Raw genomic sequence first — 115,343 nt, forward strand, 5'->3', positions numbered from 1 at the left:
TTCTTCAGAGGTGGCAGCGACTACTGTGCCACCTGGGCACATACAAAAGCTATAAACGGTGCGGCCATTGTCGCAGTGATGAACAAGTTTATAATCGGCAGAGCCTAAAATTGGGTTTCCTGCATTTGTGCCAAAACGACATTCATCAATCATTGATTGTTTATGCTCGATCCTAAAGCCAACAGAGAAGGGTTTAGCTTCTACATAAATACCTTTGTCGTGGATCATTTTAAAGGTATCGCGTGCACTATGGCCTACTGCGAGTACTACGTGGCGAGTATCGAGTTTTTCACCGTTTGAAAGGGTTAAACCAGTTACTTGTCCATCCTCTAAATGAATGTCGTCAACGCGAGTGCTAAAGCGAATTTCGCCGCCAAGTTCTATTATACGAGCTCGCATTTTCTCAATCATAGTAACAAGTTTAAACGTACCAATGTGTGGCTTGCTTACGTATAAAATTTCTTCTGGTGCCCCTGCTTCTACAAATTCGGTTATAACTTTACGGCCATAATGTTTAGGATCTTTGACTTGGCTGTATAGTTTACCGTCTGAGAATGTACCTGCACCACCTTCACCAAACTGTACGTTTGATTCTGTGTTGAGTGTGCGTTTACGCCAAAAACCAAACGTGTCTTTGGTGCGCTCACGCACTTCTTTACCACGCTCTAAAATAATTGGGTTAAAGCCCATTTGCGCAAGGACTAAACCGGCAAACAAACCACATGGGCCAAAGCCAATTACAACAGGGCGTTCGCTTAGGTTCTTAGGGGCTTGAGCAACAAATTTGTATGATGTATCAGGAGCCTGTTTAACATGTTGATCTTTTGTAAATGTATCAAGTAAGGCTGCTTCGTTATCTACTTCAATATCGAGAGTATAAATAAGCAAAATAGCAGTTTTTTTACGGGCATCATAACCACGTTTAAACACATTATAGCTGTGCAGTTGCTCAGGTTTTATTTTTAGTTTATCTACTATGGCTTGACCAATAGCATCTTCGTTATGATTAAGCGGCAGCTTTATTTCGGTTAAACGTATCATTTATATCTCTTTTAGGTGTCTTAGCGGGCTTATATCCGCTCACAATAAGAAGTGTAGGGCACGTAATGGCTTTACATTGAGGGCGCATATACTACGTTAAATTGCTCAATTATGGCACTTATTTATTGTGTTTTTAGCGTGGTTGGGTATGATCCGCGCCTGAGATAAATAATTATTGGGTTTTAATCGTTATGGCGTTTGTTGTCACTGAAAACTGTATTAAATGCAAATACACAGATTGTGTAGCAGTGTGCCCAGCGGATGCTTTTTATGAAGGCCCTAATTTTTTAGCAATTAGCCCAACTGATTGTATCGATTGTGGTTTATGTGTCCCTGAGTGTTCAGCCGACGCTATATACCAAGAAGATGAGCTACCAGAGTCTCAAAAAGAGTTTACTGAATTAAATGCTGAACTTGCACTGGTATGGCCGCGCATTACAGAGGTTAAACCTGCTCCAAAGGACGCTGATGTATGGAATGGCATAGACAATAAGCTTAAACTACTCGAAACATAATGCATAACAATTAGTTACTCTTTTATTATTAAAAAGTTAATTCTTTCCCCCAAGGTGTTAACAAATGTATCTGAATAAATTACAATCCCCAGCCTAAGTTGCTCCTTATGAGTAATTACAGTCTAAATGGATGTTTATGCAGTACTTTATAACTATAATAAAAAAGTTTACCTTCATATTTTTAAGTTTTTTTTTATTACTCTCAAGCATTGATGTAGCGGCTAAAAAGCAGCAAGTATCATTATCCCGTATTGATTCAAACATCACCGTTGATGGTGTTATGGATGAAGCGCACTGGCAAAATGCAACACGTATATCTTTACTCTACCAAGATGAGCCTAACGAAAAAGGCACACCTCCTGTAAAAACTGATGCCTTTGTTTACGAAGATGGCACTAACTTATATGTTGGTTTTGTGGCTGATGATCCAAGTCCTGAGCAAATTCGTGCATCACTTCGTGACCGCGATACGCTATGGGAAGATGACGTAGTTATTCTTGTTATTGATACATTTAATGATGAACGCAGTGGCTATGAATTTCATGTGAATCCGCTGGGCGCGCAAGGCGATATACGAATGACCGACACCGATGGGTGGAGCTCTGATACTTCGTGGAATGCTATTTGGGATAGCGCAGGGCAAATTAACGACAAAGGTTATGTTGTTGAAATGCGTATTCCTTTTAAAGCACTGCGTTTTCCTGAAAATAAAAAAGAGTTAACGTGGGGTTTTTCAGTCATGAGAAACTATCAACGAGATGTGCTATATCAGCTATCAAATATGGGGTTTGATAGAAATGTGAAATGCAGCCTTTGCCAGTTTGATAAGTTAGTTGGCTTTAGCGATATTGAATCGAGTAAGAATGTCCAATTAACACCTACATTAACCACACTTCGTAACGATAATAAATCTGAGCTGCCAGGTGATTGGGATAACGGTGATATAGATACTGAAGTAGGCTTAGATTTACGCTGGGGTTTAACAAAGGATGCTGTTTTAAATGCGACAATTAATCCTGATTTTTCGCAAGTAGAAACAGACTCTTTAGAGCTTGATGTAAATACAACCTTCTCAATTTATTACGCCGAAAAACGTCCTTTCTTTTTAGATGGTGCTTCTTACTTTAAAAGTAGCTTATTTGAGCTTTTATACACACGTACAATCGCAGAACCTACTTTAGGTGCAAAGCTAACGGGTAAAACGGGTAATCATAGTTATGCTTTGATGCTAGCTGATGACGACAATAGTAATATTTTACTGCCAACGAATCAGGGATCTGGTTTTGCAAGCTTAAAAGAAAAAACGAATGTAGTCGCAGGGCGTTATCAATATGACTTAGGTCAGCAAGGTACTATTGGTATTTCAAGCACGCACAGAGAAAGTGATGACTATCACAACACTGTATTATCAGTGGATGGTAGCTACTGGTTTAATCAATCGGATACTTTTTTGTATCAAGTGTCATCTGCTGATACACGTAACTCTGAATTTTTAATTCAAAACTATAACTTAACTGAAACTCAGTCAGATGAAGCCTACGCTTTAGAGTTCACGCGCGATAAACGTGATTACAAATTGTTTGCATCGTATGAAAATATTGGGCAGGACTATCGCACTGATTTAGGTTATCAAGCAAAAGTAGATTATGAAAAAGTAGGCTTTGGTGGTGGACAAACATGGTACAAAGATGAATCTGATTTACTTACCTCATGGTCATACGAAGCTGACTGGGATAAAACGTGGGCGCAAAATGGCGACTTACTTGAAGAAGAATACGAAGGTTTTTTGAGTTTTAAAGGCCAAAAACAATCTATTTTCGAAATTGGTTTAGTGCACCGCTATGAAAATTTTAATGGCAATTTTTACAATCAAAATATTGGCTATATTTATACAGGGTTCAAACCGACTAAAGATTTAAAGCTTACCTTATATACCGAATATGCAAGCCGTATTGATTATACAAATGAACAGCTTGGTGATGTGTTTAACACTCAAACACAAGTTATATGGGATATTAACGACCACTGGCAGCTCGATATAAAGCATAACTATAGTCAATTAGATAACCTACAAGGAGATCGTGTATTTACTGCTAACTTAGTCGACTTTAGACTTCATTATAAATTTAGCATGCGTTCCATTCTTAAGCTGATTTTACAGTTTGAAGATGTTGATAGAGATGAAAACGCATACTTTTATCAAGTTAGCGAAATCAATAAAGACTATGGTAGTCAGCTTGTTTACTCATATAAAATTAATGCACAAACGTTGTTCTATTTGGGTTACTCAGATAGAGGTTACCAAGACGATTCACTTAAAAATATTGAGCGAGATCAACGTACATTATTTACAAAAGTCAGCTATGCATGGCAGCTTTGAACCGTTATTAATTATAAAAATGCCACTTTTTTAAAGTGGCATTTTTGTTTATGAAATGGAAGTTTATTAAAGGTTAAATGTACGCGAAATAGCTAAAACAATACGCTCGTCAGCATAGTCGTAGTCAAGGCTTGTATTTTCAGCTGCTACTTCAATACCAAAACCTTCGTAGCTTGTTTGGTATGCTAAGCGGTAGTGGTAATACGACTTATCGCCCTTAGCTTGATCCCATTGAAATTTGTCGCCATCCAGTGAGTTTGAAATATCAAAGCTTGCACGTAGCGCATGATTTGGAGCTAGTTCATACGTGTGAGCAATCATTGAAATGACATGACCGGTGTCATAACCAAAGTAATCCCAGCTGTACCAAAAGTTAAGCTCAGTTTGGCCGTATTCACTTGCATAACCAAATTTAGTGTAAGCTTCAGCGTAGTTACCATCGCTGTTGTTACCTTGATAAGTATAATAAGCGATACCGTAATCAACGCTAAATTGCTCATCAAGCTGTACATATTTACCTACGTAAGCATCAAGCTCAAAATCGGTGTCGTCACCAAAATCTACATTTGAAGCCCAAACACCAGCGTAAACACCGCTATCAAAAGCATAGTCTAAGCTTCCTTGAATTGCAGGGTCGTTACCTGTTTGGCTTACACCATTAAAAGTGTAGTCAGACGCTGCTGTGATTGTTGTTGACCAATCAGCCGCTGCAGTTGTTGATAAAAGAGCAAATGGTAGTGCTACTGCAAGTTGTTTTAGTTTGTTATTCATTAGTAATCCCTAGTGTACTGTGTCTATTTTTGTGTAATCAATTTCGTTTGCTTTTGGTGAGCCGTCTATGTTTGTTACTGTTTTAAACTTACTGTAGCCGATAAAAGCGGCACAGATAAAAAACAAGCCAATAACTAATGCGCCTACCCACTGAATTTGTAAAAATTCTAATTTAAATAGTAGCGTTAGCAGTGATAGCGCGGCTACATTACCTATAATATATTTTGCTTTACCAAAACGTTTTACTGTCAAGTTGAGGTTATCTGTATATAAACGTACGAGTGAATCCAAAGAGTTAATTACAAATATGATACCTACAAATACCATGGCAAAGTTTTTAATACCTTGAGTTGGGATGCCCGCATCGTGGTAGTGATAAAGTACGCTAAACCAAATCGCAATAGGAATAGAAGGGAAAATCAACATAGCACCTAATACTTGGTATGTTTTAAGTCCACCAACAAAGCGTGATGTAAATTGACCAATCATTATGCTCCACGCAAACCACCAGAATAAGTAAAACTCATGGTAATCATTAAGCGGTAAAACAAATTCATTAATATTAGCAAAGTAAGTACCAATAGAGCCTAAGTTATCTGTAAATGCTGATATCTCACTATCGCCAATGACAAACGCGCCAATCCACATGAAAGCGATTAATGCTAAAAATAACCACGTTGTAGAAATACTTAAAATACGCACATATTTAATGTCGGTGCTTGAGTACACTGCAAAACAAATTGCCGCAAATACAATCAAGTAAAACTCGCTAACAACGCTTGTACCATCACCTAATTCAGGTAAATACCATGGTAAATTTGTAAGCAGCAGATAAGCGGTAAATGCACATGTACCAATAATTACAACATTATTGATAAATTTAACCCAAGGAATTTCGAAAAATTTCACTTTAGGTTCTATTACACAGAAATAAAAGCACGTAAGAAAGTAAAATCCCCAGATCAAAAATCCCCAGTAGCCAAACTCAATAGCCAGTGGATTTGCAAACGCGTATTCTGGGCTTGCTTTTATGTCTGCATAACCTGCAAACTCAGTTAAAGGGAACATAATAAGGCCAACATCAAGGCCAGAAGTAAATAGTATTGCTATAAACGTAAAGGTTCGAACTGGTGTTACACCTACTACGCGAACATTACCCCATTTGAATAAGATAATAGCAATAGCAAGTAGAGTAAAAATGATTCCTGCATTAAGCCAAATAGTCATTGTTACCCTCCAATAATGAATAAAAATAATTCATAAGCACTCCGTATTTTATTGTTTTATTCTCGCATTAACACAACGTAACCTATTTACATCGTGTGCCACTGCAAGGCACGCAACGGTTTAGCCCGACGAGGCTAAACCTGAGCATGTGGCTAAAGTTAGATCTCCGTACTACGTTGTGTTTCTTGCCAGTTTGTTGTTATGGCAACATCCACATCCGGTTTCTGTAATGGTTTTTTACCTAAAATTATATCAGCTGCTTTTTCGGCAACCATAATGGTAGGTGCATTCAAGTTTCCGTTAGGAACTGTTGGGAATATAGATGAGTCAACAACACGTAGTCCCTCTATACCATGTACTTGCGTATTTGAGTTAACAACGGCCATATCATCTTCACCCATTTTGCATGAGCAAGAAGGGTGGTAGGCACTTTCAACAGCTTGGCGTACAAAGGCATCTATTTCTTCATCTGTTTGAATATGTTTACCGGGTTGAATTTCTTCATCGCGGTATTCATCAAAGGCACTTTGCTCGATTATGTCGCGTGTTAAGCGAACGCACGCTCTAAAGCCTTCAATATCGTCTTGGTGTTCAAGATAATTAAATAAAATGGTTGGTGGTTGCTCAGGGTTCGCAGAAGCAATAGTGACACTACCGCGACTTTTAGGTTTGTTATGACCAACATGTACCTGAAAACCATGACCTGCAAACGCACTTCTACCATCGTAACGCATAGCCGCTGGTAAAAAGTGATACTGAATATCTGGCCATTCAACACCTGGTTTTGAGCGAATAAACGCACACGACTCAAAATGATTCGTTGCACCTAAACCCGAACGCGTTAATAACCAGCGAGCACCAATTAACCCTTTTGAAATAAGCCCTAATTTACCGTTAAGTGTGATAGGCTGCTTACACTTATATTGAAAGTAAAACTCAAGATGATCTTGTAAGTTTTGACCAACACCAGGTAAGTGATGTTTTACTTCAACGCCTGCTTTTTCAAGTGCTTGGGTATCGCCAATACCAGAGAGTTGTAAAATATGTGGAGAGCCAATTGGGCCTGCACTTAGTACAACGTCTTTTGCAGCATGTGCTGTTTTAACGTCACCATTTACTTTGTATTCAATGCCTGTGGCTTTTTTTCCATCTAAAATCACGCGTTGTGCTAATGCACCTGTAATAATCGTTAAATTACTACGCGATTTAACAGGGTCTAAATACTCACGAGACGCAGAGCTGCGCACGCCGTCTTTTACGGTCATGTGCATTGGGCCGAAACCCTCTTGCTGCGACGCATTATAATCATCTGTAGAAGCGTAACCGGCTTGTACACCTGCTTTGATAAAGGTGCGGTAAAGCGGGTTTTGCATTTCGTTGCCGTTATTAACGCCAAGCGGGCCTTTGCCACCACGGTAAGTATTTTCACCAAGATAAAAGCTTTCTGCTTTTTGAAAATACGGTAAACATGATTGGTAATCCCAGCCGTTTGCACCGTGTTGCTGCCATTCGTCAAAATCTTTCGCGTGGCCACGTACGTATACCATGCCATTAATAGATGACGAGCCGCCTAATACTTTGCCTCGAGGACAATGCATCTCACGGTTATCTAAATGAGGTTCAGGCTGCGTATGAAACTGCCATGCGTATTTGTCACTATTCATAGGAATAGATAACGCGGTGGGCATCTTTATAAAAATACTTTTATCGCTACCGCCAGTTTCAAGTAGTAACACGCGGTTATTTGAATCTTCAGATAAACGGTTTGCTAAAACACAACCCGCCGAACCCGCGCCAACAATAATATAGTCGTAGTGATTACTCATAGTAGGGCGCCTTAAAATGGGCTTTCTATGTCGGCCATACCAACATAAATAGACTTAGTTTGCGTGTATTGATCAAGCGTTTGTATACCATTTTCACGGCCAATACCTGATTGCTTATAACCGCCAACGGGCATTTCGGCAGGTGAGTTACCGTAAGCATTAATCCAACAAATACCGGCTTGTAACTTATGAATCACGCGGTGAGCACGTTTAATATCGCTAGTAAATACGCCTGCGGCTAATCCTAGGTGAGTTGCGTTAGCGCGTGTAATCACATCGTCTTCGTCGTCAAAAACAAGCACGCTCATTACAGGGCCAAATATTTCTTCTTTAACGATGGTCATATCGTCATTACAATCAATAAACACAGTCGGTGCTACAAAATAGCCATTAGGTGCAGATTCTGGTGAAAGCGTTGTACCACCAGTTAAAAGCGTTGCACCTTCTTCGATGCCTTTATTAACGTAGCTCATTACTAGTTCTTGGTGCTTTTTAGAAATAAGTGCGCCAAAGTTAGTATTTAAATCTTGTGGGTCGCCAGCAATAATGTTTTTCTCAGTGCGCGCTTTAAGCTCATCAATAAACTGCTGATATACATTTTTATGAACGTAAATACGTGTACAGTTAGTACAAATTTCGCCTTGCGTATAAAAGTTACCTAACATAGCAGCACTAACCGCTTGCTCAATGTTGGCATCATCAAATACTAATAGTGGAGATTTACCACCAAGTTCCATCGTGACATCTTTTAAAGTACCGGCAGCACTTGCCACTACTTTTTTACCTGTGCCTACTTCACCCGTAAATGATACTTTATCAATATCGCTATGCTGCGTTAGCCACTGGCCTACATCGCCTGCGCCTTGAACAACATTAAACACACCTGCAGGTACGCCAGCTTCAACAAATACTTCTGCAAGTTTAATTGCGCCCAGTGGTGTTTCTTCTGATGGTTTGAATATAAATGCATTACCCGCTGCAAGGGCAGGGCCCGACTTCCAACATGCAATTTGTAGTGGGTAGTTCCATGCACCAATACCCGCACAAATACCTAATGGCTCTTTACGTGTGTAGTAAAAGTCATCACCAACCATTTGTTGTTGGCCTACTTGTGCTGGCGCAAGGCCTGCAAAGTATTCAATTACATCAGCGCCGGTTTCAATATCAACACAATTTGCTTCTTGCATTGGTTTACCAGTGTCGAGTACTTCTACAAGTGCAAGCTCATCGTTGCGCTCGCGTAAAATAGCCACTGCTTTTAATAAAATGCGACTACGTTCAATGGGGGTCATTGCTGACCACTGAGCAAAACCTTGCTTTGCGCTGGCAATGGCTGCGTTTTGAATAAATTCGTCGGCAATTTCTACTGCGTAAATAACCTCGCCCGTTGCTGGGTTTGTTACATCAAATGTTTTGCCGTTCTGGTTTGCAAGAAAATGGCCGTTAATAAAATTTTGATAGACAGGTGTAGTCACGCTAGGCTCCATATTGCTTGATAAGTGAAAGTACGTAGTTTTTAGCTAAGGTTTCACTGTGTTTGAACTGATTATTGTCTGATTTACTCAATACTGCTCTTAACCATAGGCCATCAATCATGGCGGCGCTAAGTTCCGCAGCTTGTTTTGCTTGCTTTACTGGCATTAGTTGCTTAAAAGAAAATGCTAAATTACTTTGCAAGCGTTTACTGTTTACGTTTTGTAGCCGGTGTAATTCTTCATCATGCATCGATTGTGCCCAAAAACTTAGCCAAGTTCGGGTTGTATCATTGCGCTGTTGTACAAGCGCAAAGTTGGCTTCGATAATAAACATTAAACGTTCTGTGGCATTTGTATTAGGTTCAACATTGCTAAGCAGGCCTTGCTTTAAGCTTGTTAGTAAGTATCTAACGGTTGCTTCAATTAACCCCTGCTTACCACCAAAATAATGACTAATAATGCCTGACGATAATCCTGCATTTTTACTAATACTGTTTATCGTTGTTCCTTGCAGTCCATTAGTTGCAACTGACTCTATAGTCGCGTCAATTAGCTGCTGACGCCTGACAGGTTCCATTCCAACTTTAGGCATATTTTTTATTAATTGAACGTTCAATAAAGATAAGCTTAAGGTAATAGTTCTAATAATTCAAGGCTGAAGTAAACACTTGGATGCTAAAATGTAGAATAATCATTAATAAAAACGCAACTAATGCGATAAAGGCGGTGAAGGGTTAATGATTTTAAATTCATTTAAAACAAAGGTTTATGATTTTAATTTTAAAATTAAATAATAGTAATTATTTGTTTACAGCAATAAATGAATAAAACATCAAAAAACCATTAGAATAATAATAGTTAGAGTACTAATAGTATTATTTTAATACAAAAGCGTACTAATCCTGCAATTGCTTAGTACTCTAATAAATCGATATAGAGTGAACTTTGTGGTTTTATCGTTTTAAAGTGCTTGGTTTTGAAAGGTTAAGCATTATTAATAACGCCTTTAAAAAGTAGGGGGTAACGTCTTAGTCTATTGCCAATATAGTCATCAGCTAAAATTTGCTGGCAGATGAAATCAATATCTTTACTTGCTTCAAAAACCCAATCAAAGCGCTCTATAGCCAATAAAAAACCACGCTTTAAATGAGCTTGAGAACGGTACTGTTCTAGATTACCTTGAATAATTGATACTTTGCTCGGGTCAGCTTTAAGCTCTTCTACCACTTGGTTTATAAAAGTAGTATTGAGCTTACTGGTAGGGCGGTGTCTTAGTTTTCGTGGATGCATTAGCTCTCGTTTGCAATGTTATATAATTTTTTCAAAAAGTCGTCTTTATGCTTTTCATGTTCGTAGTTAAGGTGGTAAGTATTATGAAAACCAAAGCGTAATTCAACGCCGCTACCTTGTAAGTATACAGTGTAGCCATCTACGTCTGAATAAGCGGTAACGCCTTGATAATGTTTGCCTTCATCAGTCATTTTGCCTTTTTTAATTATGCGTTCATATACAGTTAAAATTTGTTTGTTGTCGAGTTCGTTTTTCATATTTTATACCCTTTATTTAGTAACTCATACGATAAGGATATGAGGGTCGATCATCTTAAAAACAATAGCTGAAAAAGTATGATAGTGCTTTGTAATTAGCCTTTTTAAATTATTCTCAAAATTCATTTATTGTTGAACTTACACCATGATTGACAAGATGTTACTACTAAAAGCTTGTGAGTTATAAGAACAATTAATTGCATTGCAAGAGCCTAACAGGATACTCGATGCTATTAATTGGCATAAAGAAACGCAGTTAGATGAGCAACTGCGTTTTTAAATTGGGTAACTACATACTTCTATAGTTACAGCTGAGGAATAGGTAAATTATTAGCCTGTTAAAATTTGGCTTTGTACTTGTTCATTTAAAACAACTACCTCTGCACGCTTGAAGAAGTTAAAATCGGTTGCCGTTGCTAATGTGTATGCCCCCATCATACGGCTAATAATTAAATCACCGTTGTTCAGTTTTGGTAGCATAATCGACTCGCGAATCACATCGATACAGTCGCATGTAGGACCCGCAAGTACCGAATCAAAACGATCACCATCTTGTTTAGCGCTGTCAATAGGGTAGGCTGCTTCATCAAACATTAAGCCGCTAAACGATCCGTAAATACCATCGTCTAGGTAGTACCACGTTTTACCTTCGCGCACAGATTGGCCCATTACTGAAGCAACGCTTGTAACGCAGCTTGCAACAATAAAGCGCCCTGGTTCTGCAAGCACTTGCATTGTCTCAGGTAATTGCGCTAGTGCTGTGTTTATTGGTGCACAAAATACGTCAATTGGAAGTACATCTGCAGTGTATGGCACAGGAAAACCACCGCCTATATCAAGTGTACTCAGTGCAGGTAAGCCAAGTTCGCTTACTTGTGAAATTACCTTGGCACATGCGTTAATAGCATCGACGTATTTAGTTGGGCTTGCTGTTTGGGAGCCTACATGGAACGATAAACCTTTAATACGGATACCTAATTGCTGCGCGTAGGCAATAATTTCAATCGCCATCTCTGGACTACAGCCAAACTTTTTAGATAAGTCAGCAAATGCCTCTTTATTACGAAAGCTTAAGCGTACCAATATTTCAGCTTGGGCTTTGTAAGCAATAAACTTTTCTAGTTCGTTAATATTATCAACAACAAATACACTACAGCCATAAGAAAGGGCATCACGAATATCGCTATCGCGTTTAATTGGGTGAGTGTGAATAGTGCGCTCACTCGGTACTCCTTCGCCTGCTACCAAATCAACTTCACCGCTGGTTGCTAAATCGAAGCTCGCGCCTTCTTCTAGGAGTGTGCGTACAACTGCCGTGTGTGGTAATGGTTTTAGTGCAAAGTGCAACGTAACGCTGGGTAATGCATTTTTAAGAGCGTGATATTGACGGCGAACTGCCTCGCAATCAAGCACCATTAGCGGAGCACCAAATTGTGCTGCTAATTGTTCGATGTGATTGGTAGACGGTTGTACGTAATCAAATGATTTATTAGCAGCAACCGCTGCTGCTGGTACTTTAATTGTATAGTCTTTTAATTGAGTTGATAAAGCCACTGTATTCTCCGAGTCATTTAAGCAACCGCTGTGGTTTATCTACAAGTCGGTTGAGCGTCATTAATAGTGCTTATGCACAGTCAAATTCACTCTTGGATAGTTGCTCTATTGCCTTGCTACAAACGGGGTTTGTAATGTACTCGGATTGGCTATCATCAAGAAGCGGCGAGATAATAAAGCCACTTTTAAATAAGTACAACAAAAATATAAATTATTTTAAATGCGTTTAAAAACAAAGTATTAATCTATGAATTGTTATTATCTTATCGATTCGATAAATTAATCATAATCAAATACATTATATATCGGGTGAGATTTGATAATCACTTTTGTATATTCGCATCATCCTTTCAGCAATATCTGGACCGAAAGTTTGGAAGTGAATTTTTTTAAGGAAATCATACATATCATTTGTTTGCATATATGAATTAATCAAAGATATTGCTTTTTTTCCTGCTATTGTCCGGCTGCAAGCAAAGTAGCCATTAATAAATTCTGGATACTCAATTATTTCACGACTATCAAGTTGTTCATACTGTTCTGCGGATAAAAAAGTTCTTACGGTGTAATCATAATCAATAATCATATCTATTCGTCTATGGGCGAGCAGCTGCCCTAGCTGAGCAAAACTGTTTGTGCTGCTTATCGAAGCTATTTGGTGTTGGTAAAGAGAAAACATATTATCAAGTTCTTGATAGCTAGTAGAAGCAACAATACCAAATGTTTTATTATCAGCTAGAAGCTTTGATACGGAGACTTTATCGGGTAGTCCTTTTAAGGTTTCTTTGAAACCATACAACCTTCGCTGAACAAACATTGTCGTAGGTGCTTTAGAAAAAAAGAAAAGCTTTTCCCGTTGTCTCGTTTTAATTATATTATAGGTACAAACGGGTTGGGTACTTGATAAGTATTTGATCATACGTGCATGATTTGTCCACTGTGTATCAATTTCAAATTTAGAGTTTAAAACTTTTTCAAATAGATCATAAAAGTGCCTATCAGCAGTACGTTCAGTTTGATCTTCACTATATGCGCGAGATAAAAGAGTTAAAGAAGGTTGTGCGTTAATAAATAGTGGTAAAACAAGTAAATAAACAAAAAAATAAAGCTTCATAGTTTTCATTGATATTCCTTTTTATTTTAAAATAGCAACATTTACTTTACTTGTCTGTACAAAAAAAGCCCGAAGGGGCTTTTTAAAGTAAATTATTTTAATTACCGTTATAATTAACGTGCGTTGGTACTTTCAAATATTTTGTCAGCCGAGGCTGCAACAAAACCAGTATAAAGCTCGCCGTCAGCTTTAGGGTAACGAATAGCAAACTCATAAAAACAGCTAGGAATGCTCATATCACCGTCACTAAAGGTAACTGAGTATTCATCAGCAAGTGTTGACGATTGCTCTAGTAACACATCTGGAGAGCCTTTAACTTCTCCGCCTGACGTATTAAGCGAAAAGCCGGCGTCTTTTAGGGCTTGGTTAACATCATAAATATTATCAAACTCAGCAAGCGTATTAATATTTACGGTAAAGTGATTGGCACGGTAACCCCACGCTGACATCCACGCAGCATATTCGCTTTCAGCTAGCAGTTGTTTATAAGTATCGGTGCTTACTTGCCAATGCGTACCTGAATATAAAAAGTTGTCTGCTGTAACTGCACTTTCGTCAATTTCACTTACCATATCGGTTACGATTGCTTGTAACTCTGGCGAACATTTTTCTACTAATAGCTCAGAGATAAATACTTTTGGCTGATTAGGATCGCTATGCTCATAGTGTTTTGCGTAAAGTTTTTTAGCCTCAAAGTGGTACTCACCACATTCTTTATAGCCAATTGCTAAAAAATGAGCGGCGAGCTTTTCAAGACCCACTTTTTCAATATTAAACGTACGCAGCGCTATATGATCGTTAATAATGTCATCTTTTTGCGTTGACCCTAAAAGGTCATGAATTTTATCTGCCGATGGAGTTACGTTTAAATAGTTTTCCCAAAGGTTGTCAAATAATGTGTTTACATCAGTATGCATGTTAAGTCCTTAAATCTAGAATTTGGTTTTATTGCTTATTCAATTACTAAGCCCGGCGCTAGGGTTTGCGGTAAGCTCACTTTATCTGACTCAACAGATGCCACAGGGTATGCACAATAATCAGCGGCGTAATAGGCACTTGCTCTGTGATTACCACTGGCGCCAATACCGCCAAAAGGAGCTGCACTTGAGGCGCCTGTAATAGGGCGATTCCAGTTAACAATACCGGCACGAATACGTTTTAAAAAGTGAGTGTAATCATCTTCGTTATCAGCTAGTAAACCAGCAGATAAACCAAAACTTGTGTTGTTAGCTTCAATAATTGCGCTGTCAAAGTCGTTGTAACGATACACTTTAATTAGCGGCCCAAAATGCTCTTCATCTGGCACGTCGGTAATGCTTGTTACATCAATAATGCCAGGGCTAACAAAACCTGTGCCTGATTTTAATTGCTTAAGTTCAACAAGGGGTTGCGCACCTTTTGACACTAATTCACTTTGCGCGGCGACCATGCCTAATGCTGCTTTTTCGCTTATCATTGCACCCATAAAAGGCTGCTCTGTAGCAAAACTGTCCTCTACAATTATGTTTTTAGTTGCGCTTATTAGCTTCTCTAAAATAGCATCGCCGTTGGCTGATTTTTCAATAAATAAGCGGCGTGCACACGTACAACGTTGGCCAGAGGTAATAAAGCCTGATTGAATAATATCGTGTACAGCGGCGCTTACATCGCTCACGTCTTTTACTATAAGAGGGTTATTACCGCCCATTTCAAGTGCTAAAATTTTGCCAGGATGTCCTGCAAATTGCTTATGTAATAAATGCCCCGTGTTTGAGCTACCAGTAAAAAATAAGCCATCTATGTCTTTATGAGAGGCAAGTGCTTTACCAGTTTCAATTTCACCTTGCACAAGGTTAATAACACCCGCTGGCAAACCTGCTTTTAACCAAAGTGAGAGAGTAAATTCTGCAACCTGCGGTGTTAGTTCTGATGGCTTAAATACCACGGTATTACCGGCTAAAATTGCAGGAACAATATGCCCGTTTGGTAAATGCCCCGGAAAGTTATACGGGCCAAAAATAGCCACAACGCCGTGCGGTTTGTGTCTAATAAATGCTTTAGCACCAGGCATTGGGTTTTCAGTTGTACCAGTACGCTCATGGTACGCTTTCACAGATATAGCTACTTTGCCTGTCATTGCGCCTACTTCGGTGCGGGTTTCCCATAATGGCTTACCTGTTTCGCGTGCAATAATAGTGGCAAATTCTTCGCTGTGTTCTTTTAATTGTACTGCGAAGTTTTCTAAAATGGCGATACGCTCTTCAAGTGGTTTGTTTGCCCATTGTAATTGCGCGGCTCTAGCTGCTTTTATAGCAGAACCTACTTGATGGGCGTTTGCGCCATTACCTTGCCATACCACATTGCCATTACTTGGATTGATTGACTCAAATGCTGGACCAAGACCTGCATGCCACTGATTATTAATTAGGTGTGTATTCATAAATTATTTACAGGCGGAAAAATCGCGCTGCATCTCCTTGGCTTAAATTAAGTGCTTTAGCCACATCTTGGCTAATGACGAGAGTATGTTTTGCATGATTGTAATGTGCGTCTTTGGTCAATGTTGCTCTAAAGCCACTTACGCCTTGATTACATATAGCCAGCGTATCAGAGCTATTTTGTGATATGTGATCAAGCTCACCAATAGTAATAGGGCAAACTTGAGAGTCGCGAATGCTGCGAATATTACCAAGCTTTGCTTCAACCGTTGGGCCTGCGTCAAATAAGTCAACGTAGCCTCTGTGCTCAAAACCTTCTTTTTCTAATAACTTTAGCGCAGGCTTTGTTTTTTCATGTACATGCCCAATCACTGCTTGGGCTTTTCTGCTAAGCAAATTCACATAAATAGGGTATTTAGGCATTAACTCGCTAATAAATACCTTATCGCCTAAGCCAACTAAGTGATCCGCTTGTGGAAATTCGATACTAAAAAAGTGCTCTTGCAGCCATTGCCAAAAAGGCGAATGACCGTCTTCGTCGCTAACACCGCGCATTTCTGCGATAACAGTATCGGCAAAACGCTCGCTGTGCTGAGCCATAAACAAAAAGCGTGAACGTGATAAAAATCGACCCGTTAGGCCTTTACGGCTATTTTCTCGCAAAAATAATGTGCATATTTCAGAGCAACCTGTGTAGTCGTTACACATGCTTAAAATATCAACGGTGTTATATACATTTAAAGTAGGCGAGTGGTGTACTGTTTTACCTAAATGATAATGATATAAAGGCACCGATAAACCTACCGCAGCTTCTATAGCGGTTGTGCCAATAACGTCACCTGTTTCACTGTCTTCTAAAACAAATAAATAGCTTTCATCAAGTGGCTGGTTAATGTTTTTGGCAAAGCTTTTTTCAGCACGTTCAATTTTTTCTTTAAGCTGTGTATCGTCCACAGGTAAAGAGGTAAACCCATGACCGGATTCAATCGCTATTTGTTTAAGCGCGTCAAAATCATTGGCAGTAATAGGGCGTAATACTTGCATTTATTGCTTGCTCCAATAGCACGCCTGTAGGCGTGCTAATTTAAACTATATTAACCGTTTACTACGTCGCTAACGGCTTTTTCAAAGCGCGCTAAGCCTTCTTTAATATCTTCAAATGGAATAATTAAAGACGGTGTAAAACGAATTACATTCATACCCGCAACAAGGTTCATCAAACCATTATTAGCACTGGCTATTAAAAAGTCGCGTGCACGTCCTTCAAATTTGTCATTTAGTACTGCGCCAATTAATAAGCCTTTACCACGTACTTCGCTAAATACGTTGTATTTTTCGTTAACTGCGTTTAATCCGTCACGGAATAATTGCTCGCGCTCTTTAACTCCGTTTAGTACGTCTGGTGTATTTACTGTATCAAATGCTGCTTCGGCCACTGCACAAGCAAGTGCGTTTCCGCCATATGTAGAACCGTGAGTACCAATTTTTAAATGCTCAGCAATAGGTGTACGAGTAATCATAGCGCCAATTGGAAAGCCACCACCCAATGCTTTTGCCGTTGTTAGAATATCAGGAACAACCCCTAAACCTTCATAAGCGTATAAATCGCCTGTGCGACCAACACCCGTTTGTACTTCATCAAAAATAAGTAACGCGTTATGCTTAGTGCAAAGTTCACGTACTTTTTTAGCAAATTCATCTGTTGGTGAAATAATACCGCCTTCACCTTGTAATGGTTCCATCATAACGGCACATGTTTTATCGCTGATCAGCGCTTCAAATGCCGCTATATCGTTAAAATCACAATGTACTATATCAGCAGGCTTAGGACCAAAGCCGTCTGAATAAGCAGCTTGTCCGCCAACCGTTACAGTAAAGAAAGTACGACCATGAAAACCTTTATTAAATGCAATAATTTGAGTTTTTTCAGCGCCATAAATGTCCAATGCATAACGACGAGCTAGCTTAAGCGCTGCTTCGTTTGCTTCTGCACCTGAGTTTGCAAAGTAAACTTTATCAGCAAACGTTGCTTCAACCATTTTTTGAGCTAAACGAAGTGCTGGCTCATTGGTCATAACATTTGATAAATGCCAAATTTTTTCGCCTTGCTCTTTTAATGCTTTTACTAATGCAGGATGACAGTGACCTAAACAATTAACGGCAATACCACCGGCAAAATCAATAAACTCGTTATTATTTTGATCCCAAACGCGTGAACCTTCACCACGAACTGGGATAATTGCTGATGGGTTATAGTTTGGTACCATTACGTCGTTAAATAAGTCTCTTGTTACTTGCATTTTTACACCTAAATTTAATGGGCTTAGATAAAAGATTAGTTGCTAACTCAAAGAAGAATATAGCCTTTATTCTTCAGCAAACACGTTATTATTTCTGTTAGGTGCCATTATCGAAGGTTAGTAGTAAAAATTGCAGTGCTATTTTGTGAAAAATGATTAAAATAAAAGGCAAAATAACGAAGAAAATTACCATTATGATAACTCCACAAGATGAAAAGCTACTTTCTGTACTAAAAACAAACGCTAGAGCGAGTATTTCTGATCTTGCTCGCATGCTTGATTTATCTCGTTCAACGGTACAAAGTCGAATGCTCAAATTAGAAGAAACCGGTGTAATTAAAGGGTATAGCGTAGATTATGGAGATGATTACCTTAGTAAAATGGTATCAGCTCATGTGTCTATAAAGGTTAGGCAAAAATTAACAACTAAAACAAACATTGAGCTTAAGCAAATTGATGCTATCTCGCAGCTCTATGCCATAAGTGGTGAGTTTGATTTAATTGCGGTGGTACAGGCTCAAAATTTAGAACAGCTTAGTCATTTGTTGGACGATATAGGAAATCTTGATGGGGTGGAGCGCACAACATCTTCTGTAATTTTAGAAACAAAATTTAAACGATAGATTTTTAATTGTAAGCGCATTACAATATTTGTATAGGCAGGCTGATTATCGCTAAAAATATTTTGCATGCCCTAAACAAGGATCTGTTTTTATGAAATTAGGGATATAAAACCTTTTTCTAATTTCTTCAAAATAATCATCAAGTTTTTCAATAAAATTAAACAAATAGTCGTTTTTATAAAAAATAACTATGTTTAGTTTTATCTCAGGAGTCAGTTTTTTGCTGGCATTAGCAGGGAAGTACATGAAAATTTTTATAGCTCTTTTATTATTTATTGTCGCGGGAAGTTATTATTTAAAGGCTAATGCGAGCATTTTTAATAATGACGTTGAAGTAAAAACATATAGTGATATATATTTTAAGCTAGAGTCTTCACCAGTCAGTCTAGCTGAAGTTATTACAGGTGCGAAAGAGTTTGCATTAAACATTTGTGAAGATGATGCATATCAACAAGCTTTAGGTAAATCAACTGAGTCTTGTCGGATTAGATTTTATGAAACACATGTATATTGTTCAAAATATATATTAGCTAAAGGGCAACAATATTATACCACTAGAGATGAAGTTTCTTTATTGTCTGAAAAGTTTATCAGTTGCGTTAGTGGGTAATCATACTTTAATATTATTAAGTTATCCCTTTAGAACACAGGTGTGATATTACAACCCCATAGGTGCTCTTCGGATAACATTTTTAGATATTTTATCTAATTTTATAAAATATGCATTTCCCCCAATGCCTTTAAACTCTTCATCGGTAAATACAATGGTGTTGTCATCAAAAAAGGTGACTGCCTCTTTTTGGGTAATTATCCCTAAATCTATTTTTGATACATCACCAGAGAAAAACTTATCACCTTTGAAGTTTTCAAATAACCAAAGACTAGTTGAATCGAGTAACACCAATCTTTTACGATCGGGGCTAAGTGCTGCAGAGGTTATCCAGCATAGCTTTTCAAGCGTGGTACAGGTTTTAAAAGAGTCAACCAGCTCAGCATCAAAATTAGCAGCATGATCGCCTACCTTATATACATTTGTGATCCCATCAAATGGCTCAGTCCGATTTTTAGTAAATAGGTATAAGTGACGCCCCAGTGCAACAAAAGCTTCTAAATCATAGTTGCGCTTATCGGGCTCTACAGGTGAACCATCGAGATCAGGATACGTAAATTTTATAATTTCCGCTTCGGTGGTCTCGCCTTTAATATCAATAGGGTTTTCGATTTTATAAATAGTTAGCCATTTACGCTCGTTTTTATTATTACCAAAGTCGCCTAAAAAGAAATGCCCAAACTTATTTTGAGTCATGTCTTCCCAGTCAATATTTTTAGCATTAGTGACCAATATTTCTTTAGCAATAGAACCATCTTTGTTTAGTCTGTAAAGCTTGGGGTCATCACCGCTGTCATTAATAGCCCATAGGCGTAGATGCTTATCAAATTCTATACCGGAAATTTCCTTTAGCTTAGGATCTACAGAAATTTCTTTTTTACTGTATAGGGTATAGATCGAGGTACCAATAAATGCAGTAATAATTAAAAAAATAATAGTGGTAGTTATTAAAATGCTTTTTTTCAACATGAAATTAATGATATTTCAGAGTATTAAGGTGGCGTGTATTATCTATGATGAATATATATAAAAAAAGAATTTAGTGTTTTTAATTTTAGTCAGCTTTAAGCCCTTAACAAGGTACATGTTGAATTAATAGGAGTCTTGTTTAGTTGGTTTAAAAATTGCTCTATATAAGATGTAATATTTATAACGTCTTATATTAGCAATTAATGCGCTTTGTTGGTGCGTTAAAAATAAAGTTTGCACTGTAATAAAGCGTAAACAAAGTTTTGCTTAAATTAACAACACGTTTAATGATTTTTGAATAGATTCCACATCGCCTGTTGATGTTAAATCGGCCCTGTGGCAAAGATTAAATACTTTAATTGTTTAGTTGGAGCCTGTTATGTTGAATAAACGTTTTTTTAAAACAAAAAATGAAGCTGAAGTTACTTTTGAATTTTCTCATCCAGAGGCAGAAGAGGTTTGCTTATTAGGTGAATTTAATGATTGGCAACCAGTGCCAATGAAGCTTAATAAAAAACAAGGTGTGTTTAAATTTAAGCAACGCTTACCTATCGATCAACAATTTCACTTTCGTTATCTAATTAATGGAGACATTTGGGATAACGACCATCAAGCTGACGGTTATATCGGCAATACATTTGGCACAGAAAACAGCATAGTAAATACTCAACGCACTAATTAAGGCGATTCAATGGATGCTCTTTCGCAGTTGTTTTACCTGCATGGTATTGGCTTTGAATTCACTAAGTATACAGGTGAACAGGTATTTTTTAGCGAAGAAACGCGTAAACGTGCTTTGCAATGTTGTGATGTTGATACAAATAATGAAGCCGAAATAGCACAACTAACTTATGATTTAGATGCATCGCTTTGGCTAGATTTAGTACCTAGTGTGAGTCTAGTTGAGCAAAGTGCATGTTTGTTAAAGCTTCGTATAGATGAACGTCAGCAATATTTAGCCGCTAACATTAATGTCCCTTCACTTGGAATGCATATAGCATTTGATAATCTTTATAACTTGGCTGTCACTGGTGAATACTACTTGCACGGCGTGCGCTATATTGAGCTTGCATTACCCATAGATAATATGCCAATTGGCTATCATGACGCTAATGTTCAGGTAGGTGAGCCGCAGGCTATTACACAAATTTGGTGCGTGCCTGAGCAAGTCTTTCAAGTTGAAGACACAAAGCGCACTGGATTATCTATTCAGCTTTACACATTAAAAAATAGAGCGAATTTGGGTATTGGCGACTTTGACGATTTATTAGCGCTTACAAAATTATGCAGCTCCCAAAACATGGATTATATATTACTTAATCCACTGCACTTGTTATATGCTGATATGCCAGAGCGAGCTAGTCCTTATAGCCCTAATAGTCGCGCTTTATTAAATCCTCTTTATATTTCTATTGTACTAAGCGAAGACGCAATAAATAACGAACATCTTGACGCTATTATGCAGCAAGATGATGTCACTGCACTTATTAAAAGTAATGATCAGTTTATAGATTATGAAAATGTAAGCCGTATAAAGTATGCGTTATTTGAAGCGCTGTATAATCAGTTTGAATTAACGGCAAGTAATGAACGTCGCCAAGCGTTTACTGATTTTTGTAATACTCATTCTACTACGTTAAATACCCTCGAATCAGATAACCTAACATTTGCTTATTACCTGCAATGGCAAGCGCATATGCAACTGGTAATGTGTCAAAAAAGTTGCGTAGAGAGAGGCATGGCTATTGGCTTAATAAACGACTTAGCTGTTGGTTGTGCTGGCGATGGGGCTGAATTTAAAAATCAGCAATCGTTGTTTAGTCAGGGCGCAAGTGTAGGCGCTCCACCCGATCCATGGGCCGAAGCTGGTCAAAATTGGGGCCTCCCAGCCCTCAACCCCCAAAGTCTTAGTAATAATCATTACCAATTTTACCGCTCGCTCATCCGCGCAAACATGCAAAACGTAGGTGGACTTCGAATTGACCATGTTATGGCAATTAGACGTTTATGGTGGTGCTTTGAAAACAATGGCGAACAAGACGGCTGTTATGTTTATTACCCGTTTGAGCATTTACTTGCCATCTTAAAAATTGAATCGCATGTTAATCAAAGTATTGTTATTGGAGAAGATTTAGGCGTTGTACCGCCAGAAGTAAGGGAAGCTTTGGCATCTAGCGGTATTTTTTCTAACAGCTTATTTTATTTTGAAAAACAATACAGTGGAGAGTTTTTATCGGTAGATGAGCTGGCAACACATTGTTTGTTAATGATAGCCAATCACGATGTCCCTCCATTTACAGGCTGGTGGCAACATGCTGATTTAGATATTAAGCAAAAATATAAACTTATAACTTGCAATGAATACGAGCAACTAAAGCAACAGCGAATAGAAGAGCAACAAAGGTTACTACGTTTTATTAATCACCATGGCAATACAACTAAGCTTTTATTACATAGTGAAGCTGTGACCGTTTATAGCGCACTTGCATTGTGTTTAGCAGGCTCTCAATCGCGTTTATTTGCAATACAAATAGATGACTTAGATGAGCAGAAGTATCCGGTTAATATCCCCGGGACAGATAAAGAATATCCTAATTGGCGACGTGTATTAACGCATACAAGTGAAGAAATTTTTACCAAAAATGCCTCACTTTTAGCTGCTATCGATTCAATAAGGAAAGGTTAAATGAGCAGTACAACTAATGAAAATAGTTACGATGCACAAGTACACGCATTAAATACAGGGCGATTTAAAGACCCATTTAGCTTTTTAGGGGCACATAAAACGAATGCCGAAGTTGAAATTCGTTTTTATCTACCTTGTGCAATAAGCGTGAGTGTGACATTAAATAATAAAACTATTAAGGCGCAGCGCTACCAACAAAGTGACTTATTTATAGCCAAAGTAGATGCTTTGCCCACTTCGCCATACCAATGTATTGCTCAGTACACAGATAGCAGCGTTACCTTTTATGATGAATACAGCTTCGAAAGTACGCTTGATGAAGAGGCAATGTATTTATTTAACGAGGGCAGCCTTGAACATGCTTACTCGCATTTTGGTGCACATTTTAGTACTCAACAAAACGTAGACGGTGTGCGTTTTTGTGTGTGGGCGCCTAATGCTGCAAGTGTCTCTATTATTGGTGAGTTTAATTTTTGGCAAGCGAATCGCCACTTTATGCGCTTTCATCCTGCAAGTGGTGTATGGGAATTATTTGTACCAGACCTTAAAGCCGACATGTGCTACAAATTTGCAATTACCGCGCAAAGTGGAGAGGTACTTGAAAAAGCCGACCCCTATGCATTTAAAATGCAACAAGCACCGGGTACTGCAAGCGTACTGCAGTATAAACCAGAACCCATAAAGCTTAGCGAACAGGCACTTAAGAACAGGCAAAAGCGTAACCATATTGATGCGCCAATTAGTATTTATGAAGTGCATTTAGGCTCATGGCAACGCGCTGAAAACAACCGCTATTTAAGTTACACAGAGCTTGCCGACAAACTCGTTAGCTACGCCCTTGAAATGAATTTTACTCACCTGCAACTTATGCCAATAAGTGAATACCCGTTTGATGGTTCGTGGGGGTATCAGCCTGTTGGATTATTTTCACCTACCAGCCGCTTTGGCGACTACAACAGCTTTAAATACTTTGTAGAGCAGTGCTACAAAGCTAATTTAGGTATTTTACTTGATTGGGTACCAGGGCATTTTCCAAGTGATCCGCATGGCTTACATCGATTCGATGGTACCCATTTATATGAGCATGCCGATAAGCGCCAAGGGTTTCATCCTGATTGGAATACCTACATTTATAACTACGACCGTCCTGAAGTTAAAAGCTTTTTAATATCCAATGCTATGTATTGGCTAAATCAATTTGGTTTAGATGGTCTGCGTGTAGATGCCGTAGCTTCTATGTTGTATTTAGATTACAGCCGAAAAGAAGGCGAGTGGGTTGCTAATTGTTACGGCGGGCGCGAGAACTTAGGTGCAATTGAGTGCCTAAAGCAAGTCAATATGCGCAGCTATAAAAACAACCCAGGCATTATGATGGTGGCTGAAGAGTCAACAGCATGGCCGGGTGTCACCCAAAGTGTTGATCACAACGGTTTAGGCTTTGGTTATAAGTGGAATATGGGTTGGATGAACGATAGTTTACATTACATGCAGCACGACCCGCTTTATCGTCAGCATCATCATCACGAAATGACTTTTTCTATGGTATACGCGTTTAGCGAAAACTATATCTTGCCATTAAGCCACGATGAGGTGGTACATGGTAAAGGCTCATTAATTGAAAAAATGCCAGGCGATGATTGGCAGAAATTTGCAAATTTACGCGCTTATTACGCATTTATGTGGGCGCACCCGGGTAAAAAACTCTTATTTATGGGCGGTGAAATTGCACAGCGAAAAGAGTGGGGGCACGATCATTCAATCGATTGGCATTTACTTGAGCATCAAAGTCATAATGGTATAAAGCAAACGGTAAAAACACTAAATACGGTTTATAAAAACCAACCTGCGTTGTATGAGCTAGATTCGAGCGCGGCTGGTTTTACCTGGATTGATAACAATAATAATCAGCAGAGCATTTTGAGTTTTGTTCGCTATGCTAAAAATGCAAAAAACTTTGTGGTTGTTATTGCTAATTTTACCCCCGCATCATATGAAAACTACGTTATTGGCGTACCGAGTAAAGGGCGTTACAAGGTTATTTTAAATACAGATGATACTCAGTTTTTTGGCTCTGGCGTTGAGGTAACTAAAAATTCATCGAAGATAGTTCAGGCAATCAACGAATCAAACCATGGTTTTAAACACAGTATTCCAATTGCCATTGGTGGCTTAACTACTATTTATTTACAAAAGGTTGATGATGAGTAACCGATTTGATGTAGCCCACGGTAATGTAGAACCGCTTGGCTCTAGTGTTATTGGTAATGGGGTTAACTTCGCGCTTTATGCGCCAGGGGCAAGCCAAGCTTATGTATGTCTGTTTGATAAAAGTGGCCATTCAGAAATACTAAAGATGGCGATGAATATCAACGAAGGTGGTATTTGGAGTATTCATATTTCGCCGTTAAACACCGGCGCACTTTATGGGTTTAGAGTTGAGGGAGAATATAACCCTAAAAGAGGTCAACTGTTTAACGAAAATAAGCTGTTGATAGACCCATATGCAAAAGACTTGTTTGGAGAGTTTACTTGGAGTGAACGCCATTACGGGCAAATGCCAATTGGTACTAAAAGCACTGTAAATAATGCGATTGATATACCAAAGTCAAAAGTAGCGGATCCTAAGCTGTATGCGCAAAAAAAGCCTAACCACCGTTGGTCAAACACTGTTATTTATGAGTGCCACGTTAAGGGTACAACGTGTCGTCACCCTAAAATCCCTAAATCTCTACAGGGAAAGTTTTTAGGGTTAAGTCACCCTAATTTTATCGAGCACTTACAAAGTTTTGGTGTTACAGCGATTGAGCTTTTGCCTGTTCATTCATTTATTAGTGAGCAATTTTTAACAGCAAAAGGGCTGCAAAATTATTGGGGCTACAACACACTTAACTTTTTTACCCCTCATAAAGATTATTTAGTAAACGATGATATAAATGAGTTTAAGAAAATGGTGCAAGAGTTCCATGCTGCAGATATAGAAGTCATATTAGATGTTGTTTATAACCATACAGCTGAAGCGGGGGCGGATGGCCCTATACTATCGCTTAGAGGCTTTGACAACTTAGCCTATTACCGAACAGTAGATGGCCAGCCTGACGTATATATAAACGATACCGGCTGTGGGAATACTATAAATATTGATCATCCTAAAACACTGCAACTTGTACTAGATAGCCTTCGTTATTGGGTTGAAATAATGGGCGTTGATGGTTTTAGGTTTGATTTAGCGACCATTTTAGGCCGTTCAAAATCAGGCTTTAGCTCCGCACATACTTTTTTACAAGTAGTTGCCCAAGACCCTGTGCTTAATAAAGTTAAGTTAATAAGTGAGCCTTGGGATATAGGCCCTGGTGGCTATCAGCTTGGTGCATTTCCGCCGCCATGGCGAGAATGGAATGATCAATACCGTGATGTAATAAAGCGTTTTTGGAAAGGTGATACAGGTATTATTGCCAATGTAGCAAAACGTTTGCATGGCTCATTTGATATTTTTGAGCATAGCCAACGAGGGCCGCTCAATAGTATTAACTTTATAACGAGTCATGACGGTTTCACACTTGCTGATTTAGTGAGTTATGAAGAAAAACATAATGAGGCTAATGGTGAGCAAAACAGAGATGGGCACAGTGCAAACCATTCCTTCAACTGTGGGGTCGAAGGCTTTACCAGTGACTCAAAAATAAACGCACTGCGCTTACAGCAACAAAAGAACTTTTTACTTACTTTAATTCTCTCAAAAGGTGTTCCTATGATTGCTGCAGGCAGTGAAATGGCGCACTCGCAAGGGGGGAATAACAACGCTTATTGCCAAAATAATCGAACTAGTTGGCTTGCGTGGAAAGACTCTCAACTAAATCATCCGTTAACACGATTTATTGATGATGCATTAAAAATTAGGCGTGCACACAGTGCGTTTAAACACAGTGTATTTTTAGATGATATAGATGAGCGTTTTACTGTTAAGTGGTTTACCGAACAAGGTAAAACCATGACTGATGCTCATTGGCATGAAGATAGCAGACAATTTTTAATGTATAGCTTACTTGATAAACAAAATAATCATGCATTATTAGTTGTATTTAATGCCACTAAAAAAACAATTTTTTGCCAAATGCCACCCTCGCCAATTAATGCGTCGTGGCAAATGGTTTTATCAAGTGTAAATAATGCATCTGTGAGTAGTAATGAAGATGCGATGGTTGAAATTTCAGCACAAAGTAGTTGGGTTTTTAGTGCTAATTCAGAGGATGCAGGTCATGGCTAAACAAAGTGAGCAAATATGTATTGTAAAGGGCTGGCAAGAAGGTCCTATTATTGATGAAAGTACGCTTAAAGATGACTTAACGCGGCATTTTTATTATACCCTCGGTCGAGATAAGGTTGGTGAATCGCAGCATTACCTGTATCACGCATTAGCGCTTACTATTCGCGACAGACTCGTGGCCCGCTGTAGAGAAACGAATCAACAAATTAAGCAAGAAAAACGTCGCAAAACGGCTTATCTTTCTCTTGAGTTTTTGATGGGACGTGCGCTAGGTAATGCTGTTTTAAATCTAGATTTAGATGAACAAGTAAGCTCAGCACTACAAGAGTACTGTACAACAATAGAAGCAATTGAAGACGCCGAGCACGACGCTGGCCTAGGAAATGGTGGACTAGGGCGCCTTGCAGCCTGCTTTTTAGATAGCTGTGCTAGTTTAGCATTACCTGTTATTGGTTATGGCCTGCGCTACGAATACGGCATGTTTAATCAATCAATTAAAAATGGTAACCAAATTGAACAGCCAGATAACTGGTTACGTGAAGGTCACCCATGGGAGATAAGCGCACCAGAGCATGCAAAGCGTGTGAAATTTGGCGGCTACGTACAAAGTTATACAGATAAATTTTGCCGTGTGCACCGTCAATGGATTAGTTCACATGATGTATTAGCAGTACCTTATGATGTACCTGTCCCAGGTTATAAAAACAATACCGTAAATACATTACGGTTATGGAAATCAGAAGCGACCGACGAATTTAACTTAACCGAATTTAATGCCGGCAGTTATTCAGAAGCGGTAGCACAAAAAAATCTAGCTGAACAAATTACCATGGTGCTCTATCCAAACGACAGCAGCGAAAATGGTAAGGAGCTTAGGTTACGCCAACAATACTTTTTATCATCTGCGAGTATTCAAGACGTATTAGACCAATGGGTTTCCCAACATGGCGAGAGTTTTAGTGACTTTGCTGATTTTCATGTTTTTCAGTTAAACGATACGCACCCAAGTATTGCTGTTGCAGAGCTGATGAGAATATTAATTGATGACTATGAACTTGATTGGGATGATGCTTGGCAAATTACAACCAAAACAATGGCATACACTAATCATACATTACTTCCTGAAGCGCTTGAAAAGTGGTCTGTTTCGTTGTTTGAAAAGCTATTACCTCGAATCTTAGAAATAGTGTATGAAATTAACGCACGCTTTTTAGCACAAGTTGCACAGCAGTGGCCGGGAGATGTTGAAAAGCAACGCGCATTGTCACTGATTGAAGAGGGCGATGAGCCGCAAATTCGTATGGCTTACTTAGCTATTGTAGGTAGCTATTCTGTAAATGGCGTAGCAGCACTGCATACTGAACTGTTAAAAGCGGGATTGTTTAAAGAATTTTACACACTTTGGCCAGATAAGTTTAATAACAAAACAAATGGTGTAACGCCTCGTCGATGGCTTGCGCATTGCAATCCTGTTCTAAGTGAATTAATCAGCGAAAAAATTGGTCATGATTGGGTTAAAAACTTTTCAAAAATTAGCGACCTACGACGTTTTTATGACGACAAAGTATTTCATAAACAATGGCAAAATGCTAAACGCGAAAACAAACAGCGTTTAGTTGATTTAGTTAAGACGCGCTGCGATGTTGATTTTGACGTATCAATGATGTTTGACGTACAAGTAAAACGTATCCATGAATACAAGCGCCAGCTATTAAACATACTTCATGTGATTCATTTATATGACCGTATTCGCCGCGGAGATACCCAAGGGCTTGTTCCTCGTTGTGTCCTATTAGGTGGTAAAGCAGCACCGGGTTATTACATGGCTAAAAAAATTATTAAGCTTATTAATAACGTGGCAGAGGTTATAAATAAAGACCCTCAAGCTGCACCATATTTACGCGTCGCATTTTTGCCAAACTACAACGTAACCGCAATGGAGGTTATTTGTCCTGCAACCGATTTATCGGAGCAAATATCTACAGCAGGTAAAGAAGCGTCTGGTACTGGCAACATGAAGTTTATGATGAATGGTGCATTGACGATAGGCACGTTAGATGGCGCGAATATTGAAATAAGAGATGCTGTTGGCGCTGATAAGTTCTTTTTGTTTGGCGCACAAGCGCATGAAATTGAGGACATTAAATCGCGTTATAATCCAGAGCATTTAATATCGCAAAATAGCGATTTAAGTAACGTAATGCAACTGCTCGAAAGCGGTCATTTTAACTTGTTTGAACCATGCTTATTTGACGACATAACAAATGCAATTAAGAGCCCACACGATCCATGGCTTGTTGCGCACGATTTTGAAAGTTACGTAGCAGCTCAAAAAGAGGTTGATAAAGCTTACGCAGATCAAACCTACTGGACACAAATGAGTATTTTAAATACATCAGCCAGTGGAATGTTTTCAAGTGATAGAACCATAAGCCAATACAGTGAAGATATTTGGCATTTAAAACCCCTCAATATTAGTGAAACAGACTTAACGACAACTAAAAGCGATGCCACTAACAGCCTAGACTAAATGGAGAGAGTATTATGCCTAATTATGAAAATCGCTACATAAGTAGCTTAACCCGAGAAACTTACGCATTAATACTGGCAGGGGGGCGTGGTTCTCGTCTGCATGAGCTAACCGATTGGCGAGCAAAGCCGGCTGTTTATTTTGGTGGTAAACATAGAATTATCGATTTTCCACTTTCGAACTGCATTAACTCAGGTGTAAGACGTGTTGGTATTGCCACGCAATATAAGTCGCATTCATTAATACGTCATGTAAACCGAGCTTGGGGCCACTTTAAAAAAGAACTAGGTGAGTCGGTTGAAATACTACCCGCCTCACAGCGCCAAGGAGATGATTGGTACTGTGGAACCGCAGACGCTGTTTTTCAAAATATAGATATTATTCGTCATGAGCTGCCTAAATATGTGATGATTTTATCTGGAGATCATGTATATCGCATGGATTACGGTGCACTTTTAGCTAAGCATGTTGAAAATGAAGCTGATATGACAGTATGTTGTATAGAGGTACCTGTTGAAGAAGCCGCAGACACATTTGGTGTAATGACTGTTGATAAAGAAAGCCGAGTATGTCGTTTTGACGAAAAACCCGCAATACCTAGCTCTGTACCAGGTAAACCGGGCACCTGTTTAGCCTCAATGGGTAACTACGTATTTAATACTGAGTTTTTATTCGAGCAACTTAAAAAAGACGCCGAAAATGAAGGGTCAGGCCGCGACTTTGGTCACGACATTATTCCAGCGATTATAGAAGAGCATAATGTATTTGCTTTCCCATTTAGAGATCCAAATCAAGAAGGGCAACCTTATTGGCGCGATGTAGGTACGCTTGATTCGTTCTGGGAGGCTAATATGGAACTAGTAATGCCTGAACCACAACTTGATTTATACGATCCAACGTGGCCCATATGGACTTATCAAGAGCAACTACCACCTGCTAAATTTATTTTCGATGACGATGACAGGCGTGGTATGGCTTTAGATTCAACAGTCTCGGGTGGGTGTATTATTTCGGGCTCTACGGTTAGGAAATCCCTGTTGTTTTCTAATGTCCACGTTCGCTCATTTTGTACCATTGAGCAGTCGGTTATTTTGCCTGGTGCGGTTATAAACCGAGGTTGTAAAATAAAACGCGCAATAATAGATAGAAGCTGTGAAATACCGGCAGGTCTTGAAATAGGTTTTGACAAAAGAACAGATGAAGAAAACGGCTTTAGGGTATCTAAAAAAGGCATCGTTCTTGTTACACGTGATATGCTCACCGAGCTTGCAAAAAAGTTAGAGCGCCAAGCGCGTGAAAATAAAAAACTAGCGTAACAATAAGTTAGATTAGCATGACAACATAGCTTACTCATTTGTAGGCAAGCTCACACAGGTCCAAAGGAAATAGTAAATTAATGCATGTATTAATGGTTGCAGCAGAAAATGACGCGTTACCAGGCGCAAAAGTCGGCGGTGTGGCAGATGTGGTACGCGATGCACCGAAGGCACTTGCAAAGCAAGGTATAACGGTTGATGTTGTTATACCTGATTATGGGTTTGAGCCGCTTGAGCGTATTTATGTAGGTGAAGTAACCGTTGCATTTAATGCTCAACCCCATGTATTAACCATTTTCAAAGTACAACAAGCCGAAAATAATGTAAGCCAAATTGTTATTAGCCACCCGTTATTTAGTGAATCAGGCAGTGTATATTGTAATGATGCACCGGGGAGGCCTTTTTCAACGGATGCGACTAAATTTGCTTTATTTAACGCAGCCGTCTGCGAAGCGTTATTACAAGATGTATTAAAGCGCCCTACAGCACTGCATTTACATGATTGGCACAGTGCCTGCGTAGCAGTTTTACTTAAGTTTGAGCCACGTTATAGCTCACTTAACACCTTACCCATTGCCTACACAGTACATAATATTGCACTGCAAGGGATAAGACCTTTCAAACACGATGGCTCAAGCTTAGAGACGTGGTTTCCATCACTTAGTTATAATGGCCAGCAACTATGCGACCCGCGTTACCCTCATTGTTTTAATCCTATGCGCAGTGCAATAAATCTGTGCGATAAAATACATGTTGTATCGCCAACTTACAGCCAAGAGGTCCTCGAACCTAGTAATTACGAACATGGTTTTTTTGGTGGCGAAGGGCTTGAGCACGACCTGCAAAATGCAGCAAGCCAAGGTAAGCTTGTTGGTATTTTAAACGGCTGCGAATATCCAAGTAACACCCTGGAAGGTGCAACTCTCGCCGATTTTTATAGCCAAGCTGAGAGTACTTTGCTTGGTTGGATGGCAAATAATGAGCAGTTACAGAGCGGCTACTATATTGCCCATCAACGACTACAGCAATTTAAAGCAACGGCCAATAATGGTCCATTAGTCACAAACGTTGGCAGGCTTACTGAGCAAAAAGTGTTGTTATTGTGCCAGCAACTTAATGGGGCTTTAGCTATTGATAAAGTGTGCCAAGTTATTAGTGAACATAACGGCAGACTTATTATTTTAGGCTCGGGTGACAAAGAACTCGAAAGCATATTTACAAAAGCAATGGCGCATAATTCCAACCTTTTATTTTTAAAGGGCTATGGTCAAGGTGTTGGCGATTTAATGTATCAACTAGGTGATTTATTTTTAATGCCAAGCTCGTTTGAACCTTGTGGTATTAGCCAAATGCTAGCAATGCGCGCAGGGCAACCTTGTTTAGTGCACAGTGTTGGCGGTTTAAAAGATACTGTAAAACACCATGAAAATGGCTTTAGTTTTAGCGGAGACTCTTTAAATGAGCAAGCAAATACATTATTAGCAAGTTTGCATGAAACACTAACGCTTCAAAAAGAAAATCCTGAAGAATGGCAAAAAATAATTACGAATGCTAAGGGGGCTCGTTTTTCGTGGACACACGTTGCAACGGAATATATAACGAGTTTATATAATTAGATTACAATTATTTCATCGCAGCGAAGTGACATCATTCCCTATTTGCGTTATTAATTACATACACTCTAATAAATTTTTATAAGCAGGGAATGTGTCTGTATTTGTTGCAAGGCAAGCAATATTTAATCGTCACCAAAACGTAGTCGCCTACGAGTTGTTATTTAGAGATAGTCCAAAAAATTATTTTCCTGGAATTGCCGAGGGTAAAGCAACTGCTCGCCTTATTATGGAAAATCAATTAAATCTTGGTACACGCCATATTACTTCCGGAAAAAAAGCGCTTATAAATATTGGTCCTGAGTCTTTAAAACTTGATCTATGCGCATTCCTACCTTGCCAAGATGTTGTTATCGAATTATTAGAAACTATAGAGCCGAATGATGCTAACTACGAACTTTGTCGAGAGTTATTTCACAATAATTATAAATTAGCGCTTGATGATTTTGTTTATAAGCCTCAGTGGGATCGATTTTTAAAGTTAGTGAAGCTGGTTAAGTTTGATATTACCATTACACCGCTTAGTGAAATAATACCGATCATACAAAAATTACAGAAATATAAAAAAATTAAACTACTTGCAGAAAAGCTCGAAACAAAAGAAGATTTTAAGTTAGCTTATGAAATGGGGTTTGATTATTTTCAAGGCTACTTCTTTGCAAGACCAACAATGATCAAACAAACTGACATTGATTACAACTATGGCTTAGTTGTCGCTATTTATACAGAAATAATGAAGCAAAACCCTGATCTAAAAGTGATCGTAGGTTTGTTTGAGTTAGATGCTGCATTAGCTTATAAGTTGTTGAGATTAATAAACAGTGGTGTTTTCCCAATTCAAAACAATATACCGTCACTTAAACAAGCTTTGGTTTATCTTGGGCATGAACGCCTTAAAAAGTTTGTCAGTCTTATTGTTACCGCTCATACCGCAGATAAAAAACCTGCAGAACTTATGCAATTGTGTGTTGTAAGGGCTCGATTTTGTGAGTTAATTGCTAAAAAAATAGCTAAACCACAGGTCGGGGAAGCATTTCTAACAGGGTTATTTTCATTGCTTGATGCAATACTCGATCAACCAATGAGTTTTTTAATTGAAAAGTTACCCTTTCCAGATGAAATAAAAGCCGCGCTTTTAAATGAAAAAAACACCCTTTATTATATTTTGAATGTGGTTAAAGCGTACGAAACTGGAAGCTGGTGGGCGCTTGAGCAAGCTGTAATATTAATTAACCTCGATAGCAAAGTATTACCTAACTTATATCAACAAGCTGTTGATTGGGCTGATAATTATAAAAATAAGAGTTAAAGGAAGTTAAACCTCAGTTATGCGCAATTATAATATGGATTTTATACGCGGTATTGCAGTGCTTTGCCTTGTTTACATGAACGGTTATGCTTTTGGATTAGGGGAATATATCTATACACCATTAGCTAATCCACCTTTTAGCGATGCTATTATTCAAACCCTTAGTAGTATTTTTATTGATGGGCGCTTTAGAACGCTGTTCAGCCTTCTTTTTGGTGCTGGGCTATTTATTCAGTGGCAGCGCTACAAATCAACTATCCCTATAAAAGCGAGACTGTATTGGCTCATTATTTTTGGTTTAGCACATGGTTTTTTACTTTGGGCTGGCGATATTTTATTTGTTTACGGGGTATGCGGTTGGTGGGTGCTTAAATTTGTAGATAGCAATAATAATATGCTTTTAAAAAGAGGCATTATATTTATGTTATTAGCTTGCGCAGTGACCTTTTTGTTTTTAATGAACTTGCCTGATGAGAATATGCACCGGGACTCTCAAACATTTATAGATTTATATAGTCCGCACTATAAGGACTATTTTATCAGTAACTTAGGTTACAATATGATTGCAGTTGTAGCGGTTCCATTTTTAGCTTTTTTGATGTTTTCTGGCATTATGCTCATTGGCATGTGCTTATATAAATTGGATGTGTTTACTAAAGGGCTTACTTCGCAGCAGTTATTTGTATGCGTTAGTGGGGCGTTTGTTTTTACAAGCTTAAGGCTTTTAATACCTCAGGGAAATGATGGTTTGAGTATAGCTACTCAAGAATTAGTAAATACATTTGCAGCGCTTTTTGTAGCGGTGCTTTATATTCACATCATTGTTAAATTTTGCAATAACAGGGGACATGTTGGCACGCTTATTCAACAAGCAGGGCGATTAGCATTCACTCTATATATAAGCCAAACCATAATGCAATTAATGCTTTATAAAGTTTTATTTCCGCAGTGGGTATTAAGTTTTAATCGTATAGATTATTGGTTAGTAGCAACCGCCTTGGTTATTGTGCAACTGTTATTTACAGCGCTATACAGCCGCTATTTTAACCAAGGCCCGCTTGAATTTATATGGCGTAAGCTCACTCAATTAAAAATTAGTGCCTAAACACCTATTTATATTAAATTAGAGGGGAAAAATAAGTGTGTGTGGTTTACACTAGTCGCCTTTAAAATTAAGACTGTTAAGTGCCATGACCGAATTAAAACGTTTAAATAAATTTATTAGTGAAACCGGGTTTTGCTCACGTCGCGAAGCCGATAAATATATTGAGCAGGGTCGTGTTACGGTTAACGGTAATATGCCAGAAATGGGCGTAAAAGTAGCAGATACTGATACCGTCTTAATTGATGGTAATCCTCTTCGCGCAAAACCAAAGCGTGTATATATTGCTTATAATAAACCAGTTGGTATTACGTGTACCACCGAGAGTAAAATTCAAAGTAACATAGTTAAAGCAGTTAATTATCCAACTCGTATTTTCCCTATTGGGCGATTAGATAGACCTTCAGAAGGGTTAATCTTTTTAACCAATGAGGGCGATATTGTAAATAAAATTTTGCGCGCAGGTAATAACCACGAAAAAGAATATGTGGTCACGGTTGATAAACCGCTAAACCGCCAATTTGTGACCAAAATGGCAAACGGCATCCCAATTTTAGATACTGTTACTAAAAAGTGTAAAGTTACCCAAACGGCTCCTCAAGAATTTAAAATTGTTCTTACTCAGGGTTTAAACCGTCAAATTCGCCGTATGTGTGAATATTTAGGTTACGAAGTGGTGACGTTAAAGCGCACTCGTATAATGAACGTAACACTAAAAGGTTTAAAGGTAGGGCAGTGGCGTCATTTGTCTGATATTGAAATGGCGCAAATAAACGAATCGATTTCTGACTCAGGAAAAACCCAAGAACATTCGCTTGATGCTAATAAACAATCAGAAAATAATACGTCGTCGGCTCCCAAGAAACGTGATTTTCAGGGTGAAAATCCTCGCCGTTTTAATAAAGGCGAGCAAAGTGGCGAGCGTAGTACTGAGCGAAATTCAAATCGTAACTCTGGGCGTAGTAATGCTAATGGCGAGCGCAAAAATGAGCGCAGTAAAGCACCTTATCAAAAACGTTCTACCACGTATGTTGGCAAGCCAAAAAGTATTAAAGATAACAAGTCATCACAGTCAAAACCTAGCTCGGGGCGTACCCTTAGCTTAAAAAAATAATGTGCGGTAAAGTGGTATTATAATAATTGGCTTAATTAAGTGAGCTATTTACAGGTCAGAAAACTGTGTCGATAATAAGGCAAAATTTCAATATTTAATTGCTCTAAATAATAATTTTTACGAAGGTCGCGACACATTTAGCCCCGCAATATGATTAAGTATTATTGTGGATTGGTATTAAACCAATCAACCAAATTTTAGGTTAGGCACGTCCAACATAATGGTTAAATAACAATAATGGATTTGCACTAAAGTGTAATGCGCTGTGTGGTAGCGATAACAAAACAAAAAGTGTTGCGGCTAATTTACTAACGTTTAAATATGTAGCCTTTTTTTCATCTGTATTAAATAAAAATGCCACTGACTTTGAGCCAGTGGCATTTTTTAATGTTAACCGATTATATGTTTAACTACTTACGCGGTTCGTAATCAATTCTAAATATAACCGTGTAAAGTACTGGCACTACAATTAGAGTTAAAATTGTAGCAAAGCCCAAACCAAACATAATTGTTACCGCCATTGACTGGAAGAACACGTCAAATAACAGCGGGATCATACCTAAAATAGTAGTTATAGCCGCCATAGCAACTGGGCGTACACGGCTCACACCAGAGTCAAACACGGCTTCATAAGGCGATTTACCTTCACTCAATTCGAGATTTATTTGATCAACTAATACAATACCGTTTTTAATAAGCATACCGCTTAAGCTTAATAAACCAAGTAGTCCCATAAAACTAAACGGCGCATTCATAGCTAACAAGCCCGCGCTTACACCGATAATAGCTAACGGAACCGTTGCCCAAATCACAAGTGGTTGCTTAAGCGAGTTAAAAAGTAATACGGTTACTGCAAACATCGCTAAGTAACCCAGTGGTAATGAGCCAAATATTGCTTTTTGAGCTTTGCTTGAAGATTCAAACTCGCCGCCCCATTCTAGTTCGTAACCGCGCGGTAATTCCATATTTTCTATTGGTCCGCGAATACGTGCAAATAGTTTGGCAGGGGTTTCATCCCCTAATACATCGTGATCGGCCATAATCGTAATTGTACGTTTGCGATCGCGGCGCATTATTAGGCTGTCTTCCCACTGCACATCAAATTCGTCTACAACTTGGGTTACTGGTACAAATACACCAAGTACCGGGCTGTATATTTGAAGGTCATGAACACTTTCTACGTTTAAGCGCTCGTTAGCAGGAGAACGTGCAATAATAGGCAGCAACTGCGTGCCATCGCGATATACGCCTACTTGTTTACCCGATAAACTTGTTAGTAATACATTGTCTAAGTCAGATTTACTAATACCTAAGCGGCGTGCCTTTTGCTCGTTAAACTGCGGGCGAATCATTTTAGTACGAGCACGCCAGTCATCACGAATATTGTACGCGCCATCGTCGTTACCAATAAGTTCTTCAGCTTTAGCAGCCAATTGTCTTAAAATAACAGGATCAGGGCCTGAAAAACGGGCTTCTATTTTTGCATCAGTAGAAGGACCAATTTCCATTGGCTTAATTTTAAGCTGTGCAGAGAGTGCATGATTATTTGAGTAATCACGTACAGTTTGCATTACAGTCGCTACGGCTTCTCTGTTGGCTACACGAATAATTAATTGCCCGTACGCGGGGTATGATTTTTCTGGTGCGTAGGTAAGCATAAAGCGTGGCGCGCCTTGGCCTGTTGTACTTGTTACTTCTTCAACAAGGTCTTCTTTTTGCAAAAACTCTTCAAGTTTTTTAACGCCCTCTAGGGTTGAGCGAATATCAGATCCTTGCTCTTGCCAGTAATCTACATAAAACATAGGTGTATTAGAGGCAGGAAAAAACGACTGTTTAACAGAGCCAAAACCAACAACCGCAGTACACAGTAAAACAACCATTAATATAAGCGTGGTTTTTCTAAAGTGCAGCGCTAAATCTAAAATCGCTTTGTAACCATTAAAAATAAAACCTTTATATGGGTCTTCATCTTCTTGGCCTTCTTCGTTTTTAAACTCGTTTTCTTTGAACATTAAATTGGCAAAAAATGGCGTTAGCGTAATGGCTGTTATCCAACTTAATAAAAGCGAAATAAACAACACCCAAAACAAGCTACCGGCAAATTCACCACTGGCATCAGAGCTTAATCCAATTGGCGCAAAGGCAGTGACTGCAATGACTGTTGCACCTAGTAAGGGCCATTTTGTTTGCTCAACAATATTAACCGCCGCTTTGAGTTTTGTTTGCCCACGTTTAAGGTTTATTAGTATCCCTTCGGTTACAACTATTGCGTTATCAACCAGCATCCCTAGGGCAATAATAAGTGCTCCAAGCGATATGCGTTGCAAGTCGATAGCAAACAATTTCATAAATATAAACGTACCCAGTACAGTAAGCAGTAAAATACCACCAATTAAAACACCGCTTTTTAAACCCATAAATAGCAGCAGTACTACAATAACAATCGCAATAGCTTCAAGTAAGCTGATAATAAAACCATCAACCGATTTTTGAACCTCTTGTGGTTGGTTGTATACCGAATTTATGTCAATACCATGAGGGCGTTGATACTCAAGTGAAGCTAAGTGATCGTCAATGTGTTTACCCACATCTACCACGTTAACTCCTGACATAAACGACACGCCAATAAGCAAAGCTTGCTGAGAATTATAACGAATAACATTGTTAGGTACTTCTGCGTACTCTCTGTAAACCTTTGCTACGTCGCCTAAATAAATAAGCTCACTTGCACCAGGTTTTGAAATTAATAGCGTTTCGAGCTCTTTTACATCTTTAAATTCGCCAGTAGGGTGCAAGCGAATTGACTCATCGCCCACGCGAATTTTACCCGCGTTAGATACCGTATTTTGCGATTGCAGTAACTGAAATATATGACTGGGTGCAATGCCTAATTGAGCTAATTTACGCGTTGAGACTTCAACCATTACTTGCGGTTGCTGCTCACCTGCAACCGTTACTTTACTTACGCCTTTAACCAAGACTAGCTCGCGCTTTAAAAAGTCGACATAGTCTTTAAGCTCGTCATATGAGTAGCCATCACCGGTTACCGAATACATAACACCGTAAACATCGGCAAAGTCATCTAAAATAGTGCTTGGGTAAACGCCGCTGGGAAGCGAAGGGGAGAGGTCGTTAATTTTACGACGCATTTCATCCCAAATTTGGCGAAGTTGCTCTTTTCGATAAGTGCTTTTCATCTCTACCGAAATTTGCGACTTACCGTTAGATGAAATAGAGGTCACGTAATCAACATAAGGTAATTGCTGAATCGCGTTTTCTAGAGGAAAAGTTACTTCTTCCTCTACTTGTTGCGGCGACGCGCCAGGGTACATGGTAATAACCATGGCTTTTTTAAGCGTAAACTCAGGGTCTTCTAGTTGCCCTAAGTCAAAATACGACACGGTACCGCCAATTAATAGCAGCAGCGTAAACATCCAACTGATTACTTTTTTCTCTATGGAGAGTTGTGCAAAGCTCATAATTATAAGCCTCGCTCTTTATTCCATGCTCTTACTTTCATGCCTTCTTTTAGTGAATGCACACCGGCAGAAACAACAATTTGGCCTTCTTTAATACCACTTAACACCTCAATACCATCGCGGTGTAGCTGGCCAATTTTTACTGCTTGTTTATGTACTTGGCTAGTTTCTGAATCAAAAAGCCACACGTAGGCATTATCTTTAATAGATTCTTGAGGTTCAGAAAACACTGATTCAATTGGCAGTATTGTGTAAGACACTTGCGAGCGAGTTACTTTACTTAAATCAATAAATACACTACCCGTCATACCCGCTAGTAAATTAAAGTCCTCAGGTACTGGTAGCGAAAACACAACTTTATAGGTAAGTGTTGCAGGGTCTGCTTGGGTATCCCACTCTTTAATATCAAGTGTGTACTGTTTATCGTCAAAGCCATCGAATTTTACAGTAGGGTGGTAATCAGTGCCTTTTTGAAAACGAGCGACAATTTTTTCAGGAACCTGGATTTCTACATCCATTAAATCGCGTGTTTCTAAACGTAATATATTTTGTTTGGCTTGAATGTTTTCAAAGTTTTTAACAAATACTTTTGCAACTGTGCCTGAAAATGGCGCGCGTAGCTCGCTGTACTCAAGGTTTGTTTGTGCAATTTTAAATGCAGATTCAGCAATTTGCATATTAGCAGTGGCTTGATCTAATTCTGATTGGCTGGTGATTTTTTTCTCAAACAATTGCTCAATGCGGCCAAGTTGTGATTTTGCCAATTCAAAACGCGCTTTGCGCTCGTCAAACTGCAACTGAAAATCTTCTGGGTCCAGTTTTGCTAATAAATCACCTTTTTCAACGTGTTCACCAGCAAGCACAGGAAACTTAATAAGTTCGCCGTTTACCCTAAAAGCAAGGTAAGAGCCTTGGTTTGCAACAACTTCAGCAGGAAAGCTGCGAATGTTAGTTTGAGAATCATGACCTATGTTGAATAATTTAACAGGGCGAATGGGCTCTTCTTTAACTTGTTGTTCTGGCTCAGAACAGGCTATTAAGCTTAGTAAAGTCGTAGTTAAAAAACATAGACGAAAGAGTTTCATGTCTTCTCCGTTGCAATGATGGCAAAATAATTAAGTGCAGCATACGCTGCAAACATATAAAATAAAAATCATTAAATTTTAGAAACTCAATAAGTTTTACTTATAATGTTGCAGAGTGCTATATGAAGCTGAATCAATTAATAATTTTAGATGCCATAGTGCAAAGCGCAAGCTTAAGCGGGGCAGCACTAAAGCTACATAAAACGCAGCCCGCGCTTACACTCGCTATTAAAAACTTAGAAGAAAAAATAGGGTTTGAGTTACTAGACAGAAGTAAATACCGATTACAGCTTACTGAAAAAGGGCGTATTTTTCACCGCGAGGCGCAGCAACTTTTGCATGCCAACGACGAGCTAGCACAGCTTGCTAAAGAATTGGCACTCGGTAATGAACCCCAATTTAGAATTTGTTACGAACAACTTTGCCATACGCAGAGTTACAACGAGATCATAAGTAATACTTTTAGGTTGTTTACCAGCACCGAATTTAGCTTAACAAGCGGGAAGCGCTTTATTTCGTTAGAGCAAGTAAATAGTGGGCAAGCCGAATTAGGTATTGGCCCGTGGTTTGATTTATTTCATGCGACAGGCGATTTAGAAAGCGTACCCATAGGCAGGCTCGATATTGGTATTGTGAGCGCTAAAGGCGTACTTCCTCAAAAGCTAACCTATAGCGAACTACAAACGTATCCGTGTTTAGCCATGTTTGAAAGTGACTTGAGTATCGACAGTGACAGGCTATCGTACTCAAAAGGCTCCGCCATGATGAAAATTGATGATGTATCTACCCTAAAATCGTTTTTACTCTCAGGCGCAGGTTGGGCAATGATGAGCCTAGAACACTGTGCTCCTGAAATAAAAGCAGGCTCACTTCAAGAAATACACATAACTGACCGTGAGCATAAGTTTAGTGCACAAATTAGAGCTTTTAGGCAACATGCAGTACACCACGGCCCTGTAGCGCGTACTATTTGGGAGCAATTTAAAGTACTTAGTGAGGCGTATTTAAATGAACGCTGATATTGATAAAGAAACACTTATTTATACTGTTATCGCAGGTATACCAATAGGTAAAGTGGCAAGCTACGGGCAAGTTGCAGCTCTTGCGGGTTACCCTCAAAACTCACGGTTAGTGGGGCGCTTATTAAAAATGATGCCAAACGACTCGGTTATACCTTGGCACAGGGTAGTGAATAGCCAAGGTAAAATATCATTCCCTGCAGGTAGCGAAAAATACCAAGAACAACGCGAAAAGTTATTATCAGAAGGCGTGCTGTTTAAAAACGACAAAGTGAATATGCGCGAGTGCCGGTGGGAGTGATATAACTATTATGGGCAGGTAATTGCCATAGCTGGCCTTCAAGGCGTGAATCGATACTCTGTTGAGTGGCGCCTTCGGCTTAAGCAATCTACCTTTTGACGTAGGTCGGATAAGTGGCTTCGCCATGCCATCCGACACAGTAAAATACCTTGCCAATTATTATCAACATTTCACGTTGTCGAGTGGCTGGAGAGTGCCATAAGCGGACGGTGGTAACGCCGCCTTAAGCGGTGAGTAACAGTTGGCTAATATGTGAAGCGAAGCGGAACCGAGCCAACTGTTACAGAATCCGGCTTTAAGGCTTTGTTAGCTTTACCTATCACTCACGACTAACTTGATTTCAACCCTTTCATCTTTGGGGAATACTTTGGTGAGCCAAAAAATACAGGCGGTTGTATTAGTTTCTATTGAGTAACTTTCCCCTACATCAAGAAATATGTCACGTCCTTCGAAATTTAATACCGCTCTATTATCATAAACAGATTGAACTCCTAACATTTTATGATTAGGAATAAGTTCGGTTGCAGTTCCTTTTTCAGCAATTAAAGTTGAAGAGGTAGCCAAATATGATTCAAGTTCTGATTTGAGCTTTGTAAGTTTAATTTCATGCTGGGCTTCATTCTGAGCCAACCTTTCTGTTAGGCGTGTTATTTTTTCCCTGCTTTCAGCTAAGTTCGCTTCATAGTTACCGAACTTAGCTGCGTATTCATCTACTCTATTTCTCGCAGTATCAAATGCCTTTCTTTCATTGCTTGTTAAAACTAGAGCTTCAGCTGACTGGTTAAGTGACGACACTAACCCTGGAGCATCAAGTTGAGAGGAGCGTTCATACTCCTTAACCAAATCTTCTTTATGCTTCAAGTTAGCTGCATTTACATCCAACCCGAATTTATATGCACCAGCGATTATAGCTACTAGTACAGGTACACCTATCGCTAAATACGTTGCTATTTGCTTTCCCGTTATTACTACTTCCATAATTTTCCGTCTAAAGTTTAAGAGATTTTCGAATTAAAGCTAACGCCTCGATAAGAGGCTTAAAATTATTGGTTATACTTTAGCGAGGCACGAGCGCCAAGCCAATGATTTTATGTCCTTTACTTTATCGACTTGTTATGTGCCAATTTGTTTTGATAAAAAGCGCGTTACTCTTAGTCGTTCAGACTCATAGTATTCTTCACGTTTTTCCATGTGGATGGTCGGCCCACAAGAACCAACGTGAAGTCCATTTTCATCTGGAATAGCAAATACTACATATTTAACTTTTTCTTCGAATGGAAAACCGCATGCCGCAGAATCCATTCTCGTTGTAACTTTGATTCTTTCAGCCGTCATGCCTTTATAACTAGTATCCACGACTAAAATGACAGCTTTCAACGTAGAATACTCAAACCAGCCATCTTCTTTTACTTCTATGGTGTCAATCGTTTCGACAATTCCGGAGAAAACGACTGGGTAATCTTTAAAAGCTTCTTCAATGTCGTACCCCATACAACTGCAAGCTATTGAGTTGAAGGAAATTAAAGAAAATACAAAGGCTAGAATTTTCAACCGGACTCTCCTTGGCACATAACAACTTTATCAGAGGACACTTTCCCTTTTTTAGCGCGAAAACGTCCTTATTTTATGAACTTATACTAATAGCAAATAGTGTAAGCTATTGCCAGCTATAAATATTATAGTTTCTGTAGCTTATATAAACATGTAAAAAAGAGGAAAGTGTCCTCTTATTCTTACTAAGTTAATGACGACTCACCTGAATGACCGCTATTCGCTCAAACCTGACCATTTTAAATGACTTAACCTGCCTAATAAACGTAATTACTAATTGAAATATAATGACAAACACACCCTGCAATAACAAATAAGTGCCAAATTGCGTGGCTAAATTGGGTGCTTTTAGCGCTGTAAAATAACGTGCCTAAACTATAAAAAATACCGCCGGCAAGTAGCCAGTAAAGTGCTTTTACATCAACACTAGAATAAAGTGGATACACTATAGCCAGTGCAAACCAACCCATGAGCAAGTAGGTGGTGAGTGATACTTTTTTATTACCGTTTTTTACAAATACTTTGTACGCAACGCCCGCCAGTGCCACCGCCCAAATAAATGTAAGTGTTGCCCATGACCAAGCACCGGTTAATGAGATCAATAAAAAGGGGGTGTAGGTGCCAGCAATTAATAAGTATATGGCGCAGTGATCGCACTTTTTATAAAAGGCTCTTAAGCGCGGTTGAATACTGGCGTGGTACAAAGTGGATGACAAAAACAGCACAAATAGACTGCTGCCATAAATTGCAGTACTAACATACGCTTTAGTGCTGGTGGCTTGGCTAAATAAATCCCACATAACAAATATGGCAAATACAATACCAAGTGCATGACTAATTACGTTTAGTTGTTCTTCTTTTTTAGAATAGGGCGCTTCTAACGACATGACAGATCCTACCACTATTTGAATGAATTTTAGTGTACAAGTGTACGCTGAGTTTTTCAATATTATAATTTTTATATGAATACAATAATTTATTATTTTTCATAAAGTTGAAATATCAATTTAACCAATGCGTAATTAATAAGAAGTAAAAAAGTCGTAATAGTTCGTTAGATTATTGGTAATTCCTAAAAACAATTAATCGGACGAACAATGATAAACATGAAAAATAAACTAAAAACACGGCCTTTTCTTAAACTTACTAAATTGTCTGTGGCGATGATTTGCGTTACATCAACAAATAGTTTTGCAGATCAAACCATAAATAAAGAACTTGATGAAATAGTGGTTGTTGCTCAAAAGCGTGCGCAATCAATACAAGATGTGCCTGTAACAATAAGTGCTTACGATGGCGACTTTTTAGAAAGCTTGGGTATTGGTGAACTCGACACTTTATCTGAAATAACACCGGGGCTTGTTATTCAAGAGCAAAGCCCTAACAACCCGGGCTTTGTAATTCGTGGTATTACGTCTGATAGTGGGTCGTCTCAATCATCACCTCGTGTGTCTATTTATTATAATGGAGCAGATGTATCACGCTCTCGTGGCTCATACTTTGAGCTTTTTGATGTTGAAGGGATTGAAGTTGTTAAAGGACCACAAGCGACACTGTTTGGAACAGCAGCTTCTGTAGGTGCTATTAGTGTAGCAACACGTAAACCAGAAAAAGATTTTTCGGCTCAATTAAAGGCATCCGTTGGTAATTACTCCGCCAAAGGTGTTAGTGGTTTTGTAACGGGTGGAAATGATTTAATGCAAGGCCGTGTTGCTTTTACTTATCGTGAACGTGATGGGTTTATAAAAAATATTGCAGGAGATAGTAACTCCCAAAATCCGGCTGGGTTTAAGCAAGATGATATGCACGCTATTGAGCGTTTTTCTTATCGTCCGTCTTTACGTATTACACCTAATGACGATTTAACGATTGATTTGGTGTATACGTATGAAAAAAATGATGACTCGGGTACATCTTTTAAAAATGGGCTTTATGCACCAACCGGTGGTGATACAAGTCCATATAGCTTTGTTGAAATGCCAGGTAGTCCGTATGCAGAGTCTGTGTTTAGAAAAAAAGACTTAGGTGTAGAGCGCACAGTTAACGATTTAAATTTGACTGTAAATTGGGATGTAAGTAACGATTTAACAATCACTTCAATTACTGCAGGGCGTAATTTTGACTCTTTAGAAGTGTTTGATGCTGATGGTACTCAGGCATGGTTTTTAGAATTTGCAGAAGCTGCTGAGGGCGATCAATTTAGCCAAGAATTACGCGCTGTTTATACGCAGAATAAGTTTACTAGTATTTTTGGTGTGAGTTACTTTGAAGAAGAGGGTAGCCAGCGTGTTCCATTTAGTACAGAGGAGTCTATATTTTTAAATTGCTTGGGCGTATTGGGCTCAGGTGTTCCTTGTATTAATAATGATGGTAGCGTTAATCTTTTAACGCCAGCATTAACAGGTGGTGCAATAAACGAGTTGCCATATTCACTAGAGTTTACAAACTATGGTGAAAACAAAGCGTATTCAGCGTTTGCTGATGTAACTTATGCTGCAACTGAGGCATTAGAGTTAACAGCGGGTCTTCGTTATATAAAAGAAGAAAAGCGCAGTGGTTATAGCTCTGCTGCACTCAATAGTGTTTTAACACAAGCGCCATTGTTTACGGTAGATACAAATGGTGAAACATTTTATGGTGATGCTGATTATGATGATTGGCTACCACGTTTTAATGCGCTTTATATAATAAACCCTACTACAAATATGTATGCAACTGTTTCAAATGGGCGTCGTTCGGAAGTACTTGAAGTAAGTTCGGCTAACGATGAACAAGGAAGTGTTGAAGCCTCTATATCAGAAGTTCCAGCAGAAATTATTTGGAACTACGAAACCGGTATTAAAGGCAAAGGGCTTGAGGGGCGTTTAGATTACTCTGTCGCTGTATTTTATCAAGATTACTCTAACTTTCAGGTTACATTACAGGATGATGAAGGCGTTGCGTTTTCTGCTGATGCGGGCTCTGCCACTAATGTTGGCGCAGAGGCTGAAGTAAGGGCGTTAATTAATAATGAGTTTGAGATATTTGCCAATGCAGCCTACCTTGATGCTGAAATAGATGATGATAGTAATAACGGTAACCTCGCAGGCAATAAATTTAGATTACAACCAGAGTGGACGTTTAGTACGGGGCTGTTTTATTCAACAGAATTGTCAAACTCACTTAATTTAACGAGCTCTTTAATATATAGCTACCGCTCTGAAGTATTTTTTGAGCCAGCTAATGCGCCAATATCAGGCTTAGATATTAGCCAACCAGGGCTTGGATTAGTCAGTGCGCGCTTAGGAATTGAGAGTGGTGATGATTGGGCCGTTAGTGTTTTTGCCAGTAACTTATTAGATAAGGAGTATTTAGTTGATGCTGGTAATACTGGAGGAGGATTTGGCAACCCAACATTTGTTGCAGGAGCACCTCGCTTTGTTGGTATTGAGTTAACTCTCGGGTTTGGTGGACAATAATACATTTAACTACTTGATATTTTAATTGAGCCACTGCAAAGTGGCTTTTTTATGTGATCACGTTAAAGTGAATTTATATTAGGTAAAAATGAAACAAGATCTAAAAGCTGCTTTACTTACCGCCATTGTTTATCCTGGAGCGGGGCATTTTTCTTTAAAAAAACACCTAATAGGCGCTATTTTTGCGGGTGTATTCTCTGTTCTTTTAATTTTAACCATACAAGATATATTTGCGATTGCACAGTGTACTGCATATGAAATTGTAAACGGAAAAATCCCCATGTCGGTTACGGCCATTTTTAAAGCCGCGCAACAACCTTCTGACGCCTGCGCTCAACTCGCTGAATATAAGTACGTACCTTTAATGATTATAATTTGGGTACTGAGCATGATGGATGCGTACCGTTTGGGCAGAAAATCGCTGCCTACTAAAAAATAAGCCAGTTAATCAGAACTCGGTTTGGTTGGCTTATTAATATTTTACCCTGACATTTAGCAAATATTGATGGCGGTAATAATTATTATTACCGCCTTTTCATTTTTATACATATTTTTTGTAACCGAGATTTTTGTCTGCACCATGTAAACATCGTGTAAATTCCTGTATATACCCAGTAAAATCCTCAAACCTCTTTAAATCGCTTGCTTGTTGATATTTAGTTAATTAAAACCATTCTCTTTGTACCTTTTTGTTCATTTAATGTTAATAAATAAATGGTACTTTCTACTCGACAAATTAACGTTGTTTAACTATTAAGTATTGGTTTGGTCAATTTATTACGTCAAACGATGGCGACTGATAATTTCAATTTAAGGAAATACGATGAATAACAGTTCAAATGATCATAAAAGAAAGGATTTTAAAGTGGCGAGCTTATCGTTAGCTTTATTATTAGGATGCTCAACAATGGCCAACGCCGCTGTTGAAAAGTTAACGGTGAGTGGGAATCAAATTCTTGCTGGTGGAGAAAGTACAAGTTTTGCCGGTATAAGTTTGTTTTGGAGCAATACAGGGTGGGGTGGTGAAGAGTTTTACACAACTCAAACAGTAGCAAAGGCAAAGACTGAATTTAATGCAACATTAATTCGTGCGGCTATTGGCCATGGTACGAGTACCGGTGGTAGTTTGAACTTTGATTGGGAGGGCAATATGAGCCGTCTTGATACTGTTGTAAGCGCAGCTATTGCCCAGGATATGTACGTTATTATTGATTTTCATAGCCATGAAGCGCATACCGATCAAGCAACTGCAGTTCGCTTTTTTGAAGACGTAGCTACCAAATATGGTCAGTACGACAATGTTATTTATGAAATTTATAACGAGCCATTACAAATTTCGTGGGTTAACGATATTAAGCCTTACGCTGAAACTGTTATTGATAAAATTAGAGCAATCGACCCTGATAACTTAATTGTGGTTGGTACGCCTACATGGTCGCAAGATGTTGATGTGGCATCACAAAACCCGATAGATCGCGCCAATATTGCTTACACTCTGCATTTTTATGCTGGCACGCATGGTCAATCGTATCGAAATAAAGCACAAACAGCACTTGATAACGGCATTGCACTATTTGCTACAGAGTGGGGAACAGTTAATGCTGATGGCAATGGTGGTGTTAATATTAATGAAACTGATGCATGGATGGCATTTTTTAAAACAAACAATATTAGCCACGCTAATTGGGCTTTGAACGACAAAAACGAAGGTGCGTCGTTATTTACTCCAGGCGGTAGTTGGAATTCACTAACTGCATCAGGTACTAAAGTTAAAGAAATTATTCAAGGTTGGGGTGGTAGTACGGTTGCTTTAGACTCTGATGGCGATGGTATAAGTGACAGCTTTGATCAGTGCGATAACACTCCCGCAGGTACAACGGTTGATAGTATTGGTTGTGAGGTAACTGACAGCGATGGCGATGGTATTAGCGATAGTATTGATCAATGTCCTAATACACCTGTAGGTGAAACTGTTAATCATGTAGGTTGTGTTGTTGAAGTAGTTGAACCACAAAGCGATGCAGATAGCGATGGAGTTAATGATGATATTGATCAGTGCCCAGATACACCTGCTGGTACAAGTGTTGATACAAATGGATGCAGTGTTGTAAGTTCAACAGATTGTATTGGTATTAATGCATACCCTAATTGGGTCAAAAAGGATTATTCAGCCGGCCCATTTACTCACAATAACACCGACGATAAAATGCAATATCAAGGTAATGCCTACAGCGCAAATTGGTATACAAACAGCATTCCAGGAAGTGATGCTTCATGGACGCTTATCTATAGCTGTAATTAAACGCGTTTAATAAAACATGTGAAGAAGGTAAATAATACATTTACCTTCTTTATTAAAAGTATTAGCTTTTATAAATACTTTGATGCTGGTTAACTATGTTATAGCTTGGTGATTCGATGTTATCTACATAGCGCCAATCTGTAGTAATTTGCTCTTTGGTTATTGTAAGTAACATATACCCACGGTGTGATAAGTCACAATAGTTTAAGTCGTTTATTAACAATGAAAGCGAGTCAGCCATTTGCTTTGCTTGTGCTGTATTAAGCGCTAAATAATGCTCCATACCTGGAGATGTAACGCCAGGCGTTGCAAATTCTACTCCTACGCTTTCGCCTTTTGCATTTTTTAATGTGCCATGCCACGCATTGTGCGTATCACCTGCAACCACGACTAACTTTTTATTTAATGCAGTAACGCTTTTGTATAATGCTTCGCGCTCGCTTGGGTAACCATCCCATGCATCTAAATTGTAAGGCATTAAAGTATTTACGCGTGCGAGTTGTGCGGGCGTTACCGCTTTATTTGCTAATACAGCTTTTTTAATGGCAACAAGCTCTTTTAACACCTGCGGTATTTTAGTGCGATCGGATTGCGAGAATATCTCGGTAGGTAGCCACATTTTAGTCATTAATACTTGCTGGCCCAATATTTGCCACTTTGCATTTGATTCAGTTATTGCACTTGTGAGCCAATTTAGTTGTGTGTTACCTAGTAACTGCCTCTTTGGATTATGTAAATCACTGGCAAAGCGCGCAACATCCATTTTTTTGGTCTCTAGGTTTTTATAGTCGCTGTAAGCAAGTTGTTTATCGCGTGCTATTACGCGAGTATCTAGCATGTGTAAGCTTATTAAATTACCAAAATCGAAGGTGCGGTATATTTGCGGGCTTGACTCGCCCATAGGCGGTCTAATTGGTAGCCATTCGTAATAGGCTTGGATAGCTGCTGCACGGCGCTTAAAAAAGTCACCTTCATCAGGGGTATGATTTTCAGCACCACTTTTATAGGTATCGTTAGTAACTTCGTGATCGTCCCATATTGCAATAAAAGGCGCTGCAGCGTGAAGTGCTTGAAGGCCTTGATCTGTTCTGTAAATTGCATAGCGTTTACGATAGTCGCTAAGGGTGATAATTTCACCGCTGTTATCGGCTGCTAATTGTCGACCAATTTTTTCAGCATTTTCGGTAGCGTATCCGCCCATTGGGTATTCGTAAATGTAATCTCCCAAATGCAGTACTACATCTAAATCTTTTTGCTTAGCCGCATCTGTGTAGGCATTAAAGTACCCAGCAGGGTAGTTTGAGCAAGACACAACAGCCATTTTTATTTGTTCAACATTGTTTATTGGTAGTGTTTTAGCACGGCCAATTGGGCTTTGTGTATTCAAACCCATAAAACGATAAAAGTACTCTGTATTAGGTGCAAGATCTTGCACGTCTATTTTTATTGTAAAGTCTCGGCTTTTATCAGTTTTTTCGCGCCCGCTGCGAATGATGTTTTTAAATTGAGAATCACTTGCCAGCTCCCAAGCAACAGTAACTTCAAAACTTGATTGAGAAGTAGTTGCGCGTGTCCAAATAATTAAAGCATTATTGAGCGGATCGCCACTGGCTACACCGTGTTTAAATTCAATAGCCGATAGATGTTTGTTTATTAATGTTTGAGCACAACCTGTAATGGCGCTCGATACCGCAACTGTAAATATGCTTGCTGCTGAGGTTTTTAAGAAGTTTCGACGAGATGAAAGATTCATACTGCACTTTTTGAATTATTTATAGTGATGTGCACTTTAGCGGGTAGATATGACGTTTTTATAAACGCTAAATGTATTTAGTGTGACGGTACTAATACATTTAAACCTTTTATTTATTAACTAAAAAGTAGTCAAAATATTAAATTAAATGGTTAAATTAACAAGGTATGAATTTTTTAAATTAAATAAACTTGTGTAAAGTTGCTTAATTACAGTTACTTATAATTTATTTTTATATTGGCACAACCCTTGAGTATGTAACTACGTCTAAACAATACACAAACAAGGAATACCATTATGAAACATTCAATTAAAATCGCTATGGCAAGTTTATTAGTATTAGGTTCTGCGCAAGTACATGCAATAGAAGTTGACCTAGATGTAACTGATATATTAACTCAAAGCGTAGCAAGCTACGTTAAGCAAACCACAGTTGAGCTTGAGAACTCATTAAAAGAAACACTTTATTTTGATTCTAAAACTGTTCTAGAGAGTTTATTGGATGAGCCAGTTTTAACAGATAGCACAACGCTTAAAAATACTGACACTAGTATTCAAAACGCAAAATAAATTATTTAAAGGATTGAAACGATGAGCAGTGAACTTGGATTATTTGCATTAATGTTAGCACCCGTAGTCAGTATGATTAGCGCTTATTACTCGGTTCAAGTGTTTAAAGCAATGGGAGGTTGGTTTAATCTTTAGCCAATTACATAGCTGGTAATTAATTCGATTCATACAAAGCTGATCGACTTAGCAAAAGCGCACGTAAATAAAAGCAGAGTGTTTGAAATAAGTAGACTTTATGAAACGTGCGATTTTTCCATTACCCATTTTTATGTTACCTGAAGGCTATACGCGATTACGCATTTTTGAGCCTCGCTATTTAAATATGGTTAAAACCGCGTTAAAAAACAACACTGGGTTTGTGCTTTGTACATTTGAGCACGACACGCCATTTAATATAAGTTCGCAAGGTTGTCTTGTTGATATTATTGATTTTGACCAAGATGATAGTGATGTATTATTAATCGATGTGTTTGCTTCTCAAAGCGTTCAAATAAATGATGCTTACCAAGATGAGGACGAATTACGACATGGCTTGGTATCCCCTTGTAATACGCCATATTGGTACAAAGATTCTAATAACCCAATTGGTGAGCATAACTTATTGCATGATGCACTTTTAAATGTCTTTAAAAGTAATCCAGAGCTTAGTTTACTGTACAAAAAAACTCACTTTGACAAACTGCCTTGGATTGCAGCTCGTTGGCTTGAGCTCCTACCTATTTCTATTGAGAAAAAACAGCAACTTGCGTTTGAAACGAACTTTGATAACTTACTGAATTTCCTCCATACTGTGATTAATAACGAATTTGCCTAAATTTTATGATCCTAAATTAATTATTGCCCGTATTAATTAATACAAAAGCAATAACGGGATAAATTATTATGGTAAGTCAACAACAGTCACCACGTTGTGAACCTAATACAGGTAAGTACACTGCCATGCCAGAAACGCCGAGTAAAGAACTCATGCAAGCGCTTATAGATGTTGCACAGTCACGCGATAAAAAAGCATTTTCCTATTTATTTGAATACTTTGCGCCAAAAATTAAACGCTTTGGAATTAAGCAATTTGGTGTTGAAGCTCAAGCAATGGAGCTTGTGCAAGAGACGTTAACATCTGTTTGGCGTAAAGCACATTTGTATCACAGTGATAAAGGTGCGGCTACTACGTGGGTTTATACCGTTATGCGTAACGCTTCATTCGATATGCTTCGTAAAATGAAAAGTAATAAAGAAGAAAACATAAGCGAAGATATCTGGCCGTTATTAAACGAATCACAAGATACACATCACGAATACAGTGATCATTTAGAAGATAAGCAAATTAAACGCTACCTCGATAAATTACCTATTGCTCAACGCGAAGTGGTAAGAGGGGTTTATTTTCAAGATATGTCGCAAGAACAACTTGCACATCAACTTAATATTCCAGTAGGCACGGTAAAATCACGATTACGTTTGGCCTTGCAAAAATTACGTAATGAAATGGGAGATCAGCATGATTAAACATCACCCGAGTGAAACTTTACTGAAACAGTATTGCGATGCATCACTTGCTACATCACTAAGTTTAGCCGTTTCTATACATGTAGACATGTGCCCTGTGTGCCAAGCTAAAGTCGCTAAAATTGAAGCAAGTAATGCAAATGCATTATTTAGTGAAGATACCGCTCAATTTGAGAAACCTCAAACTGGGCAAACTGAATTACTTGAAGAATTTGAATTAAATGTACTTGACATGATCACGTCCGATGATTCTATCGACGAAGTTTACGAAGTTGAACCCGTTTCCATAAAAGTTAATGAGCATAATTACCAGCTTCCACGCGCGCTAACGCGTATTTCTCATAGTAAATTTACCCAAGTTGGTAAGCTTGCGAGATCTCGTATTGCACTTGATGATGGCCCATTACGCTCTAGCTTGTTACACATTGATGCGGGTGGCGAAATTCCTGAGCATACTCATACTGGCTTTGAAGTTACTCTACTACTAGACGGCGAGTTTAGCGATGAAGATGGTAGTTACGTACCAGGTGACTTTATTTGGCAAGATGGTAGCCACCAACATACTCCTTTAACAAAAGATGGTTGTTTGTGCTTTACAGTTGTCAGTAGTGCGCTACATTTTAATAAGGGCTTCAGCAAGTTACTAAATCCAATAGGTAATTTGATTTACTAAGAGAATTTATGCACACAGATATAATAAAAATAGGTATAAGCGCATGCTTAGCAGGCGAAAAAGTAAGATTTGACACAGGTCATAAAAAGTCAAATTTCTGTATGGATGAGTTAGGTAAACACGTTGAATATACAAGATTTTGTCCGGAGGTAGCGGTAGGTTTGCCAATACCTCGTCCAACTATTCGCCAAGTAAGAGTGGGTGATACTATTAAAGTATGTCGTCCAGATGGCACTGGGGATGTAGGTCAACAACTTACAGAGTATGGTAAAAAAGTTGCAACCGAACAAGTAAAAGAGTTGAGTGGATTTGTATTTTGTGCAAAAAGCCCAAGTTGCGGCATGGAGCGCATTAAAATATATAACGAAGCTGGCACGGGTAATACCTCCGAAGGGATTGGTTTTTTTGCTGAGCAAATAATGAAGCACAACCCGTTACTGCCATGTGAAGAAAATGGACGCTTGAACGACATGCACTTACGTGAAAACTTTGTAATGAGAATTTACGTATTTAAAAACTGGCAAAATTTAGTACAGGAGCCGCTTACGGTTCACAAGCTTACTCAATTTCATTCTCAGTATAAGTATTTGTTAATGGCTCATAATTATCAGGCTTATCGTGATTTGGGTAACCTGCTAGGAACGTTCGTAGGCGACGATGTAAATGCAGTGGCGGACGAATATATTTTAGGTTTGATGACGGGTCTTAAAAAGCCAGCTTCTCGAAGAAATAACTGCAACACGCTAATGCATCTACAAGGTTACTTTAAAACTGATTTATCGAAGGTTGAAAAACAAGAACTTCGTGATGCGATAGACGAATACCGCGAAGGTTTGGTGCCATTGTATGTACCACTTACTTTGCTAAAACATCATTTGAAAGTTCATCCGAATGAGTACCTTGAAAAACAGGTGTTTTTTAACCCTTATCCTCATGATTTAAAATTACGATTTGGTATTTAATGGATACATTATTTTGGTTTAGGCGCGATTTGCGCCTTTTTTCTAACGAAGCGTTAATTCAAGCGCTAAATAATGGCGCTAAACACGCCATTTTTTTTGTGTCTGAAAAACAGTGGCAACAACACCAAACTGCGCCTATTCAGATTGACCTACTCAAGCGCCGAGTTATTTATCTTCAATCACAACTCGCTGATTATGGTATTACTTTACATATTATTGAAGCGCCTAGCTTTTGTGATTGTATGCGTGAGCTTATTAACTTTTGTAAAGCAAGCGATGTAAAACACGTAATTGCTAATACAGAATATGAGCTTAATGAAGTAAATCGCGATAAAGCAATTTTGCATGAATGCGATAAGCTTTCTATTACTTTTACTTTGCACGAAGGTGATTTAATTGCGCCTGTAGGCTCAGTTAAAAATCAAAGTAACGAAATGTATAAAGTGTTTACTCCATTTAAACGTGCATGGTTAAAGCAGTATCAAGATACACACTTTAGTTTGCCACAATGGCCTTTAACTTCTGACCCTATTGAGTTTGACGAGAGTGGTTTACTAAAAAGTGATGGGAGCTCAGATAAGTGGCCAGTTGACGACGAAACACTCTCTACCGTAGTTGATAATTTTATATGCGACAAGCTTACAAGTTACGACGACCAGCGTGATATCCCTAGTGTAAAAGGCACATCGGGTTTAAGCCCTTACTTAGCACTTGGTATTGTAAGCACAAAGCAACTGCTTATTAATATTCAGCAGCGTTATCCTGATATTTTAACTACATCAAAAAGTAAAACGTTTACGTGGATTAACGAGCTAGTTTGGCGCGAATTTTACAGGCATTTAATTGCTGAATTTCCGAAGCTTTCACGCGGCGATAACTTTAACGAAAAGTATAACGCTGTAGTGTGGCGTAAAAGCGAAAGTGATTTTAAAGCATGGTGCGAAGGGCGTACAGGTTACCCATTAGTGGATGCAGCAATGCTACAACTTAGGCAAACCGGTTGGATGCATAATCGTTTACGAATGGTTGTTGCAAGCTTTTTAACTAAGCATTTATTAATAGACTGGCGTGAAGGTGAACGCTTTTTTATGCAGCACTTAATTGATGGCGATTTAGCCTCAAATAATGGTGGTTGGCAGTGGGCTGCAAGTACGGGCTGTGATGCTCAGCCTTATTTTAGAGTTTTTAATCCTATCAGACAGAGCGAGCGCTTTGATCCAACGGGTGCGTTTATTCGTAAGTATTTGCCAGAGCTTAAAAACGTGCCAGATAAACACATTCATTTTCCACACACTTATTTAGCCGCAACGGGCAAAGATAAGGAATGTTACTGGCCATCAATAGTTGATCATAAAGCGGCACGAGAACGTGCAATTGCTGCATTTAAGGTGTGATATGGATAACCAGTTACCAGTAGATAAATTTGTTGAAATATACCAACAGCTTGATAGCACTAATCTTGATTTATTGAGTGATATTTACTGTGACAACATACAGTTTATAGACCCGATGCATGAAATTAACGGCATTGTAGAACTGCGAAGATATTTTGCTAATTTATACAGTAATGTTAAGCATTGCCAGTTTGATATTACTGATTCGTTTAATAGCAATAACAATGCTTTTATTTATTGGACCATGCATTATGCCCATCCAAAGCTTTCATCAGGTAAAACTATCTCAGTAGAAGGTCATAGCAAGCTTATTTTTAACGATGGCAAAATTATTAAGCACAGAGACTACTTTAATGTTGGCGAGTTGTTATACAAACACATTCCTTTACTTGGTAGCGTTATAAAGCTAATTGATAAAAGGGCAAGTTAATTATGATCACACTTATAACGGGTGCTACATCGGGTATTGGCGAGCAGCTAGCAATTAAATACGCGCAACGAGGAGACACTGTTATAGCTTGTGGGCGTAATAGCGAAAAGCTCGCTGAGCTTGCTAAATACGACAATATTGAAGTATGTAAATTTGATGCAACTAACCTCAAAGATATAAAAGAGTCTACAATTGGCTTTCCTCATTTTGACCGTGTTATTTTAAACGCGGGTAATTGTGAATATATAGATGATGCGCGCAACTTTGATAGCGCCCTTTTCGAGCGTGTAATAAACGTTAACTTACTTTCTATGGGATATTGCCTTGAGGCGCTACTGCCTAAAATAAATCCAGGTGGCCAGCTTGTTTTGGTCAGCTCAAGTGTTACTTATCTTGCGCTACCTCGTTCAGAAGCTTACGGCGCGTCAAAGGCCGGTGTAAGTTACTTAGCAAAAAGCTTAGCCGTTGATTTAAATGATGTTGACGTGACTTTAGTTCATCCCGGGTTTGTAAAAACCCCACTTACTAATAAAAATGATTTTCCGATGCCTATGGCCGTTACTGCTGAAAAAGCAGCTGACTACATGATTAAGGGGATTCACAAACGCCGCAAAGACGTTCATTTCCCTTATCGTTTTACACTTATATTAAAAGCATTACGCATTTTACCACTGCCAATTTGGCTTAAAATCGCAAAAGGATTAGCCCGTTGAAAAAAATAGCAATAATAGGAACTGGTGTGTCTGGTTTAACATGTGGGCATTTGCTTCACAAACATTACGATGTAACCGTATTTGAAAAAAATGATTACATAGGTGGCCACACTGCAACGGTTGATGTTGATGTTTGCGGCATAAAATACGCAATAGACACAGGCTTTATTGTATTTAATGACCGAACTTATCCATATTTTGAAAAGCTACTTTCGCGCATCGGTATTGATAAACAAACAACCCAGATGAGCTTTAGTGTGCACAACGAGGCCACTGGTTTTGAATATAACGGACATACGTTTACAAGCCTATTTGCACAGCGTCGTAATATTTTTAGACCTAAGTTTTGGCGATTATTGTACGATATTGTTAGGTTTAACAAACTATGCAAAGCAATGCATGAAAAAGGCGACTACCAATCTGAACAATCATTAGGGCAATTGCTTAACGATAACCACTTTAATGACTTTTTTAAATTTCATTATATTCTTCCTATGGGCGCGGCTATTTGGTCTACCAGTATTAAAGAAATGGAAAACGTAGGCGTTGAGTTTTTTGTTAAATTTTTCTTTAATCATGGGCTTTTAGATGTAACCAATAGACCACAGTGGTATGTAGTACCGGGTGGATCTCGTCAATACATAAAGCCGCTGATCAGAGGTTTTGCAGATAAAATAAACCTCAATACAAATATTAAATCAGTTACGCGTCAAAATGATGAAGTAACAATAGAGTTTGCCAATGGTGAGCAAAGTAAATTTGATAAAGTAATATTTGCATGTCATTCAGATCAGGCGCTAGCACTACTTGGTGATGCTACTGAGCAAGAAAAGTCAGTATTAGGTGCTATAGCTTACACTGAAAACTCAGTTGTGCTGCACACCGATACAAATCTTTTACCAGATAGAAAAGCGGCATGGGCAAGTTGGAACTACCTACTTAATAACAACACTGATAAAGCAGCTGTTGTTACTTACCAAATGAATATTTTGCAAGGTATACAATCAGATACACAGTTTTGTGTAACGCTTAACCATCTTGAAGGAATAAGCCAAAGTAAAATTTTGCGCGAGTTTACTTATCATCACCCTGTATTTAACCAAGAGTCTATTGCGGCTCAAAAACTTAAACACAGTATTGATGGACACAACAATAGTTACTTTTGTGGCGCTTATTGGTACAATGGTTTTCATGAAGATGGCGTACACAGTGGTGTAGATGTAGCCAAGCAACTTGGGGTCGAATTTGACTAGTGCAGTGTATTTAGGCGATGTTAAACATCGTCGTTTTGCTGTTAAAGAACATCGCTTTAGTTACCCTTTGTATATGATGTGGGTAGATTTAAATAATCCTCAACAACTGGATGGTGTGCATAAACACATAGGTACATCAGGCTTAAAGGCGTTAAAATTTAATGAAGCTGATTATCTCGTAGGCACCTCACAACTTGCTGAACGTCCTCTTATTGAGCGTGCACATCAACAACTTGTCAATTTAGGTATTACTGAAACCTTTTCTCATATTTATATGTTAGGGCAGCTTCGTTGTTTTGGTGTGTATTTTAGTCCTGTTAATTTTTATTTTTTTGGCCACAGCGACACCCGTTTTAAGTACATGATTGCTGAAGTGAGTAATACACCATGGAACGAGCGTCATTATTATTTAGTCCCTTTAGAAAAAAAAGTGAACTTTAAAAAGGTTTTTTCCGTATCACCTTTTATGAATCTAGACATGAACTATCATTGGCATGTTAAGCAATCGCCTGATAAAACATTGATACACATTGAAAATAAGCGAAATGAAGAGTTATTATTTGATGCTACACTTCGCTTAAAGCGCAAAGAACTTACTAAAGAAGAAGTTAATAAGTTATTTAAACGTTTTCCGGCCATGACGTGGTCTATTTTTAAAGGTATTTATTATCAAGCGTTAAAGTTGTTTATTAAACGAGTTCCTTTTTTAGGCCACTCAGGCAAGCCATAAAGCACATAGATAGTCAGGACAATTAATAGGTATTTCAATGGATAAAGTGTCGAGCGTAAATTGCGAACAAAGCACAAACTGGTTAACTAACATATATAAAAAATTAGTGATTAAAGCCTTTTCGTCAATTGAAACAGGTCAAGTTGTTTTAATTGAAGGGAATGAGCGTACAGTTTTTGGCGACCCATCTTCAGTGCTAAAAGCAACAATTATTGTAAACGATAAAGCTATGTATAAGGCATTTGCATTATCTGGGAGCGTTGGCGCTGGTGAAGCGTATATTTTAGGGCATTGGTCTTGTGACAATTTAACCTCTTTCATTGAAATATTTGCTATAAATGAGAAGCAACTGGATGAGTTTGAAAAGAAATTCGCATTTTTTAGTAATATCGCGCATCGGTTTAATCATATAAAAAACAAAAATTCTGAATCGGGTTCTAAGAAAAACATCGTTGCTCATTATGATTTAGGTAATGATTTGTACGAATCATTTTTGAGTAAAGAAATGCTTTACTCAAGTGCTGTATATCCTTCAAAAGAAGCAACGCTTGAAGAGGCTCAACAATACAAGCTGAAACGCATTTGTGAGCAAGTTGAGCTTCAAAAAAATGATTCAGTAATTGAAATTGGTACAGGGTGGGGGGCTTTTGCTATATATGCAGCCACACATTACGATTGCCATGTAACAACAACAACCATATCTGATGAACAACATGATTATGTCGCTAACAAGATTGTCGAACTTGGTCTTGAAAGTAAAATAACATTACTCAAACTCGATTACAGACTACTAAAAGGTAAATACGACAAGCTTGTTTCCATCGAAATGATAGAGGCGGTGGGTCATGAGTTCTTACCTAGCTTTTTTACCCAATGTGGTGAACTGTTGAAAGATGACGGTGCAATGCTCATACAAGCTATAACTATTGGCGATCAGCGTTATAAGCACTACTTAAAAAACTCTGACTTTATCCAGCAGTATATTTTTCCGGGCGGATGCTTGCCTTCACTTAATGAAATGAGTGAGCAGATTAAGAATAATACCGATATGGTAATTCATACTGTTAATGATATTGGCGCTCACTACGCAAGAACATTAGCAGACTGGCGAACTCGTTTTATAAAAAGTTGGCCTGATTTGGACCGCTCAAAATTTGATGAACGTTTTTATCGTTTATGGTTATTTTATTTCGCTTATTGCGAAGGCGCATTTAGAGCCAGAGCAACAAGTACGGTACATTTAATGGCCCGCAAACCACGTTTTGTTAGCGATAACGATGATATTGCGCTCGGTTACTAATTTTGTTCTATTTCAAGCAGTATGGTTTTTATCATTGCTGCTTGAAGCTGATTCGCTACTTTTTAGCGGATTAATTATTGTTTTAATGTTTTGGTTGTCAAAACAAAAAAAACAAGACACCTTACTATTGATTAAAGCCCTACCTTTAGCACTATTACTAGAATATATAGCGGTAAAGTTAGGCTTATTAGAATTTAAAGTTTATCCCTTCCCTTTATGGCTCGTCTTTTTATGGACCGCGTTATTACTTTCTTTAAATACCTCAATGATATTTTTAAGTAGATTGAAACTTTGGCAAGCCTTTTTAGTATGCATGGCTTTCGCGCCAGCAAGTTATTGGGCTGGAGCACGCTTTGAAGTAATAAGTTTAGGTTTACCTTTATGGCAGTTCTGGCTCGTTTACGGTGCGCTTTGGTCTACTGTGTTTACTGCTATTATTTTTATAAACCAAAAAATCAAGTTATTCATTAATCGTTGATCGCCCACAATTTCCATTTCGTAACACTACTCATTGACTCGATGGAGCTTATTTTGAAACTTTTACTAAAGGCAATTACTTTTTATTTGCTTACAACTTCAATTGTTTTAGCTAATACACAATTTAATAAAGTAGGCGAAGCACGAATGGAGTATTTATTTTGGGATGTATATGACGCTGTTTTATTTACCCGTTCTGGTAATTACAGCGCAGGAACGCATCCTATTAAATTTAAACTTACCTATTTACGTGACTTTAAAGCTAAAGAAATCGTAAAAGCAACAAATGAGCAGTGGAAGCATATTGGGAAAAAACAGCTAGCAGATAAATACGACAGTAAATTATTGTCTATTTGGCCTGACATCAGGCAAGGTGACTCGCTAACGTTAGTTACAAATGAGCAGGGCATGAGTACTTTTTATCATAATGACGAAAAAATTGGCGAAATAAGTGAATCTCAATTTTCGAGTGATTTTTTAGCCATTTGGCTGGATGAAAAAACCTCTGAGCCGAAACTACGAAAGCAACTATTAGGGAATTAATATGAATGTATTTAACGCGTTTAAAGCAGCTGTTATATGCTTATCTGCTTTGTTGCTGATAAGTTGTTCGGCACCAAATGTAGAGCATTATAAAAATACATCACCAAAATTTGACTTTAAAACATTTTTTAGTGGAAATTTGAAAGCCTACGGTGTTGTACAAGACTTTAAGGGAGAATTGACTCGCAAGCTTGTCGTAGATATGAATGCGAGCTGGGAAGGTAACCAGGGTGTTATTGAAGAAGACTTTGTTTATGACGATGGCGAAACTCAAAAGCGTATTTGGAAAATAACGTTAAATAAAGACAATACTTTAACGGGGTCGGCAGCTGATGTAATAGGTACAGCGCAAGGTAAAAGTGATGGCAGCGTATTTCATTGGAATTACGATGTAGAGCTTCCATATGATGGCAGTACCTTAGAAGTGAACTTTGATGATTGGATGTACCTGGTTACACAATCGCGCTTGATAAACCGCACATCTATTGTTAAGTTTGGAGTCGAGGTCGGGGAAGTGACCTTAGTTATCGAGAAAATATAGCTTATTTACCCAGTTGTTTAACTTGCACCAAAATTGTACTCGAATTAAGTCTTTGTTAACCCAACACGCTGTAATTTACCGAAAATTATTTAAATTTTACTCATTTTTTAAGAATTTAAGCAAAAAATGCAATTTGCTGTTGCTAACTCTTTAAAAATGCATAAAGATAGGTTTTGCGAAGGCAAAATAATAACGAATAGGAATCTAACAATGAATAAAGCTCAATTAGTTGAAAAAATTGCTACTGATGCAGAAATCTCTAAAGCTGCTGCTACTCGTGCTCTTGACGCGTTTACAGCTGCTGTAACTTCTTCTTTAAAAGAAGGTGATTCAGTAGCATTAGTTGGTTTTGGTACTTTCTCAGTAAAAGAACGTGCAGCTCGCACTGGCCGTAACCCACAAACGGGTGCTGAGATCCAAATCGCAGCGGCAACTATCCCAAGCTTTAAAGCAGGTAAAGGTCTTAAAGACCAAGTAAACCTTTAATCGGTTTGACAAATTAAATTAAAAAAAGAGCTATTAAGCTCTTTTTTTTTGTCTGAATGAAAGCCACCTAACGGTGGCTTATTATGTTTTTTGTCAGGCTTTAAGTGCTTTATCGCCTCGACCAATGCCAACAGCACCAGAACGTACAACTTCAATAATATCGGTTTCATGACGAAGTGTGTCTAAAAACGATTCTATTTTGTCTGTACTGCTTACTAGTTGAAGGCTATAGCTTTGTCGGCCCATATCTAAAATAAGACCTTGGAATACATCAACTACACGTGTAACAGCTGCTCGGGTTGTTTCGTCTTGGGCAAAGACCTTAACAAGTAATAACTCACGTTCAATATGACTTATTTCTGTTAAATCGATAATTTTAAGTACATCAACAAGCTTATTAACCTGCTTTGTAATTTGCTCTACAACTCTGTCATCACCCATAGTGGTAATAGTAATACGCGATAGTGATTGATCGTCAGTTGTGCCAACAGTTAGGCTGTCGATGTTATATGCACGTTGTGAAAAAAGCCCAACAATACGTGATAGGGCACCTGGTTCGTTTTCTAATAAAATAGATAAAATACGACGCATTATGCTTTTACTCCTTTACGTAACCACATCTCATCAATGCCGCCTAACTTAATTTGCATTGGGTATACATGTTCTTTTTCATCAACGTTTATATCTAAAAAGACTAATCGGTCGTTAATTGACATTGCTTTATCGATAGCAGGTTGTAACTCATCTAGTGTGTTTACTTGTATGCCTACATGGCCGTAGCTTTCAACTAACTTAACAAAGTCAGGTAGTGAATCCATGTAAGATGATGAATGACGTCCACCGTAAACCATGTCTTGCCATTGGCGTACCATACCTAAAGAGCGGTTATTGAGTGATACAACTTTTACCGCTAGGTTGTACTGCAAGCAGGTAGATAGTTCTTGAATATTCATTTGAATAGAGCCATCACCAGTAATGCACACAGACTCTTTATCAGGAAAGGCTAGCTTTACGCCCATTGCAGCAGGTAAACCAAAGCCCATGGTGCCTAGGCCGCCTGAGTTGATCCATTGGCGAGGGTGCTTAAATGGATAATATTGCGCTGCAAACATTTGATGCTGACCAACGTCAGAACTTACATAAGCATCGCCATTAGTGGCTTTATAGACAGCTTCAATTACAGCTTGTGGCTTAATTTTGTCGCCATCAGTGTTGTAGCTTAAGCACTTTTGTTCACGCCAGCTGATAATTTGACGCCACCAATCTTCTTGCGCACTTCTATCAATTTGTATTGAGCTTTTATCAATACCCGCTTGTAGTTGTTCAAGTACGGTTGCTAAACAACCTACAACTGGTATGTGTGCTTTAATTGTTTTAGAAATTGAAGTTGGGTCAACATCAACATGAACAATTGTGGCGTTTGGGCAGAATTTTTTAACATTATTGGTGACACGATCATCAAAGCGTGCACCAAGCGCTAAAATTACATCTGCGTTTGCCATTGCTTTGTTAGCCTCAAGCGTACCATGCATTCCTAGCATGCCTATAAAGTTTGGATGTACACCTGATATACCGCCAAGCCCCATTAGAGTATTTGTAATAGGTGCGTTTAACGATTCTACTAAATGTGTTAATTGCTCTGATGTATTTGAAATAACAATTCCGCCACCAGAGTAAATAACTAGCTTTTTCGCTTCTAAGATAGTCGTTACAGCTTTGCGAATTTGCTTTGAGTGTCCTTTGGTGTTCGGACTATATGTTCTCAGCTCTGTTGTTTTAGGAAATTCATATTCAAATTTGATAGCAGGGTTAAGCATATCTTTTGGAAGCTCAACAACGACAGGACCTGGGCGACCAGTGCTAGCAATATAAAAAGCTTTAGCTAAGATTGTAGGGATGTCTTTAGCACTTCTACAGTTAAAACTGTGTTTAACTACAGGGCGAGAACAACCCACAATATCGGTTTCTTGGAATGCGTCGTCGCCAATCAAATTTGTAGGCACTTGGCCTGATAACACAACCATAGGAATTGAATCCATGTAGGCCGTTGCAATACCTGTAATACAGTTTGTAGCGCCAGGGCCTGAGGTAGCAAGTACAACACCAACGTCTCCAGTAGCGCGGGCATAGCCGTCAGCCATATGTGTTGCAGCTTGTTCGTGACGTACTAATATATGTTCAATGTCATCTTGCTGAAAAAGTGCATCATATAAGTCTAAAACCGAACCACCGGGATAGCCAAATATGTATTTTACCTTTAACTCTTTTAATGCCTGAATTACTAGTTCAGAACCATTATATTCTTGTTTGCTCATCCTCATTCCTCTGTGCGCTTTTTTATGCATAAAAAAACCCCCGCGTAGTGCGAGGGTTTTTAAAAAGCAGTATCACCTTTTAATACATCCCCGCTGGGCTTATAACTAAGACCAGTACGAGTACGACTAAAAGGTTTATTTGTGTGTTCATAGTTTTTACTCTACTTAGCAAAACACTGCTTTAAATTAAAAATTCTATATAGGTTTATTTTTAAGGGTTTTTAGGCGTCAAGTCAACCTTAAAATGCTTTATTTGCATTAAAAATTCATTTCTCATCGTTTTTTAATGTGGAAGTACCAAAGCTTATAGTTCAGTTTGGCTTAGGTTGACAAAATTATGCAGATTGAAGTTGGGTGTATGTGATATGTACAAAAAACAAAAAAGCCAGCATATTAAGTTATCCTAATATGCTGGCTTTTTGCTTTAACAGTTTACTGTATATTACAGACGGTCAATTACTGATTGAGTAAAATCAGTAGTACCGTGATTGCCACCTAGATCGCGAGTTGTACGGTCGCCTGATTTAATTACATCAGCGACAGCACTACGGATGCGTTCAGCTGTGTCGCTCATGTTTAAATGCTCTAGCATTTGAATAGACGCTAAAATTACTGATGTTGGGTTAGCTAGGTTTTTGCCAGCGATATCTGGTGCACTACCGTGAACAGCTTCAAAGATTGCAGCATCTTCACCAATATTCGCACCAGGAGCCATACCTAAACCGCCAACTAAACCAGCACAAAGGTCAGATAAAATATCACCAAATAAGTTAGTCGTAACAATTACGTCAAACTCTTCAGGTGTCATTACTAGTTTCATACATGTTGCATCAACAATCATTTCATTTGATTCAATTTGTGGGTAACGCTCAGCTACTTCACGTGCAACTTTTAAGAATAAACCAGATGTTGATTTCAAAATGTTAGCTTTATGGACTGCAGTAACTTTTTTACGGCCTTCGCGTACCGCTAGCTCGTATGCAAATGTGACAATTTTCTCTGCGCCTTCACGAGTAATTATCGATTTAGCTTCAGCTTCATTACCGTCGTCACTTACCACTTGGCCGGCACCTGAGTACATGCCTTGTGTGTTTTCACGAATAGTAACAATATCAATGTCATCGTAACGTGCTTTTGTACCAACAAATGATTTAACTGGGCGTACGTTGGCATATAAACCAAATTGCTTTCGAAGTGTTACGTTAATAGATGTAAAACCTTCACCTACAGGCGTAGTTAACGGGCCTTTAAGAGTGATCTTATTTTTAGCGATAGTATCAATTGTTTCTTGCGGAAGTAACTCACCTGTTTTTTCAAGTGCAGCTAGGCCAGCATCAACAAATTCATAATCAAAGTCGCAACCTGCGGCTTTTAATATTTCAAGTGCTGAGTCGATAATGCTCGGACCGATGCCGTCGCCTTTGATCACTGTGATGGTTTGTTTGGCCATTGACTTTTCCTTTAAAGAGTTTGATTTGCACATAAATTATTACTCTGAGAGAGTAACTGCTTGTTAGGTCATTTATGCGAAAGTGCTTGAAAATTTAAGGTGGCATTTATACCAACATATTGGCCATTTTGCTAGTTTATACTATAAATACTGAGTATAAATTACATTTATAATGGGTATAAAGATATTAAATAGTTAGCATATCTTAAATAGTGTTCGACAGACCAAGAGACAGCAGCTCTTGATGGAAATCAGTTGAACTAGACCATTTCTGTATTTTTAACTGCTCATTAAGTATTTCCTGTTGCCAAACAGTTAACTCAATCTCAGGTTTAAAAATACTTTGCGCAATTATTTTTAGTGTCGTCCAAAGTTTTTGAGAATCTTTTAAATGCTTTTTAGGTATTTGTTCTGCTTCTAATAACGTAATTGTCCAAGGATTATCACTTAGTAGGTGAGTCAGTTGTTGTTTTAGGTGTTCGCTATCGATCGTATTAACTCCAAAAAAGGAGAAAACAGGTACGCTCATTGTTTTATTTGGTATGTCGTCAATAAGTGTCTTACGAGAAAGCTGTGTACTATATTGTGTCATTAAAAAATGAACGTAAGCATATAGGGGCAAAGTAATATGCTCAAACTGATTTTTTTTATTTTTGCTAACGAGCAAAGCCACGATTTTTACTAATGCATTTAACCTATTAATTATGTATGCATGTAAAGGGTGGGGAATTACATTAACAAGCTGTTCGAAAACAACACGTTGGATTATCGCAGGGGCATTATAATACCCCACCATAGATAAACTATGTTTTAAATCTTTAGCAGGTATATGATCTTTATTATATGGTTGCACCGCTTCACATAGGTTTGCAATTAAGTTTTTGTGTTCAGCCATTATATTGCTTAAGCCTTTGTAACTATATTCATGTTTTAATTTTATTTGGCTTATTAAATCAAGCAATTTAACAGATTCACTCTGCGAAATAACTTTTTTAACTGCTATATGTTCGCTATTCCAAACGTTCAAATGCAAATTTTCATCATTGCAGCGCCATTGCTTTGAATTGTCGTTTAGTGAAACTTTGACTCTATACCAAGTAATTTTTTTATTATTATATGGGTTTACGAGTAAATGACGTTGTTGTTGATCTGTAGCTAAGTATACCATTGATTGTTCAGCATAAAGCACTCGACTACCGGGTAAAAGTGGTCCAATTTGACGTATTAAGGCTTTAATGATTTTTTGGGCAAATATATTAGGGGTTTTTATATATAAATCACTGAGAGCTTTAAAAAGACTTATTTGTTTATTTGAACTCGTATAAGTGATATTCATTACAATAATATTGGCAAGTGCAACTAATGTTAAGCCATTATCATAAAGCATAATTTTAGGCGTACTAACCAGTGCCTGTTTGTATTTATTTATTTTGGCCAAAATTTGTGTAATTAACTTTACCGAATCACCACTAAACAATAGAACTTTTGCTGCAAGTTGGTGACGCAGTTGCCAATGTTTTTTATCATTATTGGTAAAACTAGTTTGCTCAGAGAGTTTATTTAGTTGTTTACAAACACATAAATGTTCTACTAGCGCTGCACTAATATATAGCTCACTTAGTTCTTTATTATAATTTTGGCTCGCACACATTACTGTAGTTAATATGCATTGCTTGATGACTAAGTTTTTAGCATAATCATATTTAGGATTATACAGGCAGAGCTGGGCTTGTAAGGCAAAAGGCTGCTCACTATAAAGTACTCTATATTGCTCAGATAGTTGGCAAATTACAGGATAAAACCCTTGCCATTGTTCTTTGTCGTTAAATGAAGCTAAAAACACTGCTGTTTTTTCAAATAAGTTGTTCAGCTTTACTGACACAGGCTCACTCATTAGAATTTCACCTAACTATTTCCTGGTATTTGTTATAGGCACTAGGGCCCCATAAAATGAGCGAACCATTTTTAAATAATAGCCCCGTACATTCGTCCATAGTTGTAATGCCATCAGAGGTTATATGCTGTGTTCTATAAAAAACGATTTGTAAAACTAGTTCCCCTTCACGCTTAGCGTAGGTTAAGTCAGGGCTGCCTAAATAATCAAGAACGCTATTTAATGAAGTTGGTTGCTCAAGAGATAGTTTTTCTATATAGCGTTTATTGAAAGCTTCTCGGTCTTGCCAGATCATAGCCTGAGGATCATCTTTATAAAAGGTGATCACTAATGTTGCTATCAGTGCATATAGTCCTAAACCTAAAATTAAATATCTGCTAAATTTTTTCAATATGCTTTACTCTGACTGCCGAAACTAAAAATAATATACGTTTTGTAATGTATAGAGGCTATTAAATTGCGACTAATTTAGCCTTAACTGCTTTAAACTAAAGCCTAAATTTATATCGGTGCGTAAACTAACCAAGTGCTTTGAAATTACGTACATATCCATACTCGCGATCAACTTTGCTTTAATACTTGGGCTTAGGGACTCATCTTCGGCTGCTTGTTCAATTGAGTTATAGTTATTAACTATTTGCTGCGCAGACTTTGTGCCAATACCTTTTACGCCGGGTATATCATTGGTTTTATCACCTGCTAAAGCCCAAAAATCAACCAGCTTATGTTTCTCTACTCCAAAACGCTCTTTTATACTTGTTTCATCAAGGTATACCTTTTTAAAGTAATCGTAAACGGTAATATAAGGGCCAATATGCGGCAAAAACCCTTTATCGGTTGATACGACTATATTACTTATTTGATTACTGGCGGCTTTGTAAGCAAGCGTTGCTATTATATCATCGGCTTCATCGTTAATAGGCTCAAATACAACAATACCTGTTTCTTCAATTGCGGCTTTGAAATGCGATAGGGCATCTTTTAATATTTGGGGCATTGGCGCACGTGAGTGTTTGTAATCTTTATAAAAATGATAACGCCAGCTTTTATCACCATCAAAAACGGCAATTGCATGGGTAGCATTACTTGCATTCAAAAGCTTTTTACACGCATGAGCAACACGGGCACTGCATGTTTGTATCATCTGCTCGTCGCTATAATGTTTTTGATTAGCGTCAACAGCGTAAATGCGCCTAATTAAATTAAGCGCATCGATAAGAAGTAAGTGGGGTTTCAAACTATAAAACTCATGCTTTTATTTTGTAACACGGAACATATTTACTACCAGGGAGCTTCATACGTCCTTGACCTACAAATGCTTTTAAAAGCTTATCCATATTTTTCATAAGGGCGGGTTCACCACTTAAAATATACGGGCCTTTTTGATCTATAGCTCTAACGCCTTCGTCTTTCACATTGCCTGCAACAATACCTGAAAATGCACGTCGCAAATTAGCCGCTAATTGTTGCTTTGGCTGGTCAAGATGTAAGTCAAGGCTCGCCATATTTTCATGTGTGGGTGAAAAAGGTTGCTGAAAATCATTATCAATTTTAAGTGTCCAGTTAAAGTAATAAGCATCCCCTTGACTTTTTCTGTAATCTTTTACGTTAGTCATCGCGGATTTTAGCTTCTGACCAACAAGGGCTGGGTTATCAATAATAACTTCAAACTTATCTAATGCTTCTTGACCAAGTGTCATGTGAATAAATTCACAGAGCTCTTTAAAGTAATCTTGACTTTCTCTAGGGCCAGTTAAAATAACAGGTAGGCGTTGTTTAGTATTATCAGGGTGAAGAAGTATACCTAATAGGTAAAGAAGTTCTTCTGCTGTACCAGCGCCACCAGGAAAAATGATAATTGCATGAGCTGTCCTGATAAAGGCTTCAAGGCGTTTCTCAATGTCAGGTAAAATAACTAACTCGTTTACAATTGGATTGGGCGGTTCAGCTGCAATAATGCTTGGCTCTGTTAAGCCTAAGTAACGGTTATCTGTATTTCGTTGTTTAGCATGGCCAATAGTTGCTCCCTTCATTGGACCCTTCATAGCACCAGGACCACAACCTGTGCAAATATTTAACCCACGTAACCCCAATTCGTAGCCTACCTGCTTAGTGTATTTATATTCAACTTCGTTGATTGAATGTCCGCCCCAGCAAACAATCATACTTGGTTCACTGTTAACACGCAGAGCACCGGCGTTTCTAAGCATATCAAATACCATGTGCGTAATAGCTTTTTGCTCTGTATGATCTTTTTCGTATTTTTGGCATATAAACAAAATATCGCGAATAACCGAAAAGATATGTTCATGAATTCCGTTAATTATTTCGCCATCTACAAAAGCAGTGCTGGGTGGGTTTTCTAGCTCAATTTTAATACCACGCTCTCGGCTTAATAAACGAATGTCGAAATCTTTGTATTTATCGTATATATCATTACTGTCGTCGGTATGACTACCAACATTAAGAACAGCAAGCGCACAGTTTCTAAATAATTTGTAACGCTCGCTAGCGGAAGATTGCTCTAATAAATCAACTTCTAATTGCGACAGTAAATCTAAAACCCCAGTAGGGTTTAACTGTATTAACATCGGCACTCTCCATGCTCGTTACATCTTTAATCTATCAAAGGAAACATGATTAATTTAAATGGCGGCGGTGAGATTATCTACTTACACAAAGGCGATCTCGACCAGAATTTTTTGCTTCGTAAAGGGCTTCATCAGCTCTGTCAAAAGCTTGAACTGAAGTATCTCCTTTTTTAAATTGAGTAACACCTATAGATATTGTTATTTCAATTTGCTTATCTCTGAACTTAAAAGGAATATTTTTAATTACTTTTCTTAGTTTATCAAGAGGTCCTGCCGCATTTTCAATTGAAGTTCCAGGCATTAATAGTACAAACTCTTCGCCACCATATCTGGCAATAAAATCAGACTTCCTAACTGATTTCTGTAGTGCTTTAGCTATAACTTGAAGCGTTATGTCACCTGCGGTGTGCCCAAATCTATCATTAATTGATTTAAAGTGGTCAACGTCAATGACTGCTAGAGTAACATCTGATGATTGAGCACTAAATAAATGTAATTCATGATTATAACGTTCATCAAATGCAGCACGGTTTGGTAATTTAGTTAAGCTATCTAGTAGGCTTTTAAAGCGCTGCTCGTTTAAGCGTTTTTTGTATTTACTTAATTTACCTTCTAAAGTACCAATTCGACCATTAATTTCATTGAAACTTGTTAACAACGTTTCTCTATCTGTGCGCTCAAGGTTTTCTTTGGCGATAAAATCTTCGCTAAGTGACTTTAATTCTTTATCAACGAGTTCTTTTAAAGATGAAATAGAGGTAGCATTTTGTGTTTTTTCATTTAAATTTTGTATTTTAGTTTTTATACTTTTATTTAATGAATCAAACTCAACTCCCATTGACTTTGAATGCTTACTTGTCGACACTATTGAGTGATGCAAATCTTCAAGAGTCTGATTTAAAGATACTAAAAAGCTCTGGGCTGACTCTCGTTCAGCATTAATATTTTTTACTATAATGCTAATTATACTAATTGCTGCATTTAACAATGCATCCATTGTATCGCTTTTGGTAATTTTACTCTTTATATCTTGAATTTCTTTTGTTGCTTCATCTTCAAGTATTAAATCATTGGCTAATTCAAGTAATCGTTGTGCTAGTGCTGGTGTTGAGGCGCACTGAACATCTGTATTTTTTGTAAGTTTGATATTTAGCGCTTCGTGATAAAAAGTAACTAGTTGGTCTAGAAGCGGTATGAAATCATGAGTTGATTGTACATCATCGATTTTATTATTTAATAGCTCACGGAGCGTTCTTCGGGTTTCATCAGGTAACCCTTTTGTTTTTTGTAATTGTTTTCCGGCATTTTGTACACTTGAATATAAATCACGCTGATGTGATAGTTGCACTGCTTCTTGGTTTTTTAGTAAAGCCAGAATATCATTTATTAAAGGCAATAAATGCTCAAAGCTGACACCTTTACTAAGCGCACTTCTAAATTTGGCAAGGCGATTATCTAGCTCAGTATCAAGCCCCTTACAACTTAGTGATAGTTTTGCTGAAAAATTTGAGAGGATATCAACTTGATATTTACGAGCATCTTCTATAGCCATCCTAGCATCGATTGCTTGTTTGAGTTTATTCTCTAAAGTGTTAGATTTATTTGGCACCTAAGCACACCGTTTTCGGGTTAGTCACATTAATGTCAGTTTACAACAAAATTTTATTTAGTGTAGCGATCTATTTAAAACTTATAAATTTTAATACTTTAGTATGTAAAATTCGTGTGCGGTTATTTGTCGTATTTAATTCACTTTTAATTATGAGGTTGTTAGGCTTAAAGATAATGAAATAATTATTAAGAGTCTCTATGAAAAAGTTATTAGCCCTTTCTATTTTAGCTGCTTGCTCAGCGCCAGTATTTGCCGATGTAAATTATTCTTTAGAAATCTCGCAGCCGCAGCATCATTTAGGTAATGTAAATGTAGAGTTTCCTAAAACAGCCCAGTCACATCTTGATATAAAGCTCCCTGCATGGCGAACTGGGCGTTATGAAATACTAAATCTTGCTAATGGCGTTCGTTATTTCAAAGCTAAAGATGAAGATGGTAAAGAGTTAAAGTGGGAAAAGATAGATCACAGTACGTGGCGTGTACATCTTAATGAGCCTACAGAAGTTAATGTTGACTACCAGGTGTATGCAAATGAACTTGGTAAGCGTGCCCGCCACATCGACGACAGCCATGCATTTATTGATGCATCAGGCTTTTTTATGTTTAGTGAGTCGTTTCGCCAAGAGCCTGTAACCGTTGATTTAGACGTGCCTAAAAAGTGGCGTTCTGTATCGGGTATGGATAATTTAAAAGGCAAAAACTCATTTAGAGCAGCCGACTACGACGTACTTGTTGATTCACCAATCGAAACGGGTATTAACCAACTACACACATTTGAAGTAGATGGCCGTGAATATGACTTAGTTGTATGGGGAGATGGTAATTATGATGTTAATCAAATGCTTACAGACCTCAAAAAGCTTGTTTCGACAGGCAATGTGATTTGGGATGATTACCCGTATGAGCGTTATGTATTTATGGTGCATGCAACATCAGGTGCAGGTGGTGCAACTGAACATGTTAACTCAACTATTATACAACGACCACGTGACCGATTTGGTAGCCGCGAAGACTATTTAGGCTTTATAAGTACAGCCGCTCATGAATTTATTCATACATGGAATGTTAAAGCGTACCGCCCTCAAGGTTTAGTGCCGTACGACTACACCAACATGAATTACTCAAAACTACTTTGGATTGCTGAAGGTTCAACAAGTTACTTTGAAGATCATTTATTAGTGCGTTCGGGCATCCAAACAACAGATGAATTTTTTAAAGTGATGAGCAAAACAATTAATCGACATTTACAAACACCAGGTCGTGAAGTGCAAAGCGCAAGCGAAACAAGTTTTGATAAATGGATTAATCAAGGTGGCGATCATGCACGTAATTACAGCACCAATATTTATTCAGAAGGCGCGTTACTTTCACTTGCTTTAGATATTGACTTATTAGAAAAAAGCCAAGGTAAGATAAGTTATCGAGATGTACATAAAGCACTTTATAACAATCATAAAATGCCAGCAGGTTTTACAGACGTAGATGTGCTTAACATTTTAAAAGATTTAACCGGACGTGATTACTCAAGCTGGTGGCAAGAAAATGTAGAGTCGCCTGCAAACATTAATTTTGATGAGTTACTTTCAAAGGTTGGCTTGAAATTTGAGCGCCCTGAAAAAGCAAAAGTGCTTGCAAGTATTGATGCTACTGCTAAAAATACGGGTGAGTTACTTACGCTAAGCTATGTTAGCCGTGGGGGCAGTGCGTGGAAAGCGGGTTTAACTACCGATGATAAAATTGTTGCTATAAATAAACATCACGTAGGTAAAAATTTAAAAACCAGCCTCGAAACGTTTAAAGCAGGCGACAAGGTAACCATTGACTTTATTCGCCGCGATGCTCTTGAAAGTTTAACGTTAGTATTATCAGAAGATTTTGATAAACCTAAAAAAGTAGTTGCCAATAAAGACGCAACGCTTGAGCAAAAAGCGCTATTTAAAGCATGGATTGGTGTTGAGCATCCAAGTAATATAATTAGCAAATAACTACAATAATTATATTGTTATGTTGATTTCATAACGTGATTCACAATTTTACAGTGTGGATCACGTTATGCGTCGGTGTTGTTTTAGCTTCACATATAAAGATAAGTAAATCTTGAATTTTATGGGCTAAGTAAAACCGAGTTACAAAGAGTAAATTACCACTAGGTAGTACTCTTCGTGCAGCGGGTCCCTAGGGTTTATGCTGCGTATTTATGGTAATAATTACATTATATAGGCTCTGCTTTGGCTAAATACCAAGCATACTGCTGAAAATTTAACTCTGAAAAAGAAACAGATCCCACTATATTGAAATGAGTTTCGTTAAGAAAATAATGTTAACAGTAATCTCAGACTAAATTGGTATTAAAAATAGAGGGAGCTATTAGGCGTGGTAATTAGAGCAGAGAGTGACATTTTGGATCAAAAATAATCCGTTTATATGAAGTAGGTGTATGAAAAGCGAACGATTATCCTGTGTTATCGCTAAAATCAAACTAATTACTCATTTAAAGGCATTTTTTAGAGAAAAATTAGTCATTAAATACTATTATTAGTAGTAAGTTCTTCTTGCTCCTCCTCATCGAAATGAAAATAGATAAAGTTGTAAATGCGTTAAGCCATCAGTTTGTTACAAACGACCCCCTCCATCAATTATTTGATGCGGTTAATGCTATTTCTGTGCAAGGATATGACGAACAACGACGTGTAATTTATTGGAATAAAGGTAGTGAGTACCTTTATGGTTATAGTGCAAAGGAAGCTGCTGGACAAAAGCTTGAAGATTTAATTATTCCCCCCCCGATGAAAGACGCGGTTGTATCTGCACATACTAATTGGCTTAATAATGGTGAAGAAATCCCAGCAGCGGAGCTTACCTTGCAGCGTAAAGGTGGCGTTCAGGTATCTGTTTTTTCAAGCCATGTAATGTTTATAAATCAATATAATATTAAACAAATGTATTGCATAGATATTGATTTAACCGATGTAAAAAAAGCCCAAGGGCAGGCTATCTTCAAAGAAAAAATGCTTGAAACTATATTCGAAGCAATTCCTGATTTATTTTTTTTAATGCAAGAAGATGGCACCATTGTTGACTACCACGCCAGTAATGAGAATAACTTATATGTTAATCCTGATGAGTTTATTGGTAAAAGCATGTTTGCTGTATTACCTGATGAAATTGCGACTAAATTTCAGATTAATATTGCCAAAGCACTAACACAAAAAGTAATGGTTAGCTTTGAATATGAACTAAAACTGTCTAAAGGAACCGTATATTTTGAAGCTCGTATAAATCATGTACCTCAATATGATCAAGTCATGGTTATTGTACGTGATATTACTGAGCAACATAAAACAGATGAACTGATACGCCATCAAGCCTATTTTGATAGCTTAACATTACTTCCTAATCGTTTTTTAGCTTTAGATAAATTATCTGAAGTTTTGAAAAATGCAGATAAAAACAAAGGTAATGCCGCTGTATGTTTTCTTGATTTAGATGATTTTAAAAAAATAAACGACTCACTAGGGCACGAAGTTGGCGATAAACTGTTAATTGAAGCAGCTGCAAGGCTTCAGCTAACTATCAGTGATAGCGGTATGGTAGGAAGACTAGGAGGCGATGAGTTTATTGTATTATTACCAAACTTAACCTGTGATAAAAGTGCGCTACGCATAGTTGATAAATTACTTAAAAACTTTAGAGAACCATTTAAAATAGAAGGCCGCGAATTAATGGTTACGTTGAGTGCTGGCATTGCTATGTATCCTGAAAACGGCAGTTCAGCTTCGGATTTACTACGTAATGCAGATACCGCAATGTATCAAGCTAAAGCATTCGGCCGAAATACTTATTCTTTTTTCGCAAAACAAATGAACGTAGTTATCCAACGGCGTTTAGCAATTGAAGAGCAAATGAGTTCCGCGCTTGAACGCAATGAGTTCGAATTATTCTATCAACCCCAATTTGATGTTAAAAATAAACATATTATTGGCGCAGAAGCCTTATTGAGGTGGCATAACCCCATATTAGGCAACGTAACACCAGATGAATTTATACCTATTGCTGAAAATACTGGGTTAATAGTGCCTATTGGTAAGTTTGTGATTAGCCGAGCATTACACTTTTTGAATGAGTGGCAAAGTAGTTGTGAGCGCGAGCAAAAATATACAATGGCAGTAAATTTATCTCCCCGCCAGTTTAGAGATGAGGGATTACTTCGTTTTATTCAAGACTCACTGATCGACGCTGATATAAACCCCGAAAGTTTAGAATTTGAAATTACTGAGGGAGTATTGATGAGTTGTCATACTCATGTTGTTGATATATTGACTGAAATCACGGCATTAGGCATTAACTTATCAATGGATGACTTCGGTACTGGTTATTCATCATTGAGTTATTTGAGAGAGTACCCTTTTAATATACTTAAGATAGATAGAAGTTTTATTGAAGGCATCGTGTTAAATAAAGAAGATTTTAATCTCGTAAGAGCAATAATTGCTATGTCGCACAGTTTAGGGCTTACAGTTGTAGCTGAAGGTGTAGAAACACAAGAACAGCACAACCTATTAAAAGAGCTAGACTGTGATTTTATGCAAGGTTTTTATTTTAGCAAGCCAATACCAGCAGCAGAGCTACTTAAATATTCCTCGGAGTATTTATAACTTGCTATAAATGTTATATTGTAACAAATCATTGCGCGGCTATTGACCTAATTAGCTACTGACGAGTAACCTGTTATAGAAACAAACAAAAAGGATTCTATAATGCGTTTAAAACCTCTTGTAGCTACATTAGTCGCCACATTCTCTTTATCACTTTCAAGTAGTGCCATAGCCGACGAAGGCATGTGGCAACCACACCAACTTCCAGAGTTAGAATCAATTTTAAAAGCTAAAGGGCTTGAAATTGATGTTGACTCTATTTCTAAATTAACCGAATTCCCAATGAATGCGGTAATTAGCCTAGGTGGGTGTACAGCATCGTTTGTATCGCCAAAAGGCTTAGTGGTTACAAATCATCACTGTGTTTATGGCTCTGTTCAATACAACTCAACACCTGAGAACAACATTTTAGAAAATGGCTTTTTAGCTAAAAGTCCTGCTGAGGATTTACCAGCAGCCCCAGGGTCACGCGTATACGTCACAGAAACAGTTACTAATGTGACTGACAAAGTCAATAAAGGTATTGAAAAACTAAGCGCTAAAGCACGCTACGACGCAATAGTAAAAAACGAAAAAGCGCTAGTAGCCCAGTGTGAAGCCGATGAAAGTTATCGTTGTAACGTGTATTCGTTTCATGGTGGTTTAGAGTTTTACCTAATTAAGTCACTTGAAATTAAAGACGTACGTTTATCTTATGCACCAGCCATGGGCGTAGGTAAATACGGTGGCGATATAGATAATTGGATGTGGCCGCGCCATACTGGCGACTTTGGTTTTTACCGCGCTTATGTAGGCAAAGATGGAAAACCTGCAGAGTACAGCGAAGACAACGTACCTTACGTACCAGACTCTTACCTAAAAGTAAGTGCCAAAGGCGTGCAAGAAGGCGACTTTGTAATGGTTACAGGCTACCCAGGGCGTACTAACCGATACCGTATTGCAACAGAGGTAGATAACGTATTTAACGACAGCTACCCTAAAGCACGTGAGCATAATTCAAAATACGTGTCGCTTATTGAAGAAAATTCAGAAGACGGCAGTAAAGCGCATATTGCTTACGAAAGCACCATTGCAGGTTATAACAACTATATTAAAAACTTTGGTTCGATGATCGAAAGTTTTAAAAAAGGCACTATGCTTGAGCGCAAAAAACAGTTTGAGCAAGAGTTAACACAATGGATTAATAGTGATGGTGAGCGTAAAGAACAATACGGAAGCGTATTAGGTGAGCTATCTGAGCTAATTGCGCAATCACAAGAGCACAGTGAACGCGACCGTATGTTAGGTTATGTACATCGCTCACAAATGATCAGCACAGCACGACGTTTATACCGCTTAGCTTATGAAAAGCAAAAGCCTAATAGCGAACGTGAATCTGGTTATCAAGAACGTGACTTACCTCGCATTAAAGCAGGGCTTGAGCGAATGACGCGCCGCTATGATAGCAAAGTAGACAAAGCTATTTTACTGCACTTTTTAGAGCTGTATGCAGCACTTCCAAAAGAAGAGCGTTTTAGCGATGTTGATAAAGTATTTAAAGTACAAAATGGGTTTGATAAAGCAACTCAAAGCGCATTACTTGATAGCATGTATGAGCAGTCAAGACTTGATAATGCCACTGTTCGCAATTCATTATTTGAGCAATCGTTTAGCCAGCTAAATCAAAGCCAAGACCCATTTGTGCAGTACGCTAAAGCAATCTTCAAAGTAATGAAAGCACAGGAAGATAAATCAAAAGCACTGGCAGGTAAATTACAAGCCGCTCGCCCAGAGCTAATGAGCGCAATCATTGCGTTTAACAAAGCTAAAAACAAACCGGTATACGCCGATGCTAACAGCACACTCCGTGTAACCTATGGCACCGTAGGCGGCTACTCACCTCAAGACGGCTTGGTAGCAACACCCTTTACCTCGCTTGAAGGGTTATTAGCCAAAAACACCGATGTTGACCCATTTAATGCACCTAAAAAGTTACAAGAGCAAATTAAAGCCAAGCTTTACGGTGATTATACAGGCGGTATGAATACAGTACCCGTTAACTTTTTATCAAATGTAGACACTACTGGCGGTAACTCTGGTTCGCCAACACTTAACGGTAAAGCAGAGCTTGTAGGCTTACTGTTTGACGGTGTTTACGAAAGTATTATTGGTGACTGGGATTACAACCCAGAGCTTAATCGCTCAATCCACGTTGATTCACGCTACATGCTGTGGGTAATGGATAAAGTAGATAATGCACAAAACTTGTTAGACGAAATGACAATCGTAAAATAAGTCATTAGTGAGATAACAGAAGGGCGCTTACCGTAAAGGAAGCGCCTTTTTTATTAGTGTTTGGTTACTTATGACTGGTAAGTGCCATAAGCCGACTATCAGCCGTAACTCGTTTCTGCCCCATTATGAGTTAAAGCAAACACTCTAAAGGTCTGTTTTGAGAGATAACCAGACATTGAGGTTAGCTTAAAATAAGAGTTAATTGATTTCAAAACTGTGTAGTTCGCGCATATATTCAAGAAAATGAGCGTCGAGTGTATTTTCGTTTTCTGAAAATCTTTAGCGCTAATAAAAAACTTATAGTTGGCAAAGCATTACGTTATTTGTTAAAAATAGATTTATTAATACATGAGCGTGACATCGGCAGAAAGCTACGCGACGCGCGCACTATAAAATTGTTATGTTTTTAAAAGGAGTTTCTGTTAATTCATGGCTAAGAAGAAAATAATAACGATAGGTCTATCTCTTTGTGATGATGAAACAGAGTATAGCGATTTTGATTCAAATATCTCTCTTCTAGATTGGGATATTGTTTTATTTAAACCTGATATTAAAGAATATGTTTTTAGACGTGATTCAATGTTCCAAGGTAAACCATGTCTGTCCGATGATGATTCGTTTAAATTAAAAGCCCAGTGCGAACACTGGAAAAGAGAAATTAAATCTGCTGTAGAACATGGAAAGCTTGTCATAGTTTTTTTGGATGAGTTGACGGAAGTTTGTATTGCTACAGGTGAAAAGAAATTCTCTGGGACAGGTCGAAATCAAAAGACGACTAGAATTGTTGGACATTATGACAACTATTTTTCAATTCCACTAGAACTAAAGCCAACGAGTACCAATGGCAAAGAAATAAAGTTATCGGCAAAAAACTCTGAGGTTATATCTTCATATTGGCAAGAGTTTTGTTCTATATCTTCATATAAAGTAATTATTAACTCAGGAACATCACCATGTTTATTAACAAAACATGGTGACAAAACTGTGGGAGTCATTGAAAGATCTAAAAATTCTAACGGCTCTATTATATGCCTACCTGACATTGATTTTTATCCTGAAGAATTCTTTGATGAAGAAGAAGAGTGGAGCGATACTGCGAAACAATTTGCTTCTAGGTTTGTTAAGTCAATTGTAGCGTTAGATAAATCATTAAAGAGTACAGGAGAGCTCACACCAGAGCCTGATTGGTCGAAAAGTAAAATATACAAATTAAAAGAAGAAGATGTACTTACTGAAAAACTATTAAAAATTGAGGGTAAACTAGAGAAAATTCAAACTGAAAAAGAATCAGTACTTGATAAAGTTAGCGATTTAGGACGCTTGAGGAACTTACTTTTTGAAAAAGGAAAACCTTTAGAGTATGCGATACTTGATGCATTAAAAACCCTTGGTTTCTCTGTTTCCCAGTATGAAGATGGAGAGTCAGAATTTGATGCTGTTTTTGAATCAAATGAAGGTCGCTTGCTTGGGGAAGCTGAAGGGAAAGATAACAAAGCCATTAATGTAGATAAACTTCGACAGTTAGCATTAAACATTCACGAAGATTTAGATCGTGATGAAATTGAAGTACCTGCAAAGTCAGTTCTATTTGGTAATGCATATAGACTTCGCTCACTTGAAGAACGACCAGAACCTTTTACTACAAAGTGTATTTCTGCGGCCAGTATTAGTTCAACGGCATTAGTTTTTACACCTGATTTATTTATAGTTGCAAAATATTTAACTGATAAACGGGATTCGAAATTTGCAACTAAGTGTAGGAAAGCAATATTTAATTCAGTTGGTAAAGTTAACTTCCCCGAAATTCCAACCACTAAAAAAATAGATACAATCGACGGCGTGGTGGAAGTCAAAACATAACAAGGGTTTTCAAGTCGGACTCGTAACAGCTTGCTCGGTTTCACTTCTTTTCACATTTTAGCAAGCTATCACTCGCCGCTTAAAACGGCGTTATTTTCTAGGGAAAGCATTTGAAAATTTTAAGCATCATCTTTGTTTTAGCTTTGCTTGTTCCAATCTTCCTTTATACGAATCAATTTGGGTTAGGCCTATGGGATGATCATGCTAAATGGGCTGAAATGGGAAGCTTCTTTGGTGGAATATTAGGGCCGATAGTCACTGTTATTTCAATTGGTTTTATTTACATTCAACTAAAAGCTCATCAAAAGCAGCAGCAATATACTCTCGACACATTAAAATTACAAAAAATCGAATCAGATATTTTATTTTTTTCAGCAGTCGTTAAGTCGGAGCTAAGTCGCGAAATATCAACAATGGATAACAAAACTCTAAATAGTATACTAAGCAATCATGCCGCAGAGTTTTGCTCCGTTCACACTCATTATCAGGGTAGCGAAGACCCTGATTTAATCGTTAAAGAGTTTGGCCAGCGATCATTTGACTTCTTGATTTGCTACGAAAGTCTTCTTGCATCATGGCGTGCTATCAATGCTCAACTACATTCATTAAAAGCTCTTGATGAGGCTTTATCTATGGAAAACTACAAATCACAACTTGCGCGTGTATTCACTACATTAGATAGTTATATTTGCTCAAATTTGGATACAATCTCAATGACGTTAGATAACGGGTTTAATCCACATTTTCGACCTTCATTCGAGGATTCTCGTGCAGAGGTTCAGGAGTCAATGGGTAAGAGAATATAACAAACACATTAAAAGCGACGCCAAACACTCCAGTTGCTTTGTGTTTCTGCTTCGGTCTAACTTACAACAAAGCAATTTCCGTATTCGGTTCGTTTAATGCGGGTGTTAGCCCATAGAAATTTTTATGCGAAATTAATCTAATACAGCCGACGATCTAAAACGTTTTTGTCCAAAAATGAGTTAGATCGACCGTCTGCTATTTTCTCTTAGCTGAACTTAGAAAGAGTGCTAGAAGCTTATGGCGGCTGTTCTCATTGTATGAATAACATGACTCCAATAGTTTCAGTTAGAACTAAGAGAACCAATTACCTGTCATAAAACTTTAAAAAATAAAAAGCATTAGTTGTAAATAAACTATCGTTTTTTATGTTTTTCTAAAATCTATTAATAAGTATATCCCTTTATTTTATCTACCTTTTTTATAAAACCTTCCTAAGACTTTTATATTTATACCGTTTATTTTTCATTCACATGTTAATTTTGTATTGACACTAAGATTACTTACTACTACATTTGTAACAGTACCACTACAAGTGTAGTAATAGGAGCAAGAATGAAACTTAGTGATTTTGAGATGGATATTATGCAGCTGCTTTGGCAGGAAGAACCCTGTACCGCCAGTCAACTACATAAAGTGCTTTTAGCTGATAAGCAAAAAGATAAAAAAGTAGCCTATACAACGGTTAAAACTATTGTTGATAGGTTAGAACATAAAGGAGCGATTGAGCGCTGTGGAAATGAAGGGCGAGCTATTGTTTTTAGAACAATTGTGACTCAAGACGCGTTATCGGAGCAAGCTATGCCTAGCTTTATGCAACGATTTTTTAAAGGTAATTCTCGTAGTTTAATTGCTCACTTTATTAAAGAAGAAAAGCTAAACGATGAAGATATTGAATATTTACAAACGCTTTTAAAAAATAAGAAGTTAGATTAAAGGAGAGGGTAATGACGGATTATTTATTTACCAGCACACTTATTAGCTTATGTATTTTGCTTACCGTAAAGGGGTTAAAAAATGCTCCAGCACGATTAAACCTCTACCTTTTGATGATTGCCTTGGCATGTTGGTTTGTCCCTTGGCAATACTTATCTCAGTTAGCATTTTTTGAAGGATCAGAACGTTACACATTTAATGTGGGGCATATTGTTCCCGATTTAAAAGTGTTAACTCCAGATACCTTACACATAACAACTCCAAACACGCTACTAAGTAAGCAGAGTATCTGGGACTTTGTTCCATCACTTAGTAATATTTTTATTATTTTGCTTGTTAGTGGTTGTGGATTGTTTTTATTACGTATGAGCCTATACGTAAAACTTGTAAAAACTTTATACATTAACTCAAAGCCAAGTACTGAACTCAAACACATCAACAATCAGTACCCAATTAGGCTAACAACCCATACAGAGCCTGCTTTTGCTACAGGGTTAATAAAGCCTGTTATTTGGTTAGAGACGTCGATGATAAATCGTGAAGAGTTAAATTCAGTCATTCAACACGAGGTAACTCATTTACAACAAGGTGATATTTATTGGACGTGGCTTATTTGTTTTATAGAAAGCGTTTTTTGGTGGAACCCTATTTGCTTAAAGTTAACTGGTTTAGCGCGAGAACAACTTGAACTTAGATGTGATGAGTTATGTATGCAAAAGCTAAAAGATAAATACCAATTAGATTTAGCGAGTTTATTACTAAAAAAGCACAACGTTACAAGCAAAAACAACTTTTTTACCCCCCCACTTTTGAATATTGCTCATTCTAAGAGCTTTAATATTCAGAGGATCAAAATGTTAAACAAGGAAAAAACAATGAAAAGTAAATATTTGGTTATGGTTGCGGCGGCAATGTCTTTTAGTGCTTTAGCTGCAGCGCAAATTGTAGATGGTAATTCAGGTAGTAAACAGCAAAATAGTAAAACTGCTCAGGTACCTGTAAAAAGTGAAGCTTATAATCAACAACTTGCACAGCTTCTAAAAAGTGCTGCTGGGGCAAAAAGTGATACCCCTGAACTGTTAAACCAAGCTGCGCAAGGCATTCAACAATGGCACTTAAATAGAGATAAACTTACTGGTTTTGAAGAAGCTGAAATCAAACTACAAAGCTTTAGACTGCTGAATCACGTTTACTCTAAACTTGAGCAATATGAAGATATACTAAGTGCTTACGAAAAATGGTACGAGCCGGGCAGTAACCCACCTTACTTTTTGAAAAATTCATTAGCAACGGCCTATATACAGCTAGGGCGTTATGAACTTGCTGTTGCGGAGCTTGAAGATTTATCAAAACAGCTTGATGGTAAGCTACAGGTTGGCTCAGCTGATAACTTAGCACTGGCTTACATTTACCTTACTGATTACGATAAAGCATTAAAAACCCTAGAGCAGGTTGATGCAAAAGATGATGTATACGGAAATATCCTTAAATATTATGTTTATGATAAACAAAATAACCGTAAAAAGATGGATGAAATCAAAAGCAAAATTCCAGAAGTATTTGCAGTTACCCCCGCGTTATTACCACAAAGCGGCGTACCCGGTACGCAATTACTAAGATTACTATAAATATACAGTGTAAAGAGGCTCAGTTTTTGAGCCTCTATTTAACAATGAGTAACTATTTTAAATCAGCTCTTGGCATTTCTAAAATCGCTTTTTTTTCATCTTCAGATAATATTATCCAATCAAAAATTTCTTCGTTGGTACGCCCACAACCGGTGCAGTAACCGCTGCGCCTTTCGCATATTCCTAGGCAATCAGTTTTAAATTTAGGCGGTTTTTTGTTTTGATTTAATTGGCGCATATTAAAGTCCTAACGGTGGTGCAATTTCAAAGCGAGTAGAAAACCCATTACCTTCTTGATTAGTTGAAAGTGTAATCACAGGGGTTTTAGTATCAAGTACAAAGGTGCTGTAAATTGAACTTGCTGTTTCTTTTTGACTTTCAAACCAACCTGTTTTGGTTAAGCATTGGCGTAATTGCTTAGCCAGTTTTTGATGAGACTTTACGGTTTGCGTTTGTGTATTAATAGGTGTTTGGCATTGGTAGCTTGCTTGCTCTGACTTATTTAAAGTAACTGTACAGTTTGCTCCAATCATATGAGAATTAGTACGCCATTGATTAGTAAACTGGTTATTTACTTTATCTGTTTTTATTGAATTAAAACCAGACTCAAAACCATTTATTAGCTTATTAATGGTGCTGCATTCATCGGGTATTACTGTGGTTTTTACAGACTGATTCGTTGTAGTAGTGGTTGCTGTAGTTGTCGTCTGATTAGTTTTGCTGGTACAGCCCGCTAAAATAAATGCGACAACTAAAACAAATGCGACGAAGGAAGGAGTAATATAGTTTTTCATAGTTCACAGTAACCGATTAATTGAGCCTCGCACTATACCATACATAATTTACTCAACTAAAAGCGAAAAACAAAAAGGCCCATAAAATATGGGCCTTTTGTAATTTGCTTTAGCAAATGCTATTTATGGCGACCTTGCAAGCATTTAACTACATCTTCAAGGGCTAAGCCTTGGCGTTGTAGCAATACAGTCAGGTGATAAATTAAATCAGCAGACTCGTTTGTTAGCTCATCGTTATCGTGTTTCATAGCGGCAAGGGCAACTTCTACGCCTTCTTCACCTACTTTTTGACAACTGCGGCTTAAGTCTTTAGCAAACAAAGAAGCTGTGTAGCTTTTTGATGGGTCGTCGTTTTTACGCTCAACAATCACATCTTCTAATTGCGCTAAAAAGCTCAGACTTGGTTTTGCATCATCACCAAAGCAACTTTGTGTGCCTAAGTGGCACGTTGGGCCTTCTGGGTTAGCAAGTACTAAAATTGAGTCGTAGTCACAATCGGTATGCACAGATACTACGTTTAAGTAGTTTTCTGATGACTCGCCTTTAGTCCATAAACGCGATTTTGAACGCGAGTAAAACGTTACCTTATTGGTATCAAGGGTAACAGCGAGTGCTTCGCTGTTCATAAAGCCTTGCATTAAAATAACACCCGAGCGGGCATCTTGAATAATAGCAGGGATCATGTCACTTTTAGCGAAATCGACTTGAGCTTGGTTTTGTTGTGTTACTTGCATAATCTTGCTGCCACTTGGTTATCTGTTAAAAATTGTTTTAGTTCGCCAATGTTAATCACATTTTTATGAAAAACGCTGGCAGCTAGTGCACCATCTACTTTGCTTTGTTTAAATACATCAACAAAATCTTGCATACTACCTGCACCGCCAGAGGCGATTAAAGGAATGTCACACAGCTCGCGAATTTTACTTAACTGCTCGTTGTCGTAACCGTTACGAACGCCATCTTGGTTCATACAGTTTAATACAATTTCGCCTGCGCCTAGGTCTTGTACGCGTTTAACCCATTCTTGTGTTTTATAGCGCGTACGGCTTGATGCATTAGGATCGCCGGTTAATTGATACACTAAATACTCGCCGGTAATTTCATCAAAAAAGCTGTCAATGCCGACTACAACACATTGCTTGCCAAACTCATCGTGTAATTCTTTTATAAGCTCTGGGCGGGCAATAGCAGGGCTGTTGATGCTTATTTTGTCTGCGCCGCGCTCTAAAACACGCGCTGCATCAGCCACTGATTTAATACCGCCCGCTACACAAAATGGAATATCGATATTACGTGCAATGCTCTCTACCCAGTTTACATCAAGTAGACGTTTTTCAACGCTTGCACTGATTTCGTAAAAAACTAGCTCATCAGCACCGGCTTCGCTATAGGCTTTAGCCATTGTTAAAATATCGCCAACTATTTCATGGCCTTTGAACTTAACGCCTTTAACTACTTGGCCGTCTTTAACGTCTAAACACGGGATTATGCGTTTTGATAACATGCCAGTGCCTCCTCAACGCTAAATGCGCCATCAAGCAATGATTTACCTAAAATAACGCCGCCCACACCAAGCTCTTTAAGCTTTTTAATGTCGTCAAGTGAGCTTACGCCACCTGAAGCTTGCACTTTAATAGTGCTGTTGTGACGAGTTAAATCTTCGTAAAGCTCAAACGATGGACCCGTCATGGTGCCATCTTTACTGATGTCCGTGCATAAAAAGTCGATAACACCTAAGCCCACGTAAAAATCTACCAGCTCAAGTAAACCAAATTCAGATTCACTTAACCAACCGTGTGTTGCTGGTGCCCAGCCCGTGGCTGTTTTATTTACATCAAGGGCAATAACAAAGTGCTCTGCGCCAAATTGTTCAATCCAGGCTTTTACTTGTTCGCGTTTTTCTACTGCCATTGAACCAATAACAACTTGGTTTGCACCGGCTTTTAGCCAATCGCTTACATCTTGCTCTGAGCGAATACCGCCGCCCACTTGATACGGCACGTTAAGCGCTTTGGTTGCAGCTTGAATATGTTTCCATTGTTTTTTACTTGGATCGCGTGCACCTTCTAAATCAACAAGGTGCAGTTTACCTGCGCCGCTGTCGGCGTATTCTTTTAAACGCGCGCCAAGCTCAAAAGGATAAAACTGAGCGGTGTCGTATTTACCTTGGTATAAACGAACAATTTGATTTTGTAATACGTCTAATGCTGGAATAATCACAAATAATCTCTTTATTGTTGGTTAATGGGCAGTTTATAGCTGCCAATCAACAAAATTTTGTAATAAACGTGTGCCTACTTTTGCACTGCGCTCTGGGTGAAATTGCATACCAGCGTAGTTGTCTTTAGCAACAATGGCTGAAAAGGTTTGGCCGTATTCGCCGCTTACAAGTGTTGCATCGTTTACGGTGTGCGCAAAGCTATGTACAAAGTACACTTGCTCGTCTTGTGTTAAGCCTTTAGTAAGTGCATGCTCTTTATTTACGCTTAAGTTATTCCAACCCATATGCGGCGACGTTAAATTGCCAACATCAAGGGCTTTTACTTGCCCTGGTATTTTACCTAAGCACTGTACGTTACCTTCTTCGGTGCTTTCGCACAATAACTGCATACCTAAACAAATACCCATCAATGGGCGCTGGTATTCGTTTATTGCTTGTTGCCAGCCGTTATCTACTAGGCGTTTCATAGCAACTGATGCATGGCCAACGCCGGGTAATATAGCGCGCTCAAAACCCGCTAATTGCTCTGGGGAAGTAATTACTGTTGGCGTTTGCCCTAAGCGTTCAAATGCAAAGCGTACAGAATTTATATTGGCACAACCGGTATTAATTATGGCAATCATAAACATCCCTTAGAGCTGGCTGTTTGTTGGCTCGTGTCTTGTGCTACTGCCATACGAAGAGCACGTGAAAACGCTTTAAATAAACCTTCTACTTGGTGATGGCAGTTACCATCGCTTACCGATAAAATAAGGCTAATAGCAGCATTATCGCTTAAGCTTTTAAAAAAGTGTTCAACCATTTGTACGTCTAAGTCGCCGGCTTTTTCGCGGCTAAAATTAGCGTTTAATACAAACGAAGCACGGCCCGATAAATCAATTTGTGCCTCTGCTTTACATTCATCCATTGGCAGTGCAAAACCATAGCGTGCAATTTGCGATTTAGTACCAAGTGCTTGTTTAAGCGCAACACCGAGTGCAATACCAATGTCTTCAACAAGGTGGTGCTCATCTATGTGTAAATCGCCTTTGGCTTTAATATTTAAACCAATGTTTGCGTGGGTGCGAATTTGATCAAGCATGTGATCAAAAAAGCCAAGTCCGGTGTCTATGCTACCGTTTTTAGTTTGATCTAGATTTATGGCTACATCAATTTGGGTTTCTTTGGTGTTACGCGTAACACGGCCTTCGCGGTTAGCTGTGGTTAGCCTGGTAACAATGGCAGGCCAGCTGCCATCGTACAAAATGCCTTCACAACATAAATTTTGTGCAAGGCCAATATCTGTTTGGCGATCGCCAATCACATATGAACGTGCTAAATCAACTTTGCCAGAGCGCATCAGCTCAGTTAATAAACCTGTTTTAGGTTTACGGCAATCACAGTTTTGCTCGTCAAAGTGTGGACAAATTAATACTTCATCAAAGCTAATGCCTTGGCTTTGCATTATGTCCATCATTTTATCTTGTGCTATGTCAAAGTCAGCAGTCGGGAAGCTGTCTGTGCCTAAGCCATCTTGATTCGATACCATCACTAAACGGTAACCGGCGGCTTGTAATTGTAATAACGCCGGGATAACACCTGGCAAAAAGGCAAGTTTTTCTAGGCTGTCTACCTGTTTGTCGGTAACTGGCTCTTCAATTATGGTGCCGTCGCGGTCAATAAATAAATAGGGGTTACTCATGATACTTCGTTTCCTGCTAATGGTGCTGTGGAAGCTGGCGTTTGTAAGCCATCTAACCAAATTTTTACTTGTTCGAGCTCTTGTTCACTACCAATTGAAATTCGTAGCCAATCGTCTTCACCGTATAGGGTAAACGCGCGCATTACTAAACCTTGCTCAAGTGCTACTTTAAAGTAGTTTTTGTTGGCTAATTTTAAGGTAACAAAGTTACCTTCACCAGTGAGAATTTTTAATGCAGCAGGAGAGGCGTTTAACCACTGTACAAGTTTAGCTTTTAAGCTATTTAAAATAGTCACTTGGCGGCGCATTGATGTAATTGCATCAGGTGCAATTGCTTGCGCTGCAATACTTGCCACCACACCCGATACCGGATACGGCGCAATTACTTTACGAATTGGCGCCAGTACACTTTGTTGTGCAAGTGTAAAACCAGTTCTAAGACCTGCAAGTGCAAATGCTTTTGATAGTGTGCGCAGTACCACTACATTACTAAATTCGTTTATAAGTGCTGTGGCGCTTTGCTCTGGGCAAAATTCAATATAGGCTTCATCAACAATTACTAAAGCTTTACCCGCAAGGGCTGTTGCAATTGCTTTTACTTTATCAAGAGGCGTTAAGCTACCCGTTGGATTATTTGGGTTACAAATAAATACCAATTTTGAGCTGCCAAGAGCTGAAACTATTTCATCTACACTACCATCAAGTAATAGCGCTTGCGTTAGGCTATTAATAGCAACGTTATGAGTATCAGCCGTTACTTTGTACATACCGTAGGTTGGTAAAAATAACGCAATGCTGTCTTTTGCAGGTTCGCAATAAGTGCGTACTAAAAGCTCAATGCCTTCATCTGCACCGCGCGTCATTAATACATTTTCGCTTTTAAGCTCTGTATAAGCTGCGTAGCGGTCAATCACCAGTTGCGGTTGTGGATCAGGGTAGCGATTTAAGTCCTCAATACTGAGCTCAATCTTTTTAGCATACGGGCTTTCGTTAGCATTTAGCCACGTAGTACCAGTTAGCTTCTCACTTTTTGCAGAGCTATAGGCAGCAAGTGCTGCAATATTTTGCGGTAATAAGCTTGTTGCTTGTGCGCTCTCATTGCTCATTTTTAATTGCCTCTAAACGAATTGAAACCGCATTAGCGTGGGCATCAAGGCCTTCAGCATCTGCAAGTGGTAAAATAGCTTTTGAAAGCTGCGTTAAACCACTTTTACTTATTGTTTGTACTGTATAAGTACGGAAAAAATCAAGTAAGTTCAAGCTCGAGTACGTTGCACTGTAACCATATGTTGGTAACACGTGGTTGGTACCCGATGCATAATCGCCTGCAGATTCTGGAGTGTAGTCACCTACAAATACTGAGCCTGCATTTTTAACTTTATCTAGGTAAGGAGTTGCATCGCCTAGTTGTAAAATTAAGTGCTCTGGGCCGTATTGCGCCGATACTTCAAATGCTTGCTCAACTGAATCAACCAAAATAAGTGAAGAATTAGCAAGCGCTTGCTCGGCTGTTTCTTTGCGGCTCAAATTAGCTAACTGGCGTGTAAGTGCCTGCTGAGTTTGTTCTATAATACTTTCGCTGTTACATAGTAAAATAACTTGCGAGTCTGCGCCGTGCTCTGCTTGAGAGAGTAAATCGGCGGCTATAAATTCTGGGTTTGCACGTTCATCTGCAATAACTAATACTTCAGAAGGACCTGCTGGCATATCAATTGCCATACCTGGGATAGTTTGCGCAACAAGCTGTTTAGCCATTGTTACGAAGCTATTACCTGGGCCAAAAATTTTGTTTACTTTAGGAACCGATTCGGTGCCATATGCCATTGCTGCAATTGCGCCTGCGCCACCACTTTCTATCAAAGTAGTAATGCCACATAACTTAGCTGCATATAAAATAGCAGGGTTAATTGCTTTGTCACCTTGTACCGGCGTAGCTAGTACAACGGTTTTAGCACCGCTTAACTGTGCTAATACACCTTGCATAATAACCGACGATGGCAGTGGAGCACTGCCACCGGGTACATATATACCGACTGCTTCGATGGCTTGATATTTCAGTTCACATACAACGCCTGGTTGGGTCGATAATTTAATATCTTTTGGCAACTGCGCTTCGTGAAAACGTTTAACATTTGCATAAGCTGTGTCAATTGCGTATTTAAGCTCTGCACTTAGTGCTTGCTCAGATGCGTTAATTTCATCTAGCGGTACACGCAAACGTGGGTTAGCTCTATTATCAAACTCTTTGGCCATGCTAAGTAAGGTCTCATCGCCTTGCTCTTTTACATTAGCTAAAATAGTTTTGCATATTGCTTCAACCTTTGCGCTTACAGAAACTGCAGGGCGCATTAGCGCCGCTGCTTGTACTTGTGAAGATTCCTCATTCCAACGAAGCATGGTACTTACTCCATCATTTTTTCAATTGGCATAACTAAAATAGAGTTAGCGCCTAGGGCTTTTAACTGCTCCATTGTTTCCCAAAATAATGTTTCACTGCTTACCATGTGAAGTGCTACGTACTCTTCGTTACCAGCAAGGGCAAGTAGAGTAGGTTGACCAGAACCAGGTAAGATTTCACAAATTTCATCAAGCTTGTTTTTTGGAGCGTGTAACATGATGTATTTGCTTTCTTTAGCTTGTCTAACACCACGTAGGCGCGGCATAAGCTTATTGATTAGTGCTAGTTTGTCAGTGTCTTGAAGATCTTTATTTTGAATTAAACATGCGTTTGATTCTAAAATTGTATCACCTTGAATTAGGCCGTTAGCTTCAAGTGTTGCGCCAGTAGATACTAAGTCACAAATTGCATCAGATAAACCTGCTCGTGGTGCTACTTCAACAGAGCCAGTAAGCATTACTGTACTTGCGTTAATGCCTTCGCGCTTTAACCACTGAGTTAAAATTTCTGGGTAGGTAGTTGCAATACGTTTGCCTTCAAACCAGCTCTTATCGCGAGCGCCTAGCTCTTGTGGCCATGCAAGTGCAAGACGACAGTAACCAAAATCTAGTTTTGAAAGTTTGTTTACTTCGCTTGGAACACCTTGACGTTCACGTTCTGCTTGAACTTCTACTAGTACGTTTTCGCCAACGATGCCTAAGTCACATACACCGTCCATTACTAAGCCCGGAATATCGTCATCGCGCACACGTAGTACGTCAATTGGCATATTAGTTGAGTGTGCAATTAAGCGTTGTTCACGTAGGTTTAATTTAACACCTAGTTGCTTTAGTAAATCTTGACAATCTTTAGACAGGCGACCGCCTTTTTGGATGGCGATACGTAGACGATTTGTGTTACTCATTATTCATTTTCCTTTAATTTAAAAACTAAAAACCCCGAGGGGAACCTCAGGGCGAAAATGAATCAATGTGTTTTGAATCGCCAGAGGTTCCTTTTAGGAATAACCTCTCAGCGAAAGACCTGACAGGTTATTCCGGTGAATGGTGGTGATGATGTACTGTTGTCAGGTTTAAGCGCATTTTTATATCCTATTTTTCTTAACACTATTTAGTGAGCATTAAGCTTTAATCTGTTTCAATAAATTTCGCATTCATAAAAACATAAACCGCCTTGTTAAGGCAAGTTTTTTTTTACCTAATTAAAGCATATCTTATAACGGTCGATAATATTGAGAGCTAAACCTCACTTTTTGCTGTGTTAATGTTTAAAATATAGACAAGTTAGGCCTTATTTGGTCGTTTTATCTAATTTAGTAAATTAATGTCAGGGAGAAATGTATGGATATAATGATCCCTTTTTTAGGGAAAATATCACGACTTGAACTCGAGCCAAAAGGCGCTTTTCACATTGCAGGTGTGCAAAATACGCCGCAAACACAAAAAATTAAGCTGGAAAATGAAAAAAAGCAAACGCTAAATAAAAAACGGTTAGAAACAGCTCAGAGCGACAAAAGCGCAAACACCGATAATGACAAAGCGATTACCGTAGATGGTGAAGGGAATAAACATTTAGATACGTGGGCATGATTTGAATTAATAATAGTAAAAAGCCACGAATGACTTTTTACTATTATGAGCGTATTGTTCTTTACGCCTTATATTTGTTAGTGCTTTTTAGCTTTAATAATATAAAAGCTAAATATGGTTACAACAGCAATTTGTGCTATAAAACCTTGCCACGTAGATTTTAAACCAAGTAGTGCAATATCAAAGTTTATCGGCATTGAGCTTATAGCAACTATATCAGCCTCTTGTAATGCAATGACAGCTTTACCCATTAATACAAAGGCAAGTACAAATAATAAGTACGTGGTATAAGCAAAAAACTTTGCAATAGGTAACTTAATCGAATATTTGACTAACACCCATGCAATAAGCGCTAATAAAGCGACACCTAATATAAACCCAATAGCCACCGATGAATACTGCGCTTGTGAGCTTTGCGTTAATAACGACTGATAAAATAATACGGTTTCGAATACTTCACGGTATACGGCAATAAAAGAAAGCCCTGCTAAACCCCATAATGTACCCGACTCAAGACGTTTATCAATATTGTCTTTTATGTATTTTTGCCATTGTTGTGCACTGGTTTTACTGTGCATCCATACGCCAACATATAGCAAAATAATAGCTGCAAATAGGGCGCCAGCACCTTCCATAACTTCGCGGCTTGCACCACTTATTTGTATTAATGTTTGCGCTGCTACCCATGTTAAGCCACCAGCAATGAGTGCGATTACCCAGCCTATATGAACGTACTTAAGCGCATCTTGGCGCTGCGTTTTTATAAGCACAGTCATAAGGGCAATAATAACGAGGAGTGCTTCTAAGCCTTCGCGTAGTAATATAACTAAACTTGCTGAAAGTAGGGCGCCATCAGTAAGCTTGGTTTCGTTTAGCATGCTATCTGCTTTAGCGAGTTGATCTAGCGCCGCATTTACTTTTTCGTTAACGATGGCAGCATCTTTCTCGTTTTTGAAGGTTTGACGCAGGTTCATCAGTTGTACTTCGATGTTTTTACGCAAAGTTTCGTCGTAAGCATTTAAGTTATTTTCAACAAGCTCAAAGCCATCTAGGTATGCACTAATTGCTAAATCACTTGCTTGTGAATAATTACCTTTAGCATGCGCTGCTTGCGCTGCAAGTAACTGTGTGCGAGTAACTGTTATCGGATTCTTTTTACCGGTAAATAATTGCTCAGGATTACCACGTAACCATTTAACGTAGTGTGCTTGCGCTTCACTTTGACCCGCTGATAATTGTGCAGGGTTTAGGTTTACAATTTGCGAAGCGGTAATATTTTGCTCTACATTTTGCGGTTTTTGAACATCTTTAAATGCCAAGCTACCTACATAAAAAGCTAAAGACCAACGTTGTTGTTCATTAAATTGAGTAAATGCAACCATTGGTGTGTCGTTAATACCGTTACTTACAGCGTCAAATAAACCCATTAATGAGCGATTAGTTGCGCGTTCTTCATCGGTAAAGTTGGTAGGCTCTGGTGATAAGTTTTTTGCTAGCGGCCCGTCGCCTTGACCACCTGAGCCGTGACACATTGAGCAGTTAGCAGCAAAAAGTGCTTTAGTTTGCCCAAGGGGAAGTAGTGATGTAGGTAGCGATAGTTGCGGCATAAACACAAGAAGTGATTCACGAAGCGCTGAGCTTGCTGCACGTACATCGACAACACTCGCTTTATTGGCAATCGCTGTATGCAGTACTTTAGCTTGTGCCTTTACTGTATCAAACTCATTGGTTTGGCCTGATAGCTGTCCAGCTTGCTCAATAATGACGTGCGAAAATTCAGTCATTTCTTGATATTCGTCGGGGTCTAGTATTTCACCATTTCCAACAGCTGCCACGTAATCTACACCTACATACTCTGCAAGCTGTGCAATTTGTTTTATTTTTGTTTGCTCATTAGGTGAGGCCGACACATTGAAGCTTGCCATAGCCATTATAAAAAACACAAAAAAACAATGAAATTGTCGTTTGCCCAGAGATACCAAATTAAAAAACACGTGAGAATTATTTTTGGACATTGAAAAGCCCTACAGAGGAAAAGCCAAAATTATAATTGTTTTCATTTGCATTTCAAGCGGATTAATTTAAACAAAGAAGATAAATAAAAAGGATAACAATTTATAGAACTTTAAAGTGTTTTTGTAACACGAGAGTAACAGTAACCAAGTGATTTATATAATAACTTGGTTACTGAGTTGATTGCTCACAAAGCTTTTATTATTTTGCTTGCTCAGCTGACTTAATGCTGCTTTGAATAAGCGGCGAGATAGTTAAGCCTTGTACAATAATAGAAAATATAACCACAACGTAAGTAACAATAACGATTAAGTTATGTAAGTCAGAGCCGCCTACAAAAACTTCCTCGCGTGGTATAGCTGCCGCCATTGCCAGTGCTAGACCACCACGAAGACCACCCCAGGTTAAAATTTTAACGCTGTGCTTGTCGTAAGTTCTAAAGCGTTTAAAAACGACAAACGGCGCGCCTACACTTATAAAGCGTGCAAGTAATACAGCTGGCACCATTAATAAGCCTAAAGCAATCTCCTCAAGAGTGATTGGCATAGTGACTATTAGCATACCTATTATCAAAAATAGCAGAGCATTTAAAAAGCTATCGGTTGCATGCCAAAAATCTTTTACGTAACGAGTATCTTCAGGGCCCGTGCGCTCGGTTGCTTTAGTACGAGTAATGTTACCCATTAATATGCCACTGGTTACCATGGCAAGTGCGCCTGATATTTCCCAAATATTTGCAGCGGCAAAACCTGCGCTAGGAATAGTTAAGGTAATTAATAAGCGAATATTTACATCGCGGCTATTAATAATTAAAAAATGGCCAACTAATGCAATGACTAAACCAAACGCAATCCCGCCTATGGCATCAACAAAGAATAGCTCTGCTATGTCGCCAAATTGTGCATCGGTACCATAAAAAGCAACTGAGAATATAGTGGTAAATATAACTAAACCAATACCATCGTTAAATAGCGACTCACCCTCTACTTGAACTGAGATGCCTTCTGGCGCTCGCATTTGTTTAATAATAGCAAGTACAGCGATAGGGTCGGTTGGGCTAATAAGCGCGCCAAACAATAAACAGTATATAAAAGGCACATCAAAACCAAAAACTGAAAATAAATAAAAGCTTAAATAACCGACTATAAATGTGGAGGCAATAGTTGAAAATAGCACTAATGCGGTTATTTCCCAGCGCTGTTTACGAAGCGCCATAAGGTTGATTTCCAGTGCGCCAGCATAAAGTAAAAATCCGAGCATACCTTTGAGTAATAATTCATTAAAATTAATGCTAGAGACGATTTTGGTCATGGCTAACGCATTTTGATCACCTAATAATTTAACGGCAACAATCAATAATAAAGAAATAACGACTGAGCCAGTTGTAATGGCAATAGTAGTTTGCATTTTGAGGATATATTGGTTTGCAAAAGCAATAAAAATTGCAATGGCAGAGAGAAAACAAATGAGATACCAAGCATTCATTGGCTAACCTTACTATTTATTTACGATAGAAAAAAAGGAAATTTTAAACCCGCGTATGGTACTCCTGTAATATTTCAGAGTCACAGTTTTTATGTCTAAATATAGCTTTTAATACGGATTATTTTTAGTAAGAGTTAATAACAAATTAGGCTTTGTAAATATTGTCACCATTAAATTAAATGTACGTTATAAATACAGAGGGTATTGTAAAATCGAATAATAAAATGCGTGTTAACCCATTAAATAAAAGTGGATTTTGTAATTACTTGCCCTTAATGGTTTGCTTACGTAAAATCCCGCTATTATTTATTTTAAAGTGATTGGTATTATCAAACAGCTGTTTAGTGCAACCGGACCTTTGGCGTTATCATTAGATGGTTATACGCCTCGTCAACCACAAATTGATATGGCTGTAGCTGTTGCAGATGCATTAAAAAACAGCTCACAACTAGTTGTTGAAGCAGGAACGGGGACAGGTAAAACATTTGCATACTTAGCCCCTGCACTTAAGTCAAAAGGGCGCACGATAATATCAACAGGTTCTAAAGCCTTACAAGAACAGTTATATCACCGCGATTTACCGCAACTAGTTAAAGCTTTAAGTGCTTCAAAAAAAACCGCCTTATTAAAAGGGCGCGCCAATTACCTATGCACCTACCGACTTAATCAACATGTTGCACATGTGCCTACTGACGATTCTGACGTAATGCATCAACTAGCCATGGTTGCTAAATTTGCCAGCGAAACGCAATCAGGCGATTTAGCTGATTGTATCGGTATAGAAGATGATGCAAAAGTACTGCCTTATGTAAATTCAACAGCCGATAATTGTTTAGGTAAAGAATGCCCAGACTTTCAAAGTTGTTATATACGTAAAGCGCGATTAACAGCAGCTGATGCTGATGTTGTTGTTATTAATCATCATTTATTTTTTGCTGACATGGCTGTAAAAGAAAGTGGCTTTGCTGAGCTTATGCCAAAAGCCGATGCTTACATATTTGATGAAGCCCATCAGTTAAGCGAAATTGCCAGTGACTACTTTGGTGAAAGTGTTAGTACTAAAAAGCTGGTGGACTTAATTAATGACTTACGTGCTATTTATAGAGCCGAAATTCCCGATATGCTGCAGCTAGGTAAAAGCTTAAATAAGCTTGAAACAAGCGCTGCTGATTTACGATTACAGTTTGGTGTTGATGGCAGTAGAGGCGATTGGCGAGAAAAGCTCAGCGATAAACAAATTTGTGCGGCACTTCATCGTGTTATCAGTGATTTAGATTTTGTTTATCAAGTACTTAAACTTTGCCTAGATAGAAGCGATAAAATAGAGCACCCGTTTGAGCGTGCATTGGCATTTAAAGGCCAGTTAGAGCGTGTTTTTGATACGGCTCAAACTGGTTTTAGTTACTGGTATGAAACAACGCGCCGTTATTTAACGATTAATATAACGCCATTAAACGTGTCAGCTAAATTTGCTCAAATGATGCAAGACACGGGCGCAGGCTTTGTATTTACATCAGCTACACTTTCGGTCGACAACAAACTAGAGCATTTTAATGCAAGCCTTGGTTTAAAACCAAAGCAAAGCATGATGGTAGACAGCCCATTTGATTATCCTAATCAGGCGCTGCTGTGTTTACCGCGTTACTTACCCGAATCGCACGCTGATAATATGCCACATGCCATTGTAAAATTAACACTTGAGCTTATAAAGTCAGCGCAAGGGCGTTGTTTTGTGTTATTTACCAGCTATAGAATGATGCACTTAGTGGCCGAAGGGCTCACCACACAAATAGACTACCCAGTTTATATGCAGGGACAAATGTCTAAGCGTATTATTTTAGAGAAATTTACCCGCCATGGTAATGCAGTATTACTCGGCACGGCTTCTTTTTGGGAAGGTGTTGATGTACGCGGCAGTACGTTAAGCTGTGTTATTATAGACAAGTTGCCATTTGCGGCCCCTGACGATCCATTGCTTCAAGCTAAAATGCAAGATTGCCAAATGCAGGGAAAAGACCCTTTTTCACACATACAATTACCGCAGGCTGTTATTGCGCTAAAACAAGGTGTAGGGCGCTTAATTCGAGATAGTAAAGACAAAGGCGTACTTGTAATATGCGATAATCGCTTAGTTACACGCCAATATGGCCAAGTATTTTTAAAAAGCTTACCGCCGATGCGCCGCACGCGAAGCTTAGAAGATGCCAATACATTTTTAAAACAAATTAATTAGAGTAATAAAATGATCAAAAGTAATATTCTTGCCCTTGATGCTTCAACTGAAGCACTTTCAATTGTTTTACATTTTCAGGGCCAAACATTTCATCATTTTGAAGAATGTCCGCAGCAACATAGCCAAAAAATATTGCCACTTGTGGATGAACTATTAACTAAAGCAAGCTGTAAATTAAAAGACTTAGATGTCATTGGTTTTGGGCAAGGCCCTGGCAGTTTTACTGGTGTGCGTATTAGTGTAGCAATAGCACAAGGTTTAGCGTATTCAACTAACTTGCCGCTTGTAGGTGTGTCTACTTTGGCTACTATGGCGCAACAAGCGTTTGAGCAAAACGGCAACCTGAGTGTTTACCCAAGTATAGATGCGCGTATGGGTGAGATATACTTTGCACATTACCAAGCGCAAAATCATCTAATGCTTTTAGTTAACCAAGAATGCGTTATAAAACCTGATTTACTAAATAATGATTATATAGCGACTACAGAGCAATCTGTAGCAGTGGGCACGGGCTTTAAAACTTACCCTGATGTGCTTAATGAGTTTGAAAATGTGACAATTAATACTGATATTACATTGCCTGATGCACGTTATATGTTAGCACATGTTGAAGCCGTGTTTTTAGCAGGGAATGTTGTAAAAGCGAGTGATGCTCAACCTAAATATGTACGCGATACGGTAACGTGGAAAAAGCTACCAGGACGTGAGTAATCATATTATTTGCAAATTGGTTGTTTTTAAATCATAATTTTAGCTATGTTTAAGTTTGGAGTTTGTTTATGACATTGCCAATTGGTTCTGGTTTTTTTGCCGGGGATATTCCTGGTAGAGTAAGCTCAAAAAGTGTTGTCACAAATAAACCTCAAAGTGTTGTTGATCAAAATACAACGCAAAAAACAAACACTGAGTATGTAAAAAGCAGTAAAGAGGGTGTAGATCGCGCAAATGAGTTTTTTAAAGCCAGCGCGAGTACTACGCAGTTCAGCCAAACAATTTACGATCAGCCTACTGCACAAGTTAGCAAAGCAATTTCTACTTATACAGAGTTTGCTAATTTAGAACGCAGAGCAGAAGTACAAGACCTAATAGGCGTAGATATATACGCTTAAAAGCCTTTAAAAACAAAAAGCCCGAACAAGTGTTCGGGCTTTTGCGTTTAGTGCTAACTATTATTTTTCAATAAAGCCAATTAATTTATCTGCAATATCGGTATTGTTTTGTGAACCAATAAATTGCTCACTCCCTTTACCATAAGCAAACACTTGTACGTCTACTGCGGTATGCCCGCCTGTAGTCCAACCAGTAAAGCTCGTATCACTAATAATACTTTTAACAGCTAAATTAAGCGCCTTATCGCCCATTTTCTTAGCTTGCTCAAGCTTTATTTTATTTTCAGCCGTAAATTCAATGTTAGTGTTAGCATTCCATACTGATTTTAGGTCGTCTGATTCAAGTAATTGCTGAGTTAATTTACCTGCTGTTGCTTTAACACCCTTCACTACATTTGTTTCCCATTTATATTGACCGTGTGCGCCAAGGGTTAAACCACCAGTAGAGTGATCGGCTGTAATTACTAATATGGTATCTTTATTTTTATCAACATACGCTTTTGCTTTTTCGATTGATTTAGCAAAGTCATCCATTTCTGCCATGGCACACGCAATATCATTTGCATGTCCACACCAGTCAATTTGACTGCCTTCAATCATTACAAAAAAGCCTTCTTTATTTTGGCCATCAAGTAAATCAAGTGCTTTGGAGGTAAGCTGAGTTAAACGCGTTGGGTTTTCATCAAGTGCAAAAGGTAGGCCTTTAGGGGCATATAATCCAATTGCAGGCACTTGCGTTATTTGATCTAGGTTTTTAATATCGTCGCCATATTGATAACCTGCAGCTTTAAACTCATCTACTAAGTTACGGTCTTTGCGAATAAAATACTGAGTACCACCGCCTAACATTAAATCGACCGGTAATTTACCTGCAATTTTGTTATCGATATAGTCATTGGCAATATCATCGTAATTATTGCGTGATTCATTATGTGCTGCAAAGCTTGCTGGCGTAGCATGGTTTATTTGTGATGTCGCAACAAGTGCGGTGGTCATCCCTTGTTCTCGGGCTACTTCTAACATTGTTTTTACAGGTGCTTTTTTGGTATCTACTGCAATAGCGCCGTTATAACTTTTATGACCGCTGCTAAGTGCAGTAGCACCTGCAGCACTGTCGGTTACATAAGTATGATCATCAGGGTAAGTAGTAGCCATGCCAGTTAAAATTGAATCAAATACTGTTTTTTCAACGTCTTTGGTGGCTGGGTCGTCTTTAAAATAGCGATAAGCAGTTGTATACGCAGGACCCATACCGTCACCAATCATATATATGACATTTTTAGGCGCAGACTCTGCTTGTACGCCAGAAGAAGCACATAACAGTGCTAATAAGCTTAATTGTTTTTTCATTGTTGTACCTTATGAGTGTACCTTATTTAATAGCCGCTGATATTGTATACCGATAGCCTTATAAATAAATGAATATCTAGCGTTTTTGTAATAATTGCGCTTTAAGAATATTAAATAAGAGCTAACATTAGGGGTATTTATTATATTTATACTAGTTATACACCTTATATATAAAGCAAATTAGAGGGTTTTTTAATCTATCATGGGGCGATAACACATGTTTAAAATATATCCGTATCTAAATAACTTCATTAAGTCTATGAAATATAGATACATTAAAAGCATTGGCGTTTTTTTATAAATCAAATATATATTACATGCTGAATTTTGGCACCATTTGAGGGGTTAGTGGTCTGACAACATGTATGATATAAATACTGACGCGCTTAAATAAGTAAGGAGTTTTATGTGCAGCCATTTGATATTAAAACAAACAACTTACATATTCATGGCTTAAAAGTTGGTTCTGGCACCGAGATAGTTATAGCGCTGCATGGTTGGTTAGATAATTGTCATAGTTTTTTGCCTATGTTGAATAATTCAAAGCCTTATCAAACATGGTATTGTATTGATTTAGTAGGGCATGGCTTATCAAGTTGGCGAAGCGATGATGCACATTATTATTTTGTAGATTATATTAATGATTTACATGAGTTTATAACTGCACTTAATTTTAAAAAAATACACCTAGTTGGGCATTCTATGGGGGCTATGGTAGCGGGGCTTTATGCTAGCTGTTTTAGTGAAAGGGTTAAAAGCGTAACCTTTATAGAAGGCATAGGGTGTATAACGACGCCAAGCGATGAAGTATGTGAGCAGCTTAAAAGTGCAGTTTTAAACAGGGCTAGATTAAAAAATAAAAAACCGCGTTTTTATAAATCTAAACAACAAATTTATGATGCGCGTGCTCAAACAACTGACTTAAATAGTAAGCAAATAGCGTTGTTAATGCGGCGCAATATACAAGAGCTTACAGAAGGTTTTGTTTTAACCACTGATCCTAAGCTCAAAAATCATTCAGGTTTTAGGTTTGATGAAGCGCAATGTATTGGTGCAATAAAAGAATTAACTGCACCATGTCAGTTAATTTTAGGGAACGAAGGGTATTCGTTTGTAAAACAAAATTTAGAAAAGTATATTATTTATTACAATGACTTAAAGGTAATTAATGTGTCTGGTGGGCATCATTGCCATATGCAAAGCAGTGAGTTATGTTTTAAGCATATTCAAGACTTCATGCAGCAAAATGGTGCATGTTAATTGTAAGTTTACGTAAAATGTGGGATTATTCCTGCATTAGAGTATTTGCTCAATTGTGAAAGTGCCTTACTTAGATTAAGGTTAATAAAAATATAATTATAAACAGGGGCTAAGAGTGGAAAAAATCTGGCTTAAGCGCTACCCAGAGGGTATGCCTGAAACAATCGATCCTGAGCATTATAACTCGTTACTCGAAGTGTTCGAAAAAAGTTTTTCTGATTACAAAGATTTACCTGCATTTACTAACATGGGTAAAACTTTAACTTATGATGAAATAGATAATGCTACAAAAAGAGTAGCGTCATATATTCAAAATGATTTAGGTTTGAAAAAAGGCGACAAAGTCGCTGTTATGATGCCTAACCTGTTACAAACCCCTATTACTATTTTAGGTGTACTTCGCGCAGGTTGTGTTGTGGTTAATGTTAACCCGCTATATACAGTGCGTGAGCTTGAGCATCAGCTTAAAGATTCTGATACTACCGCTATTTTTATCTTGGCAAACTTTGCAGATACGCTTGAAAAAGCACTAGCTAAAACAGATGTAAAACACATTGTTGTTACGCAAGTGGGTGACTTAGTTGGTGGTGTTAAAAAGCATATAGTTAATTTTGTAGTCAAGTACGTAAAGAAAATGGTGCCAAACTACAGTTTACCTAATGTAATTAAATTCTCTGATGTACTTAACGCCGATGCTGCCAAATATACCCGCCCGGAAATGCAATTATCTGACTTAGCTTTCTTACAGTACACAGGTGGTACTACCGGTGTATCTAAAGGTGCAATGCTTAGCCACGGTAATATGGTCGGAAATCTCGAGCAAGTATCGGGATGTTTGGATAAAGTATTAGATAGAGGCACAGAAGTAGTTGTTACTGCTTTACCGCTTTATCATATCTTTGCTTTAACGGCGAACTGTTTAACGTTTATGAAATACGGTGGTTTAAACGTATTAATTACAAACCCACGTGATATGCCTGCGTTTGTAAAAGAGCTTAGCCAGCACAACTTTACTGCAATAACCGGAGTAAACACATTATTTAATGGTTTATTGAATACCCCTGGTTTTGCGGAACTTGATTTTAGTCATTTAAAAATGTCGCTTGGTGGTGGAATGGCCGTTCAGCGCCCAGTAGCTGAGAGATGGCAAAAAGTAACAAGCTCAAAATTAATGGAAGGTTATGGTTTAACTGAGTGTGCACCACTTGTAACCGTAAGCCCATACGATTTAGAAGCTTATAATGGTTCAATTGGTTTACCTGCGCCAAACACAGAAATTAAGCTTATGCTTGATAATGGTGAAGAAGCAGCCAAAGGCGAACCGGGTGAGTTATGGGTTAAAGGTCCGCAAGTAATGCTTGGTTACTATAACCGCCCAGATGCAACAGCTGAATGTTTAAAAGACGGCTGGTTTGCAACAGGCGATATTGCTACATATGATGATGAAGGTTTCTTTTACATCGTTGACCGTAAAAAAGACATGATTATTGTTTCTGGCTTTAATGTTTTCCCAAATGAAATCGAAGAAGTTGTTGCGATGCATGATGGTGTGCTTGAAGTAGCAGCTATTGGTATTCCTCACGAGGTAAGTGGTGAACAAGTTAAAGTTTTTGTTGTTAAAAAAGACCCTTCTTTAACTGAAAAAGATATAATAAGTCACTGTCGTGATAATTTAACTAATTACAAGGTTCCGAAACTGGTAGAGTTTAGGGATGAGTTGCCTAAAACTAACGTAGGTAAAATACTCAGAAGAGCCTTGAAAGATTAGCAACCTATAAAAAAGCCGACATATGTCGGCTTTTTTATTGTAGGAGATTAAGTGCAATACCAATTGATTGAAACCCAGAATCAACTTAATACATTTGTTGAGCAAATTAAAAAAAAACCTATTTTAGCCATAGATACTGAGTTTATGCGTCGTCGAACTTTGTATCCAGAAGTTGCACTTATCCAAGTTTTTGATGGTGAGCATTTAGCGCTTATCGATCCTCTTGCTGAGCTCTCATTATTCGATTTTTGGGAAATACTAAAAGATCCTAGTGTTTTAAAAGTATTGCATTCTCCTTCAGAAGATATTGAGGTTTTTCAAAAATACGCAGGTTTTGTTCCATCCCCACTTTTTGATACACAATTTGCATTACAGTTACTTGGAGAAGGTAACTGTATGGGCTTTGCTCTTATGGTAAAAGAGTTACAAGATATTGAAATAGATAAGAGTGAGTCACGCACTAACTGGTTGCAACGTCCGTTAACTAAAAAACAATTAGATTATGCAGCTGCCGATACTTTTTATTTATTGCCGTGTTTTGAACTTATTATAGAACGCATTAATGCTGCAGGGTTCTTTGACATCGTAATAAACGAGAGTGAGTTAATTGCAAATAAACGTGCGTTTCAAACACCCGATGATCTTTTATATAAAGACATAAAAAATGCATGGCAATTAAAACCGCATGAGCTGGCAGTACTAAAAGAACTTGCTGTATGGCGCAGAAACAAAGCTATCAAGAAAAATTTAGCGCTAAATTTTGTGTTAAAAGAACATAATATGACTGAAATTGCCAAACGTGGGCCTTCGAGCTTAAACTCGCTTAGGCAAATTCCGGGTGTTGAATCGATGGAAGTTAATCGCTCAGGTGTAGAAATACTAAAATGTATTGAAACTGCTAAAGCAATGCCTGAAGAGCTTCATCCTCCTGTGCTTAAACGTTTAATAGATTTTCCCTCTTATAAAAAAGTAGCTAAAGATATAAAACAAAAGATCACTAAAGTTGCTAAAGATCACAATATACCAGAAGATGTTATGGCTTCTAAAAAGCAAATTAATCAATTGATTAGTTGGAATTGGAAGTTAACTAATGAGCAAAAACAGAGTCATATAAAACCTGATTTATTGAGCTCTTGGCGATATATCTATGTGAAAGACTCTTTAAAAGAATGGGATACTTAAGGCTAAGTACTTTCTTTAACTGTGTAATACTTATACCAATCTGCAATAATACTTAATCATTTTGCGGCGCTAAACGTGTCGTTACTTGTGTTAAAAAATCTCATTTACGACTGCATGGATGCAGAAGGTAGAGCAATGCAGGAGCAATTGCCGAGAACAACTAAATAGCGTTTTTTCGCCTAGTTATCAACACGTTTTTCCTCCCCAAAATAGATCACTTAATTAAGCGAATTGGTATTATCTATAGTTTTTGTGTTACATGTGGAAAAAGTTTTAGTTGCATTCAAGGGATTAAAACGTAGGTATTTAGAAAGTTATCGCAAAATAAATGAAAATAAAGAGGGCGCTTATAAAGCACCCTTTCTTCAATTATTTTTTTTCTTCATCAGGTAGTGTAACGTTTAGCTCAAGTACAGCCAAATCGTCTTCGTTTTGATCAAACTGTACCTGTACTGCATCGCTACTCACATTAACGTATTTACGGATCACATCTAAGATATCTTGTTTTAATTGTGGTAAGTAATCCGGTGTTCCTCGCTGAGAACGTTCGTGCGCGACAATGATCTGCAATCGCTCTTTTGCTAGTGACGCGCTGTTTTTCTTTTCTGAGCGGAAGTAGTCAAGTAAAGACACATTAACCTCCAAAAATCCGTTTAAATAAGCCTTTTTTCTCAACATCTAGGAAGCGAAAATCGATTGTTTCACCGAGCAAGCGGTTAATCGCGTCAGCATAGGCTTGTCCCGCATCAGACTCACTATCTAGTATAACAGGCTGGCCTGAGTTAGATGCGCTCAATACTGCTTGCGACTCAGGAATAACGCCTAATAATGGAATAGATAGAATATCTTGTACATCTTCTACCGATAACATTTCACCTTTTTCAACACGTTCTGGATTGTAGCGTGTTAATAATAGGTGCTCTTTAATATTTTCTAGGCCTTCTTCAGCACGTTTTGATTTGCTGTGTAAAATACCTAAGATACGATCAGAATCACGTACAGAAGAAACCTCTGGGTTTGTTGTTACAATTGCTTCATCAGCAAAGTACATTGCCATCATAGCACCGGCTTCAATACCTGCTGGTGAATCACATACAATATAATCGAAATCTTCTTTTAGTTCATTTAGTACACGCTCAACACCGTCACGTGTCAGTGCGTCTTTATCTCGAGTTTGTGAAGCGGGTAGCAAAAATAACTTTTCAACCCGTTTGTCCTTTATAAGCGCTTGGTTAAGGTTTGCTTCTCCGTTGATTACATTTACAAAATCGTAAACCACACGGCGTTCACAACCCATAATTAAGTCAAGATTACGTAAACCAATATCAAAGTCGATAATAACTGTTTTATAGCCTTTTAACGCTAAGCCTGTGCCAATTGCAGCACTTGATGTTGTTTTACCAACACCGCCTTTACCTGAGGTAACGACAATTACTTTTGCCATGAGATTTATCCTTTAACCAAAGCTGAAATTTCTAATGATTCGTCTTTTTGTTGTATTTGCACTGCATTTCCCCAATATTCACCTTGCAGTGAATCACTGATCCAATAACTGCCATCTATTGAAACCAGCTCGGCTTCAAGTTTTTGGCAAAAAATGTGTGCTTCTTTAAAACCTTTAGCGCCTGCAATAGCGCGACCGCGTAGTGTGCCATAAATATGCACATTACCATCGGCAATAACTTCAGCGCCGTGACTTACCGCGCCAAGTACTATCAAATCTCTATCTTTTGCATAAACTTGTTGTCCAGAGCGAACTGTACCGCTGATAATTTGCGCTGGTAAATGAACAGTTTTTTCTACAATTGATGTATTAACCTCTTGTTTAACAGGTTCGTTCTTAACGTCTTGTGAATAATTCAAAACGGATAAACCAGCAGCTTTAGCCTGAGTATGCTGCTCATCTGATCCATTACACACGCCCACAGCGTTAAAATTCATGCGCTCAATTAACGACTTCAAATGTACGAAATCAAGGGGAGTGTTTTTAATTTCTATTAAATTAACGACAATAGGCGCCCCCTTAAAAAACTTAGGGGCTTGGGCTATTTTTATATACAATTGCTCTGCTAAAAGGTTGATATCAGTACTATAGAGATGCAAAACTGATAACGTAAAAAGATTCCCTTTTAACTCAAAAATTTGGTCCGACATACACACTCAATTGAATTGCCTGATTAGAAATCAATTTTAGATAAACGCAGGCTGAATAAGGCCTTTACTGAAATTTCTAATCTGATTTTTCTAACTTATTATTACTCTCATGTTATAGTGTGCGGCATTGTTAAGCAAGAATTTATAGGGTCATAATGCTCACTGCAGTATATAAAAGTAAGAAAAAAGCGGATACGTTCTTATTTGTTGAAAAAAGAGATGATTTTAGCAAAGTACCGGAACCTTTGATGACTATGTTTGGTCAACCTGTTTATGTGATGATCATCAATTTAGCAAAACGTGAGCATTTAGGTGGTGCAGATTTAGAAACTGTAAAAGCATCGTTATCAAACCCTGATAAAGGTTACTACTTACAAATTCCACCACCTGAGCAAAATTTGCTTAGCCAATTACGAAAAGACAATGGAGTTGATAGTGATTAAAAAACTTATCGTTATATTATGTGGTGTATGTTTAATCTCACCTGTAGTGGCAAAAACTCAGGCTGAATTTCAAGATTATTTGGCGAATTTAAAGCAAGAAGCCATCGCAAAAGGTTACGAAGCCAAACTTATTGAAAATGCGTTTGCAACAGCAACGTATAAAGAAAAAGTAGTTTCGGCTGACAAAAATCAACCAGAAGTAAAAGAAACCCTTGAAACGTATTTACCAAAACGTGTACCACAATGGAAAATTGACCGTGCACGTAAGCTTTACTCAGAAAACAAAGAGGTACTTGAAAAAGTAGCGAAAGAGTTTGGCGTACAAGCACGCTTTATAGTGGCATTATGGGGCCTTGAAAGTAATTTTGGTACAATTCAAGGTGGTCATAACGTTATTTCATCATTAGTGACACTTGCTTTTGATGGACGCAGAGAAGCGCTTTATAAACGCCAACTTTGGGCAGCACTGGATATTTTAAAATCGGGTCACATTACCTTAGATAAATTTAAAGGGTCGTGGGCAGGTGCTATGGGGCAAACACAATTTATGCCTACATCGTTCAACGCTTACGCGGTTGATTACAATAACGATGGCCGGAAAGACATTTGGACCACAAAAGAAGATGCTTTTGCTTCAATTGCTAATTATTTAAAGCAAGAAGGGTGGAACGATTCACTGACTTGGGGACGCCAAGTTCAACTACCTGAAAACTTTGATAGTAAATACGTTTTAGTACGCGGTACTAAGACACGTAAGCAGTGGTTAGAGTATTGGAATGACTCAGAGCGCTCATTAGCTGATTGGCAAGCATTGGGTGTTCGTAAAGCCGATGGTTCTGATTTACCTAATGTAGACGTACGTGCTGCACTGGTTATGCCTGATGATATAAACGGACGCATGTACTTAGCGTACGATAACTACAAAGTGTTTATGCATTGGAATCGCTCGTATTACTTTGCCACCAGCGTAGGTTATTTGTCGGATAAAATTGGATACCCAAAAATCTAATTATTAAAATGTGTATATAAATAAAGCCGCAATTGCGGCTTTATTCTTTTTTAAAAATCTTATCTTTTAAGTCAATAACTTTACCAATACCAGAGCCTAGCTTCATCAGCTTATTAAGTTGCTCTGGCGTTAAACGCTGCAACTCTGAAGACCATTTTGTAACGGTTTCAAGTAGGTTGTGAATTTCACCCATTTGTTTTTGTGCGTACAGTTCGTCATCGTTACTGGCCTCGTCTAATAAGTTGTCGCGCAGTAGAGAAAGAGTTGGCTCAATTTCACGTTTTTTTCGTTCTTCAAAAACACGATTGGCCATGTCCCAAATTCCACCAGCAGGTGCATAATACTCTTTTCTATCTCCAGGCTTGTGATGTACTTTTATTAATTGCCATGATTGTAATTCTTTTATGCCCATGCTTACGTTACCACGTGAAATACTCAGCGAATCCGCTATTTCGTTTGCAGTCATGGGTTCTTTAGTAATGATCAATAAGCCACACATTTGCCCTATGGTTCTATTGAAGCCCCAGCGGCTGCCCATTTCGCCACAATGCATAACAAAGGCAAAATTCTTTTCGGATAAACTCATTGCTTAATAACTTTCAGTAATTTCAGAAACTAAATGCTAGCACGCTCATTTTGGATAGCAAGTTCTTAGCCATTTTATAAATCAATTTTAACGACTAAAGTATGATTTAGATTAATATTTGTACATCTGTATTAGGGTATGTTGTACACAACAATACGTAAATTAATCTTTTTCTTATTTTTTTAAATACGATGGAATGACAATGAAAGCTGCAATTAATAATGAATACAAAGGTAAATTACAAATAACAGATTTACCAATCCCTGAGGTTGGAATAAATGATGTTTTAGTTAAAATAGCAGCCTGTGGTGTTTGCCATACTGATTTACATGCTTGCCATGGTGATTGGCCAGTAAAACCAAAAATGCCATTAGTGCCTGGGCATGAAGGTGTTGGTGTTATTGATAAAGTTGGCAGCAACATTAAGCATTTAAAAGTTGGCGACAAAGTGGGTGTACCTTGGCTTTATAGTGCTTGTAGGCATTGTGAATTTTGCCTAGATGGTAAAGAAACACTCTGTTTATCGCAGCATAATACCGGCTATTCTATTGATGGTAGCTATGCAGAGTATTGTTTAGCGCACGGTGACTACGTTGTAAAAATACCAGAAGGACTCGGTTTTTCTGAGGCTGCTCCATTATTTTGCGCAGGTGTTACAACTTATAAAGCATTAAAAGTATCTGGTGCTAAACCTGGGCAATGGGTTGCTATTGTTGGTGTAGGCGGGCTTGGCCATTTAGCAGTACAGTACGCTAAAGCAATGGGCTTTAATGTAATAGCTGTTGATACAGGTAAAGAAAAGCTCGCACTTGGCAAAGATCTTGGCGCAGATATAACCCTCGACTTTAAAGAAGTTGTTCCTAGCGAAGCTATTTTTGAACAACTTGGCGGTGCGCATGCTGTAGTGTGTACTGCTGTGTCTAAAGCTGGATTTGAGCAAGCTTATAAAAGTGTACGCCGTGGCGGTAAATGTGTATTAGTCGGATTACCTCCAGAGGATATGCCACTGCCTATTTTTGATACAGTTCTCAATGGCGTGTCAGTAGTGGGCTCTATTGTTGGTACGCGTAAAGATTTGCAAGAATGCTTGGAATTTGCCGCCCAAGGGAAAGTAAAAGCGATTATTAAAGAAAAACGCTTAGAGGACATTAACGAAATTTTTGATGATATGCTCAAAGGTGAAATTAACGGTCGCATAGTGGTTACACTTTGATTTAGCCGTTAAATAAAAAGGCATACCCAAGCAGGCATGCCTTGATTATATGTTTTAACCAATCAGTTGCATGATTATAGTGTGTAACTAAAGCTTAATTTAGCGTTACGTTCTTCACCTGGCATACCGCCTAAGAACATTGCTTTAGAGTAATACTTTTTGTTAAACAGATTGTTTAAGTTTAGCTGCATGTGCCATTTATCTGTAGTGTACGAAACCGCTGCATCATAAACTGTGTAGCTAGGTACGTAACCATCAGGAATACTAAACGAACTTGAATTAGTACTTCTGTTATCTACAAATGTAATACCACCACTTATATTTACAGCTTCAGGTAAGTTAAACATATTTGCGTAGTAGGTTACCCACGTACTTGCTGTTACGTAAGGCACACCTTTTTGGCGTGTGTCGTAACTACTGCTGTTTGGATTACTTTTGTCACGTGCATCTTGATAAATACCGTTTACGTTTACTTTCCATTTATCGTTCAAGTAAGCATTTAAATCAAGCTCAACACCTTTTGTTTGCTCTTTACCATCATAATAGCTCTCAGGTACATTTGAGCCTGATGTTAAAGCGTCATAAAGCGGGTTTGCGTATTCTAAATTAGTACGAGAGCTTTCAAATACAACAACAGATGCTAGTAGTTGGTCATCAAACGCTTTAAATCTGAAGCCTAGGTCGTTACTTATAGACTCTGAATCTTCTCGGTCAGCTTCATTACCTGCCACTGAGCCTAATACACTATAGGCTGTACGGCCTTTTGAATGATTTACAAATACAGATAAATCTTCAGATGGCTGATACGTTGCACCAAGGTTATATGTTAAGCCAGAATCTGATGTACTCGCTTCTGGAGTTGGCTCTGCACGGCTAGAACTGTAACGCTCATCAACACCAAAGTGCTCATAAGTTTGCTCAATTCGGTTATATGCTACACCAATACGCGTTGTAAGTTTTTCAGTTATGTAGCCTACATGTTGAATACCTAAGCCCCATGCTTGTACCTTTTTATTGTAGTCACTTGTTTTAAGTGGATCGTAATCTTCAAAGTTACCGGTTGGCCAATTTGGGTCTCTGACATCGTAAATATACGGTAAAGAACCTTGGTACGTTACATCACCAACATTGTTTGTGAGTACGTAATCTTGATCCCATATTGAGAATTGTTTAAAACGGATATCTCTATCTTCGTAGTTGGCGTTAACAAGCAATTCGTTATCTACGTCGCCTAACATAAAGTCATAACGTAAATCTAAAAAGTACTGCCACGATTTTTCATCGGCTTCTACTTGGCGGTATTCTTGGCGGCGTGCTGCAAAGGGGTAAAGTACGCCGTCTTCAACTAAAGGTGCACGAGGGTCATTATTAATAATGCCACTGCGCGTTGAATAGACGTAGTTATATGCACCTGTTTGGCGTGCAAAACTAGATGTGTAGTTGCGGTACTGTAGCTGCTGGTTTAAAAACAAATCGTCAGTAATGTAGTAGTTATGCGTTAATTTAAAACGTAGCTCTTCGCCTTCGTTGGCATCAGCCATTGGTGAAATAATACCATTTGTGCCAAAGCTATAAGGTGTTAAGCCATCAGATGCAGATAGCGAATTAGCAAGTTGGTCGCGTTGTGCATCACTTAACTGTACGCCGCTTCCTGTTGGATCGTTTACTAAATCGGCACCGGTTACTTCACCTGCGCTTAAACCGTTTGCAGTTTCTGCGTTGTAAATACGAATAGGGTGACCAATAGAATCAACCGCTATTTCATCTTTTATATATGCCGCAGAAAGCATGATGTTTTGTCTGTCATTAAGCACGTATTTAAGTGAGGTATAAATTTCGTCGCGATCTTCTTTTAAATCACGAAAGCCGTCACTTGACGCTGTTTTAGCCATTACACGATAGGCCAAGTCATCTGTTATAGCGTTAGTGCTATCAAACGATAATGAATAGCTATCCCACTGGCCAAGCTCAACCGATACTTTGTGTTTTTCTTCAAACTCTGGCTTTTTCTCAATTAGGTTAATTACGCCACCCGCACTACCAATGCCATATAAACCGGTTGCAGGGCCTTTTAAAACCTCAACAGATTCAACATTTGTAAGTGAGCGAGTTGGGTTAAATGTATTACCTAAACCTGCGCCACCGTACATGCCATCGTAGGTGTAGTTTGCGTCTAAACCACGAATGACTAAGTTATCGCCAATACCGTAGTTATTACCAGCTTGTGTTAAACCACTTACGTTTCTAACTAAATCTTGTAGGCTATCTACACCTTGAGATTCAATAAGTTCACGGTCAATAATAACAACCGGTGCAGGTGTTTCCATTAAAGACATGTCTGATTTAGTCGCAAGACCAGAACTCATCACCACGCGGTTTTGTTTTTCGTATACGCTGATGCGTTCAATATCGGCATCAACTTGTGTATTTTGGGCAAATGCCATATTTGCATTTAAACAAGCAAGAGTAATAAGAGAGTACTTAAACGTTTTCATAAAGTGATAACTATTCGCGTTATTGAATTTGCGCGAATGATAATGGTTATTGTTTTTAAAGTGAATAGAAAGTTCATTTTATTTGATTAAATAAAACTGTTCGGATAATTAATAGACAAAAAAAAGTCTAATAGGGGACGGTGTACCTTTTATGGCATATTCAATGTGGTGAAAGTTTTATTGAGGCTGAGTAAACTCAGCCTCAATAGCGTGTATTTACAATTGGTTTTTATATACAACACCTGCTTTCATTACAAAAGGTACAGCCTCTAAGGTTTTAATACTTTTAAGAGGATTTGCTTTTACCGCAATTATATCAGCTGCAAATCCGGTTTTAATTTGTCCTAACTGAGTATCCATTTTTAATAACTTAGCGCTATTAATAGTTGATGCTTGAATGGCTTGTAGTTCTGTCATGCCAAATTCAACCATTCGGCTAAACTGTTTTGCATTATCTCCGTGCGGGTAAATTGCTGCATCGGTACCGAACACCATTTTAACACCCGCTTTAACAGCACGGCTAAAGCTATCACGCTGCCTTTTTGATACTTGGCGTTCTTTATTTAGGTTTTCTTCGTCTACGCCATTTTGCTCACCATAAGTCAAAGTGTACTCGGTGTTATAAATATCCATAGAAAGCCAAGTTCCATGTTCTTTAGCAAGGGCTATGGCCTCGTTATCTAAAAAGCTGGCGTGCTCTATACTATCAACACCTGCTTTAATGGCTGTTTTAATCCCGCTTGTACCGTGTGCATGAGCTGCAACTGGTAAATCTCGCATATGGGCTTCATCAACTATGGCTTTCATTTCTTCAAAAGAATACTGCTGTGCACCTACTTTAGTGCCTTTTGAAAATACGCCACCTGTGGCACAAAACTTAATAGCATTTGCTCCGTATTTAATGTTTTCGCGTACTTTTATCTGCGCAGCCCACGGGCCGTCTGCGACACCACTTGAAGTATATTTAAGCTCAGGAGGTAATCTGTTGTTATCACAATGCCCGCCAGTAATGCCCAGTGATGGGCCTGCAGCCCAAATACGAGGGCCAACTATGTCACCCGCATTTATGCCATCACGCACTGCTATAACGCTGTAACCTTCAGCGCCAACATTACGTACTGTTGTAAATCCAGCTTCTAAGGTTTTTTTGGCAAAATGAGCCGCCTTAATTGCCATTCTAGGAACTGATTGACCTAAGCGTTCACTGCGTGGAACCGTTGGGTCGCTGGTTAAATGCACATGCATATCCATTAAACCTGGCATAAGAGTTAAATCAAGTAGTTGAATATGTTCATCATCTTTAGTAAGTGCTGGCTTTTTATTTTGTTCAATGTTTGTAATTACGCCATCATCAATAGTAATCAAGGGTAATTTAATGAGCGTGCCGCTTTCAACATCAAGCATGGCTTTAGCCGATAGATATGTAACGGCATGAGCATTGAAAGTAGTTAAACAAAGTAAGGCTATAGAGGTGCTGAGTAGTTGTTTTTTCATTTTATTTTTCTTTTAAAT

At 38.2% G+C, this 115,343-nt stretch carries 99 protein-coding genes (1 of these 99 only partly in view); 51 read left to right on the plus strand and 48 right to left on the minus strand.

What is annotated here, in order from left to right; genetic code table 11:
* A protein-coding gene (locus V6260_RS03080) for an NAD(P)/FAD-dependent oxidoreductase (RefSeq protein ID WP_341592624.1) crosses the window boundary here: on the minus strand, positions 1–1,041 show its 5' portion. The gene continues 567 nt to the left of window position 1, outside the view; the window shows 1,041 of its 1,608 coding nt (coding positions 1–1,041); the start codon lies at positions 1,039–1,041; its stop codon lies off the left edge, out of view.
* Between the two features lie 191 nt (positions 1,042–1,232).
* On the opposite strand from V6260_RS03080, the gene fdxA reads away from it, so the two are divergent.
* On the plus strand, positions 1,233–1,556 hold the full coding sequence (gene fdxA / locus V6260_RS03085; protein ID WP_341592625.1) for a ferredoxin FdxA: 324 nt from the start codon (positions 1,233–1,235) through the stop codon (positions 1,554–1,556).
* A 136-nt stretch (positions 1,557–1,692) separates the two neighbouring features.
* The gene (locus V6260_RS03090) at positions 1,693–3,936 is read left to right on the plus strand and encodes a carbohydrate binding family 9 domain-containing protein (protein WP_341592626.1); all 2,244 of its coding nucleotides are present in this window, start codon (positions 1,693–1,695) and stop codon (positions 3,934–3,936) included.
* A gap of 66 nt (positions 3,937–4,002) precedes the next feature.
* Here V6260_RS03090 and V6260_RS03095 read toward each other — a convergent pair whose 3' ends face one another.
* From V6260_RS03095 to V6260_RS03155, 13 genes are all read right to left on the minus strand, one after another.
* Entirely contained in the window at positions 4,003–4,707 is a 705-nt protein-coding gene (locus V6260_RS03095) for a TorF family putative porin (RefSeq protein ID WP_341592627.1), read from the minus strand.
* A gap of 9 nt (positions 4,708–4,716) precedes the next feature.
* Positions 4,717–5,934, minus strand: a complete 1,218-nt coding sequence (locus V6260_RS03100) for a BCCT family transporter (protein ID WP_341592628.1) — start codon at positions 5,932–5,934, stop codon at positions 4,717–4,719.
* Positions 5,935–6,092: 158 nt separating this feature from the next.
* Positions 6,093–7,760 carry a choline dehydrogenase gene (betA, locus tag V6260_RS03105; RefSeq protein ID WP_341592629.1) on the minus strand — a complete coding sequence of 556 codons (1,668 nt, stop codon included), beginning with the start codon at positions 7,758–7,760 and terminating at the stop codon, positions 6,093–6,095.
* A gap of 11 nt (positions 7,761–7,771) precedes the next feature.
* Entirely contained in the window at positions 7,772–9,235 is a 1,464-nt protein-coding gene (gene betB, locus V6260_RS03110) for a betaine-aldehyde dehydrogenase (RefSeq protein WP_341592630.1), read from the minus strand.
* Between the two features lies 1 nt (position 9,236).
* Complete coding sequence (gene betI, locus V6260_RS03115) at positions 9,237–9,812, minus strand: transcriptional regulator BetI (RefSeq protein ID WP_341592828.1); 576 nt, start codon at positions 9,810–9,812, stop codon at positions 9,237–9,239.
* A 407-nt stretch (positions 9,813–10,219) separates the two neighbouring features.
* Positions 10,220–10,525, minus strand: coding sequence for a hypothetical protein (locus tag V6260_RS03120; protein ID WP_341592631.1), 306 nt, complete (start codon positions 10,523–10,525; stop codon positions 10,220–10,222).
* Positions 10,525–10,782: a DUF3081 domain-containing protein gene (locus V6260_RS03125; RefSeq protein ID WP_341592632.1), complete on the minus strand. Its 258-nt coding sequence runs from the start codon at positions 10,780–10,782 to the stop codon at positions 10,525–10,527. Before V6260_RS03125 ends, V6260_RS03120 begins: the two co-directional genes overlap by 1 nt.
* A 330-nt stretch (positions 10,783–11,112) precedes the next feature.
* Entirely contained in the window at positions 11,113–12,336 is a 1,224-nt protein-coding gene (locus V6260_RS03130; RefSeq protein ID WP_341592633.1) for a type III PLP-dependent enzyme, read from the minus strand.
* A gap of 298 nt (positions 12,337–12,634) precedes the next feature.
* Positions 12,635–13,459 (minus strand): hypothetical protein, encoded by an 825-nt coding sequence (locus tag V6260_RS03135; RefSeq protein WP_341592634.1) that lies wholly within the window; start codon positions 13,457–13,459, stop codon positions 12,635–12,637.
* Between the two features lie 104 nt (positions 13,460–13,563).
* Entirely contained in the window at positions 13,564–14,367 is an 804-nt protein-coding gene (locus V6260_RS03140) for a DUF1338 domain-containing protein (protein WP_341592635.1), read from the minus strand.
* Positions 14,368–14,402: 35 nt separating this feature from the next.
* The gene (gene astD / locus V6260_RS03145; RefSeq protein ID WP_341592636.1) at positions 14,403–15,869 is read right to left on the minus strand and encodes a succinylglutamate-semialdehyde dehydrogenase; all 1,467 of its coding nucleotides are present in this window, start codon (positions 15,867–15,869) and stop codon (positions 14,403–14,405) included.
* A gap of 7 nt (positions 15,870–15,876) precedes the next feature.
* Entirely contained in the window at positions 15,877–16,911 is a 1,035-nt protein-coding gene (gene astA, locus V6260_RS03150; RefSeq protein WP_341592637.1) for an arginine N-succinyltransferase, read from the minus strand.
* A 50-nt stretch (positions 16,912–16,961) separates the two neighbouring features.
* Positions 16,962–18,167 (minus strand): aspartate aminotransferase family protein, encoded by a 1,206-nt coding sequence (locus tag V6260_RS03155; protein WP_341592638.1) that lies wholly within the window; start codon positions 18,165–18,167, stop codon positions 16,962–16,964.
* Between the two features lie 194 nt (positions 18,168–18,361).
* Between V6260_RS03155 and V6260_RS03160 the strand changes: the two genes are divergently transcribed.
* Together V6260_RS03160 and V6260_RS03165 are read left to right on the plus strand one after the other, a co-directional pair.
* On the plus strand, positions 18,362–18,790 hold the full coding sequence (locus V6260_RS03160; RefSeq protein WP_002958609.1) for an Lrp/AsnC family transcriptional regulator: 429 nt from the start codon (positions 18,362–18,364) through the stop codon (positions 18,788–18,790).
* 244 nt (positions 18,791–19,034) lie between these two features.
* Positions 19,035–19,400 carry a hypothetical protein gene (locus tag V6260_RS03165; RefSeq protein ID WP_341592639.1) on the plus strand — a complete coding sequence of 122 codons (366 nt, stop codon included), beginning with the start codon at positions 19,035–19,037 and terminating at the stop codon, positions 19,398–19,400.
* A 48-nt stretch (positions 19,401–19,448) separates the two neighbouring features.
* On the opposite strand, the gene V6260_RS03170 is transcribed toward V6260_RS03165, so the two are convergent.
* A complete protein-coding gene (locus tag V6260_RS03170; protein WP_341592640.1) occupies positions 19,449–20,369 on the minus strand; it encodes a hypothetical protein in 921 nt (306 codons plus the stop codon).
* A gap of 379 nt (positions 20,370–20,748) precedes the next feature.
* Here V6260_RS03170 and V6260_RS03175 point away from each other — a divergent pair, with 379 nt between their 5' ends.
* The 10 genes from V6260_RS03175 to rluF all read left to right on the plus strand — a co-directional run bounded on the left by V6260_RS03175 (position 20,749) and on the right by rluF (position 36,303).
* Positions 20,749–21,051, plus strand: coding sequence for an isoamylase early set domain-containing protein (locus tag V6260_RS03175; RefSeq protein ID WP_341592641.1), 303 nt, complete (start codon positions 20,749–20,751; stop codon positions 21,049–21,051).
* Between the two features lie 9 nt (positions 21,052–21,060).
* Positions 21,061–23,055, plus strand: coding sequence for a 4-alpha-glucanotransferase (gene malQ, locus V6260_RS03180; protein WP_341592642.1), 1,995 nt, complete (start codon positions 21,061–21,063; stop codon positions 23,053–23,055).
* On the plus strand, positions 23,056–25,263 hold the full coding sequence (glgB, locus tag V6260_RS03185) for a 1,4-alpha-glucan branching protein GlgB (RefSeq protein WP_341592643.1): 2,208 nt from the start codon (positions 23,056–23,058) through the stop codon (positions 25,261–25,263).
* Positions 25,256–27,319 (plus strand): glycogen debranching protein GlgX, encoded by a 2,064-nt coding sequence (gene glgX / locus V6260_RS03190; RefSeq protein ID WP_341592644.1) that lies wholly within the window; start codon positions 25,256–25,258, stop codon positions 27,317–27,319. Before glgB ends, glgX begins: the two co-directional genes overlap by 8 nt.
* Positions 27,312–29,849 (plus strand): glycogen/starch/alpha-glucan phosphorylase, encoded by a 2,538-nt coding sequence (locus V6260_RS03195; protein ID WP_341592645.1) that lies wholly within the window; start codon positions 27,312–27,314, stop codon positions 29,847–29,849. The genes glgX and V6260_RS03195 overlap by 8 nt, the downstream gene beginning before the upstream one ends.
* Positions 29,850–29,863: 14 nt before the next feature.
* Positions 29,864–31,165, plus strand: coding sequence for a glucose-1-phosphate adenylyltransferase (glgC, locus tag V6260_RS03200; protein WP_341592646.1), 1,302 nt, complete (start codon positions 29,864–29,866; stop codon positions 31,163–31,165).
* An 80-nt stretch (positions 31,166–31,245) separates the two neighbouring features.
* Positions 31,246–32,781: a glycogen/starch synthase gene (locus V6260_RS03205; RefSeq protein ID WP_341592647.1), complete on the plus strand. Its 1,536-nt coding sequence runs from the start codon at positions 31,246–31,248 to the stop codon at positions 32,779–32,781.
* A gap of 91 nt (positions 32,782–32,872) precedes the next feature.
* Complete coding sequence (locus V6260_RS03210; protein WP_341592648.1) at positions 32,873–34,087, plus strand: EAL and HDOD domain-containing protein; 1,215 nt, start codon at positions 32,873–32,875, stop codon at positions 34,085–34,087.
* 34 nt (positions 34,088–34,121) lie between these two features.
* Complete coding sequence (locus V6260_RS03215; protein ID WP_341592649.1) at positions 34,122–35,192, plus strand: DUF418 domain-containing protein; 1,071 nt, start codon at positions 34,122–34,124, stop codon at positions 35,190–35,192.
* 85 nt (positions 35,193–35,277) lie between these two features.
* A complete protein-coding gene (rluF, locus tag V6260_RS03220) occupies positions 35,278–36,303 on the plus strand; it encodes a 23S rRNA pseudouridine(2604) synthase RluF (protein ID WP_341592650.1) in 1,026 nt (341 codons plus the stop codon).
* 410 nt (positions 36,304–36,713) lie between these two features.
* On the opposite strand, the gene V6260_RS03225 is transcribed toward rluF, so the two are convergent.
* On the minus strand, positions 36,714–39,782 hold the full coding sequence (locus V6260_RS03225) for an efflux RND transporter permease subunit (protein WP_341592651.1): 3,069 nt from the start codon (positions 39,780–39,782) through the stop codon (positions 36,714–36,716).
* Positions 39,783–39,784: 2 nt separating this feature from the next.
* The gene (locus V6260_RS03230; protein WP_272450661.1) at positions 39,785–40,867 is read right to left on the minus strand and encodes an efflux RND transporter periplasmic adaptor subunit; all 1,083 of its coding nucleotides are present in this window, start codon (positions 40,865–40,867) and stop codon (positions 39,785–39,787) included.
* 122 nt (positions 40,868–40,989) lie between these two features.
* On the opposite strand from V6260_RS03230, the gene V6260_RS03235 reads away from it, so the two are divergent.
* Both V6260_RS03235 and V6260_RS03240 read left to right on the plus strand, forming a co-directional pair.
* A complete protein-coding gene (locus tag V6260_RS03235) occupies positions 40,990–41,886 on the plus strand; it encodes a LysR family transcriptional regulator (RefSeq protein ID WP_182675412.1) in 897 nt (298 codons plus the stop codon).
* Positions 41,876–42,187, plus strand: coding sequence for an MGMT family protein (locus tag V6260_RS03240; protein ID WP_024609175.1), 312 nt, complete (start codon positions 41,876–41,878; stop codon positions 42,185–42,187). The genes V6260_RS03235 and V6260_RS03240 overlap by 11 nt, the downstream gene beginning before the upstream one ends.
* A 312-nt stretch (positions 42,188–42,499) precedes the next feature.
* Here V6260_RS03240 and V6260_RS03245 read toward each other — a convergent pair whose 3' ends face one another.
* From V6260_RS03245 to trhA, 3 genes are all read right to left on the minus strand, one after another.
* Positions 42,500–43,165, minus strand: a complete 666-nt coding sequence (locus tag V6260_RS03245; RefSeq protein ID WP_341592652.1) for a hypothetical protein — start codon at positions 43,163–43,165, stop codon at positions 42,500–42,502.
* Positions 43,166–43,300: 135 nt separating this feature from the next.
* Positions 43,301–43,738: a hypothetical protein gene (locus V6260_RS03250; protein WP_341592653.1), complete on the minus strand. Its 438-nt coding sequence runs from the start codon at positions 43,736–43,738 to the stop codon at positions 43,301–43,303.
* Between the two features lie 257 nt (positions 43,739–43,995).
* A complete protein-coding gene (gene trhA, locus V6260_RS03255) occupies positions 43,996–44,625 on the minus strand; it encodes a PAQR family membrane homeostasis protein TrhA (RefSeq protein WP_341592654.1) in 630 nt (209 codons plus the stop codon).
* A 219-nt stretch (positions 44,626–44,844) separates the two neighbouring features.
* On the opposite strand from trhA, the gene V6260_RS03260 reads away from it, so the two are divergent.
* The 3 genes from V6260_RS03260 to V6260_RS03270 all read left to right on the plus strand — a co-directional run bounded on the left by V6260_RS03260 (position 44,845) and on the right by V6260_RS03270 (position 49,498).
* On the plus strand, positions 44,845–47,196 hold the full coding sequence (locus V6260_RS03260; protein ID WP_341592655.1) for a TonB-dependent receptor: 2,352 nt from the start codon (positions 44,845–44,847) through the stop codon (positions 47,194–47,196).
* Between the two features lie 88 nt (positions 47,197–47,284).
* Entirely contained in the window at positions 47,285–47,635 is a 351-nt protein-coding gene (locus V6260_RS03265) for a hypothetical protein (RefSeq protein WP_341592656.1), read from the plus strand.
* A gap of 384 nt (positions 47,636–48,019) precedes the next feature.
* Positions 48,020–49,498, plus strand: coding sequence for a cellulase family glycosylhydrolase (locus V6260_RS03270; RefSeq protein WP_341592657.1), 1,479 nt, complete (start codon positions 48,020–48,022; stop codon positions 49,496–49,498).
* Between the two features lie 61 nt (positions 49,499–49,559).
* Here V6260_RS03270 and V6260_RS03275 read toward each other — a convergent pair whose 3' ends face one another.
* Positions 49,560–51,251, minus strand: coding sequence for an alkaline phosphatase D family protein (locus V6260_RS03275; RefSeq protein WP_341592658.1), 1,692 nt, complete (start codon positions 51,249–51,251; stop codon positions 49,560–49,562).
* Positions 51,252–51,548: 297 nt separating this feature from the next.
* On the opposite strand from V6260_RS03275, the gene V6260_RS03280 reads away from it, so the two are divergent.
* The 15 genes from V6260_RS03280 (at position 51,549) to V6260_RS03350 (ending at position 62,829) form a co-directional block, all read left to right on the plus strand.
* Positions 51,549–51,821 (plus strand): hypothetical protein, encoded by a 273-nt coding sequence (locus V6260_RS03280; protein WP_341592659.1) that lies wholly within the window; start codon positions 51,549–51,551, stop codon positions 51,819–51,821.
* Positions 51,822–52,056: 235 nt separating this feature from the next.
* Positions 52,057–52,635 (plus strand): LON peptidase substrate-binding domain-containing protein, encoded by a 579-nt coding sequence (locus V6260_RS03285; RefSeq protein ID WP_341592660.1) that lies wholly within the window; start codon positions 52,057–52,059, stop codon positions 52,633–52,635.
* 68 nt (positions 52,636–52,703) lie between these two features.
* Positions 52,704–53,327, plus strand: a complete 624-nt coding sequence (locus tag V6260_RS03290; protein WP_002962457.1) for a sigma-70 family RNA polymerase sigma factor — start codon at positions 52,704–52,706, stop codon at positions 53,325–53,327.
* On the plus strand, positions 53,320–54,000 hold the full coding sequence (locus V6260_RS03295; RefSeq protein WP_341592661.1) for a ChrR family anti-sigma-E factor: 681 nt from the start codon (positions 53,320–53,322) through the stop codon (positions 53,998–54,000). Before V6260_RS03290 ends, V6260_RS03295 begins: the two co-directional genes overlap by 8 nt.
* Positions 54,001–54,008: 8 nt before the next feature.
* On the plus strand, positions 54,009–54,962 hold the full coding sequence (locus V6260_RS03300; RefSeq protein ID WP_341592662.1) for a DUF523 and DUF1722 domain-containing protein: 954 nt from the start codon (positions 54,009–54,011) through the stop codon (positions 54,960–54,962).
* Positions 54,962–56,356, plus strand: a complete 1,395-nt coding sequence (gene phrB, locus V6260_RS03305) for a deoxyribodipyrimidine photo-lyase (protein ID WP_341592663.1) — start codon at positions 54,962–54,964, stop codon at positions 56,354–56,356. The genes V6260_RS03300 and phrB overlap by 1 nt, the downstream gene beginning before the upstream one ends.
* A gap of 1 nt (position 56,357) precedes the next feature.
* Positions 56,358–56,786, plus strand: coding sequence for a nuclear transport factor 2 family protein (locus tag V6260_RS03310; protein ID WP_341592664.1), 429 nt, complete (start codon positions 56,358–56,360; stop codon positions 56,784–56,786).
* 2 nt (positions 56,787–56,788) lie between these two features.
* Positions 56,789–57,499, plus strand: coding sequence for an SDR family NAD(P)-dependent oxidoreductase (locus V6260_RS03315; RefSeq protein WP_341592665.1), 711 nt, complete (start codon positions 56,789–56,791; stop codon positions 57,497–57,499).
* Positions 57,496–58,752, plus strand: coding sequence for an NAD(P)/FAD-dependent oxidoreductase (locus V6260_RS03320; RefSeq protein ID WP_341592666.1), 1,257 nt, complete (start codon positions 57,496–57,498; stop codon positions 58,750–58,752). Before V6260_RS03315 ends, V6260_RS03320 begins: the two co-directional genes overlap by 4 nt.
* Positions 58,745–59,482 (plus strand): DUF1365 domain-containing protein, encoded by a 738-nt coding sequence (locus tag V6260_RS03325; protein WP_341592667.1) that lies wholly within the window; start codon positions 58,745–58,747, stop codon positions 59,480–59,482. The genes V6260_RS03320 and V6260_RS03325 overlap by 8 nt, the downstream gene beginning before the upstream one ends.
* Before the next feature lie 37 nt (positions 59,483–59,519).
* A complete protein-coding gene (locus tag V6260_RS03330) occupies positions 59,520–60,782 on the plus strand; it encodes a cyclopropane-fatty-acyl-phospholipid synthase family protein (protein ID WP_341592668.1) in 1,263 nt (420 codons plus the stop codon).
* The gene (locus V6260_RS03335) at positions 60,760–61,260 is read left to right on the plus strand and encodes a DUF2878 domain-containing protein (RefSeq protein WP_341592669.1); all 501 of its coding nucleotides are present in this window, start codon (positions 60,760–60,762) and stop codon (positions 61,258–61,260) included. Before V6260_RS03330 ends, V6260_RS03335 begins: the two co-directional genes overlap by 23 nt.
* A 53-nt stretch (positions 61,261–61,313) precedes the next feature.
* Complete coding sequence (locus V6260_RS03340) at positions 61,314–61,802, plus strand: chalcone isomerase family protein (protein ID WP_341592670.1); 489 nt, start codon at positions 61,314–61,316, stop codon at positions 61,800–61,802.
* Position 61,803: 1 nt separating this feature from the next.
* Complete coding sequence (locus V6260_RS03345) at positions 61,804–62,343, plus strand: DUF3833 domain-containing protein (RefSeq protein ID WP_341592671.1); 540 nt, start codon at positions 61,804–61,806, stop codon at positions 62,341–62,343.
* Between the two features lie 210 nt (positions 62,344–62,553).
* Positions 62,554–62,829 carry an HU family DNA-binding protein gene (locus V6260_RS03350; protein ID WP_341592672.1) on the plus strand — a complete coding sequence of 92 codons (276 nt, stop codon included), beginning with the start codon at positions 62,554–62,556 and terminating at the stop codon, positions 62,827–62,829.
* Positions 62,830–62,922: 93 nt separating this feature from the next.
* Here V6260_RS03350 and ilvN read toward each other — a convergent pair whose 3' ends face one another.
* From ilvN to V6260_RS03390, 8 genes are all read right to left on the minus strand, one after another.
* Positions 62,923–63,420, minus strand: coding sequence for an acetolactate synthase small subunit (gene ilvN, locus V6260_RS03355; protein WP_341592673.1), 498 nt, complete (start codon positions 63,418–63,420; stop codon positions 62,923–62,925).
* Positions 63,420–65,144, minus strand: coding sequence for an acetolactate synthase 3 large subunit (locus tag V6260_RS03360; RefSeq protein WP_341592674.1), 1,725 nt, complete (start codon positions 65,142–65,144; stop codon positions 63,420–63,422). The genes ilvN and V6260_RS03360 overlap by 1 nt, the downstream gene beginning before the upstream one ends.
* A gap of 442 nt (positions 65,145–65,586) precedes the next feature.
* Positions 65,587–66,594 carry an isocitrate dehydrogenase gene (locus V6260_RS03365; RefSeq protein WP_341592675.1) on the minus strand — a complete coding sequence of 336 codons (1,008 nt, stop codon included), beginning with the start codon at positions 66,592–66,594 and terminating at the stop codon, positions 65,587–65,589.
* A 205-nt stretch (positions 66,595–66,799) separates the two neighbouring features.
* Positions 66,800–68,488, minus strand: a complete 1,689-nt coding sequence (locus V6260_RS03370; RefSeq protein ID WP_341592676.1) for a hypothetical protein — start codon at positions 68,486–68,488, stop codon at positions 66,800–66,802.
* Between the two features lie 7 nt (positions 68,489–68,495).
* Positions 68,496–68,882: a DUF3192 domain-containing protein gene (locus V6260_RS03375; RefSeq protein ID WP_341592829.1), complete on the minus strand. Its 387-nt coding sequence runs from the start codon at positions 68,880–68,882 to the stop codon at positions 68,496–68,498.
* Positions 68,883–68,951: 69 nt separating this feature from the next.
* Positions 68,952–69,725 (minus strand): flap endonuclease Xni, encoded by a 774-nt coding sequence (gene xni, locus V6260_RS03380; RefSeq protein WP_341592677.1) that lies wholly within the window; start codon positions 69,723–69,725, stop codon positions 68,952–68,954.
* A 10-nt stretch (positions 69,726–69,735) separates the two neighbouring features.
* On the minus strand, positions 69,736–71,079 hold the full coding sequence (gene ppnN / locus V6260_RS03385; protein ID WP_341592678.1) for a nucleotide 5'-monophosphate nucleosidase PpnN: 1,344 nt from the start codon (positions 71,077–71,079) through the stop codon (positions 69,736–69,738).
* A 73-nt stretch (positions 71,080–71,152) separates the two neighbouring features.
* A complete protein-coding gene (locus tag V6260_RS03390) occupies positions 71,153–72,688 on the minus strand; it encodes a GGDEF domain-containing protein (RefSeq protein ID WP_341592679.1) in 1,536 nt (511 codons plus the stop codon).
* A 200-nt stretch (positions 72,689–72,888) separates the two neighbouring features.
* Between V6260_RS03390 and V6260_RS03395 the strand changes: the two genes are divergently transcribed.
* The 7 genes from V6260_RS03395 (at position 72,889) to V6260_RS03425 (ending at position 84,848) form a co-directional block, all read left to right on the plus strand.
* Positions 72,889–74,676, plus strand: coding sequence for a M61 family peptidase (locus tag V6260_RS03395; protein WP_341592680.1), 1,788 nt, complete (start codon positions 72,889–72,891; stop codon positions 74,674–74,676).
* Between the two features lie 585 nt (positions 74,677–75,261).
* On the plus strand, positions 75,262–77,346 hold the full coding sequence (locus V6260_RS03400) for a sensor domain-containing protein (protein ID WP_341592681.1): 2,085 nt from the start codon (positions 75,262–75,264) through the stop codon (positions 77,344–77,346).
* A 102-nt stretch (positions 77,347–77,448) separates the two neighbouring features.
* Complete coding sequence (locus tag V6260_RS03405; protein ID WP_341592682.1) at positions 77,449–79,620, plus strand: S46 family peptidase; 2,172 nt, start codon at positions 77,449–77,451, stop codon at positions 79,618–79,620.
* A gap of 429 nt (positions 79,621–80,049) precedes the next feature.
* Positions 80,050–81,480: a hypothetical protein gene (locus V6260_RS03410; RefSeq protein ID WP_341592683.1), complete on the plus strand. Its 1,431-nt coding sequence runs from the start codon at positions 80,050–80,052 to the stop codon at positions 81,478–81,480.
* Positions 81,481–81,590: 110 nt separating this feature from the next.
* On the plus strand, positions 81,591–82,286 hold the full coding sequence (locus V6260_RS03415; protein WP_341592684.1) for a hypothetical protein: 696 nt from the start codon (positions 81,591–81,593) through the stop codon (positions 82,284–82,286).
* A gap of 553 nt (positions 82,287–82,839) precedes the next feature.
* Positions 82,840–83,220, plus strand: coding sequence for a BlaI/MecI/CopY family transcriptional regulator (locus V6260_RS03420; protein ID WP_341592685.1), 381 nt, complete (start codon positions 82,840–82,842; stop codon positions 83,218–83,220).
* Positions 83,221–83,231: 11 nt separating this feature from the next.
* Positions 83,232–84,848 carry a M56 family metallopeptidase gene (locus tag V6260_RS03425; protein ID WP_341592686.1) on the plus strand — a complete coding sequence of 539 codons (1,617 nt, stop codon included), beginning with the start codon at positions 83,232–83,234 and terminating at the stop codon, positions 84,846–84,848.
* A gap of 52 nt (positions 84,849–84,900) precedes the next feature.
* On the opposite strand, the gene V6260_RS03430 is transcribed toward V6260_RS03425, so the two are convergent.
* From V6260_RS03430 to hisG, 10 genes are all read right to left on the minus strand, one after another.
* On the minus strand, positions 84,901–85,086 hold the full coding sequence (locus V6260_RS03430; RefSeq protein ID WP_341592687.1) for a DUF1289 domain-containing protein: 186 nt from the start codon (positions 85,084–85,086) through the stop codon (positions 84,901–84,903).
* A 1-nt stretch (position 85,087) separates the two neighbouring features.
* Positions 85,088–85,642 (minus strand): hypothetical protein, encoded by a 555-nt coding sequence (locus V6260_RS03435; protein WP_341592688.1) that lies wholly within the window; start codon positions 85,640–85,642, stop codon positions 85,088–85,090.
* A 119-nt stretch (positions 85,643–85,761) separates the two neighbouring features.
* Positions 85,762–86,376 (minus strand): bifunctional phosphoribosyl-AMP cyclohydrolase/phosphoribosyl-ATP diphosphatase HisIE, encoded by a 615-nt coding sequence (gene hisIE, locus V6260_RS03440; RefSeq protein WP_149606788.1) that lies wholly within the window; start codon positions 86,374–86,376, stop codon positions 85,762–85,764.
* Positions 86,367–87,146 carry an imidazole glycerol phosphate synthase subunit HisF gene (gene hisF, locus V6260_RS03445; protein WP_002960269.1) on the minus strand — a complete coding sequence of 260 codons (780 nt, stop codon included), beginning with the start codon at positions 87,144–87,146 and terminating at the stop codon, positions 86,367–86,369. Before hisF ends, hisIE begins: the two co-directional genes overlap by 10 nt.
* Positions 87,128–87,862, minus strand: a complete 735-nt coding sequence (locus V6260_RS03450; RefSeq protein WP_010552951.1) for a 1-(5-phosphoribosyl)-5-[(5-phosphoribosylamino)methylideneamino] imidazole-4-carboxamide isomerase — start codon at positions 87,860–87,862, stop codon at positions 87,128–87,130. The genes hisF and V6260_RS03450 overlap by 19 nt, the downstream gene beginning before the upstream one ends.
* A gap of 33 nt (positions 87,863–87,895) precedes the next feature.
* The gene (hisH, locus tag V6260_RS03455; protein WP_004586382.1) at positions 87,896–88,486 is read right to left on the minus strand and encodes an imidazole glycerol phosphate synthase subunit HisH; all 591 of its coding nucleotides are present in this window, start codon (positions 88,484–88,486) and stop codon (positions 87,896–87,898) included.
* Entirely contained in the window at positions 88,483–89,544 is a 1,062-nt protein-coding gene (gene hisB / locus V6260_RS03460; RefSeq protein WP_341592689.1) for a bifunctional histidinol-phosphatase/imidazoleglycerol-phosphate dehydratase HisB, read from the minus strand. Before hisB ends, hisH begins: the two co-directional genes overlap by 4 nt.
* Positions 89,541–90,650, minus strand: a complete 1,110-nt coding sequence (gene hisC / locus V6260_RS03465; RefSeq protein ID WP_341592690.1) for a histidinol-phosphate transaminase — start codon at positions 90,648–90,650, stop codon at positions 89,541–89,543. Before hisC ends, hisB begins: the two co-directional genes overlap by 4 nt.
* Complete coding sequence (gene hisD, locus V6260_RS03470) at positions 90,640–91,941, minus strand: histidinol dehydrogenase (protein ID WP_341592691.1); 1,302 nt, start codon at positions 91,939–91,941, stop codon at positions 90,640–90,642. The genes hisC and hisD overlap by 11 nt, the downstream gene beginning before the upstream one ends.
* A gap of 5 nt (positions 91,942–91,946) precedes the next feature.
* Entirely contained in the window at positions 91,947–92,846 is a 900-nt protein-coding gene (hisG, locus tag V6260_RS03475; RefSeq protein WP_341592692.1) for an ATP phosphoribosyltransferase, read from the minus strand.
* 436 nt (positions 92,847–93,282) lie between these two features.
* Between hisG and V6260_RS03480 the strand changes: the two genes are divergently transcribed.
* On the plus strand, positions 93,283–93,531 hold the full coding sequence (locus V6260_RS03480) for a hypothetical protein (RefSeq protein WP_341592693.1): 249 nt from the start codon (positions 93,283–93,285) through the stop codon (positions 93,529–93,531).
* A 77-nt stretch (positions 93,532–93,608) separates the two neighbouring features.
* Here V6260_RS03480 and V6260_RS03485 read toward each other — a convergent pair whose 3' ends face one another.
* Together V6260_RS03485 and V6260_RS03490 are read right to left on the minus strand one after the other, a co-directional pair.
* Positions 93,609–95,462: a cytochrome c/FTR1 family iron permease gene (locus V6260_RS03485; RefSeq protein ID WP_341592830.1), complete on the minus strand. Its 1,854-nt coding sequence runs from the start codon at positions 95,460–95,462 to the stop codon at positions 93,609–93,611.
* 283 nt (positions 95,463–95,745) lie between these two features.
* Positions 95,746–97,029, minus strand: coding sequence for a sodium:proton antiporter (locus V6260_RS03490; protein ID WP_341592694.1), 1,284 nt, complete (start codon positions 97,027–97,029; stop codon positions 95,746–95,748).
* 316 nt (positions 97,030–97,345) lie between these two features.
* On the opposite strand from V6260_RS03490, the gene V6260_RS03495 reads away from it, so the two are divergent.
* The 3 genes from V6260_RS03495 (at position 97,346) to V6260_RS03505 (ending at position 100,371) form a co-directional block, all read left to right on the plus strand.
* Complete coding sequence (locus V6260_RS03495) at positions 97,346–99,262, plus strand: ATP-dependent DNA helicase (protein ID WP_341592695.1); 1,917 nt, start codon at positions 97,346–97,348, stop codon at positions 99,260–99,262.
* A gap of 9 nt (positions 99,263–99,271) precedes the next feature.
* A complete protein-coding gene (gene tsaB, locus V6260_RS03500; protein ID WP_341592696.1) occupies positions 99,272–99,973 on the plus strand; it encodes a tRNA (adenosine(37)-N6)-threonylcarbamoyltransferase complex dimerization subunit type 1 TsaB in 702 nt (233 codons plus the stop codon).
* A 68-nt stretch (positions 99,974–100,041) separates the two neighbouring features.
* Entirely contained in the window at positions 100,042–100,371 is a 330-nt protein-coding gene (locus V6260_RS03505; protein WP_341592697.1) for a hypothetical protein, read from the plus strand.
* A gap of 60 nt (positions 100,372–100,431) precedes the next feature.
* Here the strand turns inward: V6260_RS03505 and V6260_RS03510 are convergent, their stop codons facing one another.
* On the minus strand, positions 100,432–101,721 hold the full coding sequence (locus V6260_RS03510; RefSeq protein ID WP_341592698.1) for an alkaline phosphatase: 1,290 nt from the start codon (positions 101,719–101,721) through the stop codon (positions 100,432–100,434).
* A gap of 408 nt (positions 101,722–102,129) precedes the next feature.
* Here V6260_RS03510 and V6260_RS03515 point away from each other — a divergent pair, with 408 nt between their 5' ends.
* The 3 genes from V6260_RS03515 to rnd all read left to right on the plus strand — a co-directional run bounded on the left by V6260_RS03515 (position 102,130) and on the right by rnd (position 105,931).
* Positions 102,130–102,981: an alpha/beta hydrolase gene (locus tag V6260_RS03515; protein WP_341592699.1), complete on the plus strand. Its 852-nt coding sequence runs from the start codon at positions 102,130–102,132 to the stop codon at positions 102,979–102,981.
* Positions 102,982–103,096: 115 nt separating this feature from the next.
* Complete coding sequence (gene fadD, locus V6260_RS03520; RefSeq protein WP_341592700.1) at positions 103,097–104,749, plus strand: long-chain-fatty-acid--CoA ligase FadD; 1,653 nt, start codon at positions 103,097–103,099, stop codon at positions 104,747–104,749.
* A 51-nt stretch (positions 104,750–104,800) separates the two neighbouring features.
* Positions 104,801–105,931, plus strand: coding sequence for a ribonuclease D (rnd, locus tag V6260_RS03525; protein ID WP_341592701.1), 1,131 nt, complete (start codon positions 104,801–104,803; stop codon positions 105,929–105,931).
* A gap of 369 nt (positions 105,932–106,300) precedes the next feature.
* On the opposite strand, the gene minE is transcribed toward rnd, so the two are convergent.
* The 3 genes from minE to minC are packed head-to-tail and all read right to left on the minus strand — an operon-like array spanning position 106,301 to position 108,085.
* The gene (minE, locus tag V6260_RS03530) at positions 106,301–106,564 is read right to left on the minus strand and encodes a cell division topological specificity factor MinE (RefSeq protein ID WP_007377619.1); all 264 of its coding nucleotides are present in this window, start codon (positions 106,562–106,564) and stop codon (positions 106,301–106,303) included.
* Position 106,565: 1 nt separating this feature from the next.
* Complete coding sequence (gene minD / locus V6260_RS03535) at positions 106,566–107,375, minus strand: septum site-determining protein MinD (RefSeq protein ID WP_341592702.1); 810 nt, start codon at positions 107,373–107,375, stop codon at positions 106,566–106,568.
* A 5-nt stretch (positions 107,376–107,380) separates the two neighbouring features.
* Positions 107,381–108,085, minus strand: coding sequence for a septum site-determining protein MinC (minC, locus tag V6260_RS03540; protein WP_341592703.1), 705 nt, complete (start codon positions 108,083–108,085; stop codon positions 107,381–107,383).
* A 155-nt stretch (positions 108,086–108,240) separates the two neighbouring features.
* Here minC and V6260_RS03545 point away from each other — a divergent pair, with 155 nt between their 5' ends.
* Both V6260_RS03545 and V6260_RS03550 read left to right on the plus strand, forming a co-directional pair.
* Positions 108,241–108,528: a YcgL domain-containing protein gene (locus tag V6260_RS03545; protein ID WP_341592704.1), complete on the plus strand. Its 288-nt coding sequence runs from the start codon at positions 108,241–108,243 to the stop codon at positions 108,526–108,528.
* The gene (locus V6260_RS03550; protein ID WP_341592705.1) at positions 108,521–109,537 is read left to right on the plus strand and encodes a lytic murein transglycosylase; all 1,017 of its coding nucleotides are present in this window, start codon (positions 108,521–108,523) and stop codon (positions 109,535–109,537) included. The genes V6260_RS03545 and V6260_RS03550 overlap by 8 nt, the downstream gene beginning before the upstream one ends.
* A gap of 40 nt (positions 109,538–109,577) precedes the next feature.
* Here the strand turns inward: V6260_RS03550 and V6260_RS03555 are convergent, their stop codons facing one another.
* Positions 109,578–110,123 (minus strand): GbsR/MarR family transcriptional regulator, encoded by a 546-nt coding sequence (locus V6260_RS03555; protein ID WP_341592706.1) that lies wholly within the window; start codon positions 110,121–110,123, stop codon positions 109,578–109,580.
* A 202-nt stretch (positions 110,124–110,325) separates the two neighbouring features.
* Between V6260_RS03555 and adhP the strand changes: the two genes are divergently transcribed.
* A complete protein-coding gene (adhP, locus tag V6260_RS03560) occupies positions 110,326–111,336 on the plus strand; it encodes an alcohol dehydrogenase AdhP (protein WP_341592707.1) in 1,011 nt (336 codons plus the stop codon).
* A 74-nt stretch (positions 111,337–111,410) separates the two neighbouring features.
* On the opposite strand, the gene V6260_RS03565 is transcribed toward adhP, so the two are convergent.
* Together V6260_RS03565 and V6260_RS03570 are read right to left on the minus strand one after the other, a co-directional pair.
* The gene (locus tag V6260_RS03565; protein WP_341592708.1) at positions 111,411–113,831 is read right to left on the minus strand and encodes a TonB-dependent receptor; all 2,421 of its coding nucleotides are present in this window, start codon (positions 113,829–113,831) and stop codon (positions 111,411–111,413) included.
* A 216-nt stretch (positions 113,832–114,047) separates the two neighbouring features.
* A complete protein-coding gene (locus V6260_RS03570; protein ID WP_341592709.1) occupies positions 114,048–115,325 on the minus strand; it encodes a metal-dependent hydrolase family protein in 1,278 nt (425 codons plus the stop codon).
* Positions 115,326–115,343: the final 18 nt, after the last annotated feature.

Origin of the sequence: Pseudoalteromonas aliena, from assembly GCF_038155085.1 — a bacterium.
In the GTDB taxonomy this organism is placed as follows: domain Bacteria; phylum Pseudomonadota; class Gammaproteobacteria; order Enterobacterales; family Alteromonadaceae; genus Pseudoalteromonas; species Pseudoalteromonas aliena_A.

Coding starts and splice junctions, on each gene's coding strand:
- fdxA (WP_341592625.1), top strand. CDS start 1,233: ATGGCGTTTGTTGTCACTGAAAACTGTATTAAATGCAAATACACAGAT.
- V6260_RS03090 (WP_341592626.1), top strand. CDS start 1,693: ATGCAGTACTTTATAACTATAATAAAAAAGTTTACCTTCATATTTTTA.
- V6260_RS03095 (WP_341592627.1), bottom strand. CDS start 4,707: ATGAATAACAAACTAAAACAACTTGCAGTAGCACTACCATTTGCTCTT.
- V6260_RS03100 (WP_341592628.1), bottom strand. CDS start 5,934: ATGACTATTTGGCTTAATGCAGGAATCATTTTTACTCTACTTGCTATT.
- betA (WP_341592629.1), bottom strand. CDS start 7,760: ATGAGTAATCACTACGACTATATTATTGTTGGCGCGGGTTCGGCGGGT.
- betI (WP_341592828.1), bottom strand. CDS start 9,812: ATGGAACCTGTCAGGCGTCAGCAGCTAATTGACGCGACTATAGAGTCA.
- V6260_RS03120 (WP_341592631.1), bottom strand. CDS start 10,525: ATGCATCCACGAAAACTAAGACACCGCCCTACCAGTAAGCTCAATACT.
- V6260_RS03125 (WP_341592632.1), bottom strand. CDS start 10,782: ATGAAAAACGAACTCGACAACAAACAAATTTTAACTGTATATGAACGC.
- V6260_RS03135 (WP_341592634.1), bottom strand. CDS start 13,459: ATGAAAACTATGAAGCTTTATTTTTTTGTTTATTTACTTGTTTTACCA.
- V6260_RS03140 (WP_341592635.1), bottom strand. CDS start 14,367: ATGCATACTGATGTAAACACATTATTTGACAACCTTTGGGAAAACTAT.
- astD (WP_341592636.1), bottom strand. CDS start 15,869: ATGAATACACACCTAATTAATAATCAGTGGCATGCAGGTCTTGGTCCA.
- astA (WP_341592637.1), bottom strand. CDS start 16,911: ATGCAAGTATTACGCCCTATTACTGCCAATGATTTTGACGCGCTTAAA.
- V6260_RS03155 (WP_341592638.1), bottom strand. CDS start 18,167: ATGCAAGTAACAAGAGACTTATTTAACGACGTAATGGTACCAAACTAT.
- V6260_RS03160 (WP_002958609.1), top strand. CDS start 18,362: ATGATAACTCCACAAGATGAAAAGCTACTTTCTGTACTAAAAACAAAC.
- V6260_RS03165 (WP_341592639.1), top strand. CDS start 19,035: ATGAAAATTTTTATAGCTCTTTTATTATTTATTGTCGCGGGAAGTTAT.
- V6260_RS03170 (WP_341592640.1), bottom strand. CDS start 20,369: ATGTTGAAAAAAAGCATTTTAATAACTACCACTATTATTTTTTTAATT.
- V6260_RS03175 (WP_341592641.1), top strand. CDS start 20,749: ATGTTGAATAAACGTTTTTTTAAAACAAAAAATGAAGCTGAAGTTACT.
- malQ (WP_341592642.1), top strand. CDS start 21,061: ATGGATGCTCTTTCGCAGTTGTTTTACCTGCATGGTATTGGCTTTGAA.
- glgB (WP_341592643.1), top strand. CDS start 23,056: ATGAGCAGTACAACTAATGAAAATAGTTACGATGCACAAGTACACGCA.
- glgX (WP_341592644.1), top strand. CDS start 25,256: ATGAGTAACCGATTTGATGTAGCCCACGGTAATGTAGAACCGCTTGGC.
- V6260_RS03195 (WP_341592645.1), top strand. CDS start 27,312: ATGGCTAAACAAAGTGAGCAAATATGTATTGTAAAGGGCTGGCAAGAA.
- glgC (WP_341592646.1), top strand. CDS start 29,864: ATGCCTAATTATGAAAATCGCTACATAAGTAGCTTAACCCGAGAAACT.
- V6260_RS03205 (WP_341592647.1), top strand. CDS start 31,246: ATGCATGTATTAATGGTTGCAGCAGAAAATGACGCGTTACCAGGCGCA.
- V6260_RS03215 (WP_341592649.1), top strand. CDS start 34,122: ATGGATTTTATACGCGGTATTGCAGTGCTTTGCCTTGTTTACATGAAC.
- rluF (WP_341592650.1), top strand. CDS start 35,278: ATGACCGAATTAAAACGTTTAAATAAATTTATTAGTGAAACCGGGTTT.
- V6260_RS03225 (WP_341592651.1), bottom strand. CDS start 39,782: ATGAGCTTTGCACAACTCTCCATAGAGAAAAAAGTAATCAGTTGGATG.
- V6260_RS03230 (WP_272450661.1), bottom strand. CDS start 40,867: ATGAAACTCTTTCGTCTATGTTTTTTAACTACGACTTTACTAAGCTTA.
- V6260_RS03235 (WP_182675412.1), top strand. CDS start 40,990: ATGAAGCTGAATCAATTAATAATTTTAGATGCCATAGTGCAAAGCGCA.
- V6260_RS03240 (WP_024609175.1), top strand. CDS start 41,876: ATGAACGCTGATATTGATAAAGAAACACTTATTTATACTGTTATCGCA.
- V6260_RS03245 (WP_341592652.1), bottom strand. CDS start 43,165: ATGGAAGTAGTAATAACGGGAAAGCAAATAGCAACGTATTTAGCGATA.
- trhA (WP_341592654.1), bottom strand. CDS start 44,625: ATGTCGTTAGAAGCGCCCTATTCTAAAAAAGAAGAACAACTAAACGTA.
- V6260_RS03260 (WP_341592655.1), top strand. CDS start 44,845: ATGAAAAATAAACTAAAAACACGGCCTTTTCTTAAACTTACTAAATTG.
- V6260_RS03265 (WP_341592656.1), top strand. CDS start 47,285: ATGAAACAAGATCTAAAAGCTGCTTTACTTACCGCCATTGTTTATCCT.
- V6260_RS03270 (WP_341592657.1), top strand. CDS start 48,020: ATGAATAACAGTTCAAATGATCATAAAAGAAAGGATTTTAAAGTGGCG.
- V6260_RS03275 (WP_341592658.1), bottom strand. CDS start 51,251: ATGAATCTTTCATCTCGTCGAAACTTCTTAAAAACCTCAGCAGCAAGC.
- V6260_RS03280 (WP_341592659.1), top strand. CDS start 51,549: ATGAAACATTCAATTAAAATCGCTATGGCAAGTTTATTAGTATTAGGT.
- V6260_RS03285 (WP_341592660.1), top strand. CDS start 52,057: ATGAAACGTGCGATTTTTCCATTACCCATTTTTATGTTACCTGAAGGC.
- V6260_RS03290 (WP_002962457.1), top strand. CDS start 52,704: ATGGTAAGTCAACAACAGTCACCACGTTGTGAACCTAATACAGGTAAG.
- V6260_RS03295 (WP_341592661.1), top strand. CDS start 53,320: ATGATTAAACATCACCCGAGTGAAACTTTACTGAAACAGTATTGCGAT.
- V6260_RS03300 (WP_341592662.1), top strand. CDS start 54,009: ATGCACACAGATATAATAAAAATAGGTATAAGCGCATGCTTAGCAGGC.
- phrB (WP_341592663.1), top strand. CDS start 54,962: ATGGATACATTATTTTGGTTTAGGCGCGATTTGCGCCTTTTTTCTAAC.
- V6260_RS03310 (WP_341592664.1), top strand. CDS start 56,358: ATGGATAACCAGTTACCAGTAGATAAATTTGTTGAAATATACCAACAG.
- V6260_RS03315 (WP_341592665.1), top strand. CDS start 56,789: ATGATCACACTTATAACGGGTGCTACATCGGGTATTGGCGAGCAGCTA.
- V6260_RS03330 (WP_341592668.1), top strand. CDS start 59,520: ATGGATAAAGTGTCGAGCGTAAATTGCGAACAAAGCACAAACTGGTTA.
- V6260_RS03335 (WP_341592669.1), top strand. CDS start 60,760: ATGATATTGCGCTCGGTTACTAATTTTGTTCTATTTCAAGCAGTATGG.
- V6260_RS03345 (WP_341592671.1), top strand. CDS start 61,804: ATGAATGTATTTAACGCGTTTAAAGCAGCTGTTATATGCTTATCTGCT.
- V6260_RS03350 (WP_341592672.1), top strand. CDS start 62,554: ATGAATAAAGCTCAATTAGTTGAAAAAATTGCTACTGATGCAGAAATC.
- ilvN (WP_341592673.1), bottom strand. CDS start 63,420: ATGCGTCGTATTTTATCTATTTTATTAGAAAACGAACCAGGTGCCCTA.
- V6260_RS03360 (WP_341592674.1), bottom strand. CDS start 65,144: ATGAGCAAACAAGAATATAATGGTTCTGAACTAGTAATTCAGGCATTA.
- V6260_RS03365 (WP_341592675.1), bottom strand. CDS start 66,594: ATGGCCAAACAAACCATCACAGTGATCAAAGGCGACGGCATCGGTCCG.
- V6260_RS03370 (WP_341592676.1), bottom strand. CDS start 68,488: ATGAGTGAGCCTGTGTCAGTAAAGCTGAACAACTTATTTGAAAAAACA.
- ppnN (WP_341592678.1), bottom strand. CDS start 71,079: ATGTTAATACAGTTAAACCCTACTGGGGTTTTAGATTTACTGTCGCAA.
- V6260_RS03395 (WP_341592680.1), top strand. CDS start 72,889: ATGAAAAAGTTATTAGCCCTTTCTATTTTAGCTGCTTGCTCAGCGCCA.
- V6260_RS03400 (WP_341592681.1), top strand. CDS start 75,262: ATGAAAATAGATAAAGTTGTAAATGCGTTAAGCCATCAGTTTGTTACA.
- V6260_RS03405 (WP_341592682.1), top strand. CDS start 77,449: ATGCGTTTAAAACCTCTTGTAGCTACATTAGTCGCCACATTCTCTTTA.
- V6260_RS03410 (WP_341592683.1), top strand. CDS start 80,050: ATGGCTAAGAAGAAAATAATAACGATAGGTCTATCTCTTTGTGATGAT.
- V6260_RS03420 (WP_341592685.1), top strand. CDS start 82,840: ATGAAACTTAGTGATTTTGAGATGGATATTATGCAGCTGCTTTGGCAG.
- V6260_RS03425 (WP_341592686.1), top strand. CDS start 83,232: ATGACGGATTATTTATTTACCAGCACACTTATTAGCTTATGTATTTTG.
- V6260_RS03430 (WP_341592687.1), bottom strand. CDS start 85,086: ATGCGCCAATTAAATCAAAACAAAAAACCGCCTAAATTTAAAACTGAT.
- V6260_RS03435 (WP_341592688.1), bottom strand. CDS start 85,642: ATGAAAAACTATATTACTCCTTCCTTCGTCGCATTTGTTTTAGTTGTC.
- hisIE (WP_149606788.1), bottom strand. CDS start 86,376: ATGCAAGTAACACAACAAAACCAAGCTCAAGTCGATTTCGCTAAAAGT.
- hisF (WP_002960269.1), bottom strand. CDS start 87,146: ATGTTATCAAAACGCATAATCCCGTGTTTAGACGTTAAAGACGGCCAA.
- hisH (WP_004586382.1), bottom strand. CDS start 88,486: ATGATTGCCATAATTAATACCGGTTGTGCCAATATAAATTCTGTACGC.
- hisB (WP_341592689.1), bottom strand. CDS start 89,544: ATGAGTAACCCCTATTTATTTATTGACCGCGACGGCACCATAATTGAA.
- hisC (WP_341592690.1), bottom strand. CDS start 90,650: ATGAGCAATGAGAGCGCACAAGCAACAAGCTTATTACCGCAAAATATT.
- hisD (WP_341592691.1), bottom strand. CDS start 91,941: ATGCTTCGTTGGAATGAGGAATCTTCACAAGTACAAGCAGCGGCGCTA.
- hisG (WP_341592692.1), bottom strand. CDS start 92,846: ATGAGTAACACAAATCGTCTACGTATCGCCATCCAAAAAGGCGGTCGC.
- V6260_RS03480 (WP_341592693.1), top strand. CDS start 93,283: ATGGATATAATGATCCCTTTTTTAGGGAAAATATCACGACTTGAACTC.
- V6260_RS03485 (WP_341592830.1), bottom strand. CDS start 95,462: ATGGCTATGGCAAGCTTCAATGTGTCGGCCTCACCTAATGAGCAAACA.
- V6260_RS03490 (WP_341592694.1), bottom strand. CDS start 97,029: ATGAATGCTTGGTATCTCATTTGTTTTCTCTCTGCCATTGCAATTTTT.
- tsaB (WP_341592696.1), top strand. CDS start 99,272: ATGATCAAAAGTAATATTCTTGCCCTTGATGCTTCAACTGAAGCACTT.
- V6260_RS03505 (WP_341592697.1), top strand. CDS start 100,042: ATGACATTGCCAATTGGTTCTGGTTTTTTTGCCGGGGATATTCCTGGT.
- V6260_RS03510 (WP_341592698.1), bottom strand. CDS start 101,721: ATGAAAAAACAATTAAGCTTATTAGCACTGTTATGTGCTTCTTCTGGC.
- minD (WP_341592702.1), bottom strand. CDS start 107,375: ATGGCAAAAGTAATTGTCGTTACCTCAGGTAAAGGCGGTGTTGGTAAA.
- minC (WP_341592703.1), bottom strand. CDS start 108,085: ATGTCGGACCAAATTTTTGAGTTAAAAGGGAATCTTTTTACGTTATCA.
- V6260_RS03545 (WP_341592704.1), top strand. CDS start 108,241: ATGCTCACTGCAGTATATAAAAGTAAGAAAAAAGCGGATACGTTCTTA.
- V6260_RS03555 (WP_341592706.1), bottom strand. CDS start 110,123: ATGAGTTTATCCGAAAAGAATTTTGCCTTTGTTATGCATTGTGGCGAA.
- adhP (WP_341592707.1), top strand. CDS start 110,326: ATGAAAGCTGCAATTAATAATGAATACAAAGGTAAATTACAAATAACA.
- V6260_RS03565 (WP_341592708.1), bottom strand. CDS start 113,831: ATGAAAACGTTTAAGTACTCTCTTATTACTCTTGCTTGTTTAAATGCA.
- V6260_RS03570 (WP_341592709.1), bottom strand. CDS start 115,325: ATGAAAAAACAACTACTCAGCACCTCTATAGCCTTACTTTGTTTAACT.